Source organism: Streptomyces sp. NPDC033165, from assembly GCF_055577965.1.
The window spans coordinates 613,383-727,663 of record NZ_JBVIPK010000002.1 but is presented as its reverse complement, the minus strand read 5'-3'; the positions used below and the strand labels follow the sequence as shown (position 1 = coordinate 727,663).

Below are 114,281 nucleotides of genomic sequence, written 5' to 3'. Positions count from 1 at the left end.
GCTGTCCCGCGGCCTCACCGCACAGCTGTCGGCGGCCCGCGACCAGGCGGCCGGAGCGGCGGCACCCGCCGCCGGAACGGCCCCGCACGGCCCCCGGCTCGTCGTCGACACGGCGGGCGGGATGGCCGGGGCGGGCGCGGACGAGGCGCAGCGGGCCCACACCGCGTCCCTGATCCGCCGGTTCACCGAGCGCACCCGCGCCTCCAAGGAGCTGGCCCGGCGGCACCGTTCGGTGCTCGCCGACAGCCGGGCCGTCGTGGGCTTCCGGGACGCCACCAAGGAGATGCTGTACCCGCTCGCGGCCCGTTCGGCGCGGGGCTCCCGCCTCACCGACGTGGACGGCAACGAGTACACCGACATCACCATGGGGTTCGGCGCCCTCCTCCTCGGCCATGAGGCGGAGCCCGTCACCGACGCCGTGGGCCGCCACCTCGCCGCCGGGCTGCGCTTCGGGCCCCGCTCCCCCGACACCGGGGAGGCCGCCGCCCTGCTCGCCTCGCTGACCGGTCTGGAGCGGGTCGCCTTCGCCTCGTCCGGTACGGAAGCGAACTCGGCGGCCGTGCGACTGGCCCGCGCCGCGACCGGGCGCGACAAGATCGTCATGTTCCGGGGCTCGTACCACGGGCACATCGACTCCGTGCTGGGCCGGCCGGGCGGTCCGGGGCAGCACGCGGTGCCCGTCTCCCGGGGCATCCCGGACAGCGCGGTGGCCGAGCTGATCGTGCTGGAGTACGGGGAGCAGGAGTCCCTGGAGACGATCGACGCCCTCGGCGACTCGATCGCGGCCGTGCTGGTGGAGCCCGTGCAGTGCCGCAACCCGGGGCTGCGGCCGGTGGAGTTCGTGCGCTCCCTGCGCGAACTCACCGCGCGCCGGGGCATCGTGCTGCTCTTCGACGAGATGCTGACCGGGCTGCGCCCCCACCCGCGCGGCGCACAGGACCACTTCGGTGTGGTGCCGGACCTCGCCACGTACGGCAAGGCGCTCGGCGGCGGCTTCCCGATCGGGGCGATCGCCGGGCGCGCGGACCTGCTCGACGGGGTCGACGGCGGTTTCTGGCAGTACGGGGACGCCAGCAGGCCTCCGCGCGAGACGACGTTCTTCGGCGGTACGTACATGCAGCACCCGCTGTCCATGGCGGCCGCCCGCGCGGTGCTCACCCATCTCACCGAGCGGGGCCCCGGACTCCAGGAGCGGCTGAACGCCCGCACCCAGGGCCTGGCCGACCGGCTCAACGCCTTCTTCCGGGACGAGGAATTCCCGCTGGAGCTGGCCCACTTCGGGTCGATGTTCCGCTTTGTGCACCGCGCCGACCTGGAGTTGCTCTACCACCACCTCCAGCTGCGCGGCGTGTACGTCTGGGAGTGGCGCAGCTTCTACCTCTCCACCGCCCACACGGACGAGGACGTGGACCGGATCGCCGAGGCGGTGGAGGGTTCACTGCGCGAACTGCGCGACGGCGGGTTCTTCCCCCGGGCTTCCCGGCCGCCGTCGCCCGCCCTCCAGCGGCAGGCGGACCGTCCCGCCCCCGACTTCGGCGTCTACTTCTTCGGCGACTACCCGCAGAGCGACGGGAGCGGCGGGAGCGGCGCTCCGGAGGCGTACGACACCGTCTTCGAGACGGCGCGCTTCGCCGACGAGCGCGGCTTCTCCTCCGTCTGGCTGCCCGAGCGGCACTTCGACACCTTCGGCGGGATCTTCCCGAACCCCTCCGTCCTCGCCTCCGCCCTGGCCCGGGAGACCCGGCGCATCCGGATCAACGCGGGCTCGGTCGTCCTGCCGCTGCACGATCCGGTGCGGATCGCGGAGGAGTGGTCGGTGGTCGACAACCTCTCCGGCGGCCGGGTCGGCATCGGCTGTGCCACCGGCTGGCACGCCCGGGACTTCGTCCTGCACCCGGACCGGTTCGCCGACCGGCGCGCCATCGCCTTCGACCACCTGGACGAGGTGCGGCGGCTGTGGCGCGGCGAGGCCGTGCGGCGGCGTACGGGCGAGGGCGCGGAGGCGGAGATACGCGTCCGGCCGCGCCCGGTGCAGGACGAGCCGCCGTTCTTCCTCGCCACCTCCGGGCAGCGCGCCTCCTACGAGGACGCGGCCCGGCGGGGTCTGGGGGTCGTCACCCATCTGATGAGCCAGAGCGTGGACGAGCTGGCCGCGAACATCGCGCACTACCGGCGTACGCGGGCGGCGTGCGGGCTCGACCCGGAAGCCGGGCGGGTGACGGTGCTGGTGCACACCTATCTGGGCGAGGACCACGCCACGGCGCGGGCCGATGCGCTGGAGCCGATGGTGCGGTATCTGCGGTCCTCGCTGATGATGCGTTCGGCCGCCACCGCGCTGGACCGCGGCCGCGGGGACGTGGCGGCGGCGAGCGAGGAGGATCTGGACTACCTGTTCCGCAGGGCGTACGACCGCTACTGCGACCAGCGGGCCCTGATCGGTACGCCGGAGAGCGTCGCCCCGTTCGTGGCCGCGCTGCACGGGGCCGGGGTGGACGAGATCGCCGCTCTCGTCGACTTCGGGATGGACCGGGAGCGGCTGCGCGCGGGCCTGGAGCACCTCGACGCCCTGCGCCGCCGGACGCGGGAGCGGGGCGCCGGGGATGCGGAGACCGTCGCGCCCGCCACCTCGGCGCAGCGGCGGCTGTGGCTGGCCGCGCAGTTGCTGGCGAACCCGGCGGCGTACAACGAGACCCAGTCCGTACGGCTGCGGGGGCCGCTGGACGAGGCGGCGCTGCGGACGGCGGTGGACGGGCTGGTCGAGCGGCACGCGGGGCTGCGGACGGTGTTCCGGCCCCAGGGCGGGGGGAGCGGGCAGGACGCCCGCGGCAACGGGCCCGGCGCCTCCGCTCCCGGTGTCGCGCAGGTCGTCCGGAACGGGCTGCGCATCCCGTTGACGGTGACCGACGCCCGGGGGCAGGACCCCGATCGGGCGATCGCGGCGCTGCTCTCCGAGGAGAGCGCCCGGGCCTACGACCTGGCCGAGGGCCCGCTGTTCACCCCGCGGCTGCTGCGGCTGGCCGAGGACGATCACGTCCTGGTCCTCGGCCTGCACCACATCATCACCGACGGGCACTCGGCGTCCCTGATCGCCGCCGACCTCCAGGAGCTGTACACGGCGGCCCGCGCCGGACGCCCGCCGGTCTTCGAGCGCCCCGCCGGGACCACCCTCGGGGCCCCCGAACCCGCCCACGACCCGGCCGACCTGGTCTGGTGGCGCGCACACCTGGGCGAGAAGCCCCCGGTCCTGGCGCTGCCGACGGACCGGCCGCGCGGCCGCCGGGTGGCGGGGCGCGGCGGGGCGGCCGCCCGGACCGTGGACCGGGAGCGGGCGGACCGGCTGCGGGAGTGGAGCGGGCAGCAGGGCGTGACCCTGTTCGCCACCCTGTGCACGGCCTGGCAGCTGGTGCTGCGGCGGCGGGCGGGGCAGGACACGTTCCTGCTCGGCACGACGTTCGGGCGGCGGCGGCCTTCGACGGCGGACGCGGTCGGCTTCCATGTGGCGCTCCTGCCGCTGCGGCTCTCCGCCACGGACGCGACCCCGCTTCCGGAGGCCGTACGGGCCACCGGCCGGGCGCTGTTCGAGGCGGACGAGCGCAGCGGGGTGGACCTGGACGCGCTGCTCGCCGCTGTCCGGCCGGCCCCGGGGAACCCGCGCCCGCTGGTGACGGTTTCGGTCGATCTGGACCGGGCGCCGCTGGCCGGAATCGATCTGCCGGGGCTGCGTTCGGAGGCGGTGGCTGCGGGCACGGAATCGGCGCCCCTGGAGCTGGCGCTGATGGCCGCCCACGCCCCGGACGGAAGCCTGCGGCTGCGGCTGCGCTACGACGCGGATCTCTTCGACCCGGGGACGGCGGAGGCGTATCTCGCGGAGCTGGACGCGCAGTTGGACGCGATGACGTCCGCTCCGCACGGGGAGAGCGCCCTTGGCACGGCCGCTTCGCCGCACGGGGAGCCCGCCGTCGGCACCGCCGCCCTCCTCCGCGAGGTCTGGGAGTCCGTTCTCGATGTGCGCGGCTTCCCCGCCGACAGCAACTTCTTCGATCTGGGCGGCAACTCCATCGCCGCGATCCGTCTCGTCAACCGGGTCCGGGACGCCCTCGGCACCGACTACCCGCTCGCGGACTTCTTCGCCGAAGCCACCCTGCGGGCCATGACCGAGCAGCTGACCGGCGGCGGCCGCCCCACGGCGGCGGGGGACACGGCCCTGGTCGACCGCACCCCCGTCAGCGACCAGCAGGCCCGGATGATCGCCGGGCACCACGCCGTGCCCGACCCGGCGGTGTGGAACGTGCCGACGCGGATCACGTTCACCGGGGCGCTGGACCCGACGGCCCTGCGGTCCGCCGTGTCCGGGGTGATCGCCCGGCACGACGCGCTGCGGACCCGCTTCGCGCAGGAGGACGCGCCGGACGGGCCGTGGTGGCAGGAGGTGGTGGCGGCGGAGCCGGTGGCCCTGCCGGTGGAGGACCTGACGACGCTGCCGCCCGGCGAACGGCGCTCCCGGGCGGACGCCCTGTGCCGTGCGGACGCGGCGGCCCCCTTCGAGCTGAGGCAGCCGCTGTTGCCGAGGCTCCGGCTGCTGAGGGTCGAGGCGGACCGCTGGGAGCTGATGTTCGTCCTGCACCACGTCTGCGCCGACGGCTGGTCGCTGTCCGTGCTGCTCGCGGAGATCGCCGCGCTGTACACGGCGGCCGCCGCCGGTGTCCCGCACGGGCTGCCCGATCCGGCGATGCAGGCCCCCGGGTACGCGCGGTGGCAGCGGGCGAACCACGATCCGGCGGCCGAGGAGGAGCGCGCCGCGTTCTGCGCCCGCTACCTCGACGGGGTGCCGTCCGCCGTTCCCGTACCGACGGACCGGCCGCGTCCGCAGAAGCTGAGCGGGCACGGGGACACCGTGCGCGGGGTCGCGTCCGGTGCGGTGCGGGCGGCCGTGGAGAAGCTGGCGGCCGACCGGCGCACCACCCCGTTCGCGGTCGCGGCGGCGGCGCTCGGGGTGTTCCTGACCCGGCTGTCCGGGGAGCCGGACACCTTGCTCAGCGTGCCGTACGCCAACCGCGAGGGCACCTCTTCGGAGTCGCTGGTCGCCATGACGTCCACGGCGGTGATGGTCCGCGTACGACTGGATTCAGCCAATCTTGACGAGAGCTGTGGGGACTTCGCGGTCCGTACGGGCGTGGGGGCGCTGGGCGCCATGGCGCATGTGCTGCCCACCGCGCGCATCATGCAGGCGATGCGGGACGCGGGCGCTGTCAGCGTCCCGGACCGGGTACCGCACGTCCTGGCGTTCCAGAATTCGGTCGACACGGACATCGAGATCCCCGGTCTCCGGGTCGAGGTGGCCGATCTGGCACCGCCGCTTTCCCGCAGCGAGCTGTGCTTCGGGCTTGCGCCGCGCCGTGACGCAGCGAAGGGTTATCGAACGTTCCTGGAATTCTCCACCGACCTGTGGGACCACGAGACCGCCCACGACCTCCTCTCGTCGTACACCGATCTGCTCGCGGAGTTCTGCGCCCGGCCCGACCGGCCGGTGCGGGAGCTCCTTGAGGAGCCCCTCTCGCAGCCACTGCCGAACACCGGAAAGGCGGACGCCGTATGACTCCGGCCCCCCACCGCAGCCACACCGACGACCTGCTCGCCTTCATCGCCGCCAGCCCCTCCCCGTACCACGTGGTGGCCAGTGCGGCCCAGCGCCTGGAGAAGGCCGGGTTCCGCGAGCTGCGCGGTACGGACGACTGGACCGGCGCGACCGGTGGCTGCTTCATCAGCCGCGCCGGTGCGCTCATCGCCTGGTACGTCCCCGAGGGCGCGCCCGCCCACACTCCGTTCCGGATCGTCGGGACCCACACCGACTCCCCGAACCTGCGGGTCAAACCGGCCCCGGACAGCGGCACTTCGGGCTGGCGACAGATCGGGGTGGAGATCTACGGCGGGGTCCCGCTGAACACCTGGCTCGACCGGGACCTCGGCATCTCCGGGCGGCTCGCGCTGCGCGGCCCCGACGGCACCCCGCGCAGCCGGCTGGTCCAGATCGACGAACCCCTGCTGCGCATCCCCCAGTTGGCCATCCACCTGGACCGTACGGTGAACGAGGGCGTGGCACTGGACCGGCAGCGGCACATCGCGCCGATCTGGGCGCTGGGCGACCCCCAGGAGGGCGAGCTGCTGCGCCGGGTCGCCGCGGGCGCCGGGGAGGACCCGGCGGACGTGCTGGGCTGGGACCTGATGCTGCACGACATCCAGCCGCCCGGATACCTGGGCGTGGACCGGGAGTTCGTGGTCGCGTCCCGGCTGGACAACCAGATCTCGGTGCACGCGGGGGTGAGCGCCCTGGTCGACGCGGCGACGGGAGCCGCCCGGCCGTCCTTCGTGCCGGTGCTGGCCGCGTTCGACCACGAGGAGGTCGGCAGCGGCTCCGAGACGGGGGCGCAGAGCCCGCTGCTGGAGCGGACCCTGTCGCGTTCGGTCTCGGCGCGCGGCGGCAGCGAGGAGGACTGGTCGCGGGCGCTGGCGGGCGCGTTCTGCGTCTCCGCCGACATGGCGCACGCGGTGCACCCCAACTACGCGGAGCGGCACGACCCCGACCACCGGCCGCTGCCCAACGGCGGCCCCACGGTCAAGGTGAACGCCAACCAGCGGTACGCCACCGACTCCACCGGCATCGCGATGTTCACCGCGGCCTGCGAGCGGGCCGGGGCGCCCTGGCAGCCGTTCGTCTCCAACAACGCGATGCCCTGCGGTACGTCGATCGGGCCGATCACCGCGGCGCGCCTCGGCGTCACCACGGTGGACGTCGGGGTGCCGGGGCTGTCCATGCACTCGGCGCGCGAACTGTGCGGGGTGCGCGACCCGGGCTACCTCGCCGCGATCCTGACCACGATCATGGTCGGGGACTGACCGGACCTCCCGGGCGGCAGCGACCGGCGCGGGCTCCGTACGTAACAGACAGCGAAGAAGAGAACAGGAACGACCGTGGCCGACGAAGAGACCGTCCTCATCTGCCTGCCCTTCGCCGGGGCGGGTCCCTCCGTCTTCACGCCCTGGCAGGCGGCGGCGCCGGAGGGACTGCGCGTCCTCCCGCTCTCCCTGCCGGGCCGTGAGAAGCGGTTCCCCGAGCCCGCGTACACCTCGGCGGCCCCGGCCGTGGACGACGCGTTCGCGCAGGTGACGGCGGAGCTGGGCGAGGCGGGCGGCCCGGTCGTCCTGTTCGGGCACAGCATGGGCGCGGTCCTCGCGTACGAACTGGCGCACCGCATCGAGCGGTCGGCCGCGGCCCCCCGCCTGGACGCCCTCGTCGTCAGCGGCTCGCCCGGCCCCTGGACGCCGCGCACGGACCGGGCGGGCGATCTGCCGGACGAGGAGTTCGCGGTCCGGGTACGGGAGTTCGCCGGGTACGACCACCCGGCGCTGGAGGTCCCGGAGATGCGGGAGCTGCTGCTGCCGACGCTCCGGGCGGACGTCCGGCTCCACGAGTCGTACACCCCGTCCTGCGACCGGCCGCTGGGGGCGCCGGTCGTCTCGGTCCGGGGCCGGGAGGACGCCCTCGTCGGGGCGGCGCAGGCGGCCGAGTGTGGCCGGGCGACCACGGGGAAGCTGACCGTGGCCGAGCTGGACGGCGGGCACATGTATCTCACCGAGCGGCCGGGCGCGCTGCTGGAGCTGGTCGCCGCCGAGGTGCGCGCGGCGCGCGGCCGATGACGGGCGGCGGGGGGCGGCTCGCCGGGCGGACGGCGCTGATCACGGGTGCGGCGCGCGGTCTCGGCCGGGCCTGTGCGCTGGCGTTCGCCCGCGAGGACGCCGACCTGCTCCTGCTGGACGTGGCGGGCGAGCTGCCCGGGGTGCCGTATCCGCTCGGCTCCGCCTCCCAGCTCGCGCACACCGCGGACCTCTGCCGCGAGGCCGGGTCCGCCGTGCTGACCCGGCAGGCCGACGTCCGGGACCTGGCGGCGCTCCAGGAGGCGGCGGACGCGGCCGAGGAGCGCTTCGGGCGGATCGACGTCCTGGTCAACAACGCGGGGATCGCAGCCCCTTCGGGCCGCCCGGCGCACGAGATCGGCGAGGCCGAGTGGCAGCTGATGATCGACGTGGACCTGAGCGGTGCCTGGCGGGCGATCCGGGCGGTGGGCGGCCGGATGGCCGCTCAGGGGTCCGGTTCGATCGTCAACATCGCCTCGACGGCGGGGCTGGTGGGCTACCGGCACTTCGCGGGGTACGTGGCGGCCAAGCACGGTCTGGTCGGCCTCACGAAGGCGGTGGCCCTGGACTACGCGCCGCGCAAGGTCCGGGTCAACGCCGTGTGTCCGGGCTCGGTACGGGACGACGCGGCGATGGAGGGCCGGATGCTGGCGGAGATCGCCCGCTCGCTGGAGGTGCCGGTGGGTGAGCACGAGGAGACCTTCGTCCGGGACCAGCCGATGAACGCGCTGGTCGAGCCGGGCGATGTGGCGGCCGCGGCGCTCTGGCTGGCCTCGGACGAGTCCCGCCAGGTGACCGGCAGCGTGGTCACCGTGGACGGCGGCTTCTCCGCCCGCTGACCTCTCCGTCCCCTCCCCCGCACCCCGAGGAGCCGTGCACGTGCCGCCCACCCACCACACCCTGACCGTCGCTCTGCCCGCGGCCGCCACAAACGCCGAGCTCGCCGCCGCCCTCACGGCCGCCGCCGGGCTGTGGTGGCCCGGCGATCGCCGCCGCCCCCGGCTGTGGCCCGAGGCGGTGCCCGCCCCGGCCGGATCGGACGCGGCCGCCCGCCGCCGCGCGGCCGAGGCGAGCCGTCCGGTCGCCCCGGGCCACCGGCTGCGCGCGGTGCTGCTGCGGTACGCGGACGGGGAGCACGGACACCGCCCCGACCTCGTCCTGACCGCCGACGCCGCCGCGCTCGACGCCCACTCGCTGCGGCTGGTCGCCCGGGTGCTGCGGGGCGAACTGGCCCCGGACACGGTCACCGCGCTCGACGGGCCGCTCCCCCCGGACCCCCGCCTGGACGACGCGACCCGGCGGCTGGCGGCGGCCCTCGCGGTGACGGCCGGGCGGTACACGGGCGTGTCCTCGGTGCGGGTCGCCGTTCCCGTTCCGGCGAAGGACCGGCCCCCGTACGCGCTGGGCGCACTCGACGGGTACGCGGTGTTCACGGCGGACCTGTCCCCCGGCCGTACGGTCGGGGACCTGCTCGCCACCGGACCGGCCGCCCCCCTGGCCGAGGGCGAGGAGCCGCCCGCCCTGCGTCTGGTGGCGGATGCCGGGGGCGGGGCCGTCACCCTGCCGGCCGGACCGGGCCGGCTGCCCGTACCGGCGCATCAAGTGATGCACGTACGGGAACAGTTGGCGACCGCACCGCCCGACATGCGGCTCTCCGCGCTCGATCCGCTCAGCGCGGCGGAAAGCGCGGCCCGACTCGCCCTGGGCGCACCCGGTTCCGCCGAGCGCCCCGCTCCGCTCCGCATCGACGCCGCCTTCGCCGCGCAGGTCGCCGCCCACCCCGACGCGCCCGCTCTCACGAGCGGCGCCGCCACCCTGACCTACGCCCAACTCGACGCCCGCGCCGAGGTGTTGGCCGACGGGCTGCACGCGCACGGCGTCCGGCCGGGCGATCTCGTCGGCCTCTGCCTGCCCCGCTCGACGGACCTGGTGGCGGCGATGCTCGCGGTGCTGAAGGCGGACGCGGTGTACGTACCGCTCGATCCGGAGCATCCGGCGGACCGGCGGGAGCGCACCGCGCGGGACGCGGGGCTGCGGCTGACCGTGGAGGACCCGGCCGCCCTCACCGGCCACCCGCCCCGGCCCGCCGCGGACAGGCGGGCGGCCGCCTCCCCCGCCTACGTCATCCACACCTCGGGGTCGACCGGCCGGCCCAAGGGGGTCCTCGTCCCGCACGCCAACGTCACGGCCCTGGTCGACGCCGTCCGCGACGACTTCGGCCTCTCCCCCGACGGCACCTGGACGTGCTTCCACTCGGCCGCGTTCGACTTCTCGGTGTGGGAGATCTGGGGCGCGCTGCTGACCGGCGGGCGGCTGGTGGTCGTGGACCACTGGACCAGCCGCTCGCCGGAGGACTTCCACGCCCTGCTGGTACGGGAGCGGGTGAGCGTGCTGAGCCAGACTCCGTCGGCGTTCACCCAGCTCGCGGCGGCCGACCGGGCCTCGCGGGCGGCGGTCGCCGTCCGGCTGGTGGTGCTCGGCGGCGAACCGCTGGACGCCCGTCCGCTGCTGGACTGGTTCGACCGGCACCCCGAGGACCGCTGCCGCCTGGTCAACATGTACGGGATCACCGAGACCACCGTCCATGCCACCGCCACCACGGTGACCCGCCGTCAGGCCCTCGACGGCTCCCGGTCGGTGGGGCGGCCGCTGCCCGGCTGGTCGGTCCGGGTCCTGGACGCGTGCGGGCGGCCCGTGCCGCCGGGCGCTCCCGGGGAGATCCACGTGGGCGGGGCGGGCGTGGCGCTGGGCTACCTGGACCGGCCCTCGCTCACCGCCGAACGCTTCGTGCCCGACCCCGCGGACCCGGCGGGGCGGCGCCTCTACCGCAGCGGCGACCTGGGGCGGCTGCTGGCCGACGGGACCCTGGAGCATCTGGGCCGGATGGATGACCAGGTGAAGGTGCGGGGCTTCCGGATCGAGCCCGGGGAGATCCGCCACGTCCTGCTGGAGGACCCGGCGGTGTCGGCGGCGGCGGTCCGGGTCACCGGCGGCGAGGAGGGGGACGCGGCGGCGGTCCGGATCGACGCGTACGTGGTCCCGGCGCCGGGCGCGGGCGAGGACCCCGGGCCCGTGCGGGAGCGGGCGGCACGGCTGCTGCCCGCGCACATGGTGCCCGCGACGGTGACCGTCCTGGCCGCGCTCCCCCTCACCGCGAACGGCAAGCTGGACCAGGCCCGGCTGCCCGCGCCCGCCGCCCACCGGGCCCCGCCCGCGGCACCTCACGAAGCGTCCCGCGAGAGCGGCCCCACGGCCGCCCTCGCCGCCGTCTGGCAGGAGGTGCTGGGCGTCGAGCAGGTCGGCCGGGACGACAACTTCTGGGACCTGGGCGGCAACTCGCTGTACGCGATCCGGATCGGCACGCTCGCCCGGCAGCGCGGGCTGCCCGGTGTGCGGCTGCGGCAGCTGTATCTGACCCCGACGCTCGGGGCGCTGTCGGACGCGCTGGCGCGGGAGCCGTGACCTGGCACGGGGGCGGCCGCAGCACGGCGACCGCCCCCGCTCACGCCGTGACGCACGCCGTCACTACGCGAATCGCTGCTTCGCGCTGCCGTCGCACGTCTGGAGCTTCAGCGGGTCCTTGGCCCCCGCCAGCGTCAGACACAGGCCGGTCGCCGCGGCCGGGCGGAGGGTGCCCGCCTGCTGGACGAACTTCTGGTTGGCCGCGCCGGAGCAGTTCCACACGATGAGCGTGGCGCCCGCGTCGTACTCCGCGCCGGGCACGTCCAGGCACCGGTCGTGGCTGAGCGCGGTACGCAGGGTCTGCGTGCCGCCGTCGTACCACCAGCTCTGGTTGCGGCCGCCGTGGCAGTCCCAGCCGCCGATCGCGGTCCCGTTGCGGGTCACCGAGGCCGGGACGTCGACACAGGTGCCGGTCGCCTCGTTCGTCAGCGGGCTGAACAGGTCGTCCCAGGCCGCGCCCTGGAGCACCGGGTTCCCCGTGCTCGCCGGGTCGGCGCAGCTCGCCTCGCGCAGCCCGGAGTCGTACATCTGGGTCAGGCAGGAGGCGAAGGCCCGGTGGCCCGCCGCGTTGGGGTGGAAGGACTGCCGTACGGAGTTCTCGTCGGGCAGGCCGGGCTTGCTCAGGTCGATGTAGAGGCCGCGCGCCCAGGGGCTCTCGCTGCACACCTCGTGGCCGTGGAAGAGCCGGGAGTTGTCGAGGTAGGCGGCGCCGGTGGACGCGGCGGCCTTGCGCATCCCCGTCTGGAAGGCGGGTACGGCGGTGTTGCGGCCCCAGACGGTGTCGGAGTCGTAGCCCATGCCGCCGCAGATGAGCTTGCCGGGGAAGTCCGGGTTGTCGCGGAAGTCCGGGCCGATCGGGCTCGGGTAGCCCATGAGGACGAGCTTGTAGTCGCTGTTGGCGTACCCGGCCTCCGTCATGACGGTGCGCAGGTCGCGGACGGTCGCCTCGACCTTGGGGACGAGCGCGTCGACGCGGGCCTGCCAGCCGCTCGCGTACTTGGGCTCGCAGGGGCCCTGGAGGGTGAGGTAGCGGACCACGCAGTCGGTCATGACCGGGCCGAACTGGAGGTCGTCGTTGGCCCCGGCGACCAGGACGATCATCTTGATCCGGGTGTTGCGGGCCTTGATGGCGAGGCTGTCGCTCTGGACCAGCTCGTCGGCGTACTGCTTGTTTCCGCCGATTCTGATGTTCCCGGTATAGGCGCCGGAGCAGGAGACGTTGTACGTGACGTCCGCCGCGATGCCCGTGCGGTGGATGGCGGCCTCCGGCGAGCGGTGGCACCAGTTGTCCGGCCCGTTGGTGCCGGGGTCGTAGGTGCCGACGCCCTCGCCGGAGATCTCGCTGTCGCCGAGCGAGATCAGGCCGGTCTTGCGGTCGGCGAGTGGCCGTTCGGCGGGGCTGCCGTACAGCTGGGTGGCCTCGGCGGCCCGGACGGCTTCCAGCGCGGGCGGGAGAGGGGTGGATGCGATAGAGCTGGTACCCGACTCCGCCGCGCCCGCGGGCCCGGCGGCCGCCATACCGCCGACCGCGGCCGCGAGAGCGACGGCGGCGGCGACCGTACAGCGGAGCCGGCGAAGGCTTCCGAGCCTTCGAAGTCTGTTGCTGGTGCGCCTCATTGCGCCTCCCGGTGAGTGGTTACCCCCGGTATTTACTGGCCGGTAGGCGACTTGGGAATAGATAGAACAAGACAAGTGCTCATCTTTTTCAGGAGGTTTAAACACCATGGTCGACATGTCAGGTACCGACGGTTTCCGGATCGAACACGACTCGATGGGCGAGGTGAAGGTCCCCGCACACGCCAAGTGGCGCGCGCAGACCCAGCGGGCCGTGGAGAACTTCCCGGTCTCCGGACAGCGTCTTGAGCGGGCGCACATCGAGGCGCTGGCCCGGATCAAGGGTGCGGCCGCCAAGGTCAACGCCGAACTGGAGGTGCTGGATCCGGACATCGCGGCCGCGATCCAGGAGGCGGCCGCCGAGGTCGCCTCGGGCCGCTGGGACGAGCACTTCCCGGTCGACGTCTTCCAGACGGGCTCGGGCACCTCCTCGAACATGAACACCAACGAGGTGATCGCCACCCTCGCCTCCGAGCGGCTGGGCCGCGAGGTCCACCCCAACGACCATGTGAACGCCTCCCAGTCGTCCAACGACGTCTTCCCGTCCTCCATCCACATCGCCGCGACCGCCGCCGTCACCGCCGACCTGATCCCCGCCCTGGACCACCTGGCGGAATCCCTGGGGCGGAAATCGGCCGAATTCTCGGAGGTCGTGAAGGCGGGCCGTACGCATCTGATGGACGCGACCCCGGTCACCCTCGGCCAGGAGTTCGGCGGCTACGCGGCACAGATCCGCTACGGCGTGGAGCGGCTGCGCGCCTCGCTGCCCCGGCTCGCCGAACTGCCGCTCGGCGGTACGGCGGTGGGCACCGGCATCAACACCCCGCCGGGCTTCTCGGCCGCCGTGATCGCGGAGGTCGCGGGCGCCACCGGGCTCCCGCTCACCGAGGCCCGCGACCACTTCGAGGCGCAGGGCGCACGGGACGGACTCGTGGAGACCTCCGGCCAGCTCCGGACGATCGCCGTCTCACTGACCAAGATCTCCAACGATCTGCGCTGGATGGCCTCGGGCCCGCGCACCGGTCTCGCCGAGATCGCGCTGCCCGACCTCCAGCCCGGCTCCTCGATCATGCCGGGCAAGGTCAACCCGGTGATCCCCGAGGCGGTCCTGATGGTCGCCGCCCAGGTCACCGGCAACGACACGACGGTCGCCACGGCCGGCGCGGCGGGCAACTTCGAGCTGAACGTGATGCTCCCGGTCATCGCGAAGAACCTGCTGGAGTCCGTACGGCTGCTGGCCAACGCCTCCCGGCTGCTCGCGGACCGCACGGTCGACGGCATCACCGCGGACGCCGAACGGGCCCGCGCCTACGCCGAGTCCTCGCCCTCCGTGGTCACCCCCCTCAACAAGTACATCGGCTACGAGGAGGCGGCGAAGGTCGCCAAGAAGTCCCTCAAGGACGGGACGACGATCCGTGAGACGGTCCTGGCCTCGGGCTATGTGGAGCGCGGCGACCTGACGACGGAGCAACTCGACGAGGCGCTGGACGTACTGCGGATGACGCGGCCGTGAGCGCCGGGCGGGGGGCCCGGTGACACCCTCTGGGTGACCCTTGCCGCAGCGGGTCCCCTCGCCACCTCTCCGTAGGATCTCTCCTTGACATCCTCCCCCTCCTGAATGGAGGGGGAGTCCTACGGCTCGCGCCGTGGGGCACAGGCTGGTGATCCCGGCGTCGGTCCCGACCGTGTTGGTGGTCCCGGGCATCGGTGCGGGGATGTCGTCGCACAGCATCGAGACCGACCAACGCCCGGTCGCGTCCTGCGACACGGTCACGGTGAACGGCGTCGCACCTTCGGGAAGGGGCCGGGACCACACGACGTCGAGCGGTTCCCGCATCTTCGCGAGGGTGAGCCTGCCGTCCCGGTAGCGGAAACCGCTGGTGGTGTACTCGGCGGACCGGCGGGACTTCTTCTTCGACCTGAAGGTCGGGTACCCGGCCCGCTTCTGCCAGAAGTTCCCGAACGCGCCTCGCAGACGCCGCAGCGTCTGCTGCGACGGCACCGACGACACCTCGGACAGGTAAGCCAGTTCCTCGGTCATCTGCCACGAGGTGAGCATCGCGGAGGCGGCGTTGTCGTTGACCCGCTCCTGACGGAGCGTCCACGCCTCGGGCCGTGCGGCGAGCGCCAGGTTGCAGACCTTCCGAACGCACCCGAACGTGCGCGACAGCTCCGCCGCCTGCGCATCGGCCGGACGGAAGCGGTATTTGAACGCCCGCTTCACCTGGTTCACACGCTCACAAACCAGCGACGCCGCGAATTAAGATCAACCCGCGGGTCAGAGCACGACCTTTCACCCGGCGGACGCACCTCGCCCGCTGCCCTGCTCCGCAGGAGCTGTGCTTCCTCCCCGAGCCAAGGCACGAGGTATCCACACAGGAGGAAAAGATGACAGGTATGGGAGAGTGCGCACGCTGGGCGCCGGGGGACCAGATCCTCTGGCGCTACCGCGACAACGGCCGGGCCCACCGGGCGGCTGACGCCCCGCCCGTGCATATCTGCCGCCCGGTGACCGTCGTCCAGGACACCGACGAGCTGCTCGCCGTCTGGATGGCGCCCGGCACCGAATGCGTACGGCCGGTGCTGGCCGACGGCGGGCAGGTGCACGCCGAACCACTGGCCACCCGCTACACCGCGCCGCGCACCACGGCCCGTTCGACCTGGTTCGGCTCCGGGGTGCTGAAGCTCGCCCGGCCCGGTGACCCGTGGTCGGTGTGGCTGTTCTGGGACCGGGGATGGATCTTCCGCAACTGGTACGTGAACCTGGAGGAGCCCCGCACCCGGTGGTCCGGAGGGGTGGATTCCGAGGATCACTTTCTCGACATCTCGGTGAACCCCGACCGCAGCTGGCGGTGGCTCGACGAGGACGAGTTCGCCCAGGCGCAGAGCGTCGGCCTGATGGACCGGGAGACCGCCGCCCGGGTCCGGGAGGCGGGCCGGGCGGCGGTCGAGGTGATCACGGGCTGGGGCTCGCCGTTCCGGGACGGCTGGGAGCACTGGCGGCCCGATCCGCGGTGGCAGGTGCCGCCCCTGCCGGATGACTGGGACCGCACCCCCGCCCATATGCCGTCGTGAGACCCTGGAAGCAGCCTTCGGGCGGCCCGGTGGGCAGGACCGGGCCCGCACAGGGCCGGACGCCGCAACCGGCGGACACCACACCGGAACTGACCACAAGTCATCGCACCGGTCGCACGGAGGGAACGGGCCACGGACCCGGACGTTCCGCGCGGTCGCCGGGACCACTACGAGGGGGTGGAGACATGCACGCCGTCCGCTGCCCCGCCACCGCGGCCGCCGCCGGAGGGATCGCCCGTCGGCCAACTCCGCGGCGCTCGGTTTCGGCCCCCCGTATGGGGGCATCCGGTGACAGCCGTTGTTCTTACCGCGCTTGCCGGGGCACAGTAACGCCCCACGAGGTGACTGCCTCATACAACCGGCCCGGACGGACGGAATCCCACGCGTGACGGAGCACCCCACCTCCCACGAAGGCCGGCAGCCGCTCGCGGCCCGGCAGCAGGAGCGCACCCGGCCCCGGCAGCAGGACGCCGCGGCGGCGGCCGCCGCTGCCGCGATCCCGGGCCCGGCCGCCGCGCCCGCCCCCGGTCCCGGAGCGGCCGCCGTCGCGGACGCGCAGGCGGCCACCCGCCGCGAGGGCGACCGGCTGCGCTTCGTCGGCGCGGCCACCCGGCGGATCGCCCGGGGCATAGACCTGGACGAGATCGTCCTCGGCCTGTGCCGGGCCAGTGTGCCGACGTTCTCCGACGCGATCCTGGTCTATCTGCGCGATCCGCTGCCGGTCGGGGACGAACGCCCGGTGAGCCCGTTCGTCCTGCGGCTGCGCCGCAGCGACCGGCTGCGTTTAAGCGACGAGGAGAGCGAGGCGGGCCCGGAGACGGAACGGCTGCGGCCGATCGTCATCGACCCGCAGGCCGACCTGATGCCCGCGGCCGAGCTGTGCGAGGTGCGGGCGGGCGGGGCGCTGGCGGAGGTGCTGCGCGGGGTGCGGCCGGTCTTCGGCGACTCCGCTGCGGCGCGTGCCGCCCTGCCCGAGCTGCTGGGCCCCGGCCGCGGCGTCCCCACCGGGCACCGGGCGATCCTCGCCCCGCTGCGCGGCAGGCGGCGGGTGATCGGGGCGGCGGTCTTCGTACGCGGCACCGAGCGGGCCCCGTTCGAGGCCAGTGACCTTTTGGTCGCGGCGCAGCTGGCGACGCACACCGCGCTCGGCATCGACAAGGCCGTGCTGTACGGGCGCGAGGCCTACATCGCGGACGAGCTCCAGCGCACGATGCTCCCGGACTCGCTCCCCCAGCCCACCGGCGTCCGGCTCGCCTCGCGCTACCTCCCGGCGGCCGAGACGGCCCGGGTCGGCGGCGACTGGTACGACGCGATCCCGCTGCCGGGCAGCCGGGTCGCGCTGGTCGTCGGTGATGTGATGGGCCACTCCATGACCTCGGCGGCGATCATGGGCCAGCTGCGGACGACGGCGCAGACCCTGGCACAGCTCGACCTGCCGCCGCAGGAGGTGCTGCACCACCTGGACGAGCAGGCGCAGCGGCTGGGCAGCGACCGCATGGCGACCTGCCTGTACGCGGTGTACGACCCGGTCGCGCACCGGATCACCATCGCCAACGCCGGGCACCCGCCGCCGGTGCTGCTGCACCTGGGCGGCCGGGCCGAGGTGCTGGTGGTGCCGCCGGGCGCGCCCATCGGAGTGGGCGGCGTCGACTTCGAGGCCGTCGAGCTGGACGCGCCCGCCGGTGCCACCCTGCTCCTCTACACCGACGGCCTGGTGGAGTCACGGCTGCGGGACGTGTGGACGGGCATCGAGCAGCTGCGGGAGCGCCTCGCGGCGACCGCGCAGCTCACCGGCCCGGACCACGCACCGCCGCTGGAGGCGCTCTGCGACGACGTGCTGGACATGCTCGGCCCGGGTGACCGGGACGACGACATCGCGCTGCTCGCCGCCCGCTTCGACGGGATCGCGCCGAGCGATGTGGCGTACTGGTATCTGGAGCCGGAGGACGCGGCCCCTCGCCGGGCCCGCAGGCTGGCCCGGCGGGCGCTGGACCGGTGGGGTCTGGAGGAGCTGGCCGACGAGGTGGAGCTGCTGGTCAGCGAGGTGGTCACCAACGCGGTGCGGTATGCGGAGCGGCCGGTGACGCTGCGGCTGCTGCGGACCGACGTCCTGCGCTGCGAGGTCGGCGACGACTCCCCGCAGCTGCCCCGGCAGCGCCGGGCCCGGGACACGGACGAGGGCGGCCGCGGGCTGTTCCTGGTCAACCGGCTGGCCCGGCGGTGGGGGGCGACGCGGCTGTCCACGGGGAAGGTCGTCTGGTTCGAGATGGCGACCCGGGGGCAGTAGGGGCGGATGGGCGTTCCAGGTCCAGGTCCTCGGTGACGGACCGTGGCGAAATGTTGCCGACCCCGAACCGTCGGAGTTGACTGCATTCGTAGCGAAGCGACCTGAATGCCCCACGATCCCCCACGACTCGACGGGAGGACGCTCGTGACCGAGAAATCCCCGCAGCTTCCGTACACCACGAACAACGCCGGAATCCCGGTGGAGAGCGACGAACACTCGCTCACGGTCGGCGCCGACGGACCGATCCTGCTCCAGGACCACTATCTGATCGAGAAGATGGCCCAGTTCAACCGGGAACGGGTCCCCGAACGGGTGGTGCACGCCAAGGGATCGGGGGCGTACGGGACCTTCGTCGTGACCAACGACGTCAGCCAGTTCACCAAGGCGGACCTGTTCCAGCCCGGCAGGCGCACGGACATGCTGGCCCGCTTCTCCACGGTCGCCGGTGAGCAGGGCTCGCCCGACACCTGGCGCGACCCCCGCGGTTTCGCGCTGAAGTTCTACACCGAGCAGGGCAACTACGACATGGTCGGCAACAACACGCCGGTCTTCTTCGTACGGGACCCGATGAAGTTCCAGGACTTCATCCGCTCGCAGAAGCGCCGCCCGGACAGCGCTCTGCGCGACCACGACATGCAGTGGGACTTCTGGACCCTCTCCCCCGAGTCCGCGCACATGGTGACGTGGCTGATGGGCGACCGGGGCATCCCGAAGACGTACCGCCACATGAACGGCTACAGCTCGCACACCTATATGTGGGTGAACGCGGGCGGCGAGCGGTTCTGGGTGAAGTACCGCTTCAAGACGGACCAGGGCATCGACTTCTACACGCAGTCCGACGCCGACTCCATGGCCGGGACCGACGGCGACGTCCACCGCCGGGACCTGTTCGATTCGATCGAGCGCGGTGACCATCCGAGCTGGACGCTGTACGTCCAGGTCATGCCGTTCGAGGACGCGCCGGACTACCGTTTCAACCCGTTCGACCTGACGAAGGTGTGGCCGCACGGCGACTACCCGGAGATCGAGGTCGGCCGGATGACGCTGGACCAGAACCCGGAGGACTTCTTCGTCCACATCGAGCAGGCGTCGTTCGAGCCGTCGAACCTGGTGCCGGGCATCGGCCCGTCGCCGGACAAGATGCTCCTCGGCCGGTTGTTCTCCTACCCGGACACCCACCGCTACCGGATCGGTCCGAACTACGCGCAGCTCCCGCCGAACCGGCCGCGGCACGGGGTGAACTCGTACGCCAAGGACGGCCCCATGCGCTACGAGCCCTCGCGGACGGGGGCGGTCTACGCCCCGAACTCCTACGGCGGTCCGGCGGCCGACACCGCCCGGTTCGGTGACCCGGCCGGCTGGGCCACGGCGGGCGAGATGGTCCACGAGGCGTACAAGCCGCACAGCGAGGACGACGACTGGGGCCAGGCGGGCACGATGGTGCGCGAGGTCCTGGACGACGCGGCGCGGGACCGGCTGGTGTCCAACATCTCCGGCCATCTGCTGGACGGCGTGAGCGCTCCGGTGCTGGAACGGGCCCTCCAGTACTGGCGCAATGTGGACAAGGACCTGGGCGACCGGGTCGCGAAGAAGGTCAACGGCGGCTGACCTGGCCGGTACGCACATGAGTGAGGGGCGGACCGGTGCGGTCCGCCCCTCACTCATGCGGTCAGGGCCTTACTGCGCGGGCGCTCCGCCGCCGCCGGGCCGCTCACCCGGCTGGCCGTCGTCGTCCCCGGGCTCCGGCGGCAGCTCGGGGGTCTTGGTCGGCAGCGTGACGGGCGGGCTGGTCGTGGGCGGTGCCGGGGAGGACGGGGTCTCACTCGGCGTCTCGCTCGGCTCCTCGGAGGGCGTCTCGGACGGGGTGGGCTCCTCGGACTCGGTGGGCTCCTCGGAGGGCGTCTCGGAAGGCGTCGGCGGTGCGGGCACCTCGCCGCGCTGCACGTCCTCCAGGTCGAACGTCTTGCCGGAGCCGCCGCCGAGGGCGCCGAGGGTGTAGTCGGCCCAGATCTTGGCCGGGAAGCCGCTGCCGCTGGCGCGGCCGGAGTTGGCCGTACCGGTCAGGGAGACCTGCTTGCGGCCGCCGTCGCCCTCGCCGAAGAGAGCCACGACCGTGGCCAGCTCCGGGGTGTACCCGGCGAACCAGGCCGACTTGTTGTCCTCGGAGGTGCCGGTCTTGCCCGCCGCGTCGTAGGCGCCGGTGTTGGCCGCGCCGCCTGACCCGGCGTCGACGACCCCGGTGAGCGCCTTGGTCACGGTGTCGGCGGAGGCGCGGCTGATGGCCTGCACCCGCTTGGGCTTCTCGGCGTTCACCGTGCGGTCGCGGTGCTCGGCGGACTGGAGGATGTGCGGGGTGACCTTGCGCCCGTGGTTGTCGAGCGTGGCGTACACGCCGGCCATGTCCCAGGTCGAGGCGTTCATGGTGCCGAGCGAGACGGCGGGGCGCTCGGGGAAGTTCTTGTCCGGTACGCCGACGGCGAGCGCGGTCTCCTTCACGGCGGCGGGCGTCACGTCGACGATCATCTGCGCGAAGACCGAGTTGACCGAGCTGTTCATCGCCTTCTGCACGGAGATCGGGCCGTAGCTGCGGTCGTCCTCGTTCTGCGGGCTGAACGGGGTGTCGCTGCCGACGACGGGCCGCCTGCTGGTGCCGTCGTACACCGTGTTGAGCCCGATCAGGCTGCCGTCCTGGGTCTTCGACTCGTTCTCCAGGGCGGAGGCGAGCACCAGCGGCTTGAAGGTGGAGGCGGGCTGGTAGTCCTGGCGGGTGGCGTTGCTGATGTAGTGCTTGATGTAGTCCTCGCCGCCGTACAGGGCGACGACCTTGCCGGTCTTCGGGTCGACCGAGGTGGCGCCGGCCTGGACGGTGGCGTCGATCTTGTTGCCCTCGCGGTCGAGCTTGGACTCCAGCTGGTCTTCCACCGACTTCTCCAGCGCCTTCTGGCGCTTCTTGTCGACGGTGAGCGTGAACGTCCAGCCACCGGCCTCGCGGTCCGCGGCGGAGACGCCCTGCTTCTCCAGCTCCTTGTTGGCCGCCTCGACGAGGTAGCCGGTCTGGCCCTCCATGCCCTGGGCGGGCTTGGGCTTGTCCGGCACGGGGAACTCCAGGCCGGCCTTCTCGGACTCGGTCAGCCAGCCCATCTCGACCATGTTGCGCAGGGTGTAGGCCCAGCGCTCCTTGACCAGCTTCTTCCCCGTGTCGGTGGCGGCGTGCCAGTCGTACTGGCTGGGGGCCTGGAGGAGGGAGGCGAGGTACGCGCCCTGGGAGACGTCCAGGTCCTTGGCGTCGATGCCGTAGTACGCCTGGGCGGCCGCCTGGATGCCGCTCGCGCCGCGTCCGTAGTAGGCGGTGTTGATGTACCCGGCGAGGATCTCGTCCTTGGACTTCTGCTGGTCGACCTTGAGCGAGATGACCAGTTCCCTGAGCTTGCGGCTCACGGTGGGGTCCTGCGTCAGGTAGAAGTTCTTCACGTACTGCTGGGTGATGGTCGAGCCACCCTGCTTGCCCTTGCCGCTGAGGGTGTTGAAGATGCCGCGGGTCGTTCCCTTGAGGTCGACGCCCTGGTCCTTGTAGAAGGTCTTGTTCTCGGCGGCGACGAAGGTGTGCTGGACCTTCTTGGGCACCTCGTTCAGGTCGACGATCTGGCGGTTGACGCCCTTGCCGGTCCGGGCGAGGACCGTGCCGTCGCTGTACTTGTAGACGTTGCTCTGCCGCTCCGCCATGGCGTTCGCGGCGGGGACGTCGACGTACAGGTAGAGAGCGCCGAAGGCGCCCATCCCCAGCAGGATGATCCCGAAGAACGTACCCAGCAGCTTCTTCCACGTGAAGAGTCTGCGTATGCCGCCGCTCTTCGCAGCCCGGCGCGACCCTCGCGCCTGAGCTCGTCGCGCATCCGCTCGACCCATTGCTGTGTTGCTCCCGCTTCTCTGCTCGACCCGCTCGCTCGGTCTCCTCAGCCCGTTCCGACCTGCCAGCTAACACTGTCGGACGGGACAAATGGCGAGCGATCCGGTCTTTTACGGACGTGACAATCAGCACCCGTCTCCTAGGAACCGACTCCCCAGAGGTGGACAAGGTTGCGAAATCCGATAATGTGAAATCACATTGATAGCGCGGCGAGTGGCCGCACAGAACGGGGGACCCCATGACTGTCCAGCACGACGACCACCGCCCCGCGGCCCCGGCGCCCGACCCGGCCATCGACGCCCCCGACATGCCCGAGCCGCAGGTCAGGGAGGTCGCCGCGCATGCGATCCCGGGCGGGCTGGGGCTGCTGCTGACGGTGCTCGGGGTGTTCGCGGGCATCGGCCTCGCCATCGTCGGCGGGGTGACGGGGGCGAACGGCAACAACGCCCTCGGCGTCCCGCTCTTCATCCTCGGGGCGCTCCTCACCATCACCTCGTTCTTCTGCATGAGCGGTGTGAAGATGGTCGCTCCGGGCGAGGCCCGGGTGATCCAGCTCTTCGGCCGGTACGTCGGGACGATCCGCACCGACGGACTGCGCTGGATCAACCCGCTGACCTCCAGCCAGAAGATCTCCACCCGGGTCCGCAACCACGAGACCGCCGTCCTCAAGGTCAACGACGCCTACGGCAACCCGATCGAGCTGGCCGCGATCGTCGTCTGGAAGGTCGAGGACACCGCCCAGGCGCTCTTCGAGGTCGACGACTTCCTGGAGTTCGTCGCCACCCAGACCGAGGCGGCCGTCCGGCACATCGCCATCGAGTACCCCTACGACGCCCACGAGGAGGACGGGCTCTCGCTGCGCGGCAACGCCGAGGAGATCACCGAGAAGCTGGCCGTCGAGCTGACCGCCCGGGTGAAGTCCGCGGGCGTCCGGATCATCGAGTCGCGCTTCAGCCACCTCGCGTACGCCCCCGAGATCGCCTCCGCGATGCTCCAGCGCCAGCAGGCCGGTGCGGTCGTCGCGGCCCGTCAGCAGATCGTCGAGGGCGCGGTGGGCATGGTCGAGATGGCCCTGACCCGGATCGCCGAGCAGGACATCGTGGAACTGGACTCCGAGCGGAAGGCCGCCATGGTCGGCAATCTGATGGTGGTGCTGTGCGGCGACCGCGCGGCGCAGCCGGTCCTCAACACGGGCAGCCTCTACCAGTGACCGACGAGGAACCGCCCCGGCGGCCCCCGGCGCCCCGGCCGCAGCAGCGCAAGCAGATGCTGCTGCGACTGGACCCCGCGGTGCACGACGCACTGGCCCGCTGGGCCTCCGACGAGCTGCGCAGCGCCAACGCGCAGATCGAGTTCCTGCTGCGGCGGGCGCTGGCGGAGGCGGGGCGGCTGCCGGGGGCGGCCCGGCCGATCGCCCGCCGGGGGCGTCCGCCGAAACGCCCCCCGGAGGAGCAGGCCACCCCGCCCGCCCCCGACGCGTGATCAGCGCCCCTGGCCCGCAACCGCAGGCCAGGGGCGCTTTCCGGACCCGTATACACACTAGGTATACACCCCGTGTACAGTTCTCCTCATGTCTATCGGTCACACCCTCCTCGGACTCCTGGAGTCCGGCCCCCGGCACGGCTACGACCTGAAGCGGACCTTCGACGAGAAGTTCGGCCAGGACCGTCCGCTGCACTACGGCCAGGTCTACTCGACGATGTCCCGGCTCCTGAAGAACGGACTCGTCGAGGTCGACGGGGTCGAGAGCGAAGGAGGGCCCGAGCGCAAGCGGTACGCCATCACCGACGCCGGGATCACCGACGTCGAGCGCTGGCTCGCGCAGCCCGAGAAGCCGGAGCCGTACCTCCAGTCGACCCTGTACACCAAGGTCGTCCTCGCCCTCCTCACCGATCGCAGCGCCGCCGACGTGCTGGACGCCCAGCGCTCGGAGCACCTGCGGATGATGCGCATCCTCACCGACCGCAAGCGCAAGGGCGACCTCGCCGACCAGCTGATCTGCGACCACGCCCTGTTTCATCTGGAAGCCGATCTGCGCTGGCTGGAACTGACCGCCGCCCGTCTCGGCCAGCTCGCCAAGGTGGTGTCCGCATGATCCCCGAAGGCTCCCTGCTCTCCGCGCACGACCTGCGCAAGACCTACGGTTCGACGCCCGCCCTGGACGGCGCCTCGTTCTCCGTGCACCCCGGCGAGGTCGTCGCCGTGATGGGTCCCTCCGGCTCCGGCAAGTCCACCCTGCTGCACTGCCTGGCCGGGATCATCACGCCCGACTCGGGCACCATCACCTACGCGGGCCGCGAGCTGTCCGCGATGTCGGACGCCGAGCGCAGCGCCCTGCGGCGCAGCGACTTCGGCTTCGTGTTCCAGTTCGGCCAGCTCGTCCCCGAGCTGACCTGCGTGGAGAACGTGGCCCTGCCACTGCGGCTCGACGGTGTGAAGCGCAGGACCGCCGAGCGCACCGCCCTGGAGTGGATGGAGCGCCTGGAGGTCGACGACCTCGGCGCGAAGCGCCCCGGGGAGGTCTCCGGCGGACAGGGGCAGCGGGTCGCCGTGGCCCGTGCGCTGGCCTCGTCCCCGAAGGTGATCTTCGCCGACGAGCCGACCGGCGCACTGGACTCCCTCAACGGCGAGCGCGTGATGGAGCTGCTCACCGAGGCCGCCCGTTCGGCCAACGTCGCCGTCGTCCTGGTGACCCATGAGGCCCGGGTCGCCGCCTACTCCGACCGTGACGTCACCGTGCGCGACGGCCGGGCCCGCGATCTGGAGCACGCCGGATGACGCTGCTCGCTTCCCGTACCACCCCGCCCGGCGAGCGGGACCGCCCCGAGCAGCCCTCGCGCGGCGCGGCCACCCTCCGGGACCTCGGCCTCGGAATCCGGTTCGCCGCCGCCGGTGGCCGCGAGGGCTGGATCCGTACGCTGCTGACCGCCGTCGGCGTCGGCCTCGGGGTCGCGCTGCTGCTGCTCGCCTCCTCCGTACCGCATCTGCTGGACGAACGGAACGCCCGCGAGCAGGCCCGCAGCGAGGCGCCGCTCTCCGGTTCGCCGGACGGGCGGGTCGCGAAGTCGGACACGTCGGTGGTGCGGATCAACACGACCACCGAGTACCGCGACCGGACCGTCGCGGGATACCTGATGCGCCCGGACGGCTCGAAGCCCGCCCTCCCGCCGGGGGTCGGACGCTTCCCCGGAGCGGACGAGATGGTCGTCTCGCCCGCGCTCAAGGAGCTGCTCGCCGCCCCGGGCAGCGGACTGCTGCGCGAGCGGCTGCCGTACGAGATCACCGGCACCATCGGCGACGCCGGGCTGCGCTCGCCGGGCGAACTCCTCTACTACGCGGGCAGCGACACCCTGACGCCCGCCGCCGGCGGCGAACGGATCTCCGGATACGGGAGCCCCGGCGAGACCGACCCGCTCCCGCCGCTGCTGATCGTGCTGACCGTCATGGTCTGCGTGGTGCTGCTGGTGCCCGTCGCGATCTTCATCGCCACCGCCGTGCGGTTCGGCGGCGACCGGCGCGACCGCAGGCTCGCCGCGCTGCGGCTGGTCGGCGCGGACATCCGGACGACCCGGCGCATCGCCGCCGGGGAGGCGCTCTTCGGTGCGGTGCTCGGGCTGCTGATCGGGCTGGCCTTCTTCCTCGTGGGACGGCAGTTCGTCGGCGCGGTGGAGATCTGGGACGTCAGCGCGTTCCCGGCCGACCTGGTGCCCGATCCGCTGCTGGCGCTGCTGATCACGGTCGCGGTGCCGCTGACCGCCGTGCTGGTCACGCTGGTCGCGATGCGCTCGGTGGCGATCGAGCCGCTCGGTGTCGTACGCCGCGGAAAGGACCGGGGCCGTCGGTTCTGGTGGCGGCTGCTCATGCCGCTCGCGGGTCTGGCGGTGCTCGGATCGACGGGCCGGATCAGCCCGTACGAGTACGCGCCCGTGAAGCCGTTCGCGGTCGCGGCCGGTGCGGTGCTGGTGCTGGTCGGGCTCGCCCTGCTGCTGCCCTGGCTGGTCGAGGCGTGCGTGAACCGGCTGCGCGGCGGCCCGGTGCCCTGGCAGCTCGCCACCCGCAGGCTCCAGCTGAGCAGCGGGGCGGCTTCCCGTGCGGTCAGCGGGGTCACGGTGGCGGTGGCGGGTGCGATCGCGCTCCAGATGATGTTCGCGGCGATGAACGCCGACTTCAACCGGGTGACCGGCCAGGATCCCACGCGGGCCCAGTTCGCCGCGTACTCCGAGGACGTCACGGGCGATGGGGCGACCTCGGCCATCGAGCAGTTCCGCGCCACCAAGGGCGTGGAGGTCGTGATCGGCTCGGTGGAGACGTACGCGTCCAAGCCCGGTGACTACGCGGACGACGACATCCCGCCCACCACCTCGCTGACCATCGGCACCTGCGACACCCTGCGCGAACTGGCCCGGATCACCTCCTGCCGGGACGGCGACACGTTCGTCGTGCACCCGCAGGGCGACAAGGACATGGCCGACTGGGTCGACCAGACGGCCCGCAAGGGCGAGGTGGTCGAGATCGGCTCCGGGACCGGCAAGCCGATGCGGTGGACGCTGCCCGCCGACTCCCCGACCGTGCAGGGCCGCAAGGACCCGATGGGCAACCCCCACTGGGGAATCATGGCCACCACCGGCGCGGTCGACGCGGGCAAGCTGCCCGGCGCGCAGATCGCCGCCCAGATCCGGGTCGACAGGAGCGTGCCGGACGTCGCCGAGTACGTACGCAACACGGCCGCCCGGATCGATCCCGGCATGCGCTTCGTCACCCTCGACTCGGTGGAGCGCGACCGGCAGTACGCCAGCATCCAGACCGGCCTCCAGGTCGGGGCGAGCGTGGTGCTGCTGCTGATCGCCGCCTCGATGCTGGTCTCCCAGCTGGAGCAGTTGCGCGAGCGCAAACGGCTGCTGTCGGTGCTGGTCGCCTTCGGCACCCGGCGTACGACGCTGGGCTGGTCGGTCCTGTGGCAGACCGCCGTCCCCGTGGTCCTCGGCCTGGTGGTCGCGGTCGCGGGCGGGCTCGGTCTCGGCGCGACGCTCACCTGGATGATCGAGAAGAGCGTCTCCGACTGGTGGCTGTTCCTGCCGCTGGCGGGGGCCGGTGCGGGGCTGATCCTGCTGGTGACGGTGTTGTCACTGCCCTCGCTGTGGCGGCTGATGCGGCCGGACGGCCTGCGTACGGAGTAGGGGGTGCCGGTGCGGCTGGGGGAACCCGGCCGCACCGGTCTCCGTTCACTCCCCGGAGGCCGCCACCACCCGCACCGGCAGCGGTTTCATCGCTTCCCGCAGCGCGGCCGCGAACTCCTCGAACTCACCGCCCCGCGCCGACCCGGTCCGCATCGCCAGCGCCACCCGCCGGGTGGGCGCCGGGTCCGCGAAGTACCCGGTGGCCAGCGCCTCGTTGCGGCCGGTCTCCACCGTCACCGCGGTGCGCGGCAGCAGCGTCACGCCGAGCCCGCCCGCGACCAGCTGGACCAGGGTGGAGAGCCCGGCGGCGGTCGTGGTGACCGGTGCGCCCTGGGTGCGGCCCGCCTCACGGCAGATGTCCAGGGCCTGGTCGCGCAGGCAGTGCCCCTCGTCCAGGAGGAGCAGCGGCAGCTCGCGCAGTGCGTCGCGCGGGATGTCGGCCCGGCCGCCGAGCCAGTGGTCCTGCTCCATGACCAGGACGAAGTCCTCGTCGAACAGCGGGATCTCGGTGACGCCGGGCACCCCGAGCGGCACGGCCAGGAGGAGCAGGTCGAGCCGCCCCGCCGCGAGCCCCTCCAGCAGCGAGGAGGTCTGCTCCTCGTGGACCTGGAGGTCGAGGTCCGGGTAGCGGTCATGGACCAGCCGGAGCACGGTCGGCAGGAGATACGGGGCAACGGTCGGGATCACACCGAGCCGGAGGACCCCGGTGAACGGCGCCCGGACCGCCTCGGCCTCCTCCATCAGCGCGGCGACGGCGTCCAGCACCGCCCCGGCCCGCACCGCGAGCCGCTCCCCCGCGGGCGAGAGCAGCACCTTGCGCGTCGTACGCTCGATGAGCTGGACACCCAGTGCCTCCTCCAGGGTGGACACGGCCCCCGAGAGCGCGGGCTGACTCATCCCGATTGCTGCCGCGGCGTCCCGGAAGTGCAGATGCTCCGCCACGGCCGCGAAGGCGCGCAGCTGCGACAGGCTGGGCTGCTTGGCGGTCGGCTTACCGGACTGCTTGGGGCGTATGCCCTGTTTACCCTGGCCCACTGATAGGCACCTCCGATCATCACGACCGAGTGTAGCTATTTCCGCGATCAATGCACTCTGTGCCAAGGTGGAACCCGTCCAACCCTCAGGAAGACCCCTCAAAACGGGAATTCCAGACGTTCCAAGGAGAGCGCGTGCTCACTGTCGGTGACAAGTTCCCCGAGTTCGACCTGACTGCTTGTGTTTCGCTGGAGAGCGGCAAGGAGTTCGAGCAGATCAACCACAAGACCTACGAGGGCAAGTGGAAGATCGTCTTCGCGTGGCCGAAGGACTTCACCTTCGTGTGCCCCACCGAGATCGCCGCTTTCGGCAAGCTGAACGAGGAGTTCGCCGACCGGGACGCCCAGATCCTCGGCTTCTCCGGTGACTCCGAGTTCGTGCACCACGCCTGGCGCAAGGACCACCCGGACCTGACCGACCTGCCCTTCCCGATGCTGGCCGACTCGAAGCACGAGCTCATGCGTGACCTCGGCATCGAGGGCGAGGACGGCTTCGCCCAGCGCGCCGTCTTCATCGTCGACCAGAACAACGAGATCCAGTTCACGATGGTGACCGCCGGTTCCGTGGGCCGTAACCCCAAGGAGGTCCTGCGGGTCCTCGACGCCCTCCAGACCGACGAGCTGTGCCCGTGCAACTGGACCAAGGGCGAGAACACCCTCGACCCGGTCGCGCTCCTCTCGGGCGAGTGAGCTGACAGCGACATGGCTCTCAACGAACTCAAGTCCGCCATACCGGACTTCGCCAAGGACCTGAAGCTGAACCTCGGTTCGGTCATCGGCAACAGCGAGCTCCCGCAGCAGCAGCTGTGGGGCACCGTGCTGGCCTGCGCGATCGCCTCGCGTTCGCCGAAGGTTCTGCGCGAGCTGGAGCCCGAGGCGAAGGCCAACCTCTCCGCCGAGGCCTACGCCGCGGCGAAGTCGGCCGCCGCGATCATGGCGATGAACAACGTCTTCTACCGCACCCGGCACCTGCTGTCGGACCCGGAGTACGGGACGCTCCGCGCGGGTCTGCGGATGAACGTCATCGGCAACCCGGGCGTGGAGAAGGTCGACTTCGAGCTGTGGTCGCTCGCCGTCTCCGCGATCAACGGCTGTGGCCAGTGCCTGGACTCGCACGAGCAGGTGCTGCGCAAGGCCGGCGTGGACCGTGAGACCATCCAGGAAGCCGTCAAGATCGCTTCGGTGATCCAGGCGGTCGGTGTGACCCTCGACGCCGAGGCCGTACTCGCCGAGTAGCCACACCGCACCACCCCTGCGTACGGGAAGAGCCCCGAGGACGACCGACCGTCCTCGGGGCTCTTCTTCGTCTTCTTCCAGGCCCTAGTCCTGCGGCGGCCGGTCGTCGGGGGCGCGTCCTGCCGGGCCCTCCTGGACCTCGCCGCTCCGGGTCTCGCCACTCCGGCTCTCACCGCCCCCGACCTCCGCGCTCCCGGCGGCGGCCCCCGGCGTGGCGTGTGCCGGGCGCATCGACAGGGCGGTGGAACCATGGCGTCCGCCGGTCTCGCCCGGTGAGCCGAAGGAGTCCGGCTGGGCGTACGAGCGCAGATAGCCGACCACCGTGTTGGTCACGGCGACCAGCGGTACGGCCACCACCGCGCCGCCGATGCCCGCGACCAGGCCGCCCGTCGCCACCGCGAGGACCACCGCGAGCGGGTGCACCCGGACCGCGCGGCCGAGGATGAACGGCTGGAGGATGTGGCCCTCGATCTGCTGCACCGCGAGGACCACCACCAGCACCATCAGCGCGGTGAACACGCCCTCGGTGACCAGCGCGACGACCACCGCCAGCGCCCCGGAGACCACGGCGCCGAGCAGCGGGATGAAGGCGAACAGGAAGATGAACACGGCCAGCGGCACCGCGAGCGGCACATTGAGGAAGTAGAGCCCGAGCCCGATGAACACGGCGTCGATCAGGGCGACGAGCACCGTGCCCCGCACATAGGCGGTGAGGGTGCGCCAGGCGCGCGGACCGGCTCCGGCGACCCCGGGCCGGGCCTGGGCGGGCACCAGCTTCAGCGTCCACTGCCAGATGCGCTTGCCGTCGTAGAGCAGGAAGAGCGTCGAGAACATCGCCAGCAGCAGCCCGGTGAGGAACTCCACCATCACCGTGACGCCCTGGAGCCCGGCGGAGGTGATCTCCTCGGTGTTGGTGCCGATGGTGTCGCTGAGGTTCTTGGCGATGTCGTTGATCTGCGACTCGGTGACATGGAACGGGCTGTCCAGCAGCCAGCGCTTCAGTTCGTCGATACCGTCGCGGACCCGGTCGGAGAGCGTGTCCAGGTTGTCCATCACCTGCCAGACCACGAACCAGCCGACCAGCCCGATGATGACGAAGCCCAGCACGGCGGTCACGGCGGTGGCCAGTCCGTGCGGCAGCCCGAACCGCTTGAGCCGGACCACGGTCGGCTGGAGCATCGCGGTGACGAGCAGCGCGGCCGCGAAGGCGAGGACGACCAGCTGCACGGCGCTGATCACCTGCATCAGCACCCAGAGGGTCCCCGCGAGGACGAGCAGCCGCCAGCCCGCCTCGGCCGCGACCCGCATCCCCCACGGAATCACCGCGACCGGATCGGGCTTGGCCGCCACGGAGGGGGCGTACGAGGGCGGCGCGGGCACCTGCCCCGAAGCCGCCTCACTGTCCGCGACGTCGACGGCCGGGTCGCCCGCCACCACGACAGTCCCGGCCACCGCCCCGGCCCCGGAGCGCGGACCGGGCTCCTCCGGATCGTCCGAAGCGGCGGCCTGCGCCCGCTGTCGTTCCAGGCGCGCGCCCAGCTCGGTCAGCTCGGCCCCGAAGCGGCCCAGCCAGCCCGGCAGTTTCGACATGCTCTCGTCCTTCCCCCATCGTGGCTCCCCAGCGCTCTCGGGGCCGCCAGGATGCGACCGTACAACGCGCGAGGCCCCTCACCGTCCTGACGGTGAGGGGCCTCGCAAGGTTGAGTGCGCGGAGAACCCAGTCCGCGCGCTCCTCCCCTAGTACCAGTTGTTGGCCTGCCAGAAGGACCAGGCGCCGCACGGGCTGCCGTAGCGGTTGTCCATGTAGCTGAGGCCCCACTTGATCTGGGTGGCCGGGTTGGTCTGCCAGTCGGCTCCGGCGGAGGACATCTTGTGGCCCGGGAGGGCCTGCATCAGTCCGTACGCGCCGGAGGACGGGTTGACCGCACGGTAGTTCCAGGTCGACTCGTGGTTCACGATGTTGCTGAAGCACTGGAACTGGTCGGCGGGCACCATCTGACGGGCCATCGCCTGCACCTGGGCCACGCTGTACGAACCCTGCGCGGCGAACGAGGAGGCGTCGCGGACGGAGGACCGGCTGGCGCGCTCGGCGGCGTCCTTCTCCTTCTTCGCCTTCTCCGCGGCCCGGCGCTCGGCCTCGGCCTTCTCCTCGGCCGCGGCCTTCTTGGACTTGGCGTCCTTGGCCGCCTGGAGGCGAGCCGACTCCTCGGCCGACTTCTTGGCAGCTGCGTCGGCGGCGGATGCCTGGGCGTCGGCCTGCTGCGTCAGCGAAGCGGTCTGCACCTGGGCCTGCTGGCCCGCGGGGATGTCTGCGAGCAGCGTGGTGTCGGCTGCGGCCGCCTCGAAGTTGTTGTCGTCAGCGGCGGGAGCGCCGCCCGAAGCAACGCCTACGACGGCGCCTACGGTGGTGACCGCGGTGGCAGATGCCACGGCGAACCCCCGGACCGAGATCCGGCTCACATGGTGTCCTTCCAGCATCGCCCGCTTAGGTGACCTCGCGGGCGCAATCGTGCCCCTGGCACTGGCCTCCCTACTGCGTGGGTCACGGGAGGCACGGGCCCGTTGGGCAACCCCAGCGAAAGGGCTGCCGCGTGGTGCTCGCGGGCGGCATACGGACGTCACGTGTTGAGTTGTGTGGTGCGTGGCGCCTCTGGAGGTGCCCAAGTGCCGTATGCGGGGCCTGACGGAAGCAAGACTCTGCCGGACAGGGCCGCCGGGAGGCAATTCTGTGCTGCGTGGGAAAGGTCACACCCCGTTTGGGCCACCGGTTTTGTGGAAATGACGGCGCAGCACAATGCCGCCCGGCTAAGCTGCTTGGCTTGCCGGGCGGCATCAATGGGGCATGCGGGTCAGATCTGACCTTCCTCCAGCATTTCGGTCACCAGCGCGGCGATCCGCGAACGCTCGGACCGCGTGAGCGTGACGTGGGCGAACAGCGGATGCCCCTTCAGCTTCTCGACGACGGCGACGACTCCGTCGTACCGGCCGACCCGGAGGTTGTCCCGCTGGGCGACGTCGTGGGTGAGCACGACACGCGAATTCGTCCCGATCCGGGACAACACGGTCAGCAGGACGTTCCGTTCGAGCGACTGCGCCTCGTCCACGATCACGAACGCGTCGTGCAGCGAGCGGCCTCGGATATGGGTGAGCGGCAGGACCTCCAGCATCCCGCGCCCGAGCACCTCCTCGATGACCTCGCGTCCGGCGACCGCCGAGAGCGTGTCGAAGACGGCCTGCGCCCAGGGGCTCATCTTCTCGGCCTCGCTGCCGGGGAGATAACCGAGCTCCTGCCCGCCCACCGCGTACAGCGGCCGGAAGACCATCACCTTCTTGTGCTGCCGGCGCTCCAGGACCGCCTCCAGGCCCGCGCAGAGCGCCAGCGCCGACTTGCCGGTGCCGGCCCGGCCGCCCAGCGAGACGATGCCGACGTCGCCGTCGAGCAGCAGGTCGAGGGCGATCCGCTGCTCGGCGCTGCGGCCGTGGATTCCGAAGGCATCCCGGTCGCCCCGCACGAGCCGTACGTTGCCGTCGGCCGTCACCCGGCCGAGCGCCTTGCCGCGCTCGGACTGGAGGACCAGGCCGGTATGGACGGGCAGGTCGGCGGCCTCGGGGACGTACAGCCTCTCCTCACCGAACAGCAGGTCGACCTGCTCACCGGAAAGGGACAGTTCACCCATTCCGGTCCAGCCGGAGTCGGTGATGGCGAGCTCCGCGCGGTACTCCTCGGCGAGGAGGCCGACGGAGGACGCCTTGATGCGCAGCGGCAGATCCTTGGAGACGACCGTGACGTCGAACCCCTCGGCCTGGAGGTTGCGTGCGACCGCGAGAATCCGTGAGTCGTTGTCCCCCAACCGGTAGCCGGCGGGCAGGACACCGGGATCGGAGTGGTTGAGTTCGACACGGAGCGTCCCGCCCAGATCCCCGAGCGGGATCGGGGCGTCCAGCCGGCCGTACCGGACCCGGAAGTCGTCCAGCAGACGCAGGGCCTGCCGGGCGAAGTAGCCGAGTTCGGGATGGTGCCGTTTGGCCTCCAGCTCCGTGACCACCACGATCGGCAGCACGACTTCGTGCTCGTCGAAGCGGGCCATCGCGCCTGGGTCGGCCAGCAGGACGCTGGTGTCGAGAACATAGGTGCGCCGGTCGGGCATGCGGCGCTTAGTGCTGGTCACCACGGAAGGACGTACCCCCTCGGACGAGGTCGGGGAGTGCGACGGACGGTCGCGGAGCTTCCCGAAGGGAGAGGACGGACCGGGTTCTGGCCCCCGTGCGCGGGCCGAACCACGGCCTCCGCGTCGGCCGCACGCTGTGTACGGTCCTTCGTGTGCAAAGGGCCTCCCGGGCGAGCGGGCTGGGTGCCGCTCACTTGGATGCGACATCCGCCTGGTTGATGACCGGATGTCGCCCTGTCAGAGGTATTCCCTTCATCCCGGGAAGCCATGCCGCCGCATATGACACGGTGTGGAGAAGTCCCGGTGGACGCGCGATGACTCCCCTCTATATAGGGGAGTCGTCCCTGTGGGCCGTTCAGGCGCCGTAGCGCCGGTGGCGGGCGGCGTAGTCGCGCAGGGCCCGCAGGAAGTCGACCTTGCGGAAGGCGGGCCAGAAGACCTCGCAGAAGTAGTACTCCGAGTGGGCGCTCTGCCAGAGCATGAAGCCGGAGAGCCGCTGTTCGCCGCTCGTCCGGATCACCAGGTCGGGATCGGGCTGGCCGCGGGTGTAGAGGTGCTCGGAGATCAGGTCGGTGGAGACGACCTCGGCCAGCTCCTCGAAGGTGGTGCCCTTCGCCGAGTGCTCCAGGAGCAGGGAGCGCACCGCGTCCGCGATCTCCTGGCGGCCGCCGTAGCCGACGGCGACGTTCACGATTATCCCGTCGATGCCGGACGTCGACTCCTCGGCCTCCTTGAGCACCGTCTGCGTCTCCGGCGGGAGCAGATCGAGCGTGCCGACGTGGTGGACGCGCCAGCGCCCGTCCGCGGCGAGATTGCGCACGGTGTTCTCGATGATGCGCAGCAGCGGCTTCAGCTCGTGCTCGGGCCGGTCGAAGTTGTCCGTGGACAGCATCCAGAGGGTGACGACCTCGACATCGGTCTCGGTGCACCAGCCGAGCAGCTCGGAGATCTTGTCCGCACCGGCCTGGTGGCCCTGCACGGCCGATCCGCCGGAGGCCTTGGCCCACCGCCGGTTGCCGTCGAGGATGACCCCGATGTGCTTCGGCACCTGGTCGTGGTCCAGGCGGCCTTCCACCCGGCGCGCGTAGAGCCTGTACACCAGGTCGCGGAAGTTCACTGCGTTCACCCTCTCGGTTCCGTGCGGGCCCGGGGCCCGCCCTCCCCGTCGCCGGGGGTCCGGGGGCCACCCCCGCGGGGAGCGCTGCACGGTCCGCACGTGCGCGGGCATGAGCCGCGCCGCACATCGGCATTCCCCGAAGCCGCCACATTACTGCGATCGGGTCACGGGGGCCCAACCCGGCCTGTCACAAGTCCGTGATAAGGAGAGAAACGTGACTGATTACCTCTCCCCCGACCTGTATTACCGCGCCGACGGTTCGCGCTACGACTCCATGGAGTACCGCCGCAGCGGGCGCAGTGGCCTCAAGCTGCCCGCCCTGTCGCTGGGCCTGTGGCACAACTTCGGCGACGACCGGACCCTGGACTCCCAGCGGGCGATCCTGCGCCGCGCCTTCGATCTGGGGGTCACCCACTTCGACCTGGCCAACAACTACGGCCCGCCGCCCGGCTCGGCCGAGCTGAACTTCGGCAAGCTCTTCGCCCAGGACTTCGCCCGATACCGGGATGAACTGGTCATTTCGACCAAGGCCGGATATCTGATGCACCCCGGCCCCTACGGCGAATGGGGCTCCCGGAAGTACCTGCTGTCCTCGCTCGACGCCTCCCTCAAGCGGATGGGCGTCGACTACGTCGATGTCTTCTACTCGCACCGCTTCGACCCGCAGACCCCGCTGGAGGAGACGATGGGCGCCCTGGCGTCCGCCGTGCAGCAGGGCAAGGCGCTGTACGTGGGCGTCTCCTCGTACAACGCGGAGCAGACCGCCGAGGCGGCCGGGCTGCTGAGGGAGATGGGCGTCCCGGCCCTGATCCACCAGCCGTCCTACTCCATGATCAACCGCTGGATCGAGGACGACGGCCTGCTCGACACCCTGGAGGCAGCGGGCATGGGCTGCATCTCCTTCGTGCCCCTCGCGCAGGGCCTGCTCACGAACAAGTACCTGAAGGGCATCCCGGAGGGCTCGCGCGCCACCCAGGGCAAGTCCCTGGATCCGGGCCTGCTCTCCGACGAGGTGGTCCGCCGCCTCAACGGGCTCAACGACATCGCGCGGAGCCGGGGCCAGTCGCTCGCCCAGCTCGCCATCGCATGGGTGCTGCGCGACAGCCGGATGACCTCGGCGCTGATCGGCGCGTCGAGCGTGAAGCAGCTGGAGGAGAACGTCGCGGCACTGGCGGGCCCGGCGCTGACCGCCGAGGAGCTGAAGGAGATCGACACCTTCGCCGTGGACACGGCGGGTACGAACATCTGGGCCGGGCGCGGCTGACGCTTGGTCAACGGGGCCGCCGCAGAAGGGGGCTTCCGTGGAAAGGAAAAAACGGGCCGGTCCGTGGGGGGGGATACGGACCGGCCCGAGGGGGGGTTTCCACCATAACCCTTCGTAAGTGATATCGCGCGCCACGCCACTCCACAATTACTCTCCGGATTCGCCGGACTCCCTTCCGAGCACGGCGTACGCACCCCGGTGCCTGCACTTCCCGGGGCAGGTTGAGGACAGATCCTGACCGGAAGGGGCTCTACGTTCGAGGTATGACGACACGAGCCCGTACGACCGCGACCGTGAGCTGGCCCGAGGCGAACGCCCGGCGGCTGGCCCGCCAGCACCTGACCACTCCCGCCCCCTCCGCGTCTGCCTCCGCCTCCCCGGCGGAGGCGGTCGGCGCGATGCTCGGCGCGCATGCCCAGGTGCTGTCGGCGGCCGAGCTGTCGGTGGGGCTGCGGGGCGACGGACTGACCCGTACGGACGTGCGTGCGGCGCTGTGGGCGGAGGGGGCCGGTGAGTCCGGGCGGGCCACCCTGGTGAAGACGTTCGGGCCGCGCGGCACGGTGCATCTCCTGCCCGTGGCGGACCTGCCCCTGTGGACCGGCGCCCTGTCCGCCGTACCGACGGGCCCGAACCTCTTCTCCAAGGGCGCCCGGATGACCCCGGACCAGGTGGAGGCGGTCGTCGCGGCGGTCGGGGACGCGTTGCAGGGGGCGGAGCTCACGGTCGACGAGCTCTCCGACGAGGTCGTCGCGCGGACCGGCCCGTGGGCCGGGGACCTGGTGATGCCCGCCTTTCAGACGATGTGGCCGCGCTGGCGGCAGGTCCTGCACCTGGCGGGCCACCGGGGTGCCCTCGCCTACGCCCCGAACCGGGGCCGGAAGGCGACGTACACCAACCCCGGGTGCACCCCGATGCCCGGCCCCGCGGCGCTGGCGGCCCTGGTCGAGCGGTACCTGTACGCGTACGGGCCCGCGACCCCCGCCCACTTCGCCCGGTGGCTCGCCGCTCCGAAGCGCTGGGCGTCCGAGCAGTTCGCCGCGTCGGCCGCGTCGGGGGCGATCGAGGAGGTGGGGTTCGCGGACGAGGGGTCAGCCTGGGTGGTGGCGGGCGATACGGACTTCCCGGACGAGCCGGTGCGAGGCGTGCGGCTGCTCCCGTATTTCGACGCGTTCACGATCGCCTCGCACCCCCGGGAGCGGCTGTTTCCCGGCGCCGCGTACGAGCGGGCGCTCGGCGGCGGGCAGGCGGGGAACTACCCGGTGCTGCTGGTGGACGGCACGGTGGCCGGGGTCTGGCACCAGCGCCGCTCGGGCCGCCGGATCGCGGTGACGGTGGAACCCCTGAAGCCGCTGACGGCGCCCCGGCTGCGGGACCTGGAGGAGCAGGTGGAGCGGGTGGCCGCGATCACGGAGGGAACGGCGGAGCTGACGGTGGGTACGGTGACGGTGGGCCCGCACGCTTAGGGATGTGGGAGGGGTGCGGGGGCGGCGTACGGATCGTGCGTACAGGCCTCCCGCGGATCAGGGGCGGCTCCCTGCGGACCAGGGGTGCTGGTCGAAGCGGACCGCCATCGTCTCCCCGGCCTCGACCACGAAGTCCCCTTCCTGGCAACGGATCACGGCCTGCACCACCTCCCCGTTCGCGTGCCTGCGCTCCCGGGTGCCGACGACCGTCCAGGCTCCCCCGTACGGCACGGGCGGTAACAGGGCGGGCGGGGCGTGCTGCCACTGGCTCGCCGGTACGCACCAGTCGGGCAGCCGGGGCCAGGCGCCTGGGGTGACCCGGAGCGTCCCGTCGGAGGCACAGGTCAGCAGCACGGACTGGCCCTCCGCGAGCACGAACTCGACGGCCTCCGGCTCACCCGCGCGGCCCTCGGGCCGGTAGTAGACCCCGAGGACGGCGGTGATCCGGGACCCCGTGAGCCAGTCGGCGTTGCCGTGCCGCGGCCGACCGGTCGGCGCCGCACGGTCCTCCCGCTCCAAGGGCATGGCCGCTCCCCCTCCTTCGCTTCGCCGTGTGTTCTCCCGTCGAGTAGGACGGCGGCACCCGCGATCCCGTTGCCTCCGGGGCAGGAGTGAACTGGCGTCCGGGGTAAGCAGGTTGACCGGGAGGCGGCCTCCCGGTCCGGTCACCGACCGTATCCCGGACCGGTCACCCCGGCTTGCGGGCCTCGATCAGGAAGCGGGTCGTGCGGGCGAGGAAGGGCCCCTCGTCCTCGATCTTGCGGTGCAGGGCGGCGAGTTGGGGCAGGTACGCCTCGACGGTGAACCCGGGCACCATCCAGATCACCTTGCGCAGGAAGTAGACGACCGCGCCGATGTCGAAGAACTCGGTGCGCAGGCTCTCGGCCCGCAGGTCCACCACCTCAAGACCTGCCGCCGTCGCGGCGGCGCGCGCTTCCTCGGGGTCACGGGCCCGGCGCACCTCGGGCGACTGCGGGCCGAGGAAGAACTCGACGAGCTCGAAGACGCTCGCCGGTCCGACCTGCTGCGAGAAGTACGTACCGCCGGGGGCCAGGACGCGGGCGATCTCCGCCCACCAGGTGGTCACCGGATGACGGCTGACGACGAGGTCGAAGGCGGCGTCGCCGAAGGGCAGCGGCGGTTCGTCCTCGTCCGCGACGACAACCGCGCCCAGCGGATGCAGGAGCGCGGTGGCGCGGGCGATGTTCGGCGGCCAGGCCTCGGTGGCCACGGTCACCGGCGGAAGCTTCGGTGCGGCGGCCAGCACCTCGCCGCCCCCGGTCTGGAGGTCGAGCGCGGCACGGGCCCGGCCGAGCCGGTCGGCCATCGCGCGGGCGTACCCCCAGGAGGGTCGCTGCTCGGTGGCCCGCCCGTCGAGCCAGGAGAAGTCCCAGCCGTCGACGGAGACGGCGGCCGCCTCGGCGACCAGGGCCTCGAACCGGTCGCGGGAGGCGGTGGAGGAAAACGGGAGGGGGGTGGATTCTTCGGGCATAGGGGAATCGTGTCAGGTGGGGCAGAGGTGGGCGAAGGGATTCCGGGCCGGGCCCGCGACGACCGGACGGCGCCCGCGGACGGCCGTGGCCCCCGGACGAGCGGGCGCGCGCCGGACCTGGCGCACGTCCCCGCTCGGGCGTCAGGCGGCGAGGGCTCCGAGCAGCAGCCCGGTCAGCGCCCCGGCGATCATGAACGGGCCGAACGGGATGCCCGTCCTGCGCCCCGCCCGGCGCAGGATCACCAGCCCCAGTCCGTACGCCGCCCCGAACAGGAACCCGGCGAACCCGCCGACGAACAGCACCGCCCAGCCGTACCAGCCGAGCGCCACGCCCAGGGCGAGGGCCAGCTTCACGTCACCGAAGCCCATGCCGTTCGGGTTGATCAGGAAGAGCAGGAAGTAGAAACCGCCCAGGGCCAGACCGCCCAGCAGCCCGGAGGTCCAGGAACCCGCGTGTCCGGGGAGCAGGGCCGCGCCGCCGAGCAGCAGGACGGCCGCACCGGCCAGGGGCAGGGTCAGCGGGTCGGGGAGCCGGTGGACGCGCCGGTCGACGACGGCGAGGAGCACGGCGACGGGGGCCAGCGCCAGCCACCCGAGCAACTCGGGCCGTTCCCCGGTGGCGGCGGCGAGCACGACACAGGCGAGCACGGTGACCAGGGGGGCGAGGACGCCGGGGGCGTAGGAGGCGTAGGGCGTACGAGGAGGCGGACGGGTGCCGGGGGCGGGACGGATGCCGTCCGCATCGGTGCCGACCGCCTCGATGCCGTCCGTGTCGGCGTCGGCGGGTGCTCCCGGGGCCGTGGCGCAGGGCGTGCAGCGGGCCGGGCCGAGCCAGCCGCCCGCCGGCCCGGTGAGCGGATGACCGGCGGGGCACGCGGTACGCCAGGGCTCCTCCGGCTCGACGGCGAACCGGTAGGCGGCACGCGGGATCAGCAGTCCGGTGGCGGCACCCCAGACAGCGGCGAGGGCGAGCAGCGCGACGTCCACGGGGCGACCCTAATCCCGGTTGCCGCCAGGGGTCTTGGGCCCGGGGACCCATGCGTGGCCTTGGGGGCCCATGCGTGGCCGTGAGGACCCCGCGCGGGGCCGCCGGGGGCTACGGTCGGTGCCCATGTGGACAAGGACATGGCGCGACGGAGACGGAACGCTCACGGTCGGCGCGGACTCCGGCGAGGGGCCCCGGGAGGTGCCGCTGCGGATAGCGGCCTCGTACCGGGCACGCACCCGGGGGCTGCTCGGGCGGGACGGGATCGAGGGGGCGCTGATGCTCACCCCGTGCGGGAGTGTGCACACCTTCCGGATGCGGTTTCCCATCGATGTGGCTTACCTGGACCGGAAGTTCAGGGTGCTGGCGGTCCGCACGATGAAGCCGGGCCGCCTGGGGCTGCCCCGGCTGCGGGCCCGGCACGTGGTGGAGGCGGAGGCCGGGATGATGGAGCGGTGGGGGGTACGCCCGGGCGTACGGGTGGAGCTGCGGGCGGCGGGCACCCCGTAGCCGTAGGGCGGGCCGGGGCGGCCTACGGCGGGCCCGCGCCGAGCAGGGTCCAGGCTCCGTAACCGGCCGACAGACAGGCGAGCACGGCGAGCACCGCTGCCGCGCGCCCGGTCGTCCGCAGCCGCAGCAGGGCGACGGCGGGCGGCAGGAGCAGCGGGAACGCGGGCATCATCAGCCGCGGCCGGGAGCCGAAGTACCCGGCGCCGATCAGCGAGATGACGACGATCGCGAGGGTGTAGACGAGGACGGGGAGCGGCTGTCGCTGTCGTACGCAGAGCACCACGAGCCACCCGAGCAGCCCGAGCGCCGCGCACAACCCGAGGGCGGCGGGCCACGGGAGACCGGCGATGAAGGAGGCGAGGGCGCGGCCGCCGTCGATGTTGTTGCCCCACTGCGCCTGGACGTCGAAGTACGCGAACGGGCTGCCTTCTCGTACGGCCACGAACACGACGTACGCCAGCCAGCCCAGCGGGGCGAGCGCCACGCCCGCGATCATCCGGCCGTTACGGCGGAGGACCGGACCGGCACCGCGTCCGGCACGGGCTCCGGTACGGCACTCCCGTACGAGGGTGACGGCGGCGGTGATCGCCAGGGCCGCGATGAGGGCGGCCGCCGACGGCCGGGTGAGCCCCGCCAGTACGCACAGGGCACCGGCCGCGATCCAGCGGCCGGTGAGGACGGCGTACAGCGCCCAGGCGGCCAGCGCGGTGAAGAGCGTCTCGGTGTACGCCATCGACTGGACGAACGCCGTCGGATACACCCCCCACAGCGCTGCCAGCACCACCCCCGTACGCCGCCCGTGCAGGTGCGCGCCGACGGCGAAGATGCCCCAGGCGGCGAGCAGCCCGGCCGTCCAGGCGACCAGGAGCCCGGCGCCGCCGGGGGTGAGCGGAGTCACCTCGGAGATGCCGCGTTCCAGGGCGGGGAGGAGGGGAAAGAAGGCCAGGTCGGAGTGGAGGGCGCCGTCCGGGAGCGTGACGGTGTACCCGTATCCGTCCTCGGCGATGCGCTGATACCAGACGGAGTCCCAGCGTCCGCTGAGCCGCGTGAGGGCGTCCTTCCCGGTGGCCGAAGCGGCTGCCCAGAGGACCAGGAGCCCCAGGGCCCGCACGGCGGCGTAGACCGCGAGGGCGGGCGCGGCGGCCCGGAGCGCTGCGGCGGCGCGGGGCCCGGGGGCGAGGGGCCCGGGAGCGGGGGGCCTCGGGGCCGGGGCGTCGGGCGTCCGGGGACGGAGCTGGTTGTCGGACATACGGCCGATTATGACGCCGATGTCGGACACTCCTGGACGGCGGAAGGCCGGGCGCGCGAGGCGGGGTGCTGAGGGTCACACACCGGGCACCGCGTGCCCGAACACCTTCCACGGCGAGATCTCCACCGCGTCCATGACAGCCAGCTGGGGATGGCGGGCCGCCGTCTCGCCGCGTACGGCGACGGCGTCGGGCCAGGCTTCGAGGTGGGCGGTGCCGTCGATGACGACACCGTCCCAGTCGGTGGCGCCGGTCGCGCCGCTCCGGTCGACGACGAAGCCGATGCAGAGCACGGACGCCCGGCCGATCGTCCGCCGGATGGCGTTCACCGCGTGCTCCCGCTGCGGTGCGGGCAGCTCGCCGACGGAGAACTCGACGGCGACGACACCGGCCCGCGCCCGCCGGATGCGCACCAGGAGGTCGAGGTCCCCGTCCGCCCACAACCGGAAGCCGACCTCCTGAAGCCGCTGGAGCCCGGCGACGGACAGCAGCTGTTCACGCGTGACCGGCGAACGCGCGCCGGAGGACGGGGAGTCGAGGCTGACGAGGACGACGCGGCCGGTCACCGGGTGCGCCGGACGGAGCCCCTCCGCCTCCAGGTCCCCCAGGAGCGTCCGGGCGTCCGGCCGGGACCAGCCCAGGTGGTACGAGTAGAAGAATCCGGCGCTCATCGACGCCCCACCCCATCACACGTCATCACGGTGTCGTGGTCGGCGACCACCGGCACCACCGAGCGTACTGAGCGGCGGCCGGGGTGGCGTGGGCCCCCGGACCCACGGGCGGCCCAAAAGCGGAGCAACCGGCGAACGATCGGCACAACCAGCGTCTGTTTCCCGGGACTTGGGCCCACCTTTGGGACCGGGGGCCCGGGCCGCCGCAGCCTTCCGGCCGTACGCTCTCGACCGTCGGGCAACATGCGCGGGGGCGGATCCGGGTTCGGGTTTCACGCCCAGGGAGAGGGTGCGGTGTGAGCGGTGGCGGCGGTGACGGACGCGGCGGAGGCGGTGGCTCTGTTGCGCACGGCCAACAGGACGGCCGGCTCTTCGTGTTGACGCGGAGCTGGGTGGCGGGCGCGCTCGTCTATCTCACCGCCGGGCTGCTGGTGAGCCGGATTCTGCTCGGCCTGCTGGGCACCGAGGCCAGGTTGGACACCTTCGGCTGGCGGCTGGCCCTGATCCACCTGCCCGCGCTCGCCGTGACGCTGCTGACGGTCCTGGCCGCGGCCCGCGTGCTCCCCGACGAGTACCGCGCGTCCTCCCGCCCGCTGTATCTGCTCGCCACCCTCGCCGTACCGCTGGGCGGGCTGCTGTACGGCTTCGCCGTCTCGTGGGACGTGGTGGGGATCGAGGGGGTCCTCATGCCCGCGGTGTCGCTGGCGGCGGGGGCGGCGTCCGGGGTGGCGGTCGACCGGCTGATGGCGGAACGCGCCACCCGGCCCCCGCCTCCGCCGCCGTCGTACTCGTACAACTGGCGTGACGGCGGCGCGACGGCGATGGAGTACCTGGGCGTCGTCGTCCTCGTCGTGCTGCTGATCGGCGCGATGGCGATGGCCGGGGCAGGCGGGCAGATCGGCGAGCGCATCCGGTGCGCGGTCACCTCCCTGGCGGGCGGCTCGTGCGGCGGGGGCGGCCAGGACCCCGAGGCGCGGCCGAGGACGGACGCGGACTACGAGCCGAAGATGTGCCAGATCTCCTCCGTCTCCGACACCGCGGGGGGCAAGGTCAGGATCGGCTGGTTCGAGTGGGGCCAGGAGTACGGCTTCCAGCAGAAGGTCTCCCAGGCGAACACCGATGTGAACGGGGACGGCAAGGTCGACGGCAACGACAAGATCGTCTCCATGACCTTCACGGACGCGGCCTCCGCCGGGGTCACCGCCAGTACGCCCGGCGTCAAGCTCGGGAGCCTCGGCAAGGCGGATGTCGACATCGGCGGCGGCATCAAGATCACCAACGGTGACACCTGGATCTTCGCGAGCGAGGAAGAGGCTCAGCGGATGCGGGACGACATCGAGGAAATGAAGATGTGGGAGACCTCCACGAAGCACAGCGGGGCGTACGGCGGGGGCTGGTACTCCGCGATGAAGTGGGGGGAGAAGAAGGAGGAGGTCGAGCGGAAGATCGGCGACAAGAAGATCTCCTACTCGACCATCGGACTGGACGCCTACGCCGACGGCGGCCTGTCCGTCAAGGGCGGCGACGAGGACGAGCTGGGCGCCAAGCTGGGCGGCAAGGCGAAGTTCTCGCCCGAGGTGACGATCACCAAGGACGACGTGAACGGCAACGAGTCGTACACGTACACCGCCAAGCTCGAACTGGAGGGCAAGGCCATCGGGGACGTGGGCCCGGTCAAGGGGACCGTGGGCGCCAAGCAGAACCGCACCGGTGCCATCACCGTCACCCGCGACCAGAGGACCGGGAAGATCGTCCGTATCGACATGACGCAGACCGTGGAGAACGGTTCGGCGTCCGGCAAGGTCGAGGTGGGCGGCGACAACGGAGAGAGCGGCCAGGACAAGCGCGGCGGCAAGGGCAGCACATCCGACTCCTCAAGCGAGACCGGTGTCGACGTGGTGACGAACTCGATCGTCTTCGGCAAGGAGACGGACGCGGCGACCGAGGCCGAGCGCGCGATCGCCGAACAGTGGCTGGACGGCTCCGGCAACAACACCGCCCCGTTCGAGTACCTCTTCGGCGACCGGGGCATGGACACCCGCCCGCAGGGCGACGATCCCTTCCGGCAGCTGATGTTCGAGGACGGCCTGTCGAGCACGATGCGGTATCTCGGCGAGAGCGACGCCCAGGAGTTCGGCTTCGAGATCTCGCTCGGGATGAGCCTCGGCTTCTCCCTCTCCTCCGAGGAGAAGAAGGAGACACTGACGGACGCACGGTTCCTCGGGGCCCCGCAGGGCGACCGGCGCACGTATCTTCCGTACAGCTACTGCGCGAACTGACCGAAGGGGCGTGAGGGCGATGAGGACCAGGACGCGGAGGACCCGGGTGCGCGGGATGGCGGTGGCCGTCCTGGGGGCGGCCCTGCTGCTCACCGGGTGCGGCGGCGACGGCGGAGAGGGCACGGCCCAGGTGCCCGAGGGCTGGGGCACGCTGGACACCGGGAGCCTCAGCGTCGGCTACCCGAAGAAGGACGGGTACGCCGAGCAGCCGGCGGCCGAGCGCGCGAAGAGCAACGCCGCAGTCGCGCTCAAGGAGGAGAAGGGCATCCGTACCGGCATGGTCTCGGTCCAGCTGGACTTCGCCACCGGCGTGCGCGACGCGGCCGGGGCGGCGGCGGCCGCGGGCGCGGGCATCGGCCTGGGCTCCACCCGCAAGGCCACGGAGGACGTACGCCTCGCGGGCCCGGCGAGCGCCGGTGAGGCCCGCGATGCCCGTCGGATCGACTACGACTTCACGGCGGACGGCCGCGAGTCCACCCCGAACGCCGGTACACCGATGACGGGGGTCCTGGTCGCCGGGGTGGACTCGAAGGGCGTGCCGTTCGTGGTCCGTCTCAACGCGGTGAAGGACGCGGTGAGCGGGGAGGAGCTGGACGCGTTCGTGGAGTCGATCACGGTGAAGTAGGCCCTGCACGCACCGCGTTGGGGCGCGCAGGGCCGGGCCGGGGCTACTTCCTGGGGTGGCGTTCGCCCAGGCGGGCCTCCTGCTCGCCGCCGACGTTGTCACGGACGCCCTGGAGCAGGAAGCCGATGTACTGGAGGTCGTCGAGCAGCTGCTCGTAGCTCGCCTGCGCCTGGATGTCGCGGAACTCGATGCGGCGGTGCGCGGCCTCCGTGTCCTCACCCATGTGCTCCAGGTTCACGGCCTGGTAGTGCAGCCGGTCCTCGGGGTGGGCGTCCACCTTCTCCCGAAGGTGCTGGGGGGCGTTCGCGTGCAGGGGGAGGTTCACCATGTGGGCCTGGAGCTCCCCGATCGCCTGCGGCAGATGCGTCCTTCCGCTCCGCGCGTCGGCGAGGATGCGGTCGAGGAGGTTCCGCACGGCGGGCAGGTGGTCCTGGGGCAGGCTTCCGGTCCAGGGTGCGTTCACCACATCCGTCTCTCGCGGATCGGCGCCGAATTTCGCCACCCAGTTCTCCCAGTTGTCCTCCCATTCCCGCATGGACTGGACGAACAGCTCGACGCTCCCGCCGAACGCCGAGGCACTGTCCACGGAGATGTGGCCGCCGCCACCGGCGATGCTCTGGTCCACGCGCAGGCCGGAGGCCTGGGCACCGCCGAATATGTGATTCTTGATGATGGTGCGCACGTGGGGGTCGCGCATGCTGCTGACCGAGGTCGGGTCGGTCCGCGTCTCCAGGCACGCATCGTCCATGGTGATCTCCCACCACCACCGGGTGTTGCCCTGGGAATACGTGAATCGCTTCCCGGCCTGGTCCTTCACGGTGACATCACTCACCGTCATGGTGAACCCGTTCGGCGGGGCGGTGCCCTGCACGTGCGCGGTCCAGGCGTTCATCTTGTTTCGGGCGTAGGTGATCGCGGCCCTGGCGTTGGCGTCCGCCTGCCCGGTCAGTCCACCGATGTCCACGCGCAGCGGGTTGCCGCCGGCGATCCCGTTGAGGGTGTCGTCCGTGAACGTGAACTCGGTTCCGATGACGCTTCCCGGCAGCGGATTGGCATAGTCCGGATCTTCCCTGACCTTGGCCGCCGTCGCGCACTCCTCCTCCATGATGTTCAGGTACCTCACCACCGTGTTGAGCTCCTGGTCACTGACCTCGGCGTTACCGTTGGACACGGCCCGGGACAGGATCTCGGGAAGGTTGTCCTGGGACGCCGTGCCCATCTGCCGAAGAACGCGCACCTTGGCCTTCTGCTCGACCGGCGCCGCCGCTTCCATGCCCAGCACCACACGCGTGTACTGGGTCACGATTCCCGCGTAGTTGTTCCTGATGTACTCCCGGGCGGTCTGCGCCCAGTCGGCAGGAGCGTTGTCACCGGCGAAGGGCCGGTGGAACCGCTGAACCGCTATGGCAGCGGCGTGCGCGGGGGCCGGGGCGGGGGCCTGCTGGACGGAGGCGGGCTCGTGCCCGGCAAGGGCCGGGGCCTGCTGGACGGAGGCGGGCTCGTGCCGGTCCGGTGCGCGGCTCGCGCCACCCGGGCGGGAGAGGGCGCGGCGGGCGTTGGCCTCGGCTTCGCGTTCGAACCGGTCGGAGGGATCACTCACGGAGACCCCGTCGCCCTGATCGGTCCCGGACACCGGCCCCCGCCGCTGCTGGATCACATGGGTCAGCTCGTGCGCCAGAGTGTGCCGGTCACCGCCGCCTTCTCCGATGACGACATGACTGCCGGAGGTGTAGGCGCGGGCCCCCATGTCCGCGGCGGTGGCCTTCGCGGCGGCGTCGGTGTGAACCCGCACGTCGGAGAAGTCGGCGCCCAGCCGGGATTCCATGTCGCTGCGGGTCGCGTCGTCCAACGGCCGTCCGGGCGCACGCAGTACGTCGTGGACGGCGGCACGCTGCACAGGAGCGGCCCGGTCGCCTTGGTGGCCGCACCCGGCGGAGTGCTGGTGCTGCTCCTCACCACGGTCCTGATCCTGGGCCTGGCCCTGGGCCCAAGGGTGGCCCGCATCGCGCAACATCTGGACGACGGCAGCGTTACCCGCGCGGGCCTGTAAGGCCGCCAGACCGGACGTTGCTGTCGCCGCCGCCTGCTCTTGGGACGCGAACTGAGCCCGCGCCTGGCGTCGACCGGACCCCGCGGCGGCTTTGCCGGGCTCGTTGTGCAGATGGGAGTGGGTCATCTCTACTGCCTTCGGGACGGCGACGTTCGCGCGGCGTCGGATACAGGACGATCAGCTAGCAGGGGATATCAACTCGATACCAGGAATATGCGCGTGTACCGGAGAGTATCGAGTGTCAAACTATCGTGCGACTTACGTTGGTCCGCCGACAGTCGGCCGCCGGCCCGGGACATGGCGAACGACGAGGGCGTCACCCATCGCCTGACGCTTCGTTGGATTCGGTGGATTCGGTGGATTCGGTGGATTGGCACCCACGACCGGCATCATGCCGCCCGGACATCCCGTCACATGAGAGAGCCGCTAAGCCTTGATCGGTGCGGCCGACCTGGCGGCCTGCTCGATCCTCGCGCAGTACGCCGCACGGGCTTCGTCGTCGATCGGCTTCTCGTGTTCGGCGCGCAACCCGGTCCGCCCGTCGAGGCCCTCGCGCAGGATATCCGCGTGCCCGGTATGCCGGATGGACTCGCCGAGGACATGGACCATGATGGCGAACAGGTTCGTACTGGCCCAAGCCTCCGGCCACCACGGCACGTGGCCGGGGGCGTCGAGGGGCAGTTCGTTGATCGTCGCGTCCGAGTGTTCCCACGTGCGCCGGTAGAACCCGACGATCTGATCGCGGGTCTCGCCCTCGGTCGCCCACAGGTCGCTGCCGTTGGAGTCCTGCCACCGGGGCAGCGGTTCCGGGGAAGGGCGGTCGAAGACCTCACCGAAGTACCTGGCCTCGACGGTGGCCACGTGCTTGACCAGGCCGAGGAGGTTGGTCCCGGTCGCTGTCAGGGGTCTGCGGGCGTCGTATTCGGACAATCCGTCGAGTTTCCAGAGCAGCGCCTGACGATCCCGCCGCAGTCTCCCGTACAGGTTGTCTTTCGCGAATTCATCGATCACGCGCCACGAGCCTGCCATGGGCTGCTCGTTGGCTCAAGATCCCGTACGTGGCCCGCAACGGCTTGCAGAGCCGAAGCCTGGCCATGGCCGCGGCCCTGACCTGCTACAGCCTGACCTGCTGGAAGAAGTTCGCGAAACCTGGCACATGAGACAACTTCCATGAGGTCGCCCCTTCGCGCGTACCGGACCGTGAGGCGGCGGTAGCCGAAGAGCCAGGCAACCGCCGTCTCGGTCAGGCGCTCGCCGGACTACGTACGGGGGTGAGCCCGCGAGTCCGCAGCGGCGCGGCGGCGCGGCGGCGCGGCGGGCAAGCTTCGCCCGACCGCCGCGCTCCACGGGTCGCCCAGCGGGTCCTGCTCGCCCAGAGACGAACTCAGGGCCGGAGGGAGGAAGACGACACCCCTCCCATCACCTCCGTACCTCGTCCTCTACGAACACCCCTTCATTACGCTCCCCGCTCTGGTGCCTGGAAGCCGCCGATCTTCTGCTCAAGCAGTTCGGCCAGACGCAAAGGGGTACGGTCCTCGAACATCGGGCCGATGAGTTGCACTCCCACCGGCAGGCCCTCCGGGGATCGGCCCGCCGGGATGGCGGTGGAAGGCAGACCGGGCATAGTGGCCAGGCCTGCCCAGACGAGTTGGTCGAAGTACGGGTACTCGATGCCGTCGATGTCGATACGGCGTTGCCTCGGGTCGGGGTGGTGGTCGTGCGGGAACGCCGGAGTGGGCGTGACGGGACAGACCACGGCGTCGAACTCGGCGAAAAGCTGCCGCCAGCCGTGGCGGTGGAACTCGCGACGGTTGTCCACCTCGATCCAGTCGCGGTGACTGAGCACCATGCCGCGCAGCCGCACCGCGTCGAGGCTGTGGTCATCGGTGCTCAGTCCGGCGGCCTGGGAGCGCAGTTGTTCGTACGACTCGACAGGAAACCGTGCGACGGAGCCCGCGACCAGCAACTGCATGTAGATCGTCGCGGCCTCGGCCAGATCGGGCAGCAGCCGACTGTGCCGTTCGACGCGGGCGCCGGCGTCGACCAGCGCGTCGGCCACCCGGCCCACGCCCGCCCGCACGGCGGATCCGGTCGGAATGAACGGATGCTCGTCGAGAACCAGGACCCTGAAGTCGCACAGCCGCTCGTGGCGCGCGGGCGGCAGCGTCACGTGGTGCGCCACGCCGAACGTCAGCGGGTCCGGCCCGGCCATGACGTCGAGCAGGAGCGAAAGGTCCCGGGCGTTGCGCGCCATCGGACCGACGACGGCGAGGTCGGACTCGACCGGCAACGCAGGTGCGTGAGGCGGGACCATACCGCGGCTCGACGCCAGCCCGAGCGTCGGTTTGTGTGCGTGGACACCGCAGAAATGCGCGGGGGTCCGCAAGGAACCGGCGAGGTCGGAGCCGATGGACAGCGCACCGAATCCGGATACCAGGGCCGCCGCGGAACCGCCGGAGGACCCACCCGAAGTGCGGCCGTGATCCCACGGGTTATTGGTGGTGCCGTAGATCTCGTTGAAACTCTGTATGTCTTGCAGCCCCAAAGGCACATTCGTCTTGCCGAGCACCACCGCACCCGCGCTCTTCAGCCGCGCGACCTGCACCGCGTCCTCGGTGGGCAGGTAGTCCCGGTGCGGCGGCATGCCCCAGGTCGTGGGCAGCCCGGCCACGTTGTACGACTCCTTGACCGTGACCGGTATGCCGAGCAGCGGCCGGTCCTCACCCCGGGCGCGTGCCTCGTCGGCATCGCGCGCGGCTGCCCGGGCGCGGTCGAAGTCCGGCACGCAGATGGCGTTGATCGCCTTGTCGTCCCGTTCGATACGGGCTATCGCCTCGTCGGTCAGTTCCGCCGAGGTCACCTCACCGGAACGCAGGGCGGCCGCCATTTGTTCGGCCGTCAGAAACTTCCGCTCCATGAACTCCGTGAACTCCATGAATCCGAACGTATAGGCCTCCGGGACAGGGCACGAAATAGCGATTCACACAACGGGGTGGATAGCTCGCTCCTCCACCATGAGCCGCGTATCGCCCGCTACGCACGTACCCGCCACCGCTTTCAGCAAGCGATGGCGGGTACGCCGGACAGTGGGCCTCCCGGCCCCGCACAGCCCTACGTGGAGGTAGAGGTCAGGATCCCTCCCCGCGCGGGAAGGAGACCTCCACGCGGCGGTTCTTCTTCCGGCCCTCCTCGTTGCTGTTGCTGGCGATCGGGTACTGCTCGCCGTAGCCACGGATCTCGTACGTGATCGAGGAGCCGAGCTGCTTCGACAGGACCTTGTGCACGGCGTCGGCACGCTGCTTGGAGAGGACGTCGCCGTGGGCCGAGGAGCCGAGGTTGTCGGTGAAGCCGAAGACGCGGACCCTGGTCGCGTTCTGCTTCTTGACCTCCTCCGCGATGGCGGCGATCCGGGCGTTGGCGGCCGAGCTCAGCTTCGCGCTGTCCTTGCCGAAGAGGACTTCCGCCTGGAGGGCGAACTTGATGTCGGCGTTGCTGTCCTCGCGGCGTTCCTCGCCACCGAGGTCTTCGACCACCTGGACGATGTCGAGGACCCGGCCGGGGGCGAGGGTGCCGCCCTCAGGCATCTTCAGGTCGGGGTCGTTCGGGTCGATGGGAACGGGCGGCTCGGACGTTACCTCCGTGCCGGGCGGGACGCTCGGTTCGTCGTCGGCGTACGAGGGTGACGCTCCGAGCAGCGTGGTGCCGGCGAGCAGTACGACGACCGCGACGGCTTGTCCTACGCTGCGCGCCGCCCGGGGGCGTTGTGTGGTCTTCATGGCCGCACTCACCCAGAAATCTTCAGCGAGGTGGTGGCGAAGGTGGGGAGGGTGAAGTCGACCTCGGTGGTGGTCTGCGGCGGAGCCGGGAACTGCATGAAGACCGACGCCGACTTGCCCGGAGCAAGGGATGAGATCGCCGTGGTGCAGAGGCAGCGGGAGTCGGTGTCCCGAAGAACGTAATAGCGCTTCTTCCCCACCTTGTCCACGAGCGTTGCACCGGCGACGGAGTTGGGGTTCTTGTTCACAATATTCACCTCGGACCCGGACCACGCCGTGGTAATCCGCGCTTGGTCCCCCTCATTGGTGACTTCGCCCTGAACTGTGAGGAATCCGCCCGAGTCACGCTTGACCTCGTTGATCACCAGGACAAGCCCACCCTGCCCCCGCGCCTCCGCGAGCTTCACATCCGGGTCCACGTTCTCTCCCGCAGCCGTGTCCTGCTGCTGCGGCTCACCTTTGTCCTCCGTGGAGGGGCTGGCCGGGGCGGACGGCACGCTGGAGCCATCCTTGCCGGGCTCATCACCTCCGTCGTCGCCGCAGCCGGCGAGAGCAAGGGCCAGGGCGGCCGTCATTGTGACAGCCGTCATCGCCCTTCTGGTCGTCGTGGTCCGCCGCATGCTCATGGTCCGATTCCTCTACTCGTCGTTCGCTTCGCTGTCACTGGTCGACCAACCGCACATCAAAGAGGGTCCGGCTCACGCTCTCCCACGGTGGAGGGCCGGCGGGCAGGATCTCGACGATCTCGCCATTCCGGCACGTGAAGATGAAGAGGTCCTGGACTCCGTCACTGTTGGAGTCCACAGCCTTCGGGTTGGGGCAGCGGAACTCGATGAGGGCGGTGGCCTTCGCCTTGGCCTTCTTGTTCTGCGAACCGGGGAGCACCGGCGAGTCCACCGGCTTGCGGCCCTCGACCTCGACCGTGATCCGGTCGCGCAGGTATCCGGGGGTCGGATAGCAAAGCCTATTGTCCGCGTCGTTGGCGGAGGCCAGTCGTTGCGCCTCGGAACAGGGCGCGTCGAAGGGCTCGATGAGGAAGGCGTCCAGCATGTTGTGGTGCAGCGAGGCGTAGAACCCGGGCCCGAAGTCGTCACGCGCCTGCTGAGCGGCGGCCAGCGCGGCGGCGTCGGCCGCGCCTTGGGACCCGTTGCGTAGTGCCGAGGCTTTGCCTACAGCAAAGAAGGCCAATGCGAGGAAGAGCAGGCCCGCCACCATCATGATGTAGATGGGGAAGGCCTGCCCTGCATCGCCGCGTGGACGTGTACGCATCAGCCAGAGGTGATGGCCGTCACAAGGCCGTCGATGCGGTCCGAGATGTTCCCGCCGATCCCGGCGGCCGCAATCGCACCGATGATCGCCACGACCACCAGGATGATCCCCAGGTACTCGAACGCCGTCTGCCCCCGGTCCTTCGCCGCGTAGCGCTTCTGCATGCTGCTGACGGCGGTGTTGGCCCAGCCGTTGACGCGGACGGCGGTCTTCAGGGTGATGTTCGACATGGTGTGACCCTCCTGGTTCGGCCGGCCGGTTGCCGGCCGACTCGCACGTTTCTGCGGTGTCGTTCGCGGTACCGGCTTCCTCCTGGCCGGTTTCGCTGGCGACATGAGAAACATAGGGGGCCAACGCCGCTCGGCCAGAGGGTCCGTGGGCCCATTCACGGGCCCAAAGGGTCACCTGGGCCCGCGCGGGAGCCGTCGTGGGGGTGCGCTCGCTCATGGCTGCCGCCCCGGGGTCCTCGGCGCTGTGCCGAGCCAGTGGGCTATCGCCTCGCTGCGGGTGGCGCTGTGGAGCTTGGTGAAGATGCGGTTGATGTGATTCTTGACCGTCTTCTCACTGATGAAGCAGGTGGCGGCGATCTGCTGATTGCTCATTCCGGACGCAATCAGGTCCATGACCTCCACCTCCCGCGAACTCAGCCCGTACTGCTGCCTGTTGGGGGCGGACACCGCCCCCTCGCTTACCGAAGACTGTCCCACAACAGGTTGCAGTTGCGAAAGGCCTTCCGAAGGTTCAGCCGGGCGTGAAGGGGGCGGGGGTGGTGTCGTCGTCAGTGCCGAGCCGAGGCCCTCGGGGAGGGGCTCCCGGTGCGGGGCCGTGCCGTGGCGCATGTGGGCCAGGAGGGCGTCAGCGGCGGTGACCGTGAAGTTCGCGCGGCCGTCCTTCGTGTCGCGTACCGCCTGGACCAGCTGGTCGGCCGTGAACTCACCGTGCACCAGATAGCCGCCCGCCCCCAGGCGCAGGGCCTCGTGGACGATCTGGCTCTCCCTGCTGTACGTCAGCATCAGTACGGGGGCGATGCCCACCAGGTGCGGCAGGGCCGAGATGCCGTCCACACCGGGCATGCGGACGTCCAGCAGGACCACGTCGGGGCGGTGTTCGAGGGTCTTCTCGTACGCCTCTCGGCCGTCCGCCGCCTCCGCGACCACCTGGATGTCCGCCCGGCCCGACAGCAGCACGCCCAGGCCCGCCCGGACGACCGGGTTGTCGTCCGCGACCACCACCCGGAGCCGCTCGGCCGCCGGTGCGGCGGGTCCGGAGGGAAAGCCGGAGGCGACGGGGGGCGCGGGGCTGATCGCAGAGTGCTGGGGGGTGTGGTGGTCGGGGTGGCCCGCGGGGCCGGGGTCCGACGCGAGCGGGATGTGCGACGAGGTGTGCTGGGAAGCGTGAGGGTGGGCCACCGTCCTGTGGGAGTGGCCCACCGCCCCGTAGCCGCTCGGCGCGGGGGAGACTTCGTCCGGCATACTGCGACCTCCTCTCAGGGTTGGAAGTTATAGGGACTGCGGGGGCTGTGGGGGTCTATATGGGTGTGTTACCCGGTGTCCACTGATGGCGGGGGGTCTCGGTCGACTGATGGCGGGGGGTCTCGGTCGACCGGGAATGGGTTGGGGTGGGGTGGGGCCGGCCTGGGTGAGGTGTTCCTTCGCGCCCCCACAACGCCGCCAGCGGCAGTTCCAGGCGCACCTCCGTGCCCTTCTCCGCCTTCCCCCGGCCGATCCTGATGCGGGCCCCGATCGACGCCGCCCTCTCGACCATGCCCACCAGGCCGAAGTGACCCGCCCGGCGCAGCCCTTCCAGCGTCGTGCCGGCGGGGAGGCCCCGGCCGTCGTCGTACACGCTGATGCGGAGCACATCGCCCTTCACGCCCGCGAGGACGATCAGGTACGTCGGGCCCGCGTGGCGGTGGGCGTTCTCCAGGGCCTCGGAGGCGACGGTGAGGAGTTGCCGGGCGACCGCCTGCGGGACCGGGGGGACCGGGATCCCCTCGGACAGGCGTCGGAAGGTGGCCGCTACCGGATGGCGCTCGGTGAAGTCCTGCGCCTGGATCGCCAGTTCGGCGACGATGTCCACACCGCCCTCCAGGCCCTGTTCCCGGCGCAGGTCCGTCAGGAGTTCCCGCGATTCGGCCGCGGCCCTTCGCGCGGCGCGGGCCACCAGCTCCGCCTGGAGTTTCACGGTGGGCGGGTCCATGCGGTCCGCCGAGCCCGCCAGGCCGTCGGCGGCCATCGCCAGACCGTGCAGGGTCTTGGCGACCGAGTCGTGCATCTCCCGGGCCAGGCGCGTGCGTTCGCCCTCCACGGCCTCGTTCACCGCCAGCCGCGCCCGGGTCTCGGTGAGCGCCTGCGTGGCCGTCCCGAAACGCAGGAGCAGGTTGCGCAGGGTGACTCCGACCGCCCCGGCCAGTACGCAGAAGCCGGGCAGCAGGAGGGCCGTCGCCCCGCCGCTCTCCAGCTTCGGGACGCTCGCGTACACACCGAAGACGATCACCACCTGGAGCGCCGCGAAGACCGCCGCGCCGCGCCAGCCCTGGATCAGGCCCGCCAGCAGCGGGGTGCAGACGGTGACGTACGCGAGGGTCGACTCGGGGGTCGCCGTGACCAGCAGCAGGGTGCCGAAGAACACGTCGACGGCGAGCAGCCAGGGGTGGCGCAGGAGGTACGGGCCGAAGCGCTCCCAGTCCCGGAACAGGAGGTACGAGCCCATGAAGGTGACCAGGATCGCCGTGCCGATGAACCAGGTGGGCAGACCGGGCGCGGTGTGGCCGATGGCGTACGGGGTCGCTATCGCGATCATCGCCAGGCGGAAGCCGAAGACCTGGCGGCACATCGCCTGGAGCGCGTTGACCTGGATGGCGAAGGCCGGGCGGGCCGGGGTGCCGGTGTGCGCTCGGGTCAGCTCCGTGGCCAGCCCTGGCTGGGAACCGGTCAGCTGGTATGCCATGTTCCTGTCACCTCCGTCTCCTCTCCCTTACGTCGGTCGCTCGGATACGCCGGTCGCTCAGCGCCCAGGCCCCCCGAGCGCGTGAGGTTCGTCCCCATCCCGCCCGTCGTTCATGTCAGCCGCCCGTGATAAACGCGAAGTCGACATCCGCCCCGTACACGAATCCGACCGTGAGGAGCACGAGCGTGCCGGGGAGCAGGAACGACGTCACCGCGAACGTCGCCTTCGGGACCGCCTTGGCCGCCTTGCGGCGGGCGTTCTGGGCGTCCGTGCGGCGCATGTCGTTGGCGATCTGGATGAGCGTCTCGACGATCGGCGCTCCCAGTTCCTCGCCCTGCTGGAGTGTGGTGACGAACATGGCGACCTGCTCGGAGTCGTTGCGTCTGCGCAGTTCCTCGAAGGCCTGACGGCGGCTGACGCCCATGTCCATCTGCCGCAGGGTGATGCGCAGTTCGTCGGACCACGGGCCTTCGTACTTCTCCGCGACCCGGTCCAGCGCCTGCCGGAAGCCGAGCCCGGCGGAGACGACGACGGCCAGCACGTCGAGGAAGTCCGGCAGGGTGCGTTCGATGTGCTCGCGGCGTACCCGGATCGCCGACCAGATCCCGGCCTCCACCCAGAACAGGCCGAAGGCGATCATCAGGAGGGCCAGGAACAGCTGGCCGCGCAGGAGCATCGAGAACGCACCGAGGAGGCCCAGCGCCCCGTAGACCGCCCGGCGGGCCGCGTAACGGTCGATGGTGAGGCCGCCGGGGTTGCCCGCCAGGTCGATCTGGCGGCGCTTCTTGTTGACGGCCTTGGGTCCCATCACCCGCAGCACCATGGGAGCCCAGCGGATGCCCAGGCGGTCGATGCCCGAGCCGACCGCGCTGGTGCGGGTGGCCCCGGATTCGAGGGCTACGGCGAGGTCGCCGGGGAGCTTGGCGTCGGCCCGGTACATCCGGATGCCGTGGATGGCCCCGTACACCGCGAGGCCGACGACCAGAGCCAGCAGCAGGTCCATGTCCGTCCTTCCCCTCTCTCTTCCTGACGTCAGACGTCGATACGGGACAGGCGGCGGATCACCACGAACCCGATGGCGTACAGGGCGATGGCGACGACGACCGCCGCCTGGCCGATGAAGGCGCCCGTCATCCGGTCCAGCGCGCCGGGCATGACCGCGTTCATCAGGAGCATCGCGCCGATACCGAAGGCCGGTACGGCGTAGGCGGTGACCGTGACCTGGGAGAGCTGGGTCTTGACCTCGCGGCGGGTCTCCTTGCGCTCCTCCAGCGTCTCGGTGAGGTTGCGCAGCGAGCTGACGACCGTACCGCCCGCCCGGTTGGAGAGGACCAACGTCGTGACGAGGACGACCAGTTCGCGGGAGGGGAGGCGGTCGGTCAGTTCGCCCAGGGCGTCCTCCAGGGGCTCGCCGACCGCCAGACGCCGTGCCACTCTGGCCAGTTCCTCGCCCGCCGGGTCCTCCAGCTCCTCGGCGGCCATGGAGAGCGCGGTGCGCAGAGCCAGGCCGGCCTGGGTGGCGTTGGCGAGGATCCGGGAGAGCTCGGGTAGCTGGTTGATGAAGCGCTCGGTGCGCTTGGCCCGCTGCCAGTTGAGGAAGGCGTTGGTGCCCCAGAGCCCGATCAGGGCGGCGACCGGGCCGAAGAACGCGGCGAGCATGGCGGAGGCGATCATCCAGAGGCCCGCCATCGCCACGAGCGCGTAGACGAGGAACTCGCCGGGGGTGAGCTCCATGCCGGTCGCGGCGAGCTTCAGCTCCAGCTTCCGGCCGAGCGCGGTGCCGCGCAGCCTGCGGTCCAGGCCCTTGAAGCGGCGGACCCGGCCGGACTCGGGGAGCTGCCCGACGTGGGAGAGGCGTTCGACGAGGGCGTCGCGGTCGGCCTTGCCGCCGGAGTAGGCGTACAGGCCCATCACGCCGAGCACACAGGCCACCAGCGTGACGCCGACGGTGATCAGGGGGAGGTTGACGTTGTCCATGGCTCGGTACCTAGTTGGCCTCTCGGGTGGCGAGTTGTCCGGCGCTCTCGGCGACGCCGAACGCCTGCGGGATGGGCTGGCTCGCCATGTAGAGGCGGTCGGCGATCTTGCGGGGCAGCGGGAGGTACTGGAAATCTCCGTGGATCCGGCCGTCCGGGGCCATCGGCCGGGCGTTGAACCGTGCGACCGTGACGATGCGGTACGGGTCGCGGCCGTGCGAGTCCAGTACCGCGATCTCGGTGATCTTCCTGGCCCCGTCGGCGTGCCGGGTGAGCTGGACGATCACGTCGACGGCGCTGTTGATCTGGTCGTGCAGCGCCTCGAAGGGGATCTCGACCTCCGACATGGAGGCGAGGGTCTGGAGCCGCATCAGCGCGTCCTCGGCGCTGTTGGCGTGCACGGTGGCCAGTGAGCCGTCGTGGCCGGTGGACATCGCCTGGAGCATGTCGAGTGACTCTCCGCCGCGGACCTCACCGACGACGATGCGGTCGGGGCGCATACGCAGGGAGTTGCGGACCAGGTCGCGGATGGTGATCTGGCCCTTGCCCTCGACGTTCGCCGGGCGGGACTCCAGCCGGATGACGTGGCTCTGCTGGAGCTGGAGTTCCGCGGAGTCCTCGATGGTGACGATGCGCTCGGAGTTGGGGATCAGCCCGGAGAGCGCGTTGAGGAGGGTCGTCTTGCCGGTGCCGGTGGCGCCCGAGACGATGACGTTGAGCTTGGCCTGTACGAGACCGGCGAGCAGGACCAGCATCTGTTCGTCCAGCGAACCGAAGCCGATCATCTCCTGGAGCGTGAAGGAGCGCGGGAAGCGCCGGATGGTGAGCGTCGCGCCGGTCAGCGACAGCGGCGGGATGATGACGTTGACGCGTTCACCGCTGGGCAGGCGCGCGTCGACCATCGGATTCGACTCGTCGACGCGGCGGTTGACGGTCGACACGATCCGCTCGATGGTCTGCATCAGCTGCTCGTGGGAGCCGAAGCGCATCGGGAGCTGTTCGACCTTGCCATTGCGCTCGACGAAGATCTGGTCGGGGCCGTTGACCATGATCTCGGTGATGGACGCGTCCTCCAGGAGCGGTTCCAGGATGCCGAGGCCGAGCGCCTCGTCCACGACGCGGCGGATCAGCTGGGAGCGTTCCACGGTGGAGAGCACCGGGCCCTCGCGGCTGATGATGTGGCCGAGGACGCGTTCCAGCCGGGCCCGCCGGTCGGCGGCGGCCAGCGAGGACATCTCCGCGAGGTCGATCTCCTCCAGCAGCTTGGCCCGGTAGGTGGCCACCAGGTGGCCGTCCTCCCGTGCCCCGCCCTGCTCCTCCGGAGCGGTGATGCGTGCCCGCAGGCTCATCTGCGTAACTCTCCTCGGTGTCGCGGATGGTGCTGGTCCGGTCGGTACGTGCGGCCTCCGGCCCGCCGGTGCTACTCGCGGGGCATCGTCGAACTGCGCTCGGCCCGCCAGTCGTCCAGCCCCGGGACGATGGAGGGGATGCGGATGCTGACCGTCGCGGTCACGTCGTCGCCGCCGCCCTCGCTGTAGCGGAAGCCGTCGCCCTTCCGCACCCAGTCGCTGACCGCGTTGCGGGCCGCGGCCTCTCCGGTGCCGTAGGCGTCGTAGCTGGCCGCCGTACGGGCTCCGGCACGGGCCGCCGTGCCCGCCTGGTTGGCGGCGTACGCGGCCAGGCCGAGCTGGATGGCGAGCAGGGCGACGAGGAGGAGCAGCGGGAGGAAGCCCAGGTACTCCATGGCCACCTGGCCGCGGTCGCGGCGCCCGGCTTTCGTACGGGTGCGAAGGGAGCGGGCGCCGGTGGGAGTGCGAAGCGCGCGGGGGCCGGTGCGGTGGCCCAGCGCACGGGCGTCGGTGGGGTGGCGAAGCGCGCGGGCGTCGGTGGGGTGGCGAAGCGCGCTGGGGCCAGTGGGGTGACGAAGCGCGCGGGCGTCCGTGCCGTCCGGGGTGGTCGTCGTCATCGCTCAGTTCTCCCTCGCCGATCCGGCCTCGCCGGTGATGTGGGTGTCGAGATCGAACAGGCCGGGCACCAGCACCGGCACCTTCAGCCGCACCTTCGCCTCGTACAGGTCGCCGTTCGGGCCGCACGTCACCTCGACCGTGCTCGACCAGGCGTCGGGCAGGTCCTCCCTCGCGCCCGCCTCGCAGGCGGCCCCCTGCGCGAACTCGGCACCGCTCCCCTTGCGCGCGCCCACGTCCGCCGCGTTGCCCGCGAGGCTGAACGTGTAGCCGATCAGGGCGCACTCCCACAGCACGAGCATGATCAGGATGATGAAGGGGGTCATGCCCAGGAACTCGACGGCGGTCTGCCCCCGGTCATCCCGCCGGGCCGCCCAGGGCCCCCGCCGCCCCCGGCTCCCTCGTATGCCGCTGTCCGCGTCCACAGTCGTTGTGGTGGTGGTCATCGCTCAACGTGTCCCCTCGGAGTCTGCGGGTCCGCCCCACCGCCGGAGCGGGCGTCCGATCGAGCCGCGGTCGTTCTTGAAGGTGCCGCTGTTCCTCTTGGCCAGGGCGCCGCCGGCCTTCTTCGTCGTCGCGTTCTCCTTGACGATGCCCAGCTCCCCGGCCAGCCCCCAGAGCGCCTGCTTCACGGTGCTCTTGGCGTCCAGTTCGTGCAGGCGTCCGGCGTCGACGCAGGCCTGGAGCTCCTTGAAGTTGGCGGGGACCGCCGCCGAGGCGACCCGGGTGCCGGTGATCTTCTGGATCAGGGGCGGCTGGATCTCGGTGTTGCGGGTGAAGCGGTTGACGAGGGTCACGGTCTCCTCGGCCTTGCGGATCTGGAGCCGTTCCCACATCCGTACGATGCGTTTCGCGCCGCGCACCGCGACCACGTCGGGGGTCGTCACCAGCAGGGCCAGGTCCGCCATCTCGATGGCCGCCGCGTTGGCCCCGTTCATCTGGCCGCCGCAGTCGATGACGACGATCTCGTAGCGGGAGCGGAGCGCGCTGACGATCTGGCGGGCCGAGCGGTCGGTGACCTCCTCGCCGCGTTCGCCCTCGCCGGGGGCGAGCAACAGGGCGAGGCCGGTGGAGTGGGAGAACACGGCGTCGGACAGCACCCGGGGCGAGATGTCGGTGATCAGGGCGAGGTCGACCAGGGAGCGCCGGAACTGGACGTCGAGGAACGAGGCGATGTCCCCGGTCTGGAGGTCCATGTCGACCAGGGCCACCGAGTTACCGGACGCCTGGGCGGCCAGGGCGAGTTGGATGGCCGTGACGGTCGCCCCGACGCCGCCCTTGGCGCCGGTGACCGTGACCACCGTGCCGCCGGGGCCGGTGAAGACGTCGTTGCCGGAGGAGAGGTGGCGGCGGACCCCGGTCGACCACTGGGCGGCCGCCTGGACCCGGTTGGCCAGCTCCTCGTAGCTCAGCGGCAGGGTGACCAGGCCGCGCGCGCCGGAGTCCATCGCGGCGGCGAAGAGACCGGGGCTCGCGTCGGCCGTGATCATGACGACGCCGACGGAGGGGAACCGCAGGGACACCTCCCGGATCAGCTCCAGGGCCGGGACCGGGCCGATCCGCTCGTGGACCAGCACCACCTCGGGCAGCTCGTCGAGCGCCTCGCCCGCGAGGCGGGCCAGGGTGTCGATCAGCTGGGTGGAGTCGCCGACGGGGGTGGCCGGTTCGGCGTCGGGCAGCTGGCTGAGCAGCGTGGTGACGGAACGGGCCGCATCGAGGTCACCTACGGCGGGGAGGATCCTGGTGGTCATCCGGACCTCACTTGTCCTTGTCGAGCGTGTAGGTGCGGTCGCCGGGACGGATGGTGCCGTCGCTGCCGGGGGCGACGAGTGCGAGGCGCACGTGCTCCGCGAAGGACTCGGCGTAGGCGATGCGCTGGGTGTCCAGGGTGTTCAGGGCGAAGGTGATCGGCACGGCCTCGGTCGCCCGCGTGCGCCGGTCGGCCGCGCCCGGCTCCAGGGCGGTGAGCTTGCCGACGTCCAGCACCTTGGCATTGGCCACGATGACCTTGGACTGGGCGGGGTCGCCCTGCTGTTCACCGGCGAACGTGGCGTAGACGTTGACCGTGGCACCCGGAGTGATCTTGCCCGCGACGCCGGTGGAGGCGTCGATCATGATGGCGATCTCCTGCTCACCGGCCCTCAGTTCGGGCTTGCGCACCATCATGTCCGACTGGAGCAGGGAGCCTTCGCGGAGCTCGGTGACCGCGATCTTCGACTCGACCTCCCGCAGATCGGTCACGGCGTTCTCCGAGAGCCAGCGCTTGGGCATCTTGATCTTCTCGAACTGGCCGCTGTTCAGGGTCGTGTACGGAGCCACGCTGGTTTTCAGCTGGTACGCGGTCACCTCGGGGCCGACCTTCGAGTTGACGTCGCTGATCACCGAGAGCACGCCGGCGAAGGCCGCGAAGGCGCACAGGACCGACAGGAGCAGGAGTATCACGCCGCGGCGCTGGCGGGAGTTCATGGTCCGGACAACCTCGTTCGAATCGGATGCGTGGGGCAGCGGACAGAGAAGCGGGACACGGGACGGAGGGACGATGGAGGGCGGAGGACGGGCAGGCAGTAGGAGGACGGAGGACGGACGGGCAGTGGATGGAAGGACGGACGCCTTGGTGTTCGCGGGCGGTGCGGCGGCGGCGCGGGAGGGGGACGGTGGCGCTGGACGGTACGCGGGTGGGCCGCCGGCGGGGAAGGGGACGGCAGGAGCGGTGCCCGCGGGGACGGCAGGAGCGGGGAATTGAGCGGGTGGGTCCGGGCAGGAAGCCCAGGGCCGGGTGGCCCAGGGCCTGAGCGGTGGAGCTAGGGGCCCGCCGACGCGTCGGCCCCATGGTGGAGGACACCGCCGGAGGCCGTCCGGTTCTCCGGGGGCGCGAGCGGTGCGGAGCAGAATGCGCAGCGGTCGCCGATGAGTTCCATGGCGCACCAGTGACACTTCTCCCGGCGTACGGAGGAGACCAGCTGGTAGAGCACGGAGAGGTCCGGGAGGTAGGCGGCGAACTCCACCAGTTTTCCGGTGCCCCACCAGCGCGGCGAGTCGGCCGGAACCGCCGTGTCGTGCACGGCCTGGACCTTCCAGGCAGGCGCGAGGGTCTCCTGTACCCAGTCCGACTGCAAGTTCCCTCTGGCCAGCAGAAGATGCGTGCCGAATTCCGGTCCGGCCAGCGGTTCCGCGGCCGGGCCGACTTTCACGAGCTGCGGTTCGGGACCGGCGAGCACGGCGAACTGGGAGCCGGGAACCCAGGACTTGGCATGGCTCTTGAGGCTGACCGGGACCCGGTCGAGCCGGGCGACCGAGTTGAGGAGAGCGCCCGCGTAGATGTAGTGCGAGAGCAGCCGGGCCGCGGAGGCGACCACCCCGGGGCTGAAGTCGCAGATGGACAACTGCCGGAGCTGGCGGACCAGTACGGCAACGCCGAGGGGCGGGAGGTCCACCTTGACGAGGGCGATCCGGTCGCTCTCCAGGACCGATCGGATGGAGTGCAGGCGCCGCTCGTGCTCGGGGCGGATGCCCGAGGAGTAGACGGCGATCACATACCCGTGCTGTTCGAGCAACAGGTGCATGTCGCCGATCGCCAGCTCCAGGGCCTGGGCTTCGGGGGCCTGGAGCAGCGCCGCGGTCGGTGTCTGCTGATCGGTGGGCGGCAGCACCTGATCAGCACTCGTCACTGCTATTGCGGTCGGCACGCTCTTCCCCGTTTCGGCTCCGGCCGACGTCGGGACGTCGGCCGCAATCGCTCCTGCTCGTGCTCCTGCACCAGCACTTTAGCCACGTCTCACCAGGCAGAGAACAGTTATCGGAGACCAGTGCGTCATCATGCGAACACTGTTCGTACGGGGCTCGGGTACTAAACAGGATGAAATCGATTTCACTCAACTCTCCTGACCTTGCGGAGCGTTACCGAAGCGCGTGTCCGGAATTCGATCACGCATTCATTCGCGCACGTCAGCCGTGAAGCGAGGATGCCCGGGGGGGTGAGGGGCTTTTCGCGGCTGCCGTTTCCGTCACCGTCCGAAGGTCTTCGCAAGATCACCCGTGCGGGGGGAAAGTCGCGTCTGCCGAGAAGCCTCCGAGTCATCTCCAGGCAAAGAAGCCCTGCCCGGAGTCCGTTGCAGAGTCCACCGCGGGCCCACCGCGGAGCCCAGTGGAGCGCCCGGACGCCGCCAGAGCCCTTGACAACTCGATTGGTCTGGACCAGCTTATGCGCCAAGCGATGGCCACGCCCCAGCCGTCACCCCCGGCCGCCGCACATCCCCGACTCCCCCACCCGGAGGCACCAGTGGAACGCTCCGCAGGCAGCAGACGCAGAAGCAGAAGGCGTCACTCCCGCCCGGTCCTCAGCGGCACCATGGCCGTCATCGCGGCCGGAGCCCTGACCGTCACCGGACTCGTCAGCACCGCACAGGCCGCCGACGTCAACAACGCCAAGAACCCGGGCTTCGAGTCGGGGCTCGCCAACTGGACCTGCACGGGCGGCAGCGGCTCCGTCGTCTCAACCCCCGTGCGCAGCGGCGCGTCCGCGCTGAAGGCCACCCCGGCCGGCCAGGACAACGCCAAGTGCACGCAGACCGTGGCGGTGAAGCCCGGCTCGACGTACGCGCTGGGCTCCTGGGTCCAGGGCGGCTACGCCTACCTCGGCGTGAGCGGCACCGGCACGACGGACGTCTCCACGTGGACCCCGGGCTCCACCAGCTGGACCAAGCTGTCCACCAGTTTCACCACCGGCGCCAACACCACCTCGGTGACCGTGTACACCCACGGCTGGTACGGGCAGGACGCCTACTTCGTCGACGACTTCGAGGTGACGGGACCTGACGGCGGGGGCGGCGGCGAGGAGCCTCCGGTCGTCCCGGACGCCCCCGCGGGCCTGACGGCGGGCGCCACCACGACGTCCTCCGTGGCCCTGTCCTGGAACGCGGCGCCCGGCGCCACGGGCTACAAGGTGTACAGGGACGGTGTGCAGGCCGCCACCTCCACCGGCACCTCGGCGACCGTCACGGGACTGTCCCCGGACACCGCGTACCAGTTCTCGGTGAGCGCCACCAACGCGGCCGGCGAGTCGGCCAAGTCCGCCGCCGTCAGCGCCCGTACGGCCGAGGAGGGTACGGGCCCCGGCCCCGGCCCCGCCGTGCCCAAGCACGCGGTGACCGGCTACTGGCAGAACTTCAACAACGGCGCCGCTGTCCAGAAGCTCACCGACGTCCCGGACGACTACGACATCATCGCGGTCTCCTTCGCGGACGCCCTGCCGACGCCGGGCGCGGTGACCTTCAACCTGGACACGGCCGGGTTGAACGGCTACACCGACGCCCAGTTCCGGGCGGACATCAAGGCCAAGCAGGCGCAGGGCAAGAACGTCATCATCTCGATCGGCGGCGAACTGGGCACGGTCCGGGTCGAGAACGACGCCTCCGCCACCGCGTTCGCCGACTCCGTCTACGCGCTCATGCAGGACTACGGCTTCAACGGGGTCGACATCGACCTGGAGAACGGCCTCAACGCCACCTACATGACGAAGGCGCTGCGCCAGCTGTCGGCGAAGGCGGGCAGCGGACTGGTCATCACGATGGCGCCGCAGACGCTCGACATGCAGTCGACGTCGGGTGAGTACTTCAAGACGGCGCTGAACATCAAGGACATCCTGACCGTCGTCAACATGCAGTACTACAACAGCGGTTCGATGCTGGGCTGCGACGGCAAGGTCTACCACCAGGGCTCGGTGGACTTCCTCACCGCGCTCGCCTGCATCCAGCTGGAGGGCGGCCTCGACCCGTCCCAGGTCGGCATCGGCGTCCCCGCCTCCACCCGGGGCGCGGGCAGCGGATACGTCGCCCCGTCGGTCGTGAACGCGGCGCTCGACTGCCTGACCAAGGGCACCAACTGCGGTTCCTTCAAGCCGTCCAGGACCTACCCGTCGCTGCGCGGCGCGATGACCTGGTCGACGAACTGGGACGCGACGGCCGGGTTCGCCTGGTCGAAGGCGGTCGGCCCGCACGTGCGCGGCCTGCCGTAACCCCGCGTCGAACAGCGGTCCCCGAACCCGCAGCGCCGCCGCTCCCCCGGCGGCGCTGCGGCGTTCAGCGTCCGCCCGTCACCAGGGCAGGTCGCGCACCTGCTGCACGCACAGGACGACGAACAGCAGCCCGGCCAGGGCTAGCATCCCGTTGCTGAGCCATCCGTTGCGCCACTCCCTGGGCGTACGGGAGGAGTTGAGCAGCCAGAGCAGGGTCACGGCGAGGAACGGCATGAAGAACGCGCCGAGCACCCCGTAGGCGATGACCAGGCCGAACGGCTCGTCCAGCCAGAGCAGCGCCATGGGCGGGAAGGTCAGCCAGAGCAGGTACGCGCGGAACGGCAGCGACCGCTGGCGGCGGTCGGCGACGGCGGGCCCCACGCCCTCCTCACCCGGAGCCGCCGGGGCCGCCGGGGCCCGGAACCGCTCCACGAAGTCGGCGAACATCAGGCTCACCCCGTGCCACACGCCGATCAGCGAGGAGAACGAGGTGGCGAGGAAGCCGATCAGGAACAGCTTCGCGGTGCCCGCGCCGAACCGCTCCTCCAGCACCTTGCCCAGGTCGACCAGCCCCCGGTCACCCGAGGTGAGCGCGATCTGCGAGGCGTGCAGCAGCTCCGCGCCCACGATGAGCATCGCGACGACGAAGACGCCGGTCGTGATGTAGGCGACCCGGTTGTCGAGCCGCATCACCTTCATCCAGGAGGAGTTGCTCCAGCCCTTGGCGTTGACCCAGTAGCCGTACGCCGCCATCGTGATCGTGCCGCCGACGCCGCCGATCAGCCCGAGGGTGTAGAGGAGCGAGCCGTCGGGGAGGACGGGCACCAGCCCGGCGAAGGAGGCCCCGGCGTCCGGCACGACACGGGCGGCCACATAGACGACCACCACGAACATGATCCCGATCAGGACCGTCATGACCTTCTCGAAGACGGCGTACCGGTTGAACCAGACGAAGGTCAGCCCGATCAGGCCCGTCACGATCGCCCAGAACTTCAGCCCCGGCCCGTCGGGGAACAGTGCCACGATGGGCAGGGCGCTGGAGGACATGGCCGTCGCCCCGTAGATGAAGCCCCAGACGACGACGTAGACGGCGAAGTACACCGTGGTCCACGGGCCGAGGCTGCGCCAGCCGTCGAAGAGCGTGCGGCCGGTCGCGAGATGCCAGCGGCCCGCCGCCTCGGCCAGCGAGATCTTGACGACGCAGCCGATGACCGCCGCCCACATCAGGGTGTACCCGAACTTGCTGCCCGCGATCAGCGTCGCGACCAGGTCCCCGGCGCCGACACCGGTCGCCGCGACGACGATCCCCGGGCCGATGTACTTCCAGCTGGACTTACGCGGGTGGGAGGCCGGCTCCCCTGTCTCCGTGGTTGCACTTGTCTCCGCCATGCCGATCAAGGAAGCGCAATCGGCGGGTCCGCACAAGAGGGCGTGCGGGAAGCGAGGCGGTGCGGGGGCACCAGGAGTGTGGGGCCTGAGCAGCTTCAGTCAGTCCAAGTAGCCTGAGGTAGCCTTAGTCCATCACTTAGTCCAGTCCTTCGCCCCCGGTGAGAGGCAGCCATGGAAGCAGCCCGGCAGTACAACGTGCACGAGGCCAAGACGCACTTCTCCCGGATCCTGGAGCAGGTCGCCACCGGCGAGGAGATCGTCATCAGCAAGGCCGGCGAGCCGGTCGCCAAGGTGGTGCCCCTGCGCCCGAAGGTCCGGAGGACCGGACGGGGATCGCTGGCGGGCCGTATCCACATCGCGGACGACTTCGACGAGCTGCCCGATGACATCGCCGACGCCTTCGGGATGCGCTGATGCGCCTCCTGCTCGACACCCATGTGATCCTCTGGTGGCTCGGGGACTCCGACGAGCTCTCCGACCAGGTCAAAGAGCTCTTGGACACCGAGCCGTCGGTGCACCTCAGCGCTGTCTCCGCGTGGGAGATCGCCATCAAGCAGTCCCTGGGAAAGCTGGACGGCCCTGACGACCTGGCGGAGCGCACACGCGACAGCCAGTTCACCGCACTGCCGATCACCGCCGGACATGGGGTGCGTGCGGGGCGGTTGCCCTCCCTGCACCGCGACCCCTTCGACCGGATACTGGTCGCCCAGGCGCAGATCGAGGGAATGACCATCGTCACCCGGGACAAGTGGATCCCGCAGTACGACGTCGCGGTCATGGCCGTCTGAACGGCGTAACGTTTGCAGGGGGCCCATCGGTCGGCGGTGTGCGGCGGATACGGGGGGGCAGGGACGCGATTCCGGCGGTGCGCTGCGGCTTACCGGAGGAGGCGTCATGACCCAGCAGACGATGGACCCCGTCAGGCAGGAGGCGTTCGCGGGCCGGATGGGGCAAGTGCTCAACGATGCCTGCCTGGGGTATCTGTGCAGCCTCGGGCACCGTACGCGGCTGTTCGACGTGATGGCGGAGCTGCCGCCGTCGACCAGTGAGCGGATCGCCGAGGCCTCGGGCCTGAACGAACGCTATGTACGGGAGTGGCTGGGCGGGGTCACCGTGGGCGGGATCGTCGTGTACGAGCCGGCGGACCGTACGTACCGGTTGCCGCCCGAGCACGCCGCTTCCCTGTGCCGGGCCGCCGGGCCCGACAATCTGGCGTCCTTTCTCCAGGATCTCGCGCTGATCGGGCTCGTCGAGGACGAGGTGGTCACGGCGTTCCGGAAGGGGGGCGGGGTGCCGTACTCCTCGTATCCGAGGTTCCAGGAGCTCCAGGCCGAGGAGACGGCACGGGTGTACGACGCCGCTCTGGTCGACACGATCATTCCGCTGGTGCCCGGGCTGCCGGAGCGGCTGGGCTCGGACGACGGTCTGGACGTGCTCGACATCGGTACGGGCCAGGGGCACGCCGTCAATCTCCTGGCGCGGGCGTTCCCGGCCAGCAGGTTCCGCGGGGTGGACATGTCGGAGGGCGGTATCGCGGCGGCCCGGGCCGAGGCGGAGCGGCTGGGACTGCGGAACTCACGGTTCGACCTGGCGGACGCGGCGACGGTGACCGGCCCGTACGACCTGATCACCGCCTTCGACGTCATCCACGACCTGGCCCGTCCGGCCGAGGCGCTGGCGGCCGTCGCCGGTGCACTGCGGGACGACGGGGTGTTCCTGATGGGGGACATCGCCGCCTCCAGCAGGCTGGAGGAGAACCTCGACCACCCTTTGGGCCCCACCCTCTACACCTTCTCGGTCTTCTACTGCATGACCGTCTCGCTGGGCGAGGGCGGCGCCGGCCTGGGGACCGTATGGGGCAGGGAGACCGCGCTGAAGATGCTGGCGGAGGCGGGCTTCGGCGATGTCGAGGTACGCGAGGTGGAGGACGATGTCCTCAACGTCTACTACGTGGCGCGCAAGGGGAGTTGAGGCCTGACCCGGGAGGGGTGAGGTCGCGGGGCGGCCCCGACCGCGGATCTGTCGTGGACCTGGCGTGGCTGTGACCTGGCCCGGATCTGGCCCGAATCCGGGCTGGATCTAGATCACCAGAGTGAGCAGCGCCGCGACCACGAAGCCCGCCACCGACAGCACCGTCTCCAGCACCGTCCAGGACTTCAGGGTGTCCCGCTCGCTGATGCCGAAGTACTTCGACACCATCCAGAAGCCGCCGTCGTTGACGTGCGAGGCGAAGATCGAGCCCGCCGAGATCGCCATGATGATCAGCGCGAGGTGGGCCTGGGACAGGTCCTGACCGTCGACCAACGGGACGACGATCCCGGCGGTCGTGACGATCGCGACGGTGGCCGAACCCTGGGCGACGCGCAGCACGACCGAGATCAGCCAGGCGAGGAGGATCACGGGGAGGCCCACGTCGTTGAAGGTGTCGGCCAGCGCGTCCGCGATGCCGCTGCCCTTGAGGACCGCGCCGAAGATGCCGCCCGCGCCGACCACCAGCAGGATGTTGCCGACGGGCTTCAGCGAGGACGTGGAGACCGATTCCAGGGACTTGCGGGACCAGCCGCGGCGGATGCCCAGCAGGTAGTACGCCAGGAACAGCGCGATCGTCAGGGCCACGAACGGGTTGCCGAAGAACTCGACGACCGAGCGGAGTGCGGAGGGGTCCAGCGCGATGGAGGAGAACGTCGCGGCGAGGATCAGGACCAGCGGGGTGCCGATGATCGCGAGGACCGTGGCGAGCGGGACCGGCTTCTCGTGCGGGGTGCCGCCGGCGGCCCGCTGTTCGGCGGCGACGGCGGCCTTGGCCTCGGCGGCGGCGTCGACCATGTCCTGCGGGACCTCGACGAAGATCCGCTTCCCGATCCAGGCGGCGTACGCCCAGGCGGCGAGGACGGAAGGGACTCCGACGACGGCCCCCATCAGGATGACCCAGCCGAGCGAGACGTCGAAGAGTCCGGCGGCGGCCACCGGGCCGGGGTGCGGCGGCAGGAACGCGTGGGTCATCGACAGGCCCGCCAGCAGCGGCATCGCGTAGAGCAGGATCGATTTTCCGGAGCGCTTGGCGGCGGCGTACACGATCGGTGCGAGGACGAAGATGCCGACGTCGAAGAAGACCGGGATACCGAAGATGGTGCCGGTCAGGCCCATCGCGAGCGGGGCCCGCTTCTCACCGAAGAGGTTCAGCAGGCGGGCGCTCAACACCTCGGCGCCGCCGGACACTTCGAGGATCGCGCCGAGCATGGTGCCCAGCCCGATGATGATCGCGACATGGCCCAGGATGCCGCCCATGCCGGACTCGATGACCGAGACGGCGGCGGATTTCTGCACGGTTCCGAAGAGTTCGGTGACCGAGAGCCCGGCGCCGAGGCCGACGGCTATGGAGACCGCGAGCAGGGCGACGAACGGCTGGAGCCTGACCTTGATGATCAGGAAGAGGAGGAGGGCGATACCGAGGGCGGCGACGGTCAGCAGACCCGCGGTGCCGTCGATCAGGAGGAGCAGACCACCGGTGTGCGGTGGCGTCTCGGCCGGCGAGGAGCCGGCGGCGGCGAGCAGCATGGGGACTCCGATGGTGCTGGAGGGCAGGGGGGAGCGCGGCACGGCGCCCCCGGGGGGCGGGGCGCCGTGCCGTGCGGCGTGCTGGAGGGGTGCTGCGGGTGAGGCAAAAGGATCAGGCGTTCGGTAGGGGCGGAACGGTCAGCTGAGCACCGCGAGGGCGTCGATCTCGATGAGCAGGCCCTTCGGCAGGCCGACGTAGACCGTCGTACGGGCCGAGGGGGCCTCCTTGAGGTTCTGCTCGGCGAAGTACGCGTTGTAGATCTCGTTCATCTCCGCGAAGTGGTCCACGTCCGTGAGGTAGACGCGCATCATCATCACGTCGTCCCAGCTCGCGCCGCCCTCCTCCAGGATCGCCTTGACGTTGGCGAAGGTCTGGAGGGTCTGCTCGCGCAGGGTCGGACCGGCCGGGGTCGGGGCCTGGCCCTCCACGGCCGGGAGGAAGCCGACCTGGCCGGCGACCTGGAGGATGTTCCCCTTCTTCACGCCGTGCGAGAACTTCGCGGGCGGCGTGGTGTGGGTGGAGGGGGTGAGCGCGGTCTTCTCGGTCATGGCTGATCAGGCTTTCTTGGGTTGGGTGGTGCCGGAGTACTCCCGGCTGATCGTCTCGGCGGCGCGCCGGACCAGCGGAAGCAGGGTGAGGAGTTCCTCGGCCGTGACGACCACGTTGGGTGCGGACACCGACATGGCCGCGACGACCCGCCCGTCCGCGCCGCGGATGGGGGCGCCGATGCAGTTGATGGACTCCTCGTGGCCACCGAGGTCGGTGGCCCAGCCCTGTTCGCGGACGACGGCCAGCTCCTTGAGGAAGGCGGCCGCGTTGGGCGTCGAACGGGACGTGTACATGGGGTAGTCGAGCTTCTCGGCGATGACGCGCCGCTCGGGCTCGGCGAGGTCGGCCAGCAGCAGCTTGGCGACGGCCGCGACGGTGATCGCGACGGGCTTGCCGATCCGCGAGTACATCCGGACCGGGTAGCGGCTCTCGACCTTGTCGATGTAGAGGACTTCCTGCTCCTCGTACACGGCGAGGTGCACGGTGTGCCCGCACCGGTCGTTCAGCGCGACCAGGTGGGAGTGGGCGATCTCGCGTACGTCGAGGTTCTCCACGGCCTCCTGTGCGAGCGCGAAGAGCCGGGCGCCGAGGCGGTAGCGCTGGTCCTGCTGGCGGTAGACGAGGCCGTGCTCGTGGAGCGTACGCAGCAGGCGCAGCGCCGTGGACTTGTGGACGCCGAGCCGCTCGGCGACCTGGCCGAGGTCGGCGGGCCCCTGGGCGAGCAGGGGCAGGATGCTCAGTGCCCGGTCGACGGTCTGACTCATGGGGTGCGTACCTCCTCGGGTGCCCGGTCGGCTGCGGTCCAGCCGGGGCCGAGACGAAGTCTCCCCCAGGCCTCGTCGTCGAGGGCGGCGAGGCGGTCGGCGTGGTCGCGGGCGGGCGGGTCGGTGAGGTCGCCGGGGACGGTGAGAACGGCGGCGGCCATCAGGTGCCCGTGCCGGACCCGGTCGCGTACGGGCAGCCCGCGCAGGGTGGCGGAGAGGAACCCGGCGGCGAACGCGTCCCCGGCCCCGACGGCGGCGACGACGTCGACGCGGAGGGCGGGCACGACGGTGACGGTGTCCCCGCCCTCTCCGACGGCGCTTCCGGCCCCTCCGGAATTCTCAGTTCCTTCGGCGTTCGAGGAGCGAGGTCCGGGGCGGTGCCCCGAGAACACCGTCACGCCCGCACTCCCGCGCTTCACCACCACCACGGACGGCTCCGGCAGCGCCGCCCGGATCGCCCCCGCGCCGACGATCCCCCACGCCTCCTCCGCCTCGTCCTCGCCCACGAACACCAGGTCGGCCCGGCGTGCCAGCTCCAGGAGGACCGAGGCGTCGGCCGTCCCGCCCCGCCACAGATGCGGCCGGTGGTTCACGTCGAAGGAGACGAGCGGGCGGTCCGCCCGGGGTGCCGTCAGGTCCCGCAGCAACGCCAGGCAGTCGGCGGACAGCGCGGCCGTGATCCCGGACAGGTGCAGGACGCGGCCCGCGAACAGGTCCTCGTACGGCATGTTGTCCGACGACATCGCCGATGCCGCCGATCCCGCCCGGTAGTAGGCGACCTCGTGCGCGTCGGTCCCCCGGTCCGTGGCCGTACGGAAGTAGATGCCCGTCGGGCGGGCCGGGTCCCGGCGCACGGCCGAGGTGTCGACCCCGTACCCCGCGATCGTCTCGACCAGGTGGTCGCCGAAGCCGTCCGCCCCGACCCGGCCGACCCAGGCCGCCCGGTGCCCGGCGGCGGCGAGCGCGCAGGCCACGTTGGACTCGGCGCCCCCGATCCCGCGTCCGAAGGAGGGCACGTCGGCGAGGCGGCCGGGCCGCGAGGGCAGGAACGTCACCATGGACTCACCGAGACAGACGGCATCGGTGGTCGTGGCGGCGCTGGCCGTCCCTGCTGCGGGTCCGGACACGGAGGGCTCCTCGCTGATCGGCGTGCGGGCCGGTGATCACCGTCGACCGGGCATCTGGTCACCATTGACCCGGCGTCGGCTCGGATGTTAGACAGCGTTGAGCGATATACGCAATGGGTGTTGCATATGTTGCAACGAACTTCGAGGAGCTTCCCTTGACCGCCGAACGCCCCACCGGCCCCACCGCCCCCCGCCCCGGCGACCTCGCCGCCGGCCTCGCCGACGAGCGCGTCGACCACCGCTTCAAGGCCCTGCCGCCGGACGCGGACGGCCTGACCGTCGGGGCCCTGGCCGCCGAGCGCCGCAACCTCTTCACCGGCGGGTTCACCACCCCCGTACTCGCCCTGTCCGCCGAGTCGGTCGAGCACAACCTCGCGCTCCTGGAGACGTACGCCGAGCGGCACGGCCTCGCGTTCGCCCCGCACGGCAAGACGTCCATGTCGCCGCAGCTCTTCGCGGACCAGCTGAAGCGCGGCGCGTGGGGCATCACGGCCGCCGTGCCGCACCAGGCGCGGGTCTACCGGGCGTACGGCATCGGGCGGATCTTCCTCGCCAACGAGCTGGTCGACGCCGTGGCCCTGCGCTGGCTGGCCGCCGAGATGACGGCCGACCCGGAGTTCCGCTTCATCTGCTACGTCGACTCCGTGCGCGGCGTGGAACTGATGGAGGCGGCCCTGAGCGCGGCGGGCGCCACCCGCCCGGTCGACGTGGTCGTGGAGCTGGGCGCGGGCGAGGGCGCGCGCACCGGGGCCCGCACGGAGGCCGACTGCACGGCGGTGGCCGACGCGGTGGCGGCGGCCGGGTCGCTGCGCCTGGTGGGGGTCGCCGGGTACGAGGGCGAGGTGCCGGACGCGGACCCCGAGCGGGTAGGGGCGTGGCTGCGGCGGCTCGTCGCACTGGCGGCCGCCTTCGACGGCGAGAAGCGGTTCGCCGGAGCCGACGCGATCGTCATCAGCGCAGGCGGCAGCGCCTGGTTCGACGCGGTCGCGGAGGTCTTCGCAGAGGTCCCCGAACTCAGCCTGCCCGTACTCAAGTTGCTCCGCTCCGGTGCGTACGTCTCGCACGACGACGGGCACTACAAGCACCTCACCCCGTTCAACCGGGTTCCCGAGGAGGGCGCACTGGAGCCCGCCTTCCGCCTCTGGGCGCAGGTCGTCTCCCGCCCGACCGGTGAGCAGGCGTTCCTGAACGCGGGCAAGCGGGACGCGGCGTACGACCTGGATCTGCCCGAGGCGCAGGTGGTGCGCTCCGGCCGGGATGGTTCGATCCGGCCCGCCACCGGGATCACGGTCACCGGACTCTCCGACCAGCACGCCTGGGTGCGTACGGAGGAAGGGGCCGAGCTGGAGGTGGGCGACTGGGTCGGCATGGGCCTCTCGCACCCCTGCACCAGCTTCGACAAGTGGCAGCTGATCCCGCTGGTGGAGGCGGACGGCACGGTCGCCGACTACATCCGCACGTTCTTCTGAGCCGTCAGCGCTTCTGAGCCGTACGCGAAGAGACAACGCACCCGAAAGGTGACCCATGGACCTGGTCCTGCGTGACGCGCGCGTCGTCGACGGCACCGGCGCCCCCTCCTGCCGCGCCGATGTGGCCCTCGCCGGCGGCCGGATAGCCGAGATCCACCGCGAGGGCTCCCCCGGCCCCCGCCCCACCGCCACCCGGGCACTCGACGCGGACGGGCTCGCCCTCGCCCCCGGCTTCATCGACATGCACGCCCACAGCGACCTGGCGCTGCTGCGCGACCCGGACCACAGCGCGAAGGCGGCGCAGGGCGTCACGCTCGAAGTGCTGGGCCAGGACGGCCTGTCGTACGCCCCCGTCGACGACCGTACGCTCGCCGAGGTCCGCCGCTCCATCACCGGCTGGAACGGCGACGGCTCCGACATCGACTTCGACTGGCGCACGGTCGGCGGCTATCTGGACCGTCTGGACCGCAACTTCGGCGGCCAGGGCATCGCGGTGAATGCCGCCTACCTCATCCCGCAGGGCACGGTCCGGATGTACGCGGTCGGCTGGGACGACCGCCCGGCCACCGGTGCCGAACTGACCCGGATGCGGGAGCTGGTGGACCAGGGCATGCGCGAGGGCGCGGTCGGCATGTCCTCCGGTCTGACCTACACCCCGGGAATGTACGCGGACGACGCCGAACTCACCGAGCTCTGCCGGGTGGTGGCCCGCCACGGCGGCTACTACTGTCCCCACCACCGCAGTTACGGGGCGGGTGCGCTGGAGGCGTACGAGGAGATGGTGCGGCTGACGCGCAACGCGGGCTGCGCGCTCCATCTCGCCCACGCCACCATGAACTTCGGTGTCAACAAAGGCAGGGCTCCCGACCTCCTCGCCCTGCTCGACGGCGCGCTCGCCGCCGGGGCCGACATCTCGCTCGACACCTACCCGTACACCCCGGGCTGCACCACGCTCGTGGCGATGCTGCCGAGCTGGGCGAGCGAGGGCGGCCCGGAGTCGGTCCTGACGCGGCTCGCGGGCGCGGAGAGCGCGGAGAAGATCCGCCACCACCTCGAAGTACTGGGCTCGGACGGCTGTCACGGTGTGCCGATCGAGTGGGACACCATCGAAGTCTCCGGCGTCGGCGCCCCGCATCTGGGCGAGTACGTGGGCCGCACGGTCGCGGAGTCGGCGGCGCTGCGGGGCGAGGAGCCCTGGGTGACCGCACGGCGGCTGCTCACCGAGGACCGGCTCGGGACGACGATCCTCCAGCACGTGGGCCACGAGGAGAACGTCCGGCAGATCATGGCCCACCCGGTGCACACCGGCGGCAGCGACGGCATCCTCCAGGGCGACAAGCCGCACCCGCGCGCGTACGGCACGTTCCCGCACTATCTGGGGCGCTACGCACGGGAGTTGGGCATCCTCTCGCTGGAGGAGTGCGTGGCCCACCTGACCTCGCGCCCGGCCGCCCGGCTGCGGCTCGCGGACCGGGGCCTGGTGCGCGAGGGCTACCGCGCGGACCTGGTGCTCTTCGACCCGGAGACCGTGGCGGCGGGCTCGACCTTCGAGGAGCCGCGCACGCTGCCGGTGGGCATCCCGCACGTACTGGTCGACGGCCGGTTCGTCATCGAGGACGGCAAGCGGACGTCGGTGCTGGCGGGGCGGGCGGTCCGGGGCGCGGGGACGGCAGCGACCTGACCACGCCCCCTCACCCGGAGTCGGCGGCGGGCGGCAGCTCCCGGCCCAGGGCAGCCCGCCCTCCCCCCACTGATACCTTACGACGTAATGAGTTATCCGTCGGGTGTTGCTTCACGACGTAAGGAGTCGCACGTGGTGGTCTTCGCGGGGCAGGGCGACCCCCGCCGCTCCCTCTCCCTCCTGTGGCGCGCGGACGCCCCGCAGCCGACGCGCGGCGGCCCGGGGCCGAAGCCCCGGCTGAGCGTGGACGCGATCGTGGCGGCCGCCGTCGCGCTCGCGGACGAGGAGGGGATGGGGGCCCTGTCGATGCGCGCGGTCGGCGACCGCCTCGGGCGCACGGCGATGGCGCTCTACACGTACGTCCCCGGCAAGAGCGAGCTGCTGGACCTGATGTACGACTCGGTGCACGCCGAACTCCCGTCCCACTACCCGGAGCCGGAGGAGTCGGACGACGGCTGGCGGGCGGCGCTGACCGTCTGGGCGGGAGACCTCCTGGAGTTCTACGTCCGCCACCCCTGGGTGCTCCAGGTCTCGCAGGCGCGGCCGGTGCTGGGGCCGCACGAGTACGCGGGCCTGGACACGCTGATCACCCTGTTGCGGGCGACGGGGCTGACGGCCGGGGCGGTGCGGCGGCTGGTGGGCACCCTGTTCCCGTTCGTCCGGGGCTCGGCGCAGACGGTGGCCGATGCCCGGCGGGCCGCGGCGGCCACCGGGAGCTCCGACGCGGAGTGGTGGGCGGCGCGCTCGGCGGCGCTGACGGAGCTGGTCCCCGACTTCGCGGAGCGCTTTCCCGCCGTGAGCGGCCTGGAGGCGGAGGGGGCGGTGGAGCCGTATCCGGACCCGGGCCTGGAGGAGGGCGCGGAGGCGGTGCCGTATCCGGAGCGGGAGGCTCGGGAGACGTTCCGGGCGGGGCTCGGGGTGCTGCTGGACGGGATCGAGGCGGCGCGCGCCCGGCGGCCCTGAGGGTGGTCAGGCCCGCCCGGCGCGCGCCCGGGATCACGCACGTACGACCCGGACTACGGCTACGGCCTGCCGCTACGGCTTGGGCAGCGCACAGCCCTCGCGGTCCAGGTCGATCTTGTTGCCGGTGCCGATGCACGGGACCATGTTGTACGTCTGCTGGGCGTAGTTGATGCCCTCGCGGACGGTCACCTCGCCGTGCTCGTCGACCTCGCACGGGTTGTTGACCGTGCACGCCCGGCCGCTCTCGTTGCCGGTGTTGTTGACGGCGACCACCTTGCCGGTGGCGTCGTCGATCACCGGCGAGCCGGACGTACCGCCGATGGTCCGGCACTCCGGGGTGTAGCGGACCGAATCCTTCCAGGTCCACCGGCCCTCCTTGAGCCGGTGGACGAAGCCGTCGATGTCGCAGCTGTAGGTGCGCCTCCAGTAGCCGGAGGCGACCGTGATGGCGGTGCCCGCCACCGGGTGGGCGGTCTCCAGCTCCAGCGCCCGGATGCCGTAGCGGTCCGCGATCTGCCGGTAGGTGCTGGTGAGTTCGTAGAGCGAGAGATCGGTGTCGGTCATGGTGCCGTACGCGATCCTGCTCGCCCTCAGGGTGCCGACACCCCTGCCCGAGGCGTTGAGCAGGGTGAACGTCCGGGAGGACGGCTGGTCGACGACGACCTCGCCGGGGCCCGGGAAGCCGGACTCCATGCAGTGCCCGTTGGAGAGCACGAGGGCGGGGTCGGTGGGGGCGGAGTCGGGCGAACGGACCACGGAGCCCGAACAGTTGCTGAGTGCGACGGTCCCGGCGAAGGTCACGGCCTTCACGCCGGGACCGGCCTGGGGCGCGTCTTCCCGGACCTGTGTCCGCGGTGCGGGTTCGACTGCGACGGCGGGCGCGACACCCGCCCCCAGGAGCAGGACAGCGAGAAACGCACCGACGAGAGGCTTGCTCATGTGGGGGTCCCCTCCAGTGATGCCAAGGGCCGGAGATCTTCCAGCTTTTGACATGCGCATGCTGGCGCAGATGTCAGGGCATCACAAGGGGGCGATTCCGGACGAAGCCTAGGCCGAGGCAGCGACCGTCGCTGTGGCTACGGCCGTGACCGTTGCTGTGGCTGTGTCCGTGTCCGTGCCCTCGTCCCCTCCGCGGTGGATGTGGTCGCGCCCCCACTCACCCAGGGGTTCCAGCGCCGCGTTCAGCGAGAAGCCCAGCGGCGTGAGCGAGTACTCCACACGCGGGGGCACTTCCGCGAACACCTCTCGGTGCACGATGCCGTCGTCCTCCAGCTCCCTGAGCTGGGAGCTGAGCACCTTCTCGGTCACCCCGGGCACGGCCCGGCGCAACTCGCCGAAGCGGCACGTCTTCTCGTTCAGCGCCCACAGGATGAGCACCTTCCACTTGCCGCCGATCACGTCCATCGCCGCGTCGATCCCGCAGACGAAAGCCCCCGGCCTCCGTACGATCCGCATCGTCCACCCCTCCGCCACCTGGTCACTCACCGCGGGGTAACCACCCACTCGGAAGTGCGTACTTGTCGCCCCCGGCGCCTTCGGCCAGCCTAGTCGGCATGCCTGACAACACCACTGCTTCCGCCTCTCCCGCCCCTGTCACCCTGCTCGGCCTCGGCTCGATGGGCACCGCGTTCGCCCGTACCTGGCTCGCCGCCGGCCACCCCCTGACCGTCTGGAACCGCAGCCCCGGCCGGACCGCCGAACTCGCCGCCGCGGGCGCGCGGGTGGCCGCCACGGCGGCCGAGGCGGTGGCCGCGAGCCCGCTCGTCGTCGCCTGCCTCATGGACGACGCCTCGGTCCGAGAGGCGCTGGCCGACGCCGACCTCACGGGCAAGGACCTGGTCGACCTCACCACCTCCACCCCGGGCGAGTCGCGCGCCCGTGCGTCCTGGGCCGAAGGGCGCGGCGCGCGCTTCCTGGACGGCGGGATCATGGCCGTGCCCCCGATGGTCGGCGTGCCGGAGTCCGGCGCCTATGTCTTCTACAGCGGTTCGCACGAGGTCTTCGACACCCATCGCGAGACGCTGGCCGTACCGACGGACGCCCGGTTCGTCGGCGACGACGCCGGGGCCGCCGCACTGCACGACGTGGCGCTGCTCAGCGCGATGACCGCGATGTTCGCCGGGGCCCGGCACGCGTTCGCGCTGGTGGAGAACGCGGGGATCGACCCGAAGGAGTTCGGCGCACTGTTGGCGGGCTGGCTCACGGCGATGGCCCCGCACACCGCGCTGTTCGGCGAGGACGTGCCGCCCGAGGACACGACCAGCCCTGCCGTGGTGGCGGCGGGCGACGCGGCGCTGCTGCGTACGGCCCGGGAACAGGGCGTGGACACGGCGTTGCTGATCGCGTCGGCCGGCGCGGTGAACGGGGTCTGACGGCCGCCGGGTCAGACCTTCGCCGCCGCGGCCTCCTTCGCGTACGTCACGGCCTGGAGCAGGGTCAGCCCCGGTTCGGCCCGGCGCAGGATCTTGATGGCCTCGACGGAGTCGGCAGGCCCCTCGTGCCCGGCCTCGGCCAGCCGCCGTCGCACCCAGCGGCCGCGCAGTTCCTCGTCCGGACGCTCGGCCGCGTCCTCGGCCAGGGCGAGGGCGCGTTCCAGGCCGGGCCGCTCGGCCTCCGTCGCGGTCTCCAGCGCACGGCGGAGCGCGGTGACGACGTCGGGGGCGTCGCGGAGGACGTGTACGGCGAGGGGCTGGGGCTTACGGAACAGGCTCATGGGACCACCGTTCCCCGGGCGGGTCCGGTCCGCACCGGAGTTGAGCAAGATCTGAGCCCGCCGCGCGCTCGTGACGGGCACGGAACCGCCGGGGCTCCCCGCGCCCGCGTCCGGCCCGACGTCCCGGCCCGACCTCTCGGCCCCACCGCCCGGCCTCTCGGCCCGAGGTCCCGGTCCCACCGGCCGGGCGTGTGTCGGTCCGCAGGCCGAGGTGCCGCACGGCCCCGGCTGCGTACGGTCGAGCCATGACACTCGTCCTCGACGCCTACCTCGCCCGCATCGGCTGGACCGGTGAGCCCGGGGATCTCCGTGCCACGCCGGAAGTACTGCGGTCCCTGCACCACGCCCATCTGCTGGGCATCCCGTTCGAGAACCTGGAGCCCGTGCTCGGCTCCGCGCCCTCGCTGGCGCTCGACGACCTGGAGGCGAAGCTGGTCCGCAGCGAGCGCGGCGGGTACTGCTACGAGCACAACACCCTCTTCTCCGCCGTACTGAAGCGGATCGGCTTCGGCGTGACGCCGCTGACCGCCCGGGTGCTGCTGGGCGCCGCGCCGGGCGACATCCGGCCCCGTACGCACATGCTGATGCGGGTGGACGTGCCCGGTGAGCCGCGGCCGTATCTGGCGGACGTCGGCTTCGGCGTGGTCGGGGCCCTGCTGGAGCCGATCGAGCTGGTGGAGGGCGCCGAGCTGTCCGTCGCCCCGCGCCACCACCGGCTGGTCCACGCCCCGCACGACGGCCCGCTGCCCATGTGGGAGCTCCAGGCGGAGAAGGGCGGCTCCTGGGAGGCGCAGTACGCGTTCACCCTGGAGCCGTTCGAGGCGCCGGACTACGAGGTGATCAACTGGCACATCGCGACGCACCCGCGCTCACCGTTCCGCCAGGCGGTGTACGCGAACCGCACCCGGCCCGGCGCGCACCTGTCACTGTCGGGGCTCGCCCTGGTGGAGACGGCCGACGACGGCACGGTCGAGGAGCGGCAGCTGAAGGACGGGGCCGAGGCCCTGCGCGTCCTGGCGGACGACTTCGGCGTACGGCTCCCGGAGGGGACCCGGCTGCCGGAGTGACCCCCTGCGGCCGCCCGGCCGGGGCCCGGCCGCCCCGGGGCCGCCGGACCCGCGTGGCGCATCTCACCCGCCCCGGCCGCCCACGCCCCATTCCAAGCCGCGACCCCGCCGCGACCGGGCGATCCCACGGCCCGGAGCGGCGGCGGGCATAGCGATGGAAGACGGACCGGGGCGGCGCGGCGCCCCGGAGGACGTACGGCCGGAGCAATCCCCGCGCACCGCGCGAAACGCGGCCGTAAGCTCGCGGACATGCAGGTCATCCAGTCCACGAAGCTCGCCAATGTCTGTTACGAGATCCGGGGCCCCGTGCTGGAGGAGGCGATGCGGCTGGAAGCGGCCGGTCACCGCATCCTCAAGCTCAACACGGGCAACCCCGCCGCGTTCGGGTTCGAGTGCCCGCCGGAGATCCTGGAAGACATCCTGCGCAACCTCGCGGGCGCGCACGGCTACGGCGACGCGAAGGGCCTGCTGTCCGCGCGCCGCGCGGTGATGCAGCACTACCAGACCAAGGGCATCGACCTCGATGTCGAGGACATCTACCTCGGCAACGGCGTCTCCGAGCTGATCCAGATGTCGATGCAGGCACTGCTGGACGACGGCGACGAGGTGCTCGTACCGGCCCCCGACTATCCCCTGTGGACCGCCTCGGTCTCGCTGGCGGGCGGGACGGCCGTGCACTACCGGTGCGACGAGCAGGCCGACTGGATGCCGGACCTGGCCGACATCGAGCGGAAGATCACCGACCGCACCAAGGCCCTGGTGATCATCAACCCGAACAACCCCACCGGCGCGGTGTACGACGACGAGATGCTGCGCGGTCTCACCGAGATCGCCCGGCGGCACAACCTCGTCGTGTGCTCCGACGAGATCTACGACCGCATCCTCTACGACGGCGCGACGCACACTCCGACGGCGACGCTGGCCCCGGATCTGATGGTGCTGACCTTCAACGGTCTTTCGAAGAACTACCGGGTGGCGGGCTACCGCTCCGGGTGGCTGGCCGTCTGCGGTCCGAAGGCGCACGCCACCTCGTACATCGAAGGGCTGACGATCCTCGCCAACATGCGGCTCTGCGCCAACATGCCCTCGCAGCACGCCGTGGCCACCGCTCTCGGCGGGCGCCAGTCCATCGAGGACCTGGTCCTGCCGGGCGGCCGGATTCTGGAGCAGCGGGACGTGGCGTACGACCTGCTGACCTCGATCCCCGGCGTGACCTGCGTGAAGCCGAAGGGGGCGCTGTACCTCTTCCCGCGGCTCGACCCCAGGGTCTACAAGATCAAGGACGACCGGCAGATGGTCCTGGACCTGCTGCGGGCCGAGAAGATCATGGTCGTGCAGGGCACCGGCTTCAACTGGCCCGAGCCCGATCACTTCCGGATCGTCACGCTGCCGACGGCCGAGGACCTGACCGACGCCGTGACGAGGATCGGCACCTTCCTGGACGGTTACGGACAGCCGTAGCGCGATCACTCTCCCGGACCGCACACAACTTTAGACTCATTCCAAGGTAGGATGGTCCCTACGCACCACCGGGAGGCCATCCATGTACGAGCCGATCCGCAGCGCTTCGGTCCACACACCGACCGACGGCGCGGACTTTCCGCACCGCAGCCGCGAGGAGGAGCTGGACATCCAGCTCGCCGGACATCTCGCCGCGCTCCTCGCGGTCACGGACGAGCTGGGCCTCGCCGAGGCGGGCGACCGTATCGCCGAGCAGGTGGCCCGGCTGCGCGGCGCCCCGCCGGCCCGGCACGCCGGGCTGACCGACGCCGCCCCCGCCGACCTCCACCGCCGCGCCCACGCCCTCGCGGGCCGCGCGCTGGTCGTGGCCGCGTCGCGCGCGGACACGACCGCCGCCATCCTCGCCGCCGAGCGGATGGACGCCCACACCGCGGCTCTCGCCGCCACCGCCGGGCCCGCCCCCTCGGGGCAGCTGGTCGGCGCCCACTGACGGCCTCGGTCCGCGTGCCGCGAAGGCGCGCGGACCGGGTGCCATACCGGTCACCGCAGGGCCCGCGCCGGGCGCCGCCGCGGTGACCGCCGATCCCGGCCGTTGCGTACTGGGATGCCCCCTTCATCTGCCGTACACCCGGCACAGCCCGGAATGTGGGTTTCCGCGAGCACGCTGCGCGGGTGAGACGCATCGTGGGAATCGTCCTGGCGGTCCTGTTGGCGGTCGGCGTGGCAGCCGCCGTCGCAGCGGGCCGAAACAACGGGGACAGCGGCACGGCGACGACGACCGTGCGAGGAGTGATCGGGTCGGAGAAGGCCGAGTTCTTCGCCGACCCCGACACCGTGAAGGCCCTCGCGGCCAAGGGATACACCGTCCGGGCCGAGACCTCCGGGTCCTGGGCCATGGACCGGCTCCCCCTCAAGGGGTACGACTTCGCCTTCCCCGGCTCCAAGGCCCCGGCCGATGAGCTGCTCCGCGGGTCCGGGAACCGGGGCGGCCCGCTGCGGCCGTTCTACTCACCGCTCGTCGTCGTCGCCCACCGCAACGCGGCCGAGGTCCTCGCGGACAACGGTTTGGCCCGGCTGCGGGCCGACGGCGGCTCGAAGTTCACCACCCGGGGCACGCTGCTCATGGGCCCCTATCTGGCGGCGGCCGAGGACGACCGGACCTGGCAGCAGCTCAAGGGAGCGGCCGGACATGCCGAGTTGAGCGGCACGGTGTTCATCACGAGCACCGACCCGGTGGCCTCCAACTCCGGCGCCCTCTACCTCGCCGCCGCCTCCTACGTCGCCGACGGCGGCCGGGTGGCGGCGGACGCCCGGGCCGTCGAACGTACGGCACCGCTGATGCGCAAGCTCGTCCAGGTGCAGGGCGCCCAGCAGACCGGCAGCGACGCGCCCTTCCGGGACTTCATCAGCGGGGTCGGCAACCCGCTCGCCCTGGTCTACGAGTCGCAAGTGGCCTCGCTTCTGATGCACAGCCAGCCACAGGAGGTCGGCGACCTCGTCGTCCTCTACCCGGACACCACGGTCTCCAGCGACCACACCCTCGTCCCGCTGACCGCCCGGGGGCGGGAGCTCGGCGAGCTGCTGGCCGCCGACCCGGCACTGCGGAAGCTCGCGGTACGGCACGGCTTCCGGCCCCAGGGCGCGGCGGCCGAGTTCATCGCCGCCACCGCGGACCACACCGCGTACATCGACCAGCGGCTGACCGGCGTACGGCAGGCGCCCGTGCCCACAGCGGAGGTGCTGCGCCGGATGGCCCACCGGGCCCGCGGCCGATGAGCCGGCCGTCCGCGCCGCGGCCTGCCCCCGTCAACCGATCCGGCCCCGCACCGGAACCCTCAGCCCAGGAGACCCCTGCCATGCCCCAGGACGCCGGACCCCCGGGCCCCCGACTGCCGTACGATCCGCCGACCACCCCGCTCGTGCTCACCCCGCCCGAGCCCGTCGCAGCCGTCCGGCCCGAGCAGGCCGCCGGGCTCGTCCCGGTCGACGACGCGGTGCGCGAGGAGATGGCCCGGCGGGCCGAGGAGTACGTGGGCTCCCTCACCGGACTCGACAGCCGGTCACCGGAGTTCAGCGCCCGGGTGGGCGAGATCGCGGCGCTCGGGCAGGGTGACATCCGGGGCGCCGCCCAGCAGTCCAACCGGATGCTCGACCGCACCGTCCGTTCGCTCGCCTCCGGCGAGGGCGACGCCCCCGCCCGCGTCGGCGCCTCGCTGGTGGAGCTGCGCCGCACGGTGGAGGACCTCGATCCGCGCGACGCACCGGGGCGCGGGCCCCGCCGGCTGCTGTCCCGGCTGCCCGGCGGGAACCGGCTGCGCGACCACGTGGCGAAGTACGCCTCCGCCCGCGGGACCCTCGACCGGATCGTCGGCTCCCTCCGCAGCGGCCAGGACGAACTGCGGCGCGACAACGCCGCGTTGCACACCGAGCGCACCCGGCTCTGGGACACCATGGGCAAGCTCCAGGAGTACGCGGTCCTCACCGAGGCCCTGGACGGCGTCGTGGAACGGCGCGTCGCGGAGGCCGAGGCGGCGGGCGACCCGGTACGGGCCGACGCGCTGCGGGCCGACGTCCTCTTCCCCGTACGGCAGAAGCACCAGGACCTGCTGACCCAGATCGCGGTCTGCGCGCAGGGCTACCTGGCGATGGACGTCGTACGGCGCAACAACGACGAGCTGATCAAGGGCGTCGACCGGGCGGCCACCACGACCCTGTCCGCGCTGCGGATCGCCGTGATGCTCTCCTCCGCCCTGGAGAACCAGCGCCGGGTGACCGAGCAGGTGCGGGTGCTGCGCTCGACCACGGAGGAGCTGATCCGGGGCAACGCGGAGATGCTGGCCACGCAGAGCGGGGAGATCCAGCGCCTCGCGGCCGAACCGGCCGTCGGCGTCGAGACGCTGCGTACGGCGTTCGGGCAGATCTACGCGACGCTGGACGCCATCGACACGTACCGGGCGCGGGCGACCGGGGCGATGGCCGCCACCGTGGAGGCGCTCACCTCCGAACTCCAGGAGGCGGGGACGCGGTTGGACCGCAGCCGGACCACGGACGCGACGCTGGAAGGGGGCCGCTCGTGAGACGCCTCCCGAAGCGCGCCCCACGGCCCGGGCGGGCCCCGCGCTCCCTCGCCCCGCTGCTGGCCGCTCTCCTGCTGGTCCCGCTCGCCGCCTGCACGGACGGCGGCGCGGGGAGCGGCCGGGGCGCCGACGGTGACGGGCGGCCGGGTACCGGGGGGACGGGCCCGGCCGCGGGCACGATCCGGGTGCTGGCGTCCAGCGAACTCAGCGACATGAAACCCCTGCTGGAGGAGGCCCGCAAGGCGACCGGGATCACCGTGCGGCCCACCTGGTCCGGCACGCTGGAGGCGGTCGAGCGGCTGGCGTCCGGCTCGGCGGACAGGGACTTCGACGCGGTGTGGCTGTCGTCCAACGACTATCTGCGGCTGCGCCCGGAGGCCGCCCGGGCGGTCGCCTCCGAGACCCCGCTGATGACCTCCCCGGTGGCCCTCGGGGTGCGGCCCGCGGCGGTGCGGCGGCTCGGCTGGGACCCGGAGCGGGTCAGCTGGGCGCAGGTCCACCGGGCGGTCGCCGCCGGGGACCTGACGTACGGGATGACCGACCCCAAGCGTTCCAACTCCGGTTTCTCCGCACTGATATCGGTGACGTCCGGGCTCTCCGGCGCACAAGCGGCGCTCACCGACGCCGATGTCCGGCGCGCGGGGCCGAAGCTGAAGGAGTTCTTCGCGGGGCAGCGCCTCACCTCCGGCTCCTCGGGGTGGCTGGCCTCCGCTTACGCCCGGCGCTCCACCGTGGACGCGCTGATCAACTACGAGTCGGTGCTGCTCTCGCTGAACCGGGACAGCGGCGCCGGGCTGACGGTGATCCGCCCCCGGGACGGCGTGGTGACCGCCGACTATCCGCTCAGCACGCTCAGCGGGGCCGCACCCGCCGCGCGGGACGCCGTACGGACCCTGACCGAGCACCTCAGATCCGCCCCCGTGCAGCGGGAGATCACCGAGCGGACGCTGCGTCGCCCGGTCGTCGCCGCCGCGCGCCCGGCCGACCCGCTCTCGCACGAGCAGCGCCGCGAGCTGCCCTTCCCCGGTTCGCGGTCGGTCGCGGACGGGCTGCTGTCGGCGTACGAGCACCGGCTGCGGCGCCCCTCCCGGACGGTGTACGTCCTGGACACCTCCGGTTCGATGAAGGGCGAGCGGCTGGCCCGGCTCAAGTCCGCGCTGGCCGGGCTGACCGGGGATTTCCGTCAGCGGGAGGAGGTCACGCTGCTGCCGTTCGGCTCCACGGTCAAGCGGGTCCGCACGCACACCGTGGACCCGGCGGACCCGAAGGCGGGCCCGGCGGCGATCCGGGCGGACACCGCCGCGCTGACCGCCGAGGGGAACACGGCGATCTACTCGTCGCTGACCGCCGCCTACGACCACCTGGGCCCGGACACCGAGTCCGCGTTCACCTCCATCGTGCTGATGACGGACGGCGAGAACACGGCGGGCCGGTCGGCGGCCGACTTCACCGCGTTCTACCGGGCCCTGCCCGAGGCCCGGCAGGCCAGCCCCGTCTTCCCGGTGGTGTTCGGCGACTCCGACCGCTCCGAGCTGGACGCGATCGCCGCACTGACCGGCGGGCGGCTGTTCGACGGGACGAAGGAACGGGGTCCGGGGTCTTTGGACGGGGCGTTCGAGGAGATCCGTGGCTACCAGTAGAACGACGGCGGCGGGCCGGGCCCTCGCGTATCTGGAATCGACCCGGAACCTCACCGGCAGCGCCGCCGCCCTCGTCGGGCTGGCCCTCACCTTCACCGGGGTCGCGGGCCCCTACTGGCCGGTGGTGGTCGGCGGGCTGTACGGGGCGGGCGCGCTGCTCGCCCCGCCGTCCCGGCCGCCCGCCCCGGAGTTCGAGGAGCCGTCGTCCCGGCTGGACGAGCTGCGGGCCGACCTCGCGACCCTGCGGGCCTATCTGGACCGGGTGGACCTGCCGCCCGCCGGACGGGACCGGCTGACCGAGTTGACCGGCCTGCTGGACGGGCTGCTGGCCCCGGGCTGGGTCTCCGACGCGCTGGCGGAGGACCCGGAGGGCGTGCACGTACTGGCGCGGGCGGTGCGCCGGGACGTACCGGAGTCGGTGGACGCGTTCGTACGGACCCGGTGGTGGACGCGGCTCACGCCGGGCGCGCGGGGTCCCGAGGAGGAGCTGGAGCGACAGGTGGCGCTGCTGCACGCGGAGGCGCAGGCGCTGGTGGACGGGTTGCGTGAGACGGAGGAACTGCGCCAGCGGTCCCACACGAAGTATCTGGAGGACCGGGGCGGGGGCGTTCCGCCGGTCGGACGGCCCCCGGAACCGTGAGGGGGTTCCGGGGGCCGGGAGGGTGTCCTCGGTCGGGGACAACGCCTCCGGGGGCTGTCGGCGACGACAGGCCCCGATACCGCGGCGGGCCGAGTCGGCCCCACAGGTCAGGGCGGATGTCCGATGGACCCGGCCGCGGGGTTCTGGAGGAGTACCGGGCTCAGCCCAGGCGCGCGACGAGCGCGTGGTACTCGTCCCACAGCTCCTTGGGCGTGTGGTCGCCGAAGGTGTTGAGGTGCTCGGGGACCAGGGCGGCCTCCTCGCGCCAGACCTTCTTGTCGACCGTGAGCAGGAAGTCGAGGTCGGCCTCGGAGAGGTCCAGGCCCTCGGTGTCCAGCGCGCCCTTGGCGGGCAGGATGCCGATCGGGGTCTCGACACCCTCGGCCTTGCCCTCCAGGCGCTCCACGATCCACTTGAGCACGCGGCTGTTCTCGCCGAAGCCGGGCCAGACGAACTTGCCCGCCTCGTTCTTGCGGAACCAGTTCACGTAGTAGATCTTCGGCAGCTTCGACTGGTCTGGCTTGTCGGCGCCGACCTTCACCCAGTGGTTCATGTAGTCGCCCATGTTGTAGCCGCAGAACGGCAGCATGGCGAACGGGTCGCGGCGCAGCTCGCCGACCCTGCCCTCGGCGGCGGCGGTCTTCTCGGAGGCGACGTTGGCGCCGAGGAAGACGCCGTGCTGCCAGTCGAAGGACTCGGTGACCAGCGGTACGGCGGAGGCCCGGCGGCCGCCGAAGAGGATCGCGGAGATCGGCACGCCCTTGGGGTCCTCCCACTCGGGCGCGATGATCGGGCACTGTCCTGCGGGGACGGTGAAGCGGGCGTTGGGGTGGGCGGCGGGCGTGCCGGACTCGGGGGTCCAGTCGTTGCCCTTCCAGTCCGTGAGGTGCGCGGGCGCCTCCTCGGTCATGCCCTCCCACCAGACGTCGCCGTCGTCGGTGAGCGCGACGTTGGTGAAGACGGAGTTGCCCCACATGGTCTTCATGGCGTTGGCGTTGGTGTGCTCGCCGGTGCCGGGCGCGACGCCGAAGAAGCCTGCCTCGGGGTTGATCGCGTAGAGGCGGCCGTCCTCGCCGAACCGCATCCAGGCGATGTCGTCGCCGATGGTCTCCACGGTCCAGCCGGGGATGGTCGGCTCCAGCATGGCGAGGTTGGTCTTGCCGCAGGCGGACGGGAAGGCGGCCGCGATGTACTTGGGGGCCTCGGCCTCACCGCTCGGCGGCGTGAGCTTCAGGATGAGCATGTGCTCGGCGAGCCAGCCCTCGTCGCGGGCCATGACGGAGGCGATGCGCAGGGCGTAGCACTTCTTGCCGAGCAGGGCGTTGCCGCCGTAGCCGGAGCCGTACGACCAGATCTCGCGGTCCTCGGGGAAGTGCGAGATGTACTTGGTCGAGTTGCACGGCCAGGGGACGTCCTGCTCGCCTTCGGCCAGGGGGGCGCCGAGCGTGTGGACGGCCTTGACGAAGAAGCCGTCGGTGCCGAGCTCGTCCAGGACGGCCTGGCCCATGCGGGTCATGGTGCGCATGGAGACGGCGACGTACGCGGAGTCGGTGATCTCGACGCCGATCGCGGAGAGCGGCGAGCCGACGGGCCCCATGCAGAAGGGCACGACGTACATGGTGCGCCCGCGCATGGACCCGCGGAAGACACCGTCCCGGCCGGTGAAGATCTCCCGCATCTCGGCGGGGTCCTTCCAGTGGTTGGTCGGCCCCGCGTCCTTCTCCTCCTTGGAGCAGATGAACGTACGGTCCTCGACGCGGGCGACGTCGGTGGGGTCGGAGGCGGCGTAGTACGAGTTCGGCCGCTTGGCCTCGTCCAGCTTGGTGAACGTGCCCTTGGCGACGAGCTCCCCGCACAGGCGCTCGTACTCGGCCTCGGAGCCGTCGCACCAGACGACCCGGTCCGGCTGGGTGATGGCTGCGATCTCGTCGACCCAGGAGACCAGCTCCTGGTGGTGGGTGGGGACAGTGAGGGGAGCCGCGATGTCGCGCGCCACGATCGCTCCTAGATGAGGGTGTCAGTTGGGTTGAGGCCCCGTGGGGGCTGCGACCCGGATGCTTCGTACCCTTCGAATTCCCCTGGCGCTCATCCGGTGCCGACTGCACTCATTTGATCATCCGACCGTTCCGCCCATATGTCCAGGGGGCCTCACACGTGAGCATCACCACTCACCAGATCCCCATATCCGTTACCTACGGTTGCGTAGGTAACATGCCGACATGACTGACGCCGCCGCTAGCGCCGCGACCCCGGGCCCCGTCGCACTCGACCCTGCCTCCGTCCCCGTCAAGCCGAGAATGCGCGGCTGGCTGCACGCCGGAATGTTCCCCGCGGTGCTGATCTCCGGAATCACTCTGATCGCCCTGACCGACAGCACGATGGGCCGGATCGCCTGCACGGTCTACGTCCTCAGCGCCTGTCTGCTGTTCGGGGTCAGCGCGGTCTACCACCGCGGCACCTGGGGACCGCGCGGCGAGGCAGTGCTGCGCCGTCTGGACCACGCGAACATCTTCCTGATCATCGCGGGCACCTACACCCCGCTGACCCTGCTCCTGCTCCCCGAGTCGACCGCCCGGCCCCTGCTGTGGGCGGTCTGGGCGGCCGCGGCGGCGGGCATCGCCTTCCGGGTCCTCTGGGTCGGCGCGCCGCGCTGGCTCTACACCCCGTGCTACATCGCGATGGGCTGGGCGGCGGTCTTCTTCCTGCCCGACTTCATGCGGACGGGCGGGATCGCGGTGCTGGTCCTCGTCATCGTCGGCGGGCTGCTCTACAGCGCGGGCGGCGTGATCTACGGGATCAAGAAGCCGAACCCGTCGCCGCGCTGGTTCGGCTTCCACGAGGTGTTCCACTCGCTGACGCTGGCGGCGTTCGTCACGCACTACGTGGGCATCTCGCTGGTGGCGTACCAGCACGGATAGGCACGGTGGACACGGGTGAGGGGCCGGTCGCACGCGGCGACCGGCCCCTCACCGCTGCCTGCGGGCGGCCCTCACCCGCCCAGCTTCGCCGCCAGCTCCCCCGCGTCCGTCGTCGGCGCGTCGCAGACGAAGTGCCGGCAGACGTACGCGGTCGGCTCCCCGTCCACCAGCGGCCGGTCCACGAGCAGGGGGAACTCGGCCCCCGCTCCCGGCCCCTCCCCCGCCGCGACGACCGCACCCGGGGCCCGGCCCAGCAGCGCCGTACGGTGCAGCTCACCGCCGACCGGCCCGGCGACGGCCACCTCGCGGGGCCCGTCGAGCAGCGCTTCGGCGACCGCGAGGCCCCAGCCGATGAAGCGGGGCGCACGCGGGCCGAGCGCCTTCACCACTCCGAGCGCGCCCTCGGCGGCGGTGCGGTGGGCATCGGACCCGGTGTACGCGGCGTAGCCGAGGAGCGCCCCCGCTGCCGCTGTCCACCCGGCCGGGGTGGCACTGTCGGTGGGGTCCTGGGGCCGGCGGATGAGCTGCTCGGCATCGTGGGCGGTGTCGTAGAGCTGCCCGCCTTCGCCGGTGAACTGCTCCAGCACGATGTCCAGCAGGAACCCGGCGAACTCCAGCCAGACGCCCTCGCCCGTCACCGCCGCCAGCGCGAGGAAGCCCTCGGCCACATCGCCGTAGTCCTCCAGCACCCCGGCATTGTCGCCCGCGCGCCCGTCCCTGGAGGTGCGGGTCAGCCGGGCCACCTCGCCGAGGTGGACCCGGACCAGCAGATCGGCGGCCTCGGTGGCCCGCTCGACGAGGTCGGGCCGGTCGAAGTACGCCCCGGTCTCGGCGAGCGCGGCGATGGCGAGCCCGTTCCAGGCGGCGACCACCTTGTCGTCCCGCCCCGGGCGCGGGCGCTGCTCACGGGCGGCGAGCAGCCGGGCCCGTACGTCCGCGACCCGAGCGGCGTCCACGGGCCCCGAGTCCCCCGGCAGCCGCAGGACGGAGGCCCCCTCCTCGAAGGTCCCCTTCTCCGTCACCCCGAAGCAGGCGGCGGCGAAGGCGGCATCCTCCTCGCCGAGCACCTCGCGCAACTGCTCCGGCGTCCACACGTAGAACGCGCCCTCGACGTGCCTGCCGTCCGCGTCCTCACTGTCGGCGTCGAGCGCGGAGGCGAAGCCACCTTCGGCCGTCCGCAGCTCCCGCACCATGAAGTCGGCGGTCTCCAGGGCGATCCGCCTGGCCTCCTCCGACCCGGTGGTGCGCCAGAGATGGGCGTACACGCGGCAGAGCAGCGCGTTGTCGTACAGCATCTTCTCGAAGTGGGGCACGATCCACTCCCGGTCCACGGAGTACCGTGCGAACCCGCCGCCGAGCTGGTCGTAGATCCCGCCCCGGGCCATCGCCGAGCAGGTGTCGGCGGCCATCTGGAGGGCCCCCTCGGCCCCGGTACGGGCGTAGTGCCGCAGCAGGAACTCGACGGCCATGGACGGCGGGAACTTGGGCGCGCCCCCGAACCCGCCGTGCTGCTCGTCGTACTCCCGGGTCAGCCCGAGCAACGCCTGCGCGGTCTCCTGCTCCCCGGGCACCCCGTCCCCGGCGTGCACCAGCGACCGCCCCGCCAGGTCGGCGACGATCCGCCCGGCAACCTCGGCGACCTCCTCACGCCGGTCGCTCCACGCGGCCACCACGCCTTCGAGGACCTGGTGGAAGGAGGGCGACCCGTGCCGGGGCTCGGGCGGGAAGTAGGTCCCGAAGTAGAAGGGTTCGGCGTCGGGCGTGAGGAAAACGGTCATCGGCCACCCACCGTGCCCGGTGGCCGCCTGAACGGCTTCCATGTAGACGGCGTCGACGTCGGGCCGCTCCTCCCGGTCGACCTTCACCGGGACGAAGTGCGCGTTGAGATAGGCGGCCACGGTGTCGTCCTCGAACGATTCGTGGGCCATGACGTGGCACCAATGGCAACTGGCATACCCGACGCTGAGCAGCACGGGCACATCCCGCTTCCTGGCCTCCTCGAACGCCTCGGGCGACCAGGGCCACCAGTCGACGGGATTGTCGGCGTGCTGGAGGAGGTACGGGGAGGTGGTCTGCGTAAGTCGGTTGGCCATACCCCAATCCTCGCGCACCCGCCTCCAGGACACCCGCGCGCCACGGGGCGAGGCGGGAAGGGCAGGTGGGACCGGGGTGCGCTGCCGAAGTCGGGCAGCCCGGCATCGGCGGACAGTAGGCTGGCTCCAGCAGCGCCGGACCTGCCGAGGCCTCTCGAAGGAGGTACACCATGACTGCTGAGATGGTGGTGCCCGCGTGGATGCATACGCAGATCAGCGCGGAGCAGTACGACTCCTGGCCCGAGGAGCAGTGCGCCGGCACCCTGGCACTACTTGACGCAGCGGTTGAGTCCGGTGGACTACGACCCTGCCGACGGGCCCGCCTGCCGGCACGTCGACGAGCGGATGATTCAGGCCTGCACCGCGTCCTCGCGGTCCGGGACGGCTCCCCGATCACCCCACACCACGCCACCGCACATCTCGTGGCCTACGCGCGCGGCCTCGGCCGGGCGGTCGAGGTGCTCTGGCCTACGAGCGCCGAGCACCGCACCTCGTGAGGGTGACCGCCTTCCGCCGCCCCTGAGGTGCTGTCCATCGGGTGAGCGGGAGGCGGCCACCGGTCAATGGCCCGCTCGCGGCGGGGGCGCCGACGTCTGCTGCTCCGCACGGAGGTCGCCGAGGAGCCTGGCCTGGTCGGCCAGCACGCCCGAGAGGATCTCGCGGGCCACCCGGAGCAGTTCCGCCACTCGCGGGCTGGCCAGGGAGTAGTGGACGGTGGAGCCTTCCTTGCGAGTGACCACCAGGTTGGCGCGGCGCAGGACGGCGAGCTGCTGTGACAGGTGTGCCGGTTCGACGCCGACCTCGGGCAGCATCTCGGATACCGCGTGCTCGCGCTCGGCCAGCAGCTCCAGCACGCGGATGCGCGCCGGATGCCCCAGCGTCTTGAAGAAGTCGGCCTTGAGCTGGTACAGCGGCGCGCTCACGGTGCGGGCCCCTCCTCGTCGACGGCCGCTGCCGACCGTACGCCTTCCATGGACACCGGCCATCCTGACGTAGAACCCGGCAGACACGAATCTGCCTAATTACTAAGATTGGCAAATCATAAAGGCTGAGGAGGGAGACTTCGGTGCGTGTTCCGCGAAGGTCCGGAACGGACCACTCCCTGCTGAAGTACCCGTCCCGCCGGTTGAAACCCCTGCGGGCGGCGGCCCTGAGCGCGGACGCCCTGCGCGGCGGCACCGCTGCCGCACGCCGAACCTCCGCATAGCCGCACGCAGAGGCCCATGCCGGAGCGGCTCGCTCAGCGTCCCTCGCCCGGCGCCAGGCGGAAGCCGGTCACGGTCTACGGAGTGATCCGGAGCAAGGTGTCATGCGGTCCGTGGACCCAGCCGCCCAGGGTGCGGCGGTAGTGGGCGGCCTCGTGCTGCTCGGCGATCTCCGTCGCGGGGCCCATGACGGTGATCGACCAGCCGGGGACGGCGGAGCCAGGGAGATCGTCCACCTGGTAGGTGACCGTCGGCGAAACGGACGCCGCCTGTACCGGTGCGCGGACGACGAGATGGCCGTGCGTCCAGGTGTGCGGCAGGCCGTACGGCAGGCTCGCCGCGACGCAGCAGGACGAGGCGGCCTCGCGCACTCCCCTCCAGGAGCCACAGCGCTTCCGCGCCCGGCATCTCCACCAGACGTCCGGTCGTCATCCGTACCTCTCCTCGCCCTGCCCGCCTCCGTGTGGCGATAGCCGCCGCGTCAGCCCTTCTTGACCACGCTCGACTTGAGCTGCATATTGCCGAAACCCTCGATGCGACAGTCGATGTCGTGGCCGTCGACCCCGTCGACCACGCGGATGTTGCGGACCTTCGTGCCGGCCTTGATGCCGTTCGGGCTGCCCTTGACCTTCAAGGTCTTCACCACGGTCACGGTGTCACCGTCGGCGAGGACGTTGCCGACGGAGTCCTTGACGACCTTCTCGCCCGCGCCGTCGGCGGTCGTGTCACCAGCGGCGGCAGGCTCCCACTCGTGGCCGCACTCGGGGCAGACGAGCAAGGCGCCCATCTCGTATGTGTAGGTGCCGGAGCACTCGGGGCAGGGCGGCAGCTGGTTCTCGGCGTTCTCGGCCACTGGGGAAGGTCCGTTCCACTTCATCGGTCTGGGAAGGTCCATAATTGCATAATTCTGCAGTTCGTTAGATGCTCTAGTGCCCGTGCCCGTGGGTAGCCGCGAGCACGGCGCCCAGCCCGCGCCGCGATGACGGGGCTCGACGACGAGGAGGGTCAGGGACGTGCCGGTTCCGCTGTACCAGGCGAAGGCCGAGTTCTTCCGGATGCTGGGACACCCGGTCCGTATCCGTGTGCTAGAGCTGCTCCAGAACGGGCCGATGCCGGTACGTGATCTCCTGACGGAGATCGATGTCGAGGCGCCGGCGCTCTCACAGCAGCTGGCCGTCCTGCGCCGGTCCGGGATCGTGACCGCCAGCCGCGACGGGGCGACCGTGATCTACACCTTGGCGGGCGGAGACGTCACCGATCTGATGCAGGCCGCGCGCCGGATCCTCACCCAGATGCTCACCGGCCAGAACGAGCTTCTCACCGAGCTTCTGGGGGCCGAGGCGGCCGAGCGGTGAGCGCGCCGTGGAAGCGGCTGCGTTCCCTGCTGCCCACCCGCGCCGACGCCGCCGCCATGGGCCGCAACCCCCGGCGCGACCTGCTCGCCGGCCTCACGGTCGCCATCGTCGCCCTGCCGCTGGCCCTCGGCTTCGGTGAGACCTCCGGGCTCGGTGCCGAGGCCGGGCTCGCGACCGCCGTCGTCGCGGGCGCGTTGGCCGCCGTCTTCGGAGGATCCAACCTCCAGGTGTCCGGCCCGACCGGGGCCATGACGGTCGTCCTCGTCCCCATCGTCGCCCAGCACGGTCCGAGTGGCGTACTGACCGTCGGCCTGCTCGCGGGCCTCATCTGCGTCGGCCTGGCCCTGGTACGGGTCGGCCGCTCCATGGCCTACATCCCCGCCTCGGTCGTGGAGGGCTTCACGCTGGGGATCGCGCTCGTCATCGGCCTCCAGCAGGTACCGAACGCCCTCGGTGTCCCCAAACCCGAGGGCGAGCGGGTCCTGGAGGTGACGTGGCACGCCGTCGAGGAGTTCGTCCAGGCCCCTAACTGGACGGCCCTCGGGCTCGCCCTGGGCGTCGCCGCCCTCATGCTCGGCGGCGCCCGGTGGCGGCCCGCGATCCCCTTCTCGATCCTCGCGGTGATCGCCGCCACGATCGTGGCCCAGGTTTTCCACTTGGACGCGGCCAAGCCGATCGGCGAGCTGCCTTCCGGGCTTCCCGCCCCGTCCCTCTCCTTCCTCGACCTTTCCGCGCTGGGTTCCCTGATCGTCCCGGCCGTCGCGGTCGCGGCGCTCGCCGCCCTGGAGTCCCTTCTGTCAGCGCAGGTCGCCGACAGCATGACCGTCGGGCAGGGGCACGACCCGGACCGGGAGCTGTTCGGACAGGGCCTGGCGAACATCGCCGCCCCGTTGTTCGGCGGCGTCCCGGCGACCGGCGCCATCGCCCGTACCGCCGTCAACGTCCGTACCGGAGCCTCCTCCCGGCTCGCCGCGCTCACCCACGCGGCGATCCTCACCGTGATCGTCTTCGCCGCCGCCCCGCTCGTGTCGAAGATCCCGCTCGCCGCCCTGGCCGGCGTCCTCCTCGCCACGGCCGTGCGGATGATCGAGGTCGGCTCGCTGCGCGCCATGGCGAAGGCCACCCGCTCCGACGCCGTCGTCCTCGTCCTCACCGCCGTCGCCACGCTCGCGCTCGACCTCGTGTACGCGGTGCTCATCGGCATGGCCGTCGCGGGCGCCCTCGCACTGCGGGCCGTGGCCATGCAGGCCCGCATGGACCAGGTGGACTTCCGGCCCGACCTGTCCGGCGAGCACAGCGACGAGGAGCACGCGCTGCTGGCCGCGTACATCGTCGCGTACCGGATCGACGGCCCGCTGTTCTTCGCCGCCGCGCACCGCTTCCTGCTCGAACTGTCGGAGGTCGCGGACGTCCGAGTGGTCATCCTGCGCATGTCGCGGGTTACGACGATGGACGCCACCGGCGCAATGGTCCTCAAGGACGCCGTCGAGAAGCTCGACCGGCGCGGCATCGCCGTCATGACCTCAGGCATCAGGCCGGGTCAGCGGCAGGTCCTCGCCTCCGTCGGCGCGCTCGACCTGCTGCGGTACGAGGGCCGGGAGTACGCCACGATGCCCGAGGCCATCGCGGGCGCGCGGAGCCATCTCCAGACGACCGGGGTCCTCGCCTCAGTGCCCCCGCAGAAATCCACAACTCCCCAGAGCACACGGGCGGAAACACGGTGAGCGCCGCGCCGGAAGTACTGCCGCACCGCCACGTCCTCACCGCGCCGACAGTCCCGGCCTCGGTGCGCCTGGCGCGCGAGACCGCAGAGACGACGTACGCGTCGTGGGGCATCGGCACGGCCCATCCCGCCATGGGGCCAGCCCTGTTGATCCTCAGGGAGCTGGTCACCAACAGCATCCGGCACGCCGCCGTGGCCTCCCCGAGCCTGACGGTGACGTTCGCGGCCGGCGAGGACACGCTCGCGTTCGCTGTCCACGACCGACACCCGTACCACCCCGGTGTCGTCCCCGTCGCGGGCCACACGGGCGGCCTTCTCACCGTCGCCGAGGTGCTGGCGGAGCAGGGCGGCACGTTGGCGCTGAGGCGGGACGCGGACGGTGGCGGCAAGAGCGTGTGGATCACCCTCCCCCTGCGAGATTCCCCGAATCCCTGAATCCCTGAATCCCCTGTGAGAACGAAGGCGAGCCCATGACCATCGAGTGGCGATACACCGTCCGGGAAGACCTGGGTGTTCTGTCCCTGGCCGGGTTCCTCGGCGCCAAGGCCGTCGACCGGTTCGCCGGCGCGGTCGGCTGGGCCCTGGCGCGCGGCACCGGTCCGGTCATCCTGGACCTGACGAGCCTGCGCGGCTGGTCGGTCGGCGGCCAGCTCGCAGTCGCCGCGGCCGCACGGCGGCTGGCCGCCGAAGACCGCCCTCTCGAACTCGCCGCCATCCCCGCGGACGGGTCCCTCGTCCCCGACAGCTGCCAGCCGCCCATCGTCGTCCACTGCGACCTGCCGACCGCGCTCGCCGCCCACGGCGCCGGTACGGACGGGCAGCGCGAGTGGTGCAGCGACGAGTGGCCCGGCACCCGCAGGCCTACCGAGCGCCCGGTCGCGTAACGGCCTTCGCGGACAGACTCCTCGTTGTCCGCGGTGGCCCAGTCGCCGGCGGGCTGACACGTCCTGGCCGGCAACGGGTCCGCCTCCGCCGTCAGCGTCGCGGCGGCACGTATCAGACTCGCGCCGATCGATTACCGGCAGTGCCGTGCAAGAGGGCGGCTCGGCCCCACGCACAGCACTACGGTGTCGGCTGCGGCCTGTGGCTCCGTGCTCCTACTCCTCGGCGGCGACAGCGGGTGCGCCGCCCTCCAGGAGTTGGCGGATGCCGACGAACTTCTCGGGCCCCCACTCGGGCGAAGCGGCCAGCTCGGCCTCCACCCAGGCGTCGATGCTTGTGTTCAGTTCCTCGTCGTACGTATCCATGCGGCTGCCTTCTGACAACGCCCCAGGTCGTGACTATCCGGTTGTTCACATGCACTGGCATCAATGGCACGCAGAGTATCCGACTGACAACAGAACGGGTGCATCGCGCCGTTTCGCTTCCTCGAACGCCTCCGGTCCCCACGGCCACCAGTCGACCGGGTTGTCGGCATGCTGAAGCAGGTAAGGCGAGGTCACACCAGCCAACCGGTTCATACGACCCAGCCTCTCACGCCGACACGGCCCTGCCGGTTCGGCCCGCAAGCCCCCGCCCTACTTGGCTGATTCGCACTCATGCGCCATCACGTGGTGAATACGGATCGCCCCTTCTGCGCCCAGGTCGCCCTGCGGACGCTGGAGGTTCTGCCCCGCACCAAAGCCGGGGCCCGGCTGGAAGCGGGCAGTACGCTGAGTCGAGCAGCACCGCATCCTCGAAGGAGGTACTCCATGGCCGCCGAGATGGTGGTGCCCGCGTGGATGCACACGCAGATCAGCGCGGAACAGTACGACTCCTGGTCCGAGGAGCAGTGCGCCGGCATCGAGATCGTGGACGGGATGGTCGTCGTGAGCCCGAGCGCCTCCAAGCGGCACAACCGGCCGGCTCGGCTCCTGGCCAACGCCCTGGACGCCGCCGCGGGCCCGGACTGGAACGCCGACACGGACTTCGACGTCCGCCTGCAGGACGTACCGCTCACCAACCGCCGTCCGGACGTCACCGTCTACCGGGCGGAGACCATCGACCTCACGCCCACCCGTCCCGAGCACTTACTCCTGGTCGTCGAAGTCGTGTCGCCCGGTTCGGAGACCACCGACCGGATCGCAAAGGTGGACCAGTACGCCAAAACCGGCATCCCCTTCTACTGGCGCATCGAGCAGGCCGCCACCGGCGTTCCGATCGTCTACACCTACGTCCTCGACCCAGCCACCAGGGCCTACCGGGACGGCGAGGTGTTCGCCGGCGCCGTGAAGGCCACCGCGCCATTCCCTGTCACGGTCGACCTTGGGGCCCTGTGAGCAACGAGGAATCGCCCGCACCCTCGACGCCTCCGACGCCCTGTGGGCTGAGACGTGTCCGCAACCGGGAGCCTCTGGGCGGCGGCCCCCAGCTCGGCCCGGACCCGTCGTAGGCGGTCCGGGGGGAGGTGCAGAGCTTCAACCAGATGCCGACCTGCACGTTCTCGCCGGGGACGAGCCGCGTGGGGAGCCGCCCCCGCTTCATGCCCGTCACTCTGATGGCGTGGCGTCGTCAGCGGATCACTACGTCGTGGTGATCGCTGGCGACGACCTTGCCGTCCTTGACGATCCATACCTCCACGTAATGCCGACCCCGATACCTGGTGCGCTCATGGATCCGTGGTCCGCGCCCTGGCGTGATCTGACCACCAAAGCCGTGGGCATTCTCGGCGTCCGGTCCGTGGTTGAGCCGGCGCATCCGGGCGGCCAGCTCGAACAGGAGGTCGTTGCGGCCGATGTCGATCTCGGAGCAGACCATCCAGATCCGGGTGACGCCGCGGTCGGCCAGGAACGCTGCACCTCCACCGGTACGTGGACCGCCGGCTCCGGGCCTGGGACACGCTCGGCGCCGTAGAAGTCCAAGAGGTCCCGCAGGACGTCCTCTGTGTACTCGGGGTGGTCGGCGGGGGGCAGGAAGACCGGGGGTTGATCGTGAAGCCTCCGGCGGAGCGGTGGGCGAGGTTGGCGATCCCGTCCAGGCCGCGCCCGGCCAGTACGCCGTCCAGGCGGCCCAGCACCTCGTCCGGCTCGCCGACCACGCCGAAGTCCGGCCTCAGCCGTTCCGACAGGGGCGCGGCCTGGGAGGTGAAGCCGAAGCCGCCGACCAACACCGGTGTGTCCGTCAAGTCCCGGATCGGGTCGATCAGTTGCTCGGTCTCGTGGACCAGCCAGTAGCTGTTGCGGCGCACCGGCCAGGTCGGCGTCGGCGTAGTTCCGGATGAAGATGGAGTCCAACTGGCGCAGGTGGATACCGATGAGGCTCGGATCGGTGCGTTCCAGCGCCGCGCCGAGCACCGACCTCCACTCGGACTTGGGGGTGCGCAGCAGGTCCAGGCGGGCGGTGCCGCGGCCGTGGCGCGCGGTCACCGCCGAGACCTGGACGAAGGCGTAGGGGTGGATGGGGAAGTGCCGGGTAGTTCGAGGCGCCGAGCAGCAGCAGGTCCGTACGCTGCTGCCGCGCGGTCGCCGAGATTGCGTCCGACACGAGGTGGATAGTTACATACCGTCAGTTGAGTCCACCAGCGCGCGTCCACGCCTCTGGTGTCCGGATCGCCACACTCGGCGATGCAGCCACTCTTGACCCGAGCATGCTGTCGGCAACAATGGAGAGCGCGCGGCCGCCGATCACCAACTTCCTTGGCCAACCGATGAGTTCGCGTACCACTTCCTCACCGTCGCACCCGCGCCGCCCCTCCGCCCGGGCCCGCCGCGGCGGCTCTTTCGCGTTGAGAGGAGTGCATTCGTGACCGCTCCCGCACTCTCGGCCGACTCGCACGTCGTCGAACCCGTGCACCTGTGGGCCGAGGGGCTGGAACGCCGGTTCCGCGACCGCGCGCCCCGGGTCTCCTGGAACGCCGAACGGCGCGGAGGCGGTGCTGGAGGCGGCCCGCACGGGCGGCAGCGACCCGGCCGCGCGCCTGAAGGGCATGGCCTGGACGGCGTCGCCGGAGAGGTGCTCCACCCCAGCTTGGCCCTCCACCTGTTTCTGGCTCCCGGACGGCGAGTTCCAGCGCGCCTGCTTCCGCGCCTACAACGACTGGCTCGCGGACTACGTCCGCCACGCACCCGAGCGGTTGGTGGGCCTCGGCCTGATCTCGCTCCGGGACACCGAGGAGGCCGTAAGGGAACTGCGCCGCTGCCGCGCACTCGGCCTCAAGGGAGCGGCGGTCTGGGCTTCCGCCCCCGCCCAGCGGGACTTCGGCGGCGAGGCCAACGCCCCGTTCTGGCGGGAGGCCCAGGACCTGGGCATGCCCGTCTCGATGCACTGCCTCAGCGGCTACCGGGACAGCCCGAAGCTCTTCGACTACGCCAACCCGCTGGGGCGCATCCGCCGCAACATGGGCTACCCGGAGGAACTCCAGCACACCCTCACCGACCTGATCTTCTCCGGCGTCCTGCAACGCTTCCCGGAGCTGCAGGTCGTGCCGGCCGAGAACGACATCGGCTGGATCGCCGACCACCTGCTGCACGCCGACCGCATCTACGACAGACTCGGCCCGGCCCTGCGCACCGACCTCACCATGGCCCCCAGCGCCTCCTTCGCCCGCCAGGTGCACGCCACCCTCACCGAGAACGAGGTCGGCGTGCTCACCATGCGCTGGGAGATCGTCGACCAGGTACACGCGCTCTACCGGGCGCTCCCCGCCGGCTTCGGCGCCCCGGTGCGCCACCTCGGCGCGCCGATCGACAACCTCGCCGCCTCACCGCGCGCCCGCTTCGGCGACGACCTCGTCATGCACCACCTCACCGGCAACGCCTCCCGGCCGCACGGAGTCCGGTACACCGTGCAGCGGCTGCGCGAGCACGGCATCCGGTACTTCGGCTTCGACCGGGTGCACTGGAAGGACTACGGTCTCATCCGCGCCCACGAGTTCTACGACCTGCGCTACAACAGCTTCTTCGACCACCCGCCCACTCCGCTCTACGACGCCAAGGTCACCATGGCCTGGCCGTTCTGGGACAAGACCCGGCAGTACTACCCGGACGAGGTCCGGGGCCTCTTCCCGCACACCGCGATCGTCACCCCCGACGGCTTCGACCTGCCCGACGGCAGCCGGATCGGCCTGGACGAGTACTGCGCGCTGGGCCAGGGCAAGCGCCGCTCCTACGTATACGTCTTCGACGGCGGCAACGTGCACGCCGTCGCACCCAGCGCCGCCGAAGGCATCCGCCGCACCGTGGCGCTGTGGATGACCGGGCCCCTCGACGACCACACCGTCCTGCAGTGGGCCTGACCGGGCACGCCGAGCGACCGGAGGGAAAGAACCGCATGGCGGAAGCACAGCCGGACGGCCCCGGGATCGACATCCGGCGGGTCGCGGGACACATCGGCGCCGAGATCGCCGGAGTCGACCTCGGCAAGCCCCTATCGGAACCGACGATCAGCACCATCCGCGCGGCGCTGCTGCGCCACAAGGTGATCTTCTTCCGCGGCCAACGGCTCGGCCATGCCGAACACATCGCCTTCGGCCGGCGCCTCGGCGAACTGACGCGGCGCCCGGGCCGCAAGCACGGCGTGCACCCGGACGGGTACCCCGAGATCCTCACCGTCGACCCGGAGGTCGAGGACACCCGCTACGGGCAGCGCTTCGAGGAGCGCCTGCGGCCGAAGGCTCTGACCCCGCACTCCGGCTGGCACGTCGACCTGGCCGCCGCCGTCAACCCGCCGGCCATCTCCGTCCTGCGGGCCGAGGTGATCCCGCCGTGCGGCGGTGACACCCAGTGGACCAACCTGGTCGCCGCCTACCAGGGCCTCTCCGAACCGCTGCGCGCGCTCGCCGACGGACTGCGCGCCGAACACGGACTGTACGCCGCCAGCCGCCTGCTGCTGTCCGACAAGGACGACGTGGAGGTCCTGCGCCGGCTCACCGAGGACACCCTGCTCTCCGTCCACCCGGTGGTCCGGGTCCACCCCGAAACCGGCGAGCGGGCCCTGTTCGTTCCACCCGCCTCGGTCACCCACCTGACCGGCCTGCTGCCCTGGGAGAGCCGGCACCTGCTGGAGATCTTCCACGGACACGTCGGCCGGCCCGAACACACCGTCCGCTGGCGCTGGGCGCCCGGCGACATCGCCATCTGGGACAACCGCGCCGTCGCCCACCTGCAACCGTCCGACCTCGACCACACCGACCACCGCCGCACCCTCTATCGGGTGACCGTCCTCGGCGACCGCCCGGTCGGCCCGGACGGCTTCACCTCCGAGACCGTCCACGGCGAACCGCTCACCGCGTACCGGGCACCCTGACGTGGCGCGGTGCCCGACCTCCGGCGCCGCCATCACCCGCTCCGGCTGAGCGCTTCGCGTCCCCTCCACCCCACGCCGGGCCGCGAGCAGGTGCGCGCCGTTGCGCCATCCCACCCCCGATCCGAAGGAACACGCCTTGACCCAGCACAACGGCCGCAAGCCCGGCATCAACCACTTCGTGTACTCCCCCGGCTCCTCCTACCCCCGGCCCTACGCCCGGCTGATCGACCGGAGCGGCCGGGAAGTGCACACCTGGAGTCACACCGCGGCCCAACCCCCGGAATCCGAGGACCCGCCGACCTTCCTGCACGGCTGGAGCCACGTCGAGGTCGCCGAGGACGGGTGTCTGTTCGCCATGGTGCCGATGCGCGCGCTCCTCAAGCTCGCCCCGGACTCGGCTCTGCTCTGGCAGGCTGACATCCCAGCCCACCACGACCTGGTCCTGCTGCCGGGCGGTGGCACGCTCGTGCTCGCCGGAGCCCCGCGGCGCCTTGTGTGGCCGGGCCTGGAGGCCACCGTCCTGGACAACACCCTGGCCGAACTCGACGCGGGAGGACGCCTGATCAGCGAGGTGTCCCTGTTCGACGTCCTGGCCTCCGAGCCCGCGCTGGCCACAATGGTCCGCCGCGAGGTCCTCACCAAGCAGGCGGCGTTCGCCCGCGATCCCTCCTCGCTGACCGAGGAGAGCGCCCATCTGTTCGCCACCGGCTCTTTCAGCGGCACGGTCACCCGCGCCATCACCTTGCTGCGACAACTGCACGGCGCCCCGTGCGACATCCTGCACACCAACACCGTCGAGGTCCTGGCCGAACACCCGGCCGGACTGTGGCCGGCCGGGGCCGTGCTCATCTCCGTGCGCAACCTCGACCTGCTGGCCGTGATCGACCCCGGCACCCCGCGAGTCCTCTGGTGGTGGGGCCCGGGCCGGCTGTCCGGCCAGCACCACCCCTCCCAGCTCCCGAACGGCAACATCCTCGTCTTCGACAACGGCACCCGAGCCAGCCGCTCCCGAGTCGTCGAGGTCGACCCGGTCACCGACACGATCGTGTGGCAGTACGGCACGCGTCCCCGCGAGACGTTCTTCAGCGAATTCGCCGGCAGCTGCGAGCGGCTCCCCGACGGCAACACCCTGATCGCCGTGGCGGAGGACGGCCGCGCGTTCGAGATCACCCCGGACGGACGGACCGTGTGGCGGTGGCAGACCCGCAAGGAACCGAGCACACGGACCACCAGCCGCGTCACCTTCTACCGCCTGGCGGGCGTCCCGCAGAGCGTCCTCGCCCACCTGCCTGCCCGCGTCCCCGCCGCCGCACCGGACCGGGTGTGACATCCCAGGCCAGAAGATGCCGGTCGACGTAGCTCAGCAGCCCGGGAGCCCCCACGAGTCCTGTCCCGTACGCCTGCCCCGGCGTCCTCCGCAAGTTCAATCGCCGAACCGGCGCGCCCCGTAGGCACCTACCCGTCGCGCTCGGTGGAGGAAATGCCGCCCTCCAGGTGCCGACGAATGCTGCCGTACCACTCGGCGAGGTGGCCGACCTCGACCCAGGCGTCCATGTCTTCGCCCACCTGCTCAGTACGGGTCCGTGCGGCTACCCCCTGGCAACATCCCAGGTCAGGACACCGTTGTCCCGCAAAGCACTGAGAATCCACGTGGTGGACCATCCGTAGAACGTGCCGATCTCGACCACCGTCTCAGGCCGGTAGTCCCGCAGCAGCAGGTAGGTTATCTCCGCCTCGTAGTCGTCGAGTTGCGCCTTCATCGACTTGCCGCGCTGCCGAAGGAAGGTCCGCTGCTGATCCCTGACGGCACGCAGGTCGTCCTGGTACTTCACATAGAGCTCTGACACTGCTTGCACGGTGAGGTCTCGAAGAGAGTTCACGACACCACGTGCGGCAGCCACGTCGGTGCCGCTCTCCGCCGGGCCCGGGATATTGTTCGAGATGGCCACGAAATGCCTCCTGAGTTATGCTGCGCCGAAATTTGAGCAAGAAACGCTGGAAATCATAGGCCAGTGCGGCATTATTCCCTTATCGGCCGATTATCTACGGCGCCTCCGGGCGGACTTTTCCACGTCCTTGAAAGCCAGCCAAAAGACACCGAGTACGCACGTGAAAACAAGAATCCAGCCGAGACGGAAAGCCACCCAGAATGGATCTTCCGGCGCCGTGTGGAGCCCGGGCCAGCGTTGTCCGAACCCGAGCGAGAACACGGTGGTGGCGAGCATGGACGTCTGGTGCCAGAGGAATATCGTCATGGCCGACAGGTTCAACAACGCCACGGCCGCCCAGCAGAACTGCCCTGCGGTGGCACGCGCCCCTGCGGTGTCGGACGCGTGGGCGGGGGGCAACGGGACCGGCTCTGCCGGCTGGCCGGTCAGCCGACGGAGCGGGCCGCACAACAGGAGTCCGAGACCGCACTGGACCAGACCGAAGCAGACAGCCGCGAGACTCGGTGGGTTGAGGTTGGACAGGGCGGCCCCGGGGACACCGACCATGCTCGCCGGATAGCCACACCAAAGCACCAGGCCGGTCAGGCCGACCGCGCCGCAGACGAGCATGCCGACCGCGTACCTGCGGCGGGCGAGGCCGCCGGCCGCCCAGAACACCCCCAGGGCGTAGGGCACCAGCCAGCCGGTGAAAACGTTCAGCCAGCGGAGCGAATCGACCCATTCCAGGTCTCCGACCAACCCGCGGACCAGATCCGTGGCCACGACCAGCGCGAAGGCCACCAGCATCAGCCGGCCCGCACCACACCGCATGATCAGCGGAGTGGCCGCCGTGATCACCGCGTAGACGCAGAGGAACCAGAGCGGGGACACCGCGAGCCGCAGCAGGGTGCGGATCGTCTCGAACGCCACTCCTTCGAAGGCCAGCCCGATCAGCACCACCCCCCACACGCCCAACAGGGCCAAGGTGGGACGCACCAACTGGCGCAACCGCTGGGCCAACCAGGTCCGGTAGCGGGTACCGGTCGCGACCGCGGAGGCGTAGCTCTGGGATCCGACCCGGCCACCGACGAAGAAGAACAGGGCGAGCGGCTGCAACAGCCACGTCACCGGCGTGAGACCCGGCATGTGGTTGATGGGGCTCTCGCCTCCCAGATGGCCGCCTGCCCGTAGCACCACCGCGCTCACCAGCCAGTGGCCGAGCACCACGCCGAGGATGGAGTAGGCACGCAGGACATCGACCGCACGGTCGCGGGAAAACGGAGTCGCCGCATCGATACGCAGCACAGCCCGGTGCAGTCGCCGCACCGCCGTCAGCCGGACAGGCGGTACCGGTGCCAGGTCCTTCCAGGCCACGGGAGTGGAGTGCTCGTTCTCCGTCCTGACCCGTACATCAGCCATGAGACACCTGCCGGCCCCGGTCCAGGCCGATCAGCGCGATACTCCGGAGCGAAAGGCTGCCGGGGCGCAGGTAGTCGCCGTGCCGACTGTCTCCCGTGGGGAGTCGTCGGGCGCCGAACTCCACGGACACCGGGTCCGGGCCGAACCCCACTCTCTCACCGAACACGCTGTACTGGGCGTGCGGCACATACGAGATCCAGTCCTCGCTGCCTCGCCCCGCCCACACCGGGACGCGCGCGCCCAGTTCAACGGCCGAGTCGACGCCCATCCCCGGGCTGCCGAAGACCACGACACCCGACAGCGGGGACTGCGCGGACCGATCCATTCCGCGCACCGCTTCCCCGCACACCACGGACCCGTACGAATGACACATCAGAGCCACGGAGGCATCGGGGTTGATTCCCCGTAGCCGGTCGATCTGGCGGCGGAGCAGTCGGCCGCCCTCCTCCGCTCGCTCCTGGGTCACGATGTCGCGGCTCTTGGTGCGGGGCGCCCGGTAGCCGTACCACCCGATGACGGCAACGCGCGTCTCCGGTGCGACGGCTCGCATCTCCGCGTACAGCGCCCGGCTTCCGCCGGCCACCGAGCCGTGCCGGGAGCCGAGGTGGTCGAAGGTGTCGATGGTGGTGTCCGAGCCCGGCACCAGAAGGGCGATCCGCTGCGCGTGCGCCAGGTCTCCGAGCACCTCCACCGCCTGGCCGTCACCATCGCCGGAGGCCTCCAGGAAGTGGCGGTCGGGGGAGGCGAGAGCGCCCAGTGCCCGGGCCCGCTCACCGTCACCCACCCGGCGCGCCGCAGCGGCTGCGCGGGCGAGGTAACGCCGGTTCTCGCCGTAGAGCTCGGGCAGGTCCTTCGCCGCGACGGCCACATGTCGGGGCGCGGGCGGCAGGCCGAGCACCCCGTTCGCAGCCGCGGCCGTGACGGACGCGACGATGCTTCCGGCGACGGTGGCTATCAGCATTCCGAGTCTGATCCGCGCAGCGCGCATGGACAGCTGTCCCTTCTCTGGGCATGGGCCGGCGCGAGGCGGCGGGCCGGGGGGAAAGCGACGTCGAGGACGCCGAGGTGTTGGGGTGGGGAGAACCGGGCCGCGGCGGGATGGGAGCGGGCCCGTCATGGGCAGAAGGTCAGATCCGGACCGGCATCTCGAGTACGACGGTGGTCGGGCTCGCGGGCGGGCTGTGAAGACCGAGAGTGCCATCGACCGCGGTCAGCCGTTCCCTCAGGCCCGACAGACCACTGCCCGCACCGATCCTGGCGCCTCCGCTGCCGTCGTCCTGGACCTGGATCCGCAGGACCTCTCCGGCGACGCGCGCGTCCACCGACGCCTTCGTCGCTCCGCTGTGCTTGGAGACGTTGGTGAGCAGTTCGGCGACACAGAAGTACGCCACCCGCTCGATCACCGGATCCGGTCGCTGTGACATCTCCACCCGCAGGGCCACCGGCACTCCGGCCTGCCCGGTCAGATGCGGCAGCGCCTCGGCGAGTCCCCGGTCGAGTGCGGCGGGGCTCATCCCGTCGATGAGCCGCCTCAACTCCGCGATGGCCGTGTCGGTCTGCGTGCGGGCCCGGGCGATGAGGGCGCCGGTGCGTCCGGTGGACGCTTCGCCGTCCAGGGTGTCGGCGGCCAACGACAGCGTCATGGCGATCGCGACCAACTGGGCCTGCGTGCCGTCATGCAGGTCCCGCTCGACCTGCCTCAGGTCGCGCGTGCCCTCGGTGAAGGCAACAGTGCGCGCCCGCTCCAGCGTCCGGACCCGCAGCTGGGAGGCGCTGGGGCCGAGCAGCTTCCGGCCCAGCAGCCGGTGCACCCGCATCATCGTACGAGCCGTCACCGGGGTGAAGGCCAGGACGATCAAGGCGCCCAGGACCGCCGTGACCGCCAGCCAGAGCTCCGGGCTTCCGACCACCGTCCACACGATCGACCACACGGCGAAGGCGGGCAGCGCGATCGTCACCACGAAGGCGAGCAGGTCGAGGGGGAGCCGCAGCACCAGGTAGAGCACGCTGCGCCAGGCGGTCACATCGGACAGATTGCTCCGGATCCACCGGAACACGCCGGGTGCCGCCGCCGGCGGCGCGGGGAGAACGATGTCCTCGCCGAGCAGTGTCCGCATCAGCCAGGCGTGCCCCCGGCCGAGGTGACGGGCCCCCGACAGACCGGTCGCGAGTACCGGCAGTCCGACCACGGTCAATGAGAGCAACCCGCCGGCGTAGAGGACCACGAGGGCGTAGGCCATACCGAGGAGGGAGAGCGGCACCCCGGTGAGGGCGAAGACGATCGGCCCCGGACACACCGTCCATCGTCCGTCGCGGTCCTCGTCCGCGAGGCGGGGCGCGGTCACGGCGCGGCCACGGCGGTGACCGCCGGCTCCGAGGTGGCCCGCGCACCGGTGAACAGGATCGTCAGCACGGTCAGCGCCACCGGTCCCAGCACCAGAGGGGCATATGTGTGGAACGCGATGGTGGGAAGCAACTCGCCCGTCGCAGCGCTCGCGAACGCCATGCTCATGGGCGCGGCGACGAGAATTCCAAGCACCACTCCGGCCAGGGCGGTCAGTATCGCCTCCGTGCCCAGCATGCGGATCAACTGCCGCCGGGTCGCGCCGGTCAGGGCGAGCAGCGCGTACTCGCGCCGTCGCGCCGTGGTCAGTGAGGCAAGGGTGTTCACCGTGGCCACAGCTCCGAAGCCGGCCAGCATGGCGAGTTCCACCCCGCGGAGCCAGTTGTCGCTCTCGGCATAGGCGCCGGGCGGAGCAACCTCCTGAAGGGTGCCGCTGACCGAGGCGAACGTTGTCGAGAGTCCGACCAACAGGGCGATCGGCACCACGGCGGAGGACAGGCGGTGGGCATGCCCGCGCAGGTTGTCGGCGGCGAGAGCACCACCGGCGTCCCCCCCGTGCCTGCGGCCCATCAGCCGGAACGGCACACCGAGCAGCACGATGGACAGTCGTGCCAGCAAGGGTCCGAGCAGTCCGGCAGCGACCAGGAAGACCAGCGATCCGAGCAGAGCCAGTTGGGCGGACTTGTCGGCCGGCTGCCCGGCGGTGAACACCACCAGGGGTGTGAAACCGGCGATCACGAGCAGACCGGCGATGCCTCGAAGCCAGCCCATCTTCGTCTGCTCGGCCGTCTGCGCGAGCACAGTGGACGGTCGGCCGCGGACGATCCGGCGCGCGGCGATCCTCGCCGCGCCGAATCCGACCAGCAGTGTCACTGCCGTACCGATCAGCAGAGGCCAGGGGGACCACACCACCACCGCGTCCGCCGGGACGATGTCCCGGGCGGCAAGCTCTGCCAGGAACCGGTTGGCGCCCCACGTTCCGAGCAGCCAGGCCGGCGGCGAGACGAAGAGCGTCAGCCAGAGGACCTGGCACCTGACCAGGCGCTTGATCTGTGCCGGCGTCGCCCCGCTGGTCCTCAGCAGAGCCATGTCCCGGGCCTGGCCCTGTACGGAGAACGAGAGCGTGTTGGTGACCGTGAACAGCGCCATCAGCATCGCGATCTCGCCGAACGCCCCGCCGATCATCCCGAGCCGCGAGCCTCCGCGGCCGCCGATCGCCGTGGCGATGAGGGATCCGAACATGGTGATCACGGCGACGGCCATCAGGAGCGCCGCAGCCGGCCCCGCGTACAAGGAAGGCTTGGCACGCAGCAGCCCAAGGGCAAGCCTCAGCATGCGAGCTCACTCAGCTTCTCGGAGATCTGCGCGGCGGACGGGCGTACCAGCTCGTCGACCAGGACTCCGTCGGCGAGGATGACCACTCGGTCCGCGAAACTCGCCGCTACCGGGTCGTGCGTCACCATGACACAAGTGCGGCCTTCGTTCTCGACCCCCTCGCGCAGGAGCCACAACACCTCGCGCCCGGTCGCGCGGTCGAGGGCGCCGGTCGGCTCATCGGCGAACAGGACGCGCGGCCGGGCGAACAACGCCCTCGCCACGGCGACGCGTTGCTGCTGGCCACCGGAGAGACGGCCGGGCCGTTCCTTCCTCCGGTCGGCAAGACCCACCCGTTCGAGGCAGTCGGCGACCGCTGACCAGTCCACGCGCTCGCCCGCCAGCCGAGAGGTCAGGGCGACGTTCTGCTCGACCGTCATGGCCGGCATCAGGTTGTACGACTGGAAGATGAAGCCTGCCTCTGCGCGCCGCAGCTGCGCCAGGCGGCGCTCGGGCAGCGCGGTGATGTCGGTCGTGCCCCAGTGGATTGTCCCGGAGGTCGGTCGGTCCATTCCCGCCACGCACTGCAGCAGGGTCGACTTGCCCGATCCGGACGGGCCCATCACCGCGGTGAAGGTGCCCGGAGCGAAGCCGATGTCCACTCCACGCAGAGCGTGAGCCGCGGCACGGCCACGGCCGTACGAACGGTGCAGGTTCTCCGCGTGAATTCCCGGACCGCTTTCCACGAGAGGTCGGGCTTGGGCCTCAGTGCTCAGTGACATGCCTTCATTCTCGGCAACACGGCTGCTCAGGGCCATCGTGCTACCTCCCGTTCACGAGGTTCGGATATCCGCCCCCTCGAACCGGCGGCCATGGCCGCGCCCCTGGCCCGAGGTCAGGACTTGGACTCCTGCAAGTACGCCACGACCGCCTTGACACGGCGGTTGTCCGCAGCGGTCGGAGGAAGATCGAACTTCGTGAAGATGGATGCCGCGTGCTTCTCCACCGCCCGCTCGGAGATGACGAGCAGTTCGGCGATGGAACGGTTCGAGTGGCCCTGGGCCATCAAGTCCAGGACCACTCGTTCGCGCTCGGTCAGCCGGTCGAGGGGGCGGCTGCCGCTGTTCAACATACGGCTGACGATCTCCGGGTCGAGCGCCACACCGCCGGCCGCGACCCTGCGCAACGCCTCGATGAAGTCGGCGGTGGCCGAGACGCGCTCCTTGAGCAGGTACCCGATGCCCGATGCCTCGCCGGCGAGCAGCCGGGCCGCCCAGGCCGGCTCGGCGTGCTGGGAGAAGACGAGGACGCCCACCCCGGGGTGGTCCGCTCGGAGTTGGACCGCCGCGCGGATGCCCTCGTCGGTGTGGGTGGGCGGCATGCGGATGTCGACCACGGCGACATCCGGGGCATGCGTGGCCACCGCGGCCAGCAGTCCGTCCCCGTCGTCCACGGTCGCGATGACGTCACAGCCTCGGGCGGTGAGTAGTTCCACCATGCCCTCACGGAGAATGACCGAGTCCTCGGCGATGACCACCCGCACTGCGCGCTCCCTCGTTGCCGGTCAACCCGTCGCGGCTGAGTTCGATTTCATTCAACCAGCACGTAACCGTCGTCCTGACGCTGCCCCCGCGAGCGTCGTAGAGAGGTCAGCGCGAAGGTGCGCTGCAGCCAACGGTCCCGGCCGTCGTAGCGAGGGGTGAACGCGGTACGGCCGTGCGCGGTGACGTGGTTGTCGACGATGACCAGGTCGCCAGGAAGCAGTTCCGACGTCGTCGACACCTGCTCGGAGAGTGCGCCCAGTTCGGCGAGGGCGGTGGCCCCCTCCTCCGTGGTGGCCCGGGTGGCGGCGAAGTCGACGCGCAGATCCGGGTCGGTCCAGGATCCGCCCAGCACCGGGTGGTGGCGCGCCCTTACTGCCGGCTCCGAACGACGGTGGAGCCTCGGTGGTGAATTCGGGCAGGCTCAGCGTCTTCCGTGCCGCCGGGCTGAGCAGGTCCAGGACCTCACGCACGCAGGCGGTACGCGTGCCCGCCACACCCCCGTGGTCGGCTCGCAGACACAGCAGCATGACGTGGTCCGGACGGTGTTCGTGGAACGCGTTCTCGGTGTGGAAGGAGAGCAGGACCGATCCGGCGTTTCCCTGGAACTCCTCACGGCCCGGGACGGGCACGACGTCCTGCACCAGGGCTCCGGACTTCTCCTGGAGATACGCGGCGGGGTCGCCGAGTCCGCAGGCCATCATGAGGAGGATCGCGGCGGCGACTGACGCCTCCCGCTGGACCGAGTCGGCGGTCGACGGGGTGGGCCGCGATTCGTCGCCCACCGGAAGCCCCCGGATCAGCAGGCGGCCGCGGGGGCCGGAGTGCCGGCGGAACTGGCGGATCTCCTGGCGAAGCGGGGCTGGGAGGTTGTCCCAGGCATCACGGGCGGCTGCCACGAACCCGTGTGAGTCGACCCGGCCGTCCGCGGCGTGGAGCATCTCCCGTACGACCGCCGCCACGGTGGCGGCGTCACCGCCGAGTGTATGGGCGGCGTCGTCGCGGGCACCGTTGTCGCGGATACCGTGTTCCAGCAGCTCCGTCATCAGGCAACACCTGTTGTGGACATCATCGAAAGTTCCTCGGCTCCTCGAATTCACCGGCGAGCGCCGCGCTGCCGTAGATCTCCTCGACCCAGCACCGGTGATAGACCGAGTCCAGGTATCTGTCGCCCATATCCGGTGCGACAGCCACGGCGCTGACGTCCGCGCCCGGTGCGTACTCGTCGAGCCAGCGCAGGGCGCCACGGCTCGGCGACAGTGACGGAGTCGTACACCTTGTTGATCAGCGCGACGACGTCCTCGGTGACCTCGCCGCCGTCGCCGTAACTCGTGTTGAACGGCAGGCCCTCCGGGCCGTAGACGTCGACCAGGTACTCACGCACCTCGGACGCCATCGTCCACTGGTTGAGGAAGGCGATCTGGTTGAACCAGAGCCGCCGGCCATCGGCGGGATGGTGCAGCACCGCGGGGCGGCGCTGCCTGGTGCGCAGTTCCTCGCCACGCCACTCGAAGGAGATGTCGTTGGCCGCGCAGTACCTCTCGACCTCGGAGCGATCAGTGGTGCCGAACGCCAGCGGGCTCGACCGTCTTCCGGATCAGGCCCTCACCGAGACGATCACGCGGCTGGAGGCCACCGGCTCCCCCGTTGTGGTGGACGGCGACCAAGCCAAGCCCAGCGCTTTCACCTATCCCCTGAAGGGCGTGGACCTCGCCCAGGACGGCATGGTCATCCCGTTCGCCGACGGCCACACCCGGTCCCTGCCCAGCCTCACCTCCGGGCCCTTCCGGTACGGGGTCCATGCGGTGTCGTATCTGGCGAAGGCCATGAAGATCGCCCAGCCGACCGGTGAAGCAGAGCGTCGTCGCTCCGTCCGCGCTGAGCCTGCTGTACCCGGCCGACGGCATCTCCGGCTACCCCCGCGAGGCATACCTCAAGAACCTCACCGACGAGGCCGAGACCGACATCCGCAAGTGCCTGGAGGCGGGCGCAGCCAGTGTGCAGATGGACTGCTCGCTGCCACGGCTGGCTTTGAAGCTGGACCCGAGCAAGGGCGTACTCAGGGACTTCGTCGCCCTCGACGCCGAGGTCCTCGACCGGTTCAGCGCGGCCGACCGGGCCCGCATCGGCATCCACACCTGCCCGGGCGCGGACCAGGACTCCACCCACAGCCTCGACGTGGACTACACCGAACTGCTGCCCGACCTGTTCAAGATGAAGGCCGGGAACTTCTACCTCCAGATGGCGAGCGAGCCGGACCCGGGCCGTGTCCTGAAGGTCGCCCGCGACTGCTCGACCGAGGACCAGCGGATCTTCGTCGGCGTGACCGACCCGCTCGACCCCCGGGTCGAGACCGCGGAGGAGGTGTGCGACCGCGTGCTGGAGGCGGCCAGCTACCTTCCCCTCCAGCGCCTCGGCACCTGCGACGATGCCGGCTTCGCCCCTTGGGCCGACGACACTTCCACCTCCCGCGACCTGGCATTCGCCAAGATCGAGTCCCGCGTACGCGGCACCCGCATGGCCGCAGAGAAGCTCGGGCTCTGACCTGCTGGCCCCGCCGGCGCGCGCCAGCGCCGAAGGGCACCAGCCGACGTGATTGGGTGGCTCCTGTCGGCGACGCAGCCCGGGGCCCAAGGGGACCCCGGGCTGCGTCGGCTGCGACAGTCGGCGCCACGAACTGGCCCGGGTCAGTTCCGGCCGGTGAAACAGAGAGGCTTCATGCCCACCACGCTCTCCACCGTCAAGCTCCGGACCAAGGTCACCCGCCGCGCCGGCAGCCCAGCTGCGGCCCTCGCGACGGTGTTCGAACTGGTCGAG

99 protein-coding genes and 5 pseudogenes (2 of these 104 cut by a window edge) are annotated in these 114,281 nt (G+C 71.4%); 49 read left to right on the top strand and 55 right to left on the bottom strand.

Annotated features, from left to right (window positions below; all coding sequences use genetic code 11):
* From ACZ5WC_RS07655 to ACZ5WC_RS07635, 5 genes are all read left to right on the top strand, one after another.
* Positions 1-5,596, top strand: partial view of a MupA/Atu3671 family FMN-dependent luciferase-like monooxygenase gene (locus ACZ5WC_RS07655; protein ID WP_468539926.1) — the 3' portion only. Its footprint begins 50 nt before the window's first position; 5,596 of the gene's 5,646 nt are visible here — the last part of the coding sequence; its start codon lies off the left edge, out of view; its stop codon occupies positions 5,594-5,596.
* Entirely contained in the window at positions 5,593-6,894 is a 1,302-nt protein-coding gene (locus ACZ5WC_RS07650) for a M18 family aminopeptidase (RefSeq protein ID WP_468539925.1), read from the top strand. Before ACZ5WC_RS07655 ends, ACZ5WC_RS07650 begins: the two co-directional genes overlap by 4 nt.
* Before the next feature lie 75 nt (positions 6,895-6,969).
* Complete coding sequence (locus ACZ5WC_RS07645; RefSeq protein ID WP_468539924.1) at positions 6,970-7,695, top strand: thioesterase II family protein; 726 nt, start codon at positions 6,970-6,972, stop codon at positions 7,693-7,695.
* A complete protein-coding gene (locus ACZ5WC_RS07640) occupies positions 7,692-8,531 on the top strand; it encodes an SDR family oxidoreductase (RefSeq protein ID WP_468539923.1) in 840 nt (279 codons plus the stop codon). Before ACZ5WC_RS07645 ends, ACZ5WC_RS07640 begins: the two co-directional genes overlap by 4 nt.
* Positions 8,532-8,571: 40 nt before the next feature.
* Positions 8,572-11,154, top strand: coding sequence for a non-ribosomal peptide synthetase (locus tag ACZ5WC_RS07635; RefSeq protein ID WP_468539922.1), 2,583 nt, complete (start codon positions 8,572-8,574; stop codon positions 11,152-11,154).
* 63 nt (positions 11,155-11,217) lie between these two features.
* On the opposite strand, the gene ACZ5WC_RS07630 is transcribed toward ACZ5WC_RS07635, so the two are convergent.
* A complete protein-coding gene (locus ACZ5WC_RS07630) occupies positions 11,218-12,771 on the bottom strand; it encodes a ricin-type beta-trefoil lectin domain protein (protein WP_468539921.1) in 1,554 nt (517 codons plus the stop codon).
* A 106-nt stretch (positions 12,772-12,877) separates the two neighbouring features.
* Here ACZ5WC_RS07630 and ACZ5WC_RS07625 point away from each other — a divergent pair, with 106 nt between their 5' ends.
* The gene (locus tag ACZ5WC_RS07625; RefSeq protein ID WP_468539920.1) at positions 12,878-14,281 is read left to right on the top strand and encodes a class II fumarate hydratase; all 1,404 of its coding nucleotides are present in this window, start codon (positions 12,878-12,880) and stop codon (positions 14,279-14,281) included.
* A 105-nt stretch (positions 14,282-14,386) separates the two neighbouring features.
* On the opposite strand, the pseudogene ACZ5WC_RS07620 reads toward ACZ5WC_RS07625, so the two are convergent.
* Positions 14,387-15,001: pseudogene (locus ACZ5WC_RS07620) on the bottom strand (RNA-guided endonuclease InsQ/TnpB family protein); the annotation flags it as partial.
* 155 nt (positions 15,002-15,156) lie between these two features.
* On the opposite strand from ACZ5WC_RS07620, the gene fomD reads away from it, so the two are divergent.
* The 3 genes from fomD to ACZ5WC_RS07605 all read left to right on the top strand — a co-directional run bounded on the left by fomD (position 15,157) and on the right by ACZ5WC_RS07605 (position 19,738).
* Entirely contained in the window at positions 15,157-15,843 is a 687-nt protein-coding gene (gene fomD, locus ACZ5WC_RS07615) for a cytidylyl-2-hydroxypropylphosphonate hydrolase (RefSeq protein WP_468539919.1), read from the top strand.
* Positions 15,844-16,228: 385 nt separating this feature from the next.
* Entirely contained in the window at positions 16,229-18,130 is a 1,902-nt protein-coding gene (locus ACZ5WC_RS07610) for a SpoIIE family protein phosphatase (RefSeq protein ID WP_468539918.1), read from the top strand.
* 144 nt (positions 18,131-18,274) lie between these two features.
* Positions 18,275-19,738 carry a catalase gene (locus ACZ5WC_RS07605; protein ID WP_468539917.1) on the top strand — a complete coding sequence of 488 codons (1,464 nt, stop codon included), beginning with the start codon at positions 18,275-18,277 and terminating at the stop codon, positions 19,736-19,738.
* Positions 19,739-19,807: 69 nt separating this feature from the next.
* On the opposite strand, the gene ACZ5WC_RS07600 is transcribed toward ACZ5WC_RS07605, so the two are convergent.
* Complete coding sequence (locus tag ACZ5WC_RS07600) at positions 19,808-22,036, bottom strand: transglycosylase domain-containing protein (protein ID WP_468539916.1); 2,229 nt, start codon at positions 22,034-22,036, stop codon at positions 19,808-19,810.
* Positions 22,037-22,275: 239 nt separating this feature from the next.
* On the opposite strand from ACZ5WC_RS07600, the gene ACZ5WC_RS07595 reads away from it, so the two are divergent.
* From ACZ5WC_RS07595 to ACZ5WC_RS07575, 5 genes are all read left to right on the top strand, one after another.
* The gene (locus tag ACZ5WC_RS07595; RefSeq protein ID WP_468539915.1) at positions 22,276-23,247 is read left to right on the top strand and encodes an SPFH domain-containing protein; all 972 of its coding nucleotides are present in this window, start codon (positions 22,276-22,278) and stop codon (positions 23,245-23,247) included.
* A complete protein-coding gene (locus ACZ5WC_RS07590; protein ID WP_468539914.1) occupies positions 23,244-23,519 on the top strand; it encodes a type II toxin-antitoxin system antitoxin in 276 nt (91 codons plus the stop codon). Before ACZ5WC_RS07595 ends, ACZ5WC_RS07590 begins: the two co-directional genes overlap by 4 nt.
* Before the next feature lie 88 nt (positions 23,520-23,607).
* On the top strand, positions 23,608-24,132 hold the full coding sequence (locus ACZ5WC_RS07585) for a PadR family transcriptional regulator (RefSeq protein ID WP_096629602.1): 525 nt from the start codon (positions 23,608-23,610) through the stop codon (positions 24,130-24,132).
* Positions 24,129-24,815: an ABC transporter ATP-binding protein gene (locus tag ACZ5WC_RS07580; RefSeq protein WP_096629601.1), complete on the top strand. Its 687-nt coding sequence runs from the start codon at positions 24,129-24,131 to the stop codon at positions 24,813-24,815. Before ACZ5WC_RS07585 ends, ACZ5WC_RS07580 begins: the two co-directional genes overlap by 4 nt.
* Positions 24,812-27,214, top strand: a complete 2,403-nt coding sequence (locus tag ACZ5WC_RS07575) for an FtsX-like permease family protein (RefSeq protein ID WP_468539913.1) — start codon at positions 24,812-24,814, stop codon at positions 27,212-27,214. Before ACZ5WC_RS07580 ends, ACZ5WC_RS07575 begins: the two co-directional genes overlap by 4 nt.
* A gap of 45 nt (positions 27,215-27,259) precedes the next feature.
* Here ACZ5WC_RS07575 and ACZ5WC_RS07570 read toward each other — a convergent pair whose 3' ends face one another.
* Entirely contained in the window at positions 27,260-28,249 is a 990-nt protein-coding gene (locus ACZ5WC_RS07570) for a LysR substrate-binding domain-containing protein (RefSeq protein ID WP_468539912.1), read from the bottom strand.
* Positions 28,250-28,383: 134 nt separating this feature from the next.
* Here ACZ5WC_RS07570 and ACZ5WC_RS07565 point away from each other — a divergent pair, with 134 nt between their 5' ends.
* Positions 28,384-28,938 carry a peroxiredoxin gene (locus ACZ5WC_RS07565; RefSeq protein ID WP_003966619.1) on the top strand — a complete coding sequence of 185 codons (555 nt, stop codon included), beginning with the start codon at positions 28,384-28,386 and terminating at the stop codon, positions 28,936-28,938.
* A gap of 12 nt (positions 28,939-28,950) precedes the next feature.
* Positions 28,951-29,484 (top strand): alkyl hydroperoxide reductase, encoded by a 534-nt coding sequence (locus ACZ5WC_RS07560; RefSeq protein ID WP_096629596.1) that lies wholly within the window; start codon positions 28,951-28,953, stop codon positions 29,482-29,484.
* Between the two features lie 84 nt (positions 29,485-29,568).
* On the opposite strand, the gene ACZ5WC_RS07555 is transcribed toward ACZ5WC_RS07560, so the two are convergent.
* From ACZ5WC_RS07555 to ACZ5WC_RS07540, 4 genes are all read right to left on the bottom strand, one after another.
* The gene (locus ACZ5WC_RS07555) at positions 29,569-31,074 is read right to left on the bottom strand and encodes an AI-2E family transporter (protein ID WP_468539911.1); all 1,506 of its coding nucleotides are present in this window, start codon (positions 31,072-31,074) and stop codon (positions 29,569-29,571) included.
* Positions 31,075-31,221: 147 nt separating this feature from the next.
* Positions 31,222-31,944 carry an aggregation-promoting factor C-terminal-like domain-containing protein gene (locus ACZ5WC_RS07550; protein ID WP_468539910.1) on the bottom strand — a complete coding sequence of 241 codons (723 nt, stop codon included), beginning with the start codon at positions 31,942-31,944 and terminating at the stop codon, positions 31,222-31,224.
* A gap of 389 nt (positions 31,945-32,333) precedes the next feature.
* Positions 32,334-33,656: a PhoH family protein gene (locus ACZ5WC_RS07545; protein ID WP_096629592.1), complete on the bottom strand. Its 1,323-nt coding sequence runs from the start codon at positions 33,654-33,656 to the stop codon at positions 32,334-32,336.
* Positions 33,657-34,008: 352 nt separating this feature from the next.
* Positions 34,009-34,770: an isoprenyl transferase gene (locus tag ACZ5WC_RS07540; protein ID WP_096629622.1), complete on the bottom strand. Its 762-nt coding sequence runs from the start codon at positions 34,768-34,770 to the stop codon at positions 34,009-34,011.
* Between the two features lie 214 nt (positions 34,771-34,984).
* Between ACZ5WC_RS07540 and mgrA the strand changes: the two genes are divergently transcribed.
* A complete protein-coding gene (gene mgrA, locus ACZ5WC_RS07535; RefSeq protein WP_468539909.1) occupies positions 34,985-36,034 on the top strand; it encodes an L-glyceraldehyde 3-phosphate reductase in 1,050 nt (349 codons plus the stop codon).
* A 263-nt stretch (positions 36,035-36,297) separates the two neighbouring features.
* On the top strand, positions 36,298-37,497 hold the full coding sequence (locus ACZ5WC_RS07530; protein WP_468539908.1) for a winged helix DNA-binding domain-containing protein: 1,200 nt from the start codon (positions 36,298-36,300) through the stop codon (positions 37,495-37,497).
* A 57-nt stretch (positions 37,498-37,554) separates the two neighbouring features.
* On the opposite strand, the gene ACZ5WC_RS07525 is transcribed toward ACZ5WC_RS07530, so the two are convergent.
* From ACZ5WC_RS07525 to ACZ5WC_RS07515, 3 genes are all read right to left on the bottom strand, one after another.
* Positions 37,555-38,022, bottom strand: coding sequence for a hypothetical protein (locus tag ACZ5WC_RS07525; protein WP_468539907.1), 468 nt, complete (start codon positions 38,020-38,022; stop codon positions 37,555-37,557).
* Positions 38,023-38,185: 163 nt separating this feature from the next.
* Positions 38,186-38,989, bottom strand: coding sequence for a class I SAM-dependent methyltransferase (locus ACZ5WC_RS07520; RefSeq protein WP_468539906.1), 804 nt, complete (start codon positions 38,987-38,989; stop codon positions 38,186-38,188).
* A 141-nt stretch (positions 38,990-39,130) separates the two neighbouring features.
* The gene (locus ACZ5WC_RS07515; RefSeq protein ID WP_468539905.1) at positions 39,131-39,976 is read right to left on the bottom strand and encodes a prepilin peptidase; all 846 of its coding nucleotides are present in this window, start codon (positions 39,974-39,976) and stop codon (positions 39,131-39,133) included.
* A 124-nt stretch (positions 39,977-40,100) separates the two neighbouring features.
* On the opposite strand from ACZ5WC_RS07515, the gene ACZ5WC_RS07510 reads away from it, so the two are divergent.
* The gene (locus tag ACZ5WC_RS07510; RefSeq protein WP_468539904.1) at positions 40,101-40,484 is read left to right on the top strand and encodes a DUF192 domain-containing protein; all 384 of its coding nucleotides are present in this window, start codon (positions 40,101-40,103) and stop codon (positions 40,482-40,484) included.
* A 22-nt stretch (positions 40,485-40,506) separates the two neighbouring features.
* Here ACZ5WC_RS07510 and ACZ5WC_RS07505 read toward each other — a convergent pair whose 3' ends face one another.
* The gene (locus tag ACZ5WC_RS07505) at positions 40,507-41,733 is read right to left on the bottom strand and encodes a hypothetical protein (protein ID WP_468539903.1); all 1,227 of its coding nucleotides are present in this window, start codon (positions 41,731-41,733) and stop codon (positions 40,507-40,509) included.
* Between the two features lie 75 nt (positions 41,734-41,808).
* Complete coding sequence (locus ACZ5WC_RS07500) at positions 41,809-42,402, bottom strand: hypothetical protein (RefSeq protein WP_468539902.1); 594 nt, start codon at positions 42,400-42,402, stop codon at positions 41,809-41,811.
* Positions 42,403-42,698: 296 nt separating this feature from the next.
* Between ACZ5WC_RS07500 and ACZ5WC_RS07495 the strand changes: the two genes are divergently transcribed.
* Both ACZ5WC_RS07495 and ACZ5WC_RS07490 read left to right on the top strand, forming a co-directional pair.
* Complete coding sequence (locus ACZ5WC_RS07495) at positions 42,699-44,681, top strand: hypothetical protein (protein WP_468539901.1); 1,983 nt, start codon at positions 42,699-42,701, stop codon at positions 44,679-44,681.
* 19 nt (positions 44,682-44,700) lie between these two features.
* Positions 44,701-45,306, top strand: a complete 606-nt coding sequence (locus ACZ5WC_RS07490; RefSeq protein WP_468539900.1) for a hypothetical protein — start codon at positions 44,701-44,703, stop codon at positions 45,304-45,306.
* Between the two features lie 43 nt (positions 45,307-45,349).
* Here the strand turns inward: ACZ5WC_RS07490 and ACZ5WC_RS07485 are convergent, their stop codons facing one another.
* On the bottom strand, positions 45,350-47,155 hold the full coding sequence (locus tag ACZ5WC_RS07485; RefSeq protein WP_468539899.1) for an eCIS core domain-containing protein: 1,806 nt from the start codon (positions 47,153-47,155) through the stop codon (positions 45,350-45,352).
* A 27-nt stretch (positions 47,156-47,182) separates the two neighbouring features.
* On the opposite strand from ACZ5WC_RS07485, the gene ACZ5WC_RS07480 reads away from it, so the two are divergent.
* Positions 47,183-47,356, top strand: a complete 174-nt coding sequence (locus ACZ5WC_RS07480) for a hypothetical protein (protein ID WP_468539898.1) — start codon at positions 47,183-47,185, stop codon at positions 47,354-47,356.
* A gap of 426 nt (positions 47,357-47,782) precedes the next feature.
* Here ACZ5WC_RS07480 and ACZ5WC_RS07475 read toward each other — a convergent pair whose 3' ends face one another.
* The 16 genes from ACZ5WC_RS07475 to ACZ5WC_RS07400 all read right to left on the bottom strand — a co-directional run bounded on the left by ACZ5WC_RS07475 (position 47,783) and on the right by ACZ5WC_RS07400 (position 62,958).
* Positions 47,783-48,367, bottom strand: a complete 585-nt coding sequence (locus ACZ5WC_RS07475) for a DinB family protein (RefSeq protein ID WP_468539897.1) — start codon at positions 48,365-48,367, stop codon at positions 47,783-47,785.
* A 445-nt stretch (positions 48,368-48,812) separates the two neighbouring features.
* Positions 48,813-50,273: an amidase gene (locus ACZ5WC_RS07470; RefSeq protein ID WP_468539977.1), complete on the bottom strand. Its 1,461-nt coding sequence runs from the start codon at positions 50,271-50,273 to the stop codon at positions 48,813-48,815.
* Positions 50,274-50,484: 211 nt separating this feature from the next.
* A complete protein-coding gene (locus tag ACZ5WC_RS07465; protein WP_468539896.1) occupies positions 50,485-51,132 on the bottom strand; it encodes an OmpA family protein in 648 nt (215 codons plus the stop codon).
* Between the two features lie 8 nt (positions 51,133-51,140).
* Positions 51,141-51,758, bottom strand: coding sequence for a hypothetical protein (locus tag ACZ5WC_RS07460; protein WP_468539895.1), 618 nt, complete (start codon positions 51,756-51,758; stop codon positions 51,141-51,143).
* 34 nt (positions 51,759-51,792) lie between these two features.
* Positions 51,793-52,401: a pilus assembly protein TadG-related protein gene (locus ACZ5WC_RS07455; protein WP_468539894.1), complete on the bottom strand. Its 609-nt coding sequence runs from the start codon at positions 52,399-52,401 to the stop codon at positions 51,793-51,795.
* Positions 52,401-52,631, bottom strand: a complete 231-nt coding sequence (locus tag ACZ5WC_RS07450; protein WP_468539893.1) for a hypothetical protein — start codon at positions 52,629-52,631, stop codon at positions 52,401-52,403. The genes ACZ5WC_RS07455 and ACZ5WC_RS07450 overlap by 1 nt, the downstream gene beginning before the upstream one ends.
* A 213-nt stretch (positions 52,632-52,844) precedes the next feature.
* Positions 52,845-53,873 (bottom strand): response regulator, encoded by a 1,029-nt coding sequence (locus ACZ5WC_RS07445; RefSeq protein ID WP_468539892.1) that lies wholly within the window; start codon positions 53,871-53,873, stop codon positions 52,845-52,847.
* 55 nt (positions 53,874-53,928) lie between these two features.
* Positions 53,929-55,350, bottom strand: a complete 1,422-nt coding sequence (locus tag ACZ5WC_RS07440) for a histidine kinase (protein WP_468539891.1) — start codon at positions 55,348-55,350, stop codon at positions 53,929-53,931.
* 115 nt (positions 55,351-55,465) lie between these two features.
* Positions 55,466-56,353: a DUF5936 domain-containing protein gene (locus ACZ5WC_RS07435; protein ID WP_468539890.1), complete on the bottom strand. Its 888-nt coding sequence runs from the start codon at positions 56,351-56,353 to the stop codon at positions 55,466-55,468.
* A 29-nt stretch (positions 56,354-56,382) separates the two neighbouring features.
* The gene (locus ACZ5WC_RS07430; protein ID WP_468539889.1) at positions 56,383-57,327 is read right to left on the bottom strand and encodes a type II secretion system F family protein; all 945 of its coding nucleotides are present in this window, start codon (positions 57,325-57,327) and stop codon (positions 56,383-56,385) included.
* A 10-nt stretch (positions 57,328-57,337) separates the two neighbouring features.
* Entirely contained in the window at positions 57,338-58,675 is a 1,338-nt protein-coding gene (locus ACZ5WC_RS07425) for a CpaF family protein (protein ID WP_468539888.1), read from the bottom strand.
* Positions 58,676-58,746: 71 nt separating this feature from the next.
* Complete coding sequence (locus ACZ5WC_RS07420; RefSeq protein ID WP_468539976.1) at positions 58,747-59,070, bottom strand: TadE/TadG family type IV pilus assembly protein; 324 nt, start codon at positions 59,068-59,070, stop codon at positions 58,747-58,749.
* 225 nt (positions 59,071-59,295) lie between these two features.
* Complete coding sequence (locus tag ACZ5WC_RS07415) at positions 59,296-59,736, bottom strand: TadE/TadG family type IV pilus assembly protein (protein WP_468539887.1); 441 nt, start codon at positions 59,734-59,736, stop codon at positions 59,296-59,298.
* 3 nt (positions 59,737-59,739) lie between these two features.
* On the bottom strand, positions 59,740-61,041 hold the full coding sequence (locus ACZ5WC_RS07410; RefSeq protein WP_468539886.1) for an AAA family ATPase: 1,302 nt from the start codon (positions 61,039-61,041) through the stop codon (positions 59,740-59,742).
* A gap of 7 nt (positions 61,042-61,048) precedes the next feature.
* Entirely contained in the window at positions 61,049-61,756 is a 708-nt protein-coding gene (gene cpaB / locus ACZ5WC_RS07405; RefSeq protein ID WP_468539885.1) for a Flp pilus assembly protein CpaB, read from the bottom strand.
* A 335-nt stretch (positions 61,757-62,091) separates the two neighbouring features.
* Positions 62,092-62,958, bottom strand: coding sequence for a hypothetical protein (locus ACZ5WC_RS07400; protein WP_468539884.1), 867 nt, complete (start codon positions 62,956-62,958; stop codon positions 62,092-62,094).
* A 611-nt stretch (positions 62,959-63,569) separates the two neighbouring features.
* Here ACZ5WC_RS07400 and ACZ5WC_RS07395 point away from each other — a divergent pair.
* On the top strand, positions 63,570-65,303 hold the full coding sequence (locus ACZ5WC_RS07395) for a chitinase (RefSeq protein WP_468539883.1): 1,734 nt from the start codon (positions 63,570-63,572) through the stop codon (positions 65,301-65,303).
* 78 nt (positions 65,304-65,381) lie between these two features.
* Here the strand turns inward: ACZ5WC_RS07395 and ACZ5WC_RS07390 are convergent, their stop codons facing one another.
* Entirely contained in the window at positions 65,382-66,692 is a 1,311-nt protein-coding gene (locus ACZ5WC_RS07390) for an Nramp family divalent metal transporter (protein WP_468539882.1), read from the bottom strand.
* A 171-nt stretch (positions 66,693-66,863) separates the two neighbouring features.
* Here ACZ5WC_RS07390 and ACZ5WC_RS07385 point away from each other — a divergent pair, with 171 nt between their 5' ends.
* The 3 genes from ACZ5WC_RS07385 to ACZ5WC_RS07375 all read left to right on the top strand — a co-directional run bounded on the left by ACZ5WC_RS07385 (position 66,864) and on the right by ACZ5WC_RS07375 (position 68,663).
* The gene (locus ACZ5WC_RS07385; protein WP_468539881.1) at positions 66,864-67,106 is read left to right on the top strand and encodes a type II toxin-antitoxin system Phd/YefM family antitoxin; all 243 of its coding nucleotides are present in this window, start codon (positions 66,864-66,866) and stop codon (positions 67,104-67,106) included.
* A complete protein-coding gene (locus ACZ5WC_RS07380) occupies positions 67,106-67,480 on the top strand; it encodes a type II toxin-antitoxin system VapC family toxin (protein WP_468539880.1) in 375 nt (124 codons plus the stop codon). Before ACZ5WC_RS07385 ends, ACZ5WC_RS07380 begins: the two co-directional genes overlap by 1 nt.
* 106 nt (positions 67,481-67,586) lie before the next feature.
* Positions 67,587-68,663, top strand: a complete 1,077-nt coding sequence (locus tag ACZ5WC_RS07375; RefSeq protein ID WP_468539879.1) for a class I SAM-dependent methyltransferase — start codon at positions 67,587-67,589, stop codon at positions 68,661-68,663.
* Between the two features lie 108 nt (positions 68,664-68,771).
* Here ACZ5WC_RS07375 and ACZ5WC_RS07370 read toward each other — a convergent pair whose 3' ends face one another.
* From ACZ5WC_RS07370 to ACZ5WC_RS07355, 4 genes are all read right to left on the bottom strand, one after another.
* Positions 68,772-70,250, bottom strand: coding sequence for a GntP family permease (locus ACZ5WC_RS07370; RefSeq protein WP_468539975.1), 1,479 nt, complete (start codon positions 70,248-70,250; stop codon positions 68,772-68,774).
* A gap of 138 nt (positions 70,251-70,388) precedes the next feature.
* A complete protein-coding gene (locus tag ACZ5WC_RS07365; RefSeq protein WP_006127176.1) occupies positions 70,389-70,799 on the bottom strand; it encodes a RidA family protein in 411 nt (136 codons plus the stop codon).
* 6 nt (positions 70,800-70,805) lie between these two features.
* Positions 70,806-71,564, bottom strand: coding sequence for an IclR family transcriptional regulator (locus tag ACZ5WC_RS07360; RefSeq protein WP_468539878.1), 759 nt, complete (start codon positions 71,562-71,564; stop codon positions 70,806-70,808).
* The gene (locus ACZ5WC_RS07355) at positions 71,561-72,691 is read right to left on the bottom strand and encodes a sugar kinase (RefSeq protein WP_468539877.1); all 1,131 of its coding nucleotides are present in this window, start codon (positions 72,689-72,691) and stop codon (positions 71,561-71,563) included. The genes ACZ5WC_RS07360 and ACZ5WC_RS07355 overlap by 4 nt, the downstream gene beginning before the upstream one ends.
* Positions 72,692-72,846: 155 nt before the next feature.
* Between ACZ5WC_RS07355 and ACZ5WC_RS07350 the strand changes: the two genes are divergently transcribed.
* The 3 genes from ACZ5WC_RS07350 (at position 72,847) to ACZ5WC_RS07340 (ending at position 76,804) form a co-directional block, all read left to right on the top strand.
* Entirely contained in the window at positions 72,847-74,160 is a 1,314-nt protein-coding gene (locus ACZ5WC_RS07350) for an alanine racemase (RefSeq protein WP_468539876.1), read from the top strand.
* A 55-nt stretch (positions 74,161-74,215) separates the two neighbouring features.
* Complete coding sequence (locus ACZ5WC_RS07345; protein WP_468539875.1) at positions 74,216-75,841, top strand: N-acyl-D-amino-acid deacylase family protein; 1,626 nt, start codon at positions 74,216-74,218, stop codon at positions 75,839-75,841.
* A gap of 132 nt (positions 75,842-75,973) precedes the next feature.
* Positions 75,974-76,804 (top strand): TetR/AcrR family transcriptional regulator, encoded by an 831-nt coding sequence (locus tag ACZ5WC_RS07340; RefSeq protein ID WP_468539874.1) that lies wholly within the window; start codon positions 75,974-75,976, stop codon positions 76,802-76,804.
* A gap of 72 nt (positions 76,805-76,876) precedes the next feature.
* Here ACZ5WC_RS07340 and ACZ5WC_RS07335 read toward each other — a convergent pair whose 3' ends face one another.
* A complete protein-coding gene (locus ACZ5WC_RS07335; RefSeq protein WP_468539873.1) occupies positions 76,877-77,743 on the bottom strand; it encodes a S1 family peptidase in 867 nt (288 codons plus the stop codon).
* Positions 77,744-77,851: 108 nt separating this feature from the next.
* Positions 77,852-78,259, bottom strand: coding sequence for a winged helix-turn-helix transcriptional regulator (locus ACZ5WC_RS07330; protein WP_468539974.1), 408 nt, complete (start codon positions 78,257-78,259; stop codon positions 77,852-77,854).
* 98 nt (positions 78,260-78,357) lie between these two features.
* Here ACZ5WC_RS07330 and ACZ5WC_RS07325 point away from each other — a divergent pair, with 98 nt between their 5' ends.
* Positions 78,358-79,176 carry an NAD(P)-dependent oxidoreductase gene (locus ACZ5WC_RS07325; RefSeq protein ID WP_468539872.1) on the top strand — a complete coding sequence of 273 codons (819 nt, stop codon included), beginning with the start codon at positions 78,358-78,360 and terminating at the stop codon, positions 79,174-79,176.
* 11 nt (positions 79,177-79,187) lie between these two features.
* On the opposite strand, the gene ACZ5WC_RS07320 is transcribed toward ACZ5WC_RS07325, so the two are convergent.
* Positions 79,188-79,517 carry a hypothetical protein gene (locus tag ACZ5WC_RS07320; protein WP_468539871.1) on the bottom strand — a complete coding sequence of 110 codons (330 nt, stop codon included), beginning with the start codon at positions 79,515-79,517 and terminating at the stop codon, positions 79,188-79,190.
* 245 nt (positions 79,518-79,762) lie between these two features.
* Between ACZ5WC_RS07320 and ACZ5WC_RS07315 the strand changes: the two genes are divergently transcribed.
* The 7 genes from ACZ5WC_RS07315 (at position 79,763) to ACZ5WC_RS07285 (ending at position 87,402) form a co-directional block, all read left to right on the top strand.
* Positions 79,763-80,584: an arylamine N-acetyltransferase family protein gene (locus ACZ5WC_RS07315; RefSeq protein WP_468539870.1), complete on the top strand. Its 822-nt coding sequence runs from the start codon at positions 79,763-79,765 to the stop codon at positions 80,582-80,584.
* A 249-nt stretch (positions 80,585-80,833) separates the two neighbouring features.
* Positions 80,834-82,045 carry a pyridoxal phosphate-dependent aminotransferase gene (locus tag ACZ5WC_RS07310; RefSeq protein WP_468539869.1) on the top strand — a complete coding sequence of 404 codons (1,212 nt, stop codon included), beginning with the start codon at positions 80,834-80,836 and terminating at the stop codon, positions 82,043-82,045.
* Positions 82,046-82,127: 82 nt separating this feature from the next.
* On the top strand, positions 82,128-82,535 hold the full coding sequence (locus ACZ5WC_RS07305; RefSeq protein ID WP_468539868.1) for an SCO4983 family protein: 408 nt from the start codon (positions 82,128-82,130) through the stop codon (positions 82,533-82,535).
* A gap of 155 nt (positions 82,536-82,690) precedes the next feature.
* Positions 82,691-83,821 (top strand): hypothetical protein, encoded by a 1,131-nt coding sequence (locus tag ACZ5WC_RS07300; protein WP_468539867.1) that lies wholly within the window; start codon positions 82,691-82,693, stop codon positions 83,819-83,821.
* Between the two features lie 80 nt (positions 83,822-83,901).
* Positions 83,902-85,122, top strand: a complete 1,221-nt coding sequence (locus ACZ5WC_RS07295) for a toxic anion resistance protein (RefSeq protein WP_468539866.1) — start codon at positions 83,902-83,904, stop codon at positions 85,120-85,122.
* On the top strand, positions 85,119-86,762 hold the full coding sequence (locus ACZ5WC_RS07290; RefSeq protein ID WP_468539865.1) for a vWA domain-containing protein: 1,644 nt from the start codon (positions 85,119-85,121) through the stop codon (positions 86,760-86,762). Before ACZ5WC_RS07295 ends, ACZ5WC_RS07290 begins: the two co-directional genes overlap by 4 nt.
* Positions 86,749-87,402: a hypothetical protein gene (locus ACZ5WC_RS07285; protein ID WP_468539864.1), complete on the top strand. Its 654-nt coding sequence runs from the start codon at positions 86,749-86,751 to the stop codon at positions 87,400-87,402. Before ACZ5WC_RS07290 ends, ACZ5WC_RS07285 begins: the two co-directional genes overlap by 14 nt.
* A gap of 160 nt (positions 87,403-87,562) precedes the next feature.
* Here ACZ5WC_RS07285 and ACZ5WC_RS07280 read toward each other — a convergent pair whose 3' ends face one another.
* Entirely contained in the window at positions 87,563-89,398 is a 1,836-nt protein-coding gene (locus ACZ5WC_RS07280) for a phosphoenolpyruvate carboxykinase (GTP) (RefSeq protein ID WP_468539863.1), read from the bottom strand.
* Positions 89,399-89,621: 223 nt separating this feature from the next.
* Here ACZ5WC_RS07280 and trhA point away from each other — a divergent pair, with 223 nt between their 5' ends.
* Positions 89,622-90,320 carry a PAQR family membrane homeostasis protein TrhA gene (gene trhA / locus ACZ5WC_RS07275; protein WP_468539862.1) on the top strand — a complete coding sequence of 233 codons (699 nt, stop codon included), beginning with the start codon at positions 89,622-89,624 and terminating at the stop codon, positions 90,318-90,320.
* A gap of 71 nt (positions 90,321-90,391) precedes the next feature.
* On the opposite strand, the gene ACZ5WC_RS07270 is transcribed toward trhA, so the two are convergent.
* Positions 90,392-92,413 (bottom strand): thioredoxin domain-containing protein, encoded by a 2,022-nt coding sequence (locus tag ACZ5WC_RS07270; protein WP_468539861.1) that lies wholly within the window; start codon positions 92,411-92,413, stop codon positions 90,392-90,394.
* Between the two features lie 170 nt (positions 92,414-92,583).
* Between ACZ5WC_RS07270 and ACZ5WC_RS07265 the strand changes: the two are divergent.
* Positions 92,584-92,745 (top strand): annotated as a pseudogene (locus ACZ5WC_RS07265) (Uma2 family endonuclease); the annotation flags it as partial.
* A gap of 228 nt (positions 92,746-92,973) precedes the next feature.
* Here the strand turns inward: ACZ5WC_RS07265 and ACZ5WC_RS07260 are convergent.
* From ACZ5WC_RS07260 to ACZ5WC_RS07250, 3 genes are all read right to left on the bottom strand, one after another.
* Positions 92,974-93,336, bottom strand: a complete 363-nt coding sequence (locus tag ACZ5WC_RS07260) for an ArsR/SmtB family transcription factor (protein ID WP_468539860.1) — start codon at positions 93,334-93,336, stop codon at positions 92,974-92,976.
* A 359-nt stretch (positions 93,337-93,695) separates the two neighbouring features.
* Entirely contained in the window at positions 93,696-93,989 is a 294-nt protein-coding gene (locus ACZ5WC_RS07255) for a hypothetical protein (protein WP_468539859.1), read from the bottom strand.
* A 110-nt stretch (positions 93,990-94,099) separates the two neighbouring features.
* Complete coding sequence (locus ACZ5WC_RS07250) at positions 94,100-94,471, bottom strand: zinc ribbon domain-containing protein YjdM (protein ID WP_468539858.1); 372 nt, start codon at positions 94,469-94,471, stop codon at positions 94,100-94,102.
* 160 nt (positions 94,472-94,631) lie between these two features.
* Between ACZ5WC_RS07250 and ACZ5WC_RS07245 the strand changes: the two genes are divergently transcribed.
* The 4 genes from ACZ5WC_RS07245 to ACZ5WC_RS07230 are packed head-to-tail and all read left to right on the top strand — an operon-like array spanning position 94,632 to position 97,580.
* The gene (locus ACZ5WC_RS07245; protein WP_468539857.1) at positions 94,632-94,973 is read left to right on the top strand and encodes an ArsR/SmtB family transcription factor; all 342 of its coding nucleotides are present in this window, start codon (positions 94,632-94,634) and stop codon (positions 94,971-94,973) included.
* A gap of 56 nt (positions 94,974-95,029) precedes the next feature.
* The gene (locus tag ACZ5WC_RS07240; RefSeq protein ID WP_468539973.1) at positions 95,030-96,697 is read left to right on the top strand and encodes a SulP family inorganic anion transporter; all 1,668 of its coding nucleotides are present in this window, start codon (positions 95,030-95,032) and stop codon (positions 96,695-96,697) included.
* Complete coding sequence (locus tag ACZ5WC_RS07235) at positions 96,694-97,131, top strand: ATP-binding protein (protein ID WP_468539856.1); 438 nt, start codon at positions 96,694-96,696, stop codon at positions 97,129-97,131. Before ACZ5WC_RS07240 ends, ACZ5WC_RS07235 begins: the two co-directional genes overlap by 4 nt.
* A gap of 35 nt (positions 97,132-97,166) precedes the next feature.
* On the top strand, positions 97,167-97,580 hold the full coding sequence (locus ACZ5WC_RS07230) for an anti-sigma factor antagonist (protein WP_468539855.1): 414 nt from the start codon (positions 97,167-97,169) through the stop codon (positions 97,578-97,580).
* Between the two features lie 213 nt (positions 97,581-97,793).
* Here the strand turns inward: ACZ5WC_RS07230 and ACZ5WC_RS07225 are convergent, their stop codons facing one another.
* Complete coding sequence (locus tag ACZ5WC_RS07225; RefSeq protein ID WP_468539854.1) at positions 97,794-97,943, bottom strand: hypothetical protein; 150 nt, start codon at positions 97,941-97,943, stop codon at positions 97,794-97,796.
* Between the two features lie 63 nt (positions 97,944-98,006).
* Positions 98,007-98,156: pseudogene (locus ACZ5WC_RS07220) on the bottom strand (DUF255 domain-containing protein); the annotation flags it as partial.
* A 231-nt stretch (positions 98,157-98,387) separates the two neighbouring features.
* Between ACZ5WC_RS07220 and ACZ5WC_RS07215 the strand changes: the two are divergent.
* Positions 98,388-98,954: a Uma2 family endonuclease gene (locus tag ACZ5WC_RS07215; protein ID WP_468539853.1), complete on the top strand. Its 567-nt coding sequence runs from the start codon at positions 98,388-98,390 to the stop codon at positions 98,952-98,954.
* Between the two features lie 232 nt (positions 98,955-99,186).
* Here the strand turns inward: ACZ5WC_RS07215 and ACZ5WC_RS07210 are convergent, their stop codons facing one another.
* Complete coding sequence (locus ACZ5WC_RS07210) at positions 99,187-99,432, bottom strand: nucleotide-binding domain-containing protein (RefSeq protein ID WP_468539852.1); 246 nt, start codon at positions 99,430-99,432, stop codon at positions 99,187-99,189.
* 1,114 nt (positions 99,433-100,546) lie between these two features.
* On the opposite strand from ACZ5WC_RS07210, the gene ACZ5WC_RS07205 reads away from it, so the two are divergent.
* The 3 genes from ACZ5WC_RS07205 (at position 100,547) to ACZ5WC_RS07195 (ending at position 104,245) form a co-directional block, all read left to right on the top strand.
* Positions 100,547-101,908: an amidohydrolase family protein gene (locus tag ACZ5WC_RS07205; protein WP_468539851.1), complete on the top strand. Its 1,362-nt coding sequence runs from the start codon at positions 100,547-100,549 to the stop codon at positions 101,906-101,908.
* 35 nt (positions 101,909-101,943) lie between these two features.
* A complete protein-coding gene (locus tag ACZ5WC_RS07200) occupies positions 101,944-102,918 on the top strand; it encodes a TauD/TfdA dioxygenase family protein (protein ID WP_468539850.1) in 975 nt (324 codons plus the stop codon).
* Between the two features lie 136 nt (positions 102,919-103,054).
* Entirely contained in the window at positions 103,055-104,245 is a 1,191-nt protein-coding gene (locus tag ACZ5WC_RS07195; protein ID WP_468539849.1) for an arylsulfotransferase family protein, read from the top strand.
* 262 nt (positions 104,246-104,507) lie between these two features.
* Here the strand turns inward: ACZ5WC_RS07195 and ACZ5WC_RS07190 are convergent, their stop codons facing one another.
* From ACZ5WC_RS07190 to ACZ5WC_RS07150, 9 genes and pseudogenes are all read right to left on the bottom strand, one after another.
* The gene (locus tag ACZ5WC_RS07190) at positions 104,508-104,867 is read right to left on the bottom strand and encodes a hypothetical protein (RefSeq protein WP_468539848.1); all 360 of its coding nucleotides are present in this window, start codon (positions 104,865-104,867) and stop codon (positions 104,508-104,510) included.
* 90 nt (positions 104,868-104,957) lie between these two features.
* Positions 104,958-106,220, bottom strand: a complete 1,263-nt coding sequence (locus ACZ5WC_RS07185) for an acyltransferase family protein (protein ID WP_468539847.1) — start codon at positions 106,218-106,220, stop codon at positions 104,958-104,960.
* Between the two features lie 37 nt (positions 106,221-106,257).
* A complete protein-coding gene (locus ACZ5WC_RS07180) occupies positions 106,258-107,253 on the bottom strand; it encodes an alpha/beta hydrolase (protein WP_468539846.1) in 996 nt (331 codons plus the stop codon).
* 139 nt (positions 107,254-107,392) lie between these two features.
* Positions 107,393-108,610 carry a sensor histidine kinase gene (locus tag ACZ5WC_RS07175; RefSeq protein WP_468539845.1) on the bottom strand — a complete coding sequence of 406 codons (1,218 nt, stop codon included), beginning with the start codon at positions 108,608-108,610 and terminating at the stop codon, positions 107,393-107,395.
* Complete coding sequence (locus ACZ5WC_RS07170; RefSeq protein ID WP_468539844.1) at positions 108,607-109,944, bottom strand: FtsX-like permease family protein; 1,338 nt, start codon at positions 109,942-109,944, stop codon at positions 108,607-108,609. The genes ACZ5WC_RS07175 and ACZ5WC_RS07170 overlap by 4 nt, the downstream gene beginning before the upstream one ends.
* Positions 109,938-110,705 carry an ABC transporter ATP-binding protein gene (locus ACZ5WC_RS07165; protein WP_468539972.1) on the bottom strand — a complete coding sequence of 256 codons (768 nt, stop codon included), beginning with the start codon at positions 110,703-110,705 and terminating at the stop codon, positions 109,938-109,940. Before ACZ5WC_RS07165 ends, ACZ5WC_RS07170 begins: the two co-directional genes overlap by 7 nt.
* Positions 110,706-110,818: 113 nt before the next feature.
* Positions 110,819-111,466 carry a response regulator transcription factor gene (locus ACZ5WC_RS07160; protein WP_468539843.1) on the bottom strand — a complete coding sequence of 216 codons (648 nt, stop codon included), beginning with the start codon at positions 111,464-111,466 and terminating at the stop codon, positions 110,819-110,821.
* A gap of 47 nt (positions 111,467-111,513) precedes the next feature.
* Positions 111,514-112,510: pseudogene (locus ACZ5WC_RS07155) on the bottom strand (TauD/TfdA family dioxygenase).
* Positions 112,511-112,560: 50 nt separating this feature from the next.
* Positions 112,561-112,929: a hypothetical protein gene (locus ACZ5WC_RS07150; RefSeq protein WP_468539842.1), complete on the bottom strand. Its 369-nt coding sequence runs from the start codon at positions 112,927-112,929 to the stop codon at positions 112,561-112,563.
* Positions 112,930-113,312: 383 nt separating this feature from the next.
* Between ACZ5WC_RS07150 and ACZ5WC_RS07145 the strand changes: the two genes are divergently transcribed.
* On the top strand, positions 113,313-114,008 hold the full coding sequence (locus ACZ5WC_RS07145; RefSeq protein ID WP_468539841.1) for a uroporphyrinogen decarboxylase/cobalamine-independent methonine synthase family protein: 696 nt from the start codon (positions 113,313-113,315) through the stop codon (positions 114,006-114,008).
* Positions 114,009-114,188: 180 nt separating this feature from the next.
* Positions 114,189-114,281 (top strand): annotated as a pseudogene (locus ACZ5WC_RS07140) (IS256-like element IS6120 family transposase); its annotated part runs 147 nt beyond the window's last position; the annotation flags it as partial.

What these genes read in the sequence shown, in the direction of transcription:
- ACZ5WC_RS07650 (WP_468539925.1), top strand. Translation starts at nt 5,593, where the DNA reads ATGACTCCGGCCCCCCACCGCAGCCACACCGACGACCTGCTCGCCTTC.
- ACZ5WC_RS07640 (WP_468539923.1), top strand. Translation starts at nt 7,692, where the DNA reads ATGACGGGCGGCGGGGGGCGGCTCGCCGGGCGGACGGCGCTGATCACG.
- ACZ5WC_RS07630 (WP_468539921.1), bottom strand. Translation starts at nt 12,771, where the DNA reads ATGAGGCGCACCAGCAACAGACTTCGAAGGCTCGGAAGCCTTCGCCGG.
- ACZ5WC_RS07625 (WP_468539920.1), top strand. Translation starts at nt 12,878, where the DNA reads ATGGTCGACATGTCAGGTACCGACGGTTTCCGGATCGAACACGACTCG.
- fomD (WP_468539919.1), top strand. Translation starts at nt 15,157, where the DNA reads ATGACAGGTATGGGAGAGTGCGCACGCTGGGCGCCGGGGGACCAGATC.
- ACZ5WC_RS07600 (WP_468539916.1), bottom strand. Translation starts at nt 22,036, where the DNA reads ATGGGTCGAGCGGATGCGCGACGAGCTCAGGCGCGAGGGTCGCGCCGG.
- ACZ5WC_RS07595 (WP_468539915.1), top strand. Translation starts at nt 22,276, where the DNA reads ATGACTGTCCAGCACGACGACCACCGCCCCGCGGCCCCGGCGCCCGAC.
- ACZ5WC_RS07585 (WP_096629602.1), top strand. Translation starts at nt 23,608, where the DNA reads ATGTCTATCGGTCACACCCTCCTCGGACTCCTGGAGTCCGGCCCCCGG.
- ACZ5WC_RS07580 (WP_096629601.1), top strand. Translation starts at nt 24,129, where the DNA reads ATGATCCCCGAAGGCTCCCTGCTCTCCGCGCACGACCTGCGCAAGACC.
- ACZ5WC_RS07575 (WP_468539913.1), top strand. Translation starts at nt 24,812, where the DNA reads ATGACGCTGCTCGCTTCCCGTACCACCCCGCCCGGCGAGCGGGACCGC.
- ACZ5WC_RS07560 (WP_096629596.1), top strand. Translation starts at nt 28,951, where the DNA reads ATGGCTCTCAACGAACTCAAGTCCGCCATACCGGACTTCGCCAAGGAC.
- ACZ5WC_RS07555 (WP_468539911.1), bottom strand. Translation starts at nt 31,074, where the DNA reads ATGTCGAAACTGCCGGGCTGGCTGGGCCGCTTCGGGGCCGAGCTGACC.
- ACZ5WC_RS07530 (WP_468539908.1), top strand. Translation starts at nt 36,298, where the DNA reads ATGACGACACGAGCCCGTACGACCGCGACCGTGAGCTGGCCCGAGGCG.
- ACZ5WC_RS07525 (WP_468539907.1), bottom strand. Translation starts at nt 38,022, where the DNA reads ATGCCCTTGGAGCGGGAGGACCGTGCGGCGCCGACCGGTCGGCCGCGG.
- ACZ5WC_RS07520 (WP_468539906.1), bottom strand. Translation starts at nt 38,989, where the DNA reads ATGCCCGAAGAATCCACCCCCCTCCCGTTTTCCTCCACCGCCTCCCGC.
- ACZ5WC_RS07510 (WP_468539904.1), top strand. Translation starts at nt 40,101, where the DNA reads ATGTGGACAAGGACATGGCGCGACGGAGACGGAACGCTCACGGTCGGC.
- ACZ5WC_RS07505 (WP_468539903.1), bottom strand. Translation starts at nt 41,733, where the DNA reads ATGTCCGACAACCAGCTCCGTCCCCGGACGCCCGACGCCCCGGCCCCG.
- ACZ5WC_RS07500 (WP_468539902.1), bottom strand. Translation starts at nt 42,402, where the DNA reads ATGAGCGCCGGATTCTTCTACTCGTACCACCTGGGCTGGTCCCGGCCG.
- ACZ5WC_RS07490 (WP_468539900.1), top strand. Translation starts at nt 44,701, where the DNA reads ATGAGGACCAGGACGCGGAGGACCCGGGTGCGCGGGATGGCGGTGGCC.
- ACZ5WC_RS07470 (WP_468539977.1), bottom strand. Translation starts at nt 50,273, where the DNA reads ATGGAGCGGAAGTTTCTGACGGCCGAACAAATGGCGGCCGCCCTGCGT.
- ACZ5WC_RS07465 (WP_468539896.1), bottom strand. Translation starts at nt 51,132, where the DNA reads ATGAAGACCACACAACGCCCCCGGGCGGCGCGCAGCGTAGGACAAGCC.
- ACZ5WC_RS07460 (WP_468539895.1), bottom strand. Translation starts at nt 51,758, where the DNA reads ATGAGCATGCGGCGGACCACGACGACCAGAAGGGCGATGACGGCTGTC.
- ACZ5WC_RS07455 (WP_468539894.1), bottom strand. Translation starts at nt 52,401, where the DNA reads ATGCGTACACGTCCACGCGGCGATGCAGGGCAGGCCTTCCCCATCTAC.
- ACZ5WC_RS07450 (WP_468539893.1), bottom strand. Translation starts at nt 52,631, where the DNA reads ATGTCGAACATCACCCTGAAGACCGCCGTCCGCGTCAACGGCTGGGCC.
- ACZ5WC_RS07445 (WP_468539892.1), bottom strand. Translation starts at nt 53,873, where the DNA reads ATGCCGGACGAAGTCTCCCCCGCGCCGAGCGGCTACGGGGCGGTGGGC.
- ACZ5WC_RS07440 (WP_468539891.1), bottom strand. Translation starts at nt 55,350, where the DNA reads ATGGCATACCAGCTGACCGGTTCCCAGCCAGGGCTGGCCACGGAGCTG.
- ACZ5WC_RS07435 (WP_468539890.1), bottom strand. Translation starts at nt 56,353, where the DNA reads ATGGACCTGCTGCTGGCTCTGGTCGTCGGCCTCGCGGTGTACGGGGCC.
- ACZ5WC_RS07430 (WP_468539889.1), bottom strand. Translation starts at nt 57,327, where the DNA reads ATGGACAACGTCAACCTCCCCCTGATCACCGTCGGCGTCACGCTGGTG.
- ACZ5WC_RS07425 (WP_468539888.1), bottom strand. Translation starts at nt 58,675, where the DNA reads ATGAGCCTGCGGGCACGCATCACCGCTCCGGAGGAGCAGGGCGGGGCA.
- ACZ5WC_RS07420 (WP_468539976.1), bottom strand. Translation starts at nt 59,070, where the DNA reads ATGGAGTACCTGGGCTTCCTCCCGCTGCTCCTCCTCGTCGCCCTGCTC.
- ACZ5WC_RS07415 (WP_468539887.1), bottom strand. Translation starts at nt 59,736, where the DNA reads ATGACCACCACCACAACGACTGTGGACGCGGACAGCGGCATACGAGGG.
- ACZ5WC_RS07410 (WP_468539886.1), bottom strand. Translation starts at nt 61,041, where the DNA reads ATGACCACCAGGATCCTCCCCGCCGTAGGTGACCTCGATGCGGCCCGT.
- cpaB (WP_468539885.1), bottom strand. Translation starts at nt 61,756, where the DNA reads ATGAACTCCCGCCAGCGCCGCGGCGTGATACTCCTGCTCCTGTCGGTC.
- ACZ5WC_RS07390 (WP_468539882.1), bottom strand. Translation starts at nt 66,692, where the DNA reads ATGGCGGAGACAAGTGCAACCACGGAGACAGGGGAGCCGGCCTCCCAC.
- ACZ5WC_RS07385 (WP_468539881.1), top strand. Translation starts at nt 66,864, where the DNA reads ATGGAAGCAGCCCGGCAGTACAACGTGCACGAGGCCAAGACGCACTTC.
- ACZ5WC_RS07380 (WP_468539880.1), top strand. Translation starts at nt 67,106, where the DNA reads ATGCGCCTCCTGCTCGACACCCATGTGATCCTCTGGTGGCTCGGGGAC.
- ACZ5WC_RS07375 (WP_468539879.1), top strand. Translation starts at nt 67,587, where the DNA reads ATGACCCAGCAGACGATGGACCCCGTCAGGCAGGAGGCGTTCGCGGGC.
- ACZ5WC_RS07370 (WP_468539975.1), bottom strand. Translation starts at nt 70,250, where the DNA reads ATGCTGCTCGCCGCCGCCGGCTCCTCGCCGGCCGAGACGCCACCGCAC.
- ACZ5WC_RS07365 (WP_006127176.1), bottom strand. Translation starts at nt 70,799, where the DNA reads ATGACCGAGAAGACCGCGCTCACCCCCTCCACCCACACCACGCCGCCC.
- ACZ5WC_RS07360 (WP_468539878.1), bottom strand. Translation starts at nt 71,564, where the DNA reads ATGAGTCAGACCGTCGACCGGGCACTGAGCATCCTGCCCCTGCTCGCC.
- ACZ5WC_RS07345 (WP_468539875.1), top strand. Translation starts at nt 74,216, where the DNA reads ATGGACCTGGTCCTGCGTGACGCGCGCGTCGTCGACGGCACCGGCGCC.
- ACZ5WC_RS07335 (WP_468539873.1), bottom strand. Translation starts at nt 77,743, where the DNA reads ATGAGCAAGCCTCTCGTCGGTGCGTTTCTCGCTGTCCTGCTCCTGGGG.
- ACZ5WC_RS07330 (WP_468539974.1), bottom strand. Translation starts at nt 78,259, where the DNA reads ATGCGGATCGTACGGAGGCCGGGGGCTTTCGTCTGCGGGATCGACGCG.
- ACZ5WC_RS07325 (WP_468539872.1), top strand. Translation starts at nt 78,358, where the DNA reads ATGCCTGACAACACCACTGCTTCCGCCTCTCCCGCCCCTGTCACCCTG.
- ACZ5WC_RS07320 (WP_468539871.1), bottom strand. Translation starts at nt 79,517, where the DNA reads ATGAGCCTGTTCCGTAAGCCCCAGCCCCTCGCCGTACACGTCCTCCGC.
- ACZ5WC_RS07315 (WP_468539870.1), top strand. Translation starts at nt 79,763, where the DNA reads ATGACACTCGTCCTCGACGCCTACCTCGCCCGCATCGGCTGGACCGGT.
- ACZ5WC_RS07310 (WP_468539869.1), top strand. Translation starts at nt 80,834, where the DNA reads ATGCAGGTCATCCAGTCCACGAAGCTCGCCAATGTCTGTTACGAGATC.
- ACZ5WC_RS07305 (WP_468539868.1), top strand. Translation starts at nt 82,128, where the DNA reads ATGTACGAGCCGATCCGCAGCGCTTCGGTCCACACACCGACCGACGGC.
- ACZ5WC_RS07295 (WP_468539866.1), top strand. Translation starts at nt 83,902, where the DNA reads ATGCCCCAGGACGCCGGACCCCCGGGCCCCCGACTGCCGTACGATCCG.
- trhA (WP_468539862.1), top strand. Translation starts at nt 89,622, where the DNA reads ATGACTGACGCCGCCGCTAGCGCCGCGACCCCGGGCCCCGTCGCACTC.
- ACZ5WC_RS07270 (WP_468539861.1), bottom strand. Translation starts at nt 92,413, where the DNA reads ATGGCCAACCGACTTACGCAGACCACCTCCCCGTACCTCCTCCAGCAC.
- ACZ5WC_RS07240 (WP_468539973.1), top strand. Translation starts at nt 95,030, where the DNA reads ATGGGCCGCAACCCCCGGCGCGACCTGCTCGCCGGCCTCACGGTCGCC.
- ACZ5WC_RS07230 (WP_468539855.1), top strand. Translation starts at nt 97,167, where the DNA reads ATGACCATCGAGTGGCGATACACCGTCCGGGAAGACCTGGGTGTTCTG.
- ACZ5WC_RS07225 (WP_468539854.1), bottom strand. Translation starts at nt 97,943, where the DNA reads ATGGATACGTACGACGAGGAACTGAACACAAGCATCGACGCCTGGGTG.
- ACZ5WC_RS07215 (WP_468539853.1), top strand. Translation starts at nt 98,388, where the DNA reads ATGGCCGCCGAGATGGTGGTGCCCGCGTGGATGCACACGCAGATCAGC.
- ACZ5WC_RS07210 (WP_468539852.1), bottom strand. Translation starts at nt 99,432, where the DNA reads ATGGTCTGCTCCGAGATCGACATCGGCCGCAACGACCTCCTGTTCGAG.
- ACZ5WC_RS07200 (WP_468539850.1), top strand. Translation starts at nt 101,944, where the DNA reads ATGGCGGAAGCACAGCCGGACGGCCCCGGGATCGACATCCGGCGGGTC.
- ACZ5WC_RS07180 (WP_468539846.1), bottom strand. Translation starts at nt 107,253, where the DNA reads ATGCGCGCTGCGCGGATCAGACTCGGAATGCTGATAGCCACCGTCGCC.
- ACZ5WC_RS07170 (WP_468539844.1), bottom strand. Translation starts at nt 109,944, where the DNA reads ATGCTGAGGCTTGCCCTTGGGCTGCTGCGTGCCAAGCCTTCCTTGTAC.
- ACZ5WC_RS07165 (WP_468539972.1), bottom strand. Translation starts at nt 110,705, where the DNA reads ATGTCACTGAGCACTGAGGCCCAAGCCCGACCTCTCGTGGAAAGCGGT.